Origin of the sequence: Caulobacter radicis, assembly GCF_003094615.1 — a bacterium.
Taxonomy (GTDB): domain Bacteria; phylum Pseudomonadota; class Alphaproteobacteria; order Caulobacterales; family Caulobacteraceae; genus Caulobacter; species Caulobacter radicis.
In genome coordinates, this window is sequence record NZ_QDKO01000009.1 from 109580 (window position 1) to 224922 (window position 115343).

Below are 115343 nucleotides of genomic sequence, written 5' to 3' on the forward strand. Positions count from 1 at the left end.
TGAACTCGTCGGTCAGGTTCACGCCCTCGATCGAGAGCTTGAGGTTGTCGCGGATGTTCCAGCTGGCCTGCATGTCGACGTTCAGGGTCTCGTTGGTGCCCTGGACGGTGTTGCCGTCGCTGCCGGGCACCTGGGTCAGGTAGCCGTCGCGATAGGCCAGCGAGCCGCGCACGCTCCACTTGGGGGTCTCGTAGTAGAGCGTCAGGTTGGCGGCGTTCTTCGACAGGCCCACCAGGGTGGCGTTCACCGTCGGCGCGCCCGGCGTCGTCGAGGTCAGGTACTCGATCTTGGAGTCGACATAGGTGTAGTTGGCCACCACGCCGAAGTTGCTCCAGAAGCCCGGCAGGAAGGTGAAGGGCTGCTGGACGTTGATCTCGAAGCCCTTCAGGTCGCCGCCGTCGCTGTTGACCGGCTGGGTGACCTGGAACACCTGGTCGGTGGTCGCGCCGGTGCCGGTCAGCAGCGAGTCCGGCAGGCCCAGGGTGTTGTAGACGGCCTCGCGGCGCAGGGTGGCCACGAAGGTGTCGATGCGCTTGTAGAAGACGCCCAGCGCGATCATCGCGCCCTTCTCGCGGTACCATTCCAGCGAGAAGTCGAGGTTGTCTGACTTCGTCGGCGTCAGGTACGGGTTGCCCGAGCTGTAGGTGCGGTTGGCGCCTTGCACGGCCACGTCGCCGCCAGGCGACAGCGATCCGATGCCCGGACGGGCGATGGTCTGGGCGGCGCTGACGCGGGCCACGACGGTGTCGGAAAGGTCGGCGGCGAGGTTGAACGAGGGCAGGGTCAGGTTGTAGTCGCGGGCGACGTCGACCCGCTGGATGGCGCCGGCGACGGCGGCGTAGCCGGCCGACTCCTGCTTGGTATGGACGCGGCGCACGCCGGCGTCGCCGCGGAAGGGCAGGCCGAAGGCGTCGAACTTGAACTCGGCCTGGACGTAGGCGCCGTAGTCCTGCTCCTCGACCGCGCCGTACTGGCCGCGGGCGCTGGAGTTGTTGGTGTCGGTCAGGGCGTAGATGCCGCTGTTGCTGTAGATGCCCAAGAGGGCGGCGTACTTGTCGATGTCGGGGATCAGCCAGGAGGTGAAGTTGCCCTCCGGCAGGTCCATGCCGCTGCCAAAGCCCTTGAACACCTTCGACACCGAGGCCAATTGGGCCGGGGTCAGGGTCTGGACGACGGTTTCGCTGGTCCGGTACTGGCCATAGCTGTCGTATTCGAACTTTCGCCAGTCCAGGCCCGCCTTGAGGCGCAGTTTGTCGTTCAGGTCCCACTCGCCATAGACCTTGGCGGTCGAGAACTGGTTCTCGACGAACTGCGGGCGGATGCGCACCTCGGAGGTGCCGTTGGTCGAGGACCAGTTGGCCGGATCGGTCGGGTCGAAGCCCAGCAGGATCTGCGGCGCGCGGCCCTTGCGGAAGTCGTACTGGTAGTTCTGGCTATTGGCCCGGTCGAAGGTGACGATGGTCGAGATCGGCTGGGTGAAGGTCGAGTCCGAATAGCCGGCCAGCATGCCCACCCGCAGGCTGCCGCTGAAGTCGTGGGTGCCCGACAGGGTGAACTGCTTGAACTCGGTGTTCAGCTCGTCATAGGCCGCCTGGGTGCGCAGGTCGACATTGTCCATCCGGGCATAGACCAGGTTGCCGTTCTCGACGACGCCGTCGCGGATGATGGTCTGCGGCTTGCCGGTGTTGGCGCGCGACAGGCCGATGGCCTGCAGCTGGGCTTCCTTGCGGGTGCCGGCCAGGTAGGCGTAGAGGGCGTCCAGCGTGACCTGGGTGTCGGAATTGGGCTTGTATTGCAGCGAGCCGGCGATCCCCAGGCGCTTGGACTCGATGTCGTAGCTGACATAGCCCGGGATGCGCGGGGCGAAGATGTTGGCGCTGTTGATCTGGGCGACGGTGTAGCCGGGCACGGTCGAGGCGCTGTTGAAGCCGCCGTTGCTGGCGCCGGTGGCCCAGCGGGTGATGTTGGCGCCTTCCTCCTTCAGGTGGCGCTCTTCGTAGGCCACCGACAGCAGGGCGCCGACCTTGCCGTCGAAGAACACGTTGCTGGCCAGCACCGAGACGCGCGGCGTCGTCTTTTCCGACAGGTCGTTGTAGCTGGCGCCGGCCGACAGCACGAGCTGGGGCTTGCCGCTGTCGAAGGCCTTGGCGGTGGTCAGGTCGACCGTGGCGCCCAGCGAGCCTTCCTCGACGTCGGCCGAGGCGGTCTTGCGCACGGCGATGCTGTTGAAGAGGTCCGAGGCGAAGACGTTGAAGTCGAAGCCGCGGCCGCGGTTGGTGCCGCCGCTGTTGGCGGTGCCGCCGGTGGTGGAGATGGCCTCCATGCCGTTGATGCGGACGCGGGTGTATTCCGAGCCCAGGCCGCGAACGGTGATCTGGCGGCCTTCGCCGTTGATCCGCGAGATCGACACGCCCGGGATGCGCTGCAGCGATTCCGCCAGGTTCAGGTCGGGGAACTGGGCGATGTCCTCGGCCTTGATGGCGTCGACCACGCCGCTTTCGTTGCGCTTGAGGTTGATGGCGCTCTGCAGGCTGGCGCGGAAGCCGGTGACGACGATGGCCTCGACCTCGTCGGATGCGGGCTCGGCCGCCGGCGGCTGGGCCTCCTGGGCCATGGCGGCGCCGGCGGCGAGAATGGTGAAGGCCGAAGCGCTGGCGCCGAGCACGGCGCGCAGGCGCGGATTCCTGTTGGACGTCATCTGTCCCTCCCGATGCCCGTCTGCGCGGGCCGCTTTTGGAAGCCGGCCGAGCCTGCTTCTTCGTTGCCTGAACCATAGGGACGGGTTCGATCAGAGGGCCAATCCCAATCGGGTATGGACCTATGCGCGATGTGCACCGATCCACAGGTTTCCGCTGCGGCGCCTGCCGTCTCGCGCGCGGGCGATCCTTTGACAGCCTTGGGTTTCGATGCGTACCGCGGTTCGATCCATGTCGCCCGTGGATCGGTCCATAGGCGATTTGACTTAGACCTGGGCCCCGACGCCCCTTAGCGTCCTCCCAAAGCGCCGACGACAGAGCGGCGCCCCAGGGAGAGCGTCCATGACCGACACCACCAGGCGTACCCGCGTGCGCTGGCTGATCATCGCGACGCTCTTCATCATCACGACGATCAACTACGCCGACCGCGCGACCTTCTCGATCGCCGGCCAGTCGGCGTCGAAGGAGCTGGGCCTGGATCCGGTGGCCATGGGCTACATCATGTCGGCCTTCGCCTGGGCCTATGTGCTGGGCCAGATCCCCGGCGGCGCGCTGCTCGACCGCTTCGGCTCCAAGAAGATCTACACCGCCGCCCTGGTGTTGTGGTCCAGCTTCACCCTGCTGCAGGGCTTCTCGGGCGTGTTCACGGGCCTGGCCGCCGCGGTGGCCCTGTTCTTCATGCGCTTCCTGGTGGGCCTGGCCGAGGCGCCGTCGTTCCCGGCCAACGCCCGCATCGTGGCCGCCTGGTTCCCGGGCTCGGAGCGCGGCACGGCCTCGGCGATCTTCAACTCGGCCCAGTACTTCTCGCTGGTCGCCTTCGCGCCGCTGATGGGCTGGCTGGCCCATGACTTCGGCTGGCGCTCGGTGTTCTTCGTCATGGGCGCGATCGGCATCGTCGCGGCGTTCTTCTTCGTCAAGCTGATCCACAGCCCGGTCGAGCACCCGAAGATCAGCAAGGCCGAGTTCGACTATATCGAGGCCGGCGGCGGGCTGGTGCGGATGGAGGACAAGACCGCCAATGCGGGCGCGGCCTTCACCTGGGCCAACGTCAAGCAGGTGCTGACCAGCCGCATGCTGCTGGGCGTCTATATCGGCCAGTACTGCATCAACGTGCTGACCTATTTCTTCGTCACCTGGTTCCCGATCTATCTGGTCAAGGCGCGGGGGCTGTCGATCCTGCAGGCTGGCTTCACCGCCGCCCTGCCGGCCCTGTGCGGCTTCGCCGGCGGCCTGCTGGGCGGGATGATCTCGGATCACCTGCTGAAGAAGACCGGCAATCTCGACATCGCCCGCAAGACGCCGCTGCTGCTGGGCATGATCCTGGCCACCTGCATCGTCATCTGCAACTACGTCGAGCAGGAGTGGCTGGTCATCGTGATCATGGCCGCGGCCTTCTTCGGCAAGGGGGTGGCGTCGCTGGGCTGGGCCGTGGTGTCGGACACCTCGCCCAAGGAGATGGCTGGGGTGACCGGCGGGGTCTTCAACACCTTCGGCAACACGGCCGGCATCGTGACCCCGATCGTCATCGGCTACATCGTGCAGGCCACCGGCTCGTTCGACGGGGCGTTGATCTTCGTCGGCGCCCACTGCCTGATCGCCGTGCTGGCCTATTTCCTGATCGTCGGGAAGATCCAGCGCCTGCAACTGAAGGCGGCCTGATGCTCTCTCGACGCCATGTCCTGGCCGGCGCCTCGGCCCTGGTTCTCGCCGGGATCGGCCGCGCGGCCAGCGCCGCGCCCGCCGCCCTTAGCGTGACCACGCCTATGGCCGCGCCCGAATGGGCCCTGCTGCAACGCGAACTGCTCAAGGCCAACGAGGCGGCCTGCGAGGCCTTCTTCGCCCGCTATTTCGACGAGCGCGGCTACCTCCTGGCCTTCGAGCGCTGGGGCGCCAACGACGGTCCCGACGACGCCATCGAGAACGTCAACGACTGGCCGACCCTGCACGCACTGGGCGCCGGCGACCGGGTGCTCGAGCTGGCCCAGAAAGCCTTCGAGGGCAATGTCCGCCAATATACGGCGGCCCGGACGAAGGACGTGCCGTTCGCCCGCGAGGGCATGTATTTCCGCGAATTCCCGGTGATGAGCGATTGGCAGCACCTGTCCGAGGGGCTGTCGGTGTTCAATCTGCTGGGGCTGTCGGCGCCCAACGATCCGCGCTTTCGCGAGCGGGCGAAACGGTTCTCCGGTTTCTACACCGGCGAGGATCCGACCACGCCGAACTATGACGCCAAGCTCAACATCATCCGCAGCATGATCACCGGCAGCCGGGGTCCGATGCTGCGCAAGGCCACGCCGCTGGACTGGGCCGGCGACCCCTTCGACGTGACCCACTTCTTCATGGAGCACGGCGAGCGCTCGTACGAAGAGACCCTGCGCCACTACGACGAATATGGCGACGTGGTCGGCGACAGCCCGCTGAACCTGCAGGCCACCAGCCTGGTAATGAACGCCTACATGCTGGACCACGAGGCCAGGTACCGCGACTGGATCCTGAAATACGTGGACGGCTGGATCGAGCGGGCGCGGGCCAATGGCGACGTGATCCCCAGCAAGGTCGGGCTCGACGGCCAGGTCCCCAAGGATCGGTGGTGGAGCGGAACCTACGGCTGGGGCTTCTCGCCGGTGGCGCCGCACACCGGCCAGCGCGAGGACCGCAACCGCGTGCCGCGCGCCGTGGTCGGCTTCATGAACGCCTACCTGCTGACCGGCGACGACAAGTATCTCGACGTCTGGCGCCGCCAGAACGACGTCATCAACGCCCAGAAGAAGGTCGAGGACGGCAAGGTCTCGACCCCGCGCATGTATGGGGCGAAGGGCTGGTACGCCTATGCGCCCGGCGAGTACCAGCTGAACGGGCTGGAGATCTGGTACCTGTCGATGAAGGGCTCCGACCGCGAGCGCGCGGCGACACATCCCTGGCTCGACTGGCTGGATGGAAAGGATCCCTCCTATCCCGCCAAGACCCTGCGCGGCGACCTGGAACGGGTGCGGGCCCGCGCCCAGGCCCAGCGAGACGATACGTCGACCCCCGACACCCGCCTGGCCGACGCCGCGCTCGACATCAATCCGGCCAGTGTCACCGCCCTGATCCAGCTGATGGAGGGCGGTATCCACATCGCCCGGCCGCCGTGGTCGAAATCCTCGCCCTCGCAGGGCGGCGCGCTGCACTACGCGCGCCTGCGCTACTTCGATCCTGAACGCCGCCGCGCCGGCGTTCCGCAGGACGTGGCGGCCCTGGTCGAGCGCCTGACCGACGACGAGACGGTGGTCAGCCTGGTCAATCTCAGCCCGGTGGCCCCGCGCACGGTCACCGTGCAGGGCGGCGCCTATGGCGAGCACCAGATCCAGAGCGCCGCGATCGGCGAGGGCGCGCCCCAGGCGGTCGACGCCTCGGCCTTCACCCTGCGCCTGGCGCCGGGCGCGGGCGCGCGCCTGACCCTGAAGATGCAGCGCCACGTCAACCAGCCGACGCTGAGCTTTCCCTGGGACAGGGTGGTCTGAGCCGGCGCAACCTCGCCCTTCGACAAGCTCAGGGTGAGGTTTCGACTGTGCGGTCGTTGAATTGGTCCTCATCCTGAGCTTGTCGAAGGACGAGGACCCGCACGAGAAGATGGAGGGACCGATGGTTCGTGTAGCGTCCGTCGCGATCGTCGCGGCCCTGCTGGCTTCGCCGGCCCTGGCTCAGGATCCCAAGCCGATCGCCGCCGTCGCCGCCGGCGGGCCGGCCCAGTCGGGAGCGCAGGCCGAGATTCTGCTGGTCGACCGCGCGGCCGACGACGGCGCCAAGGGGTCGCTGCGCTGGGCGATCGAGACCAGCAACGCCGAGCCGGGCCGCTACCGCATCGAGATCGCCGCCCCGGCCATCGTGCTGAAATCGGCCCTGCCGCCGATCAAGGGGCCGGTGGCCATCGAGGGCCGGGCCTTCGCTCGCACCGGCGGCCACAACGTCGTCGACGGCTCGGGCTATCTGCCGCGGGACCTGAAGTCCTGCCCCGGCATGGTCCAGGGCCAGTACGGCACCAATGTCCGCACCGCCAGCAATCCCGGTTTCGCCCTGGTCGACACCAAGGGCGTGACCCTGCGCGGGCTGGAGATTCGGGGCTTCTGCATCGGCGTGCTGGTGCTGCGCACCTCGAACGCGGTGATCGCCGACAATCGCATCGTGCGGAACATCGGCGGCGCGGGGGTGATGCTCAGCGGCGACGACGGCAAGGGCGGCTCGACCTCGCACACCACGCTCGACAACAAGGTGCTGCGCAACGCCTTCGTCGAGAACGGCGACGGCCTGGAGCTGACGCGCGGCGCGGCCTTCAACCTGATCGCCGACAACAGCTTCGACGGCGGGACCGACAACCTGGAGCCCTCGCAGGGCATCGAGATCCTGTGGGGCAACGACAACACCGTCGTGGGCAACAGATTCTCCAACTATTCCGACGGCCTGCAGCTGAACTGGGGCGCGCGCAACTACATCGGCGCCAATGTCTTTGAGGGCAATGCGTTCGGGATCAGTGTCAGCGGGGCCGACAACATGATCGCCGGCAACGAGATCCGGGGAAACGGGATCGGCATAGCCGTGCGCCCCGAGGCCAAGGTCGCCGCCAACCGCATCAGCCGGAACGCCATCGCCGGGAACGGCAAGCCGATCATGCTGTGCTCGGCCGGCGGCTCGTGCGACGAAAAGATGGTCCGGGGCGGCATCGTCGTCGGCCCGCCGGGACTGGAGCACGCCAGCTTCGTCGGTTCGCGCGGCATGGGCGTGGTGTTCGACAAGGCCGGTGCGGCCCAGGTCTGCACGGCGGACAACACGCCGGAAAAGTGCCACGCGGCGCCGCAGTTCGGGCTCCAGCCGCCGCGGCTGGCGAGCGCTCACGTGGTCAAGGACGAACTCGCCGTGGGCGGCGTGCTGGACGGCCCGCCCAACGCCGCCGTGCTGATCGAGGTGTTCGGGAGCCGGCCGCTGGGCCAGGAGGGCGAGCGGTACCTGGGGGCGATGCGGGCGGTGACTGACGCTGGCGGTCGCGCCGAGTTCTCGGGCAAGGTCGCCGGGGCCAAGATCGGCGACGCGATCACCGCGACGGTGACGACGCCGGCCGGGGCGACCTCGGCGTTCTCGGCGGCGGTGGCCGTGGGGCGGTAGCCGCTTGGCGACAGCTCCCGCCATTCAAGATCCTCCCCCTCTGGGGGAGGTGGCCCGGAGGGCCGGAGGGGGGGCGTTTTCAGCTTTCGAGGTATCGGAAGGCCGCCATCAAGCTTCCCCCTCCGTCGGCTTCGCCGACACCTCCCCCTTCAGGGGGAGGATCTTCGCCCTACGTCCCCTCCTTCATGAACGGCGCGACCGCGAAGATCTCCCGCTCTTCCTTGCGCGGGTCATCCACCATCGCCGAGGTCTCGTCGACCACCAGGGTCGGCCGCCGGGGCAGGGTGTATTTCTCCCAGGCCGGGATCGCCGCGCAGTTGGGATCGCCGGTGCGGGCGAACGCGGCGAACGCGGCGCTCAACTGGTCTCGCACCTTCGTCGCCGCCGGGCCCGTGCCGGTCATCGAGCCCTTGGCGGCCAGCGTGCCGAACACGAGCGCGATGTCATAGCTGTGGTAGGCGCCCATCCGGGGATCGGTCTGGGCGCCGAAGTCCAGCTGGTACATCCAGGCCGGGGCGCCGATGCGGGCCCGCTGCTCGGCCTGGATCAGGTGGCCCGGCCACGAGCGCCCGGCCGTGGTGATGGCGAAGAACAGGTCCGACGGGCTGGCCTGCGGATAGAGCGCCCGATAGCGGCCGACCAGGTATTCGGGCGACATGTCGAGCACCATTTCGTTCTCCAGCCGGCCCGGCAGTTCCTCCCAGGTCAGGGCGAAGTTCTTGGGATCCCCGCCCAGGAAGGCCTTGGTCTCGTCGTGGGTATTGCCGATGATCATCGGGATATGCCCGCTCTCGCGCGGGGCGTCCGGATAGAACGGGTGGCGCGGCAGCACGCCGTGGTCCACCACCGACCAGAAGACGATCCCGCCCTTGCGCTCCAGCGGGTCGCGCATCTTCAGCGCCTCGACCAGCTGGGCGGCGGGCAGGGTCTTGAGCTTGTCGGTCTCGTCGGGTTTGAGGCCCAGCTTGTCCATGAAGGCGCGGGCGCGGATGGTGGCGTGGATCGGTCCCATGGCGGTGACGTGCTGGCCGCTCATGGTGGCGACCTTGTGGTAGAGGCCCGCCGCGCGCGGCATGGCCATCAGGGTCACGCACTTGGCCCCGCCGCCCGACTGGCCGAAGGTCATGACGTTGCCCGCATCGCCGCCGAAGGCCGCGATGTTGTCGCGCACCCATTGCAGGGCCAGGATCAAATCCAGATTGCCGACATTGCCGCTGTCGGCCAGCTCGGGCCCGCCCAGGCGGGCGAGATAGCTGTAGCCGAAGGCGTTGAGGCGGTGGTTCACCGTCACCACCACCACGTCATAGGTTTTGGCCAGCCAGGTTCCGTCATAGAGCGGGCTGGAGCCCGAACCGTTGGCGTGGGCGCCGCCATGCACATAGACCATCACCGGCCGCTTGCGCCCATCGGCCAGCCCCGGGGTCCAGACGTTGAGGAAGAGGCAGTCCTCGCTGGTGGCCTCGTCGGTCTTCAGCTGCGGCGAGGCCGCGCCATAGGCCAGGGCGTCGGCGATCCCCTTCCAGGGCTGGGGGCCTTGCGCCGGCTGGAAGCGGCGAGCCGAGGTGTCGGCGCCGTAGCGTACGCCCTTGAACACCTTGATCCCGTCCACCTCGGCGCCGCGCACCCGGCCCGCCGTGGTGGTCGCCACTGGAGCGGCCCGTCCGGCGGCGTTGACCTTCAGCGGAACGGCCAGCGCGGCGGCTCCGGCCAGCACGGCGCGGCGATCGAGGGTCATGGTGTTCTCCCGTCTTTTATCGTTGGGCCGCGGCGGCCGACGGGAGGAGGCGCGCGTCAGCGCTCGTCCGGATCCGCCGGCGAGGCCTCGGCCAGGCAAAGGTCGATGAAGGTCTGCAGGATCGGGCTCTCGTTGTCCTTGCGCCAGGCCATGTAGAGCTCGACCGGCCGGTCGGGCGTGGTCTCGACGGGGCGGAACTGCACGTCGTCGAAGTGGAGGCTCATGGCCGACTCCGGCACGATCGCCGCCCCCAGGCCCGCATGCACAAGCGCCAGCATCGAGTGGATCTGGGTGACGTGCTGCACGTAGTTCGGGGCCACGCCATGAGCGTCGAACAGGGTGGTCAGCATGTTGTAGAAATAGCCCGCGCCCTCGGGCGAATACATGATCAGCGGGCCGGCGTCGAAGTCGGCCAGGGTCAGGCTGGCCTTGACCAGGCGAGGGTCGCCGTTGGGCAGGGCGGCCACCAGGGGCTCGCTCAGCACGCGGGCGGTGGCGAACTCGGCGCGGTCCATCGGCGGGCGGACGAGACCGATGTCGATACGGCCGGTCAGCAGGGCCTCGACCTGCTCGCGGGTGACCATCTCGCGCAGCGTCAGGTCGGCGTTGGGCAGGCGGGCGTTGGACAGGATCACCAGGCGCGGCAGGAAGCTGTAGCCGGAGACGGCGGTGAAGCCGATGGCGATCTGGCCGGCGTCGCCGCTGGCGATGCGGCGGGTGGCCAGGGCCGCGCTCTCGGCCAGGCGCAGGATGCGGCGGGCCTCCAGCAGGAAGGCGCGGCCGGCGGGCGTCAGGCGCACCGAGCGGCTGGTGCGGTCGAGCAGGGTGACCCCGAGGATGCGCTCGAGCAGTTGCACCTGCCGGCTCAGCGGCGGCTGGGTCATGTTCAGCCGCTGGGCCGCGCGGCCGAAATGCAGCTCTTCGGCGGTGGCGACGAAGCAGCGAAGCTGGCTGAGTTCGAACATCGGAAAGCGCCCGTCGACAACACCCTGGAGTCGCGAGGCTAGACGTTCGTTCGGCCCTATCGCCAGGGCCTTCTTTCCAGGCAGGGTCGAGAGCGCGGTCATCGGGGGCGCGACGGGGGTCGATACGCCGGGCGCATCGACCCCATCGTCCTCAGCCCTGGACGCGGGCGATCAGGCCCTGGAGTTCGGAGAACTCCGCGGGCGTCAGGTCGGTCAGCGGCTGGCGCACGGGCCCGGCGTCGCGGCCGACGGCCTTCATGCCCGCCTTCACGATCGAGACCGCATAGCCCTTACCCTTGTTGCGCAGGGCGATGTAGGGCAGCACGAAGTCGCGCAGGCCGGTCATCACCGTCTCGCGGTCGCGGGCGCGCACGGCCTTGTAGAAGCCCAAGGCCCACTGCGGCAGAAAGTTGAAGATCGCCGACGAATAGGTCGTCACGCCCATTTCCAGATAGGGCAGGGCGAAGGTCTCGGCCGTCGGCAGGCCGCCGATATAGGTCAGGCGGTCGCCCATGCGGGCATAGACCCGCATCATCAGCTCCAGGTCGCCCACGCCGTCCTTGAAGCCGACGAGGTTGGGGTTGCGGTCGCACAGCTTCTCGAGGGTGTCCTCGTTGATGATGGCGTTGTCGCGATTGTAGACGATGACGCCCAGGCTGGTGGCCTTGCAGACCGACTCGATGTGGGCGAGCAGGCCTTCCTGGGTGGCGTTGGTCAGGTAGGGCGGCAGCAGCAGCAGGCCGTCGGCGCCGGCGGCCTCGGCGTCGCGCGCCAGGTCGGTGGCGATGGCCGTGCCGTAGCCGCAGCCGGCGATGACCGGGATCTTGCCGGCCGTCTCGGCGACCGCCGCGCGCACCACCTTGCCCACCTCGTCGGGACGCAGCGAGAAGAACTCGCCGGTGCCGCCGGCGGCGAACAGGCCGGCCAGCTCGTGGTCCAGCATCCAGGCGCAGTGCTGGCGATAGGGCGCTTCCAGGAACTGGTGCTGGGCGTCGAAATGGGTGACGGGGAACGACAGCAGGCCGCCGCCGAGCTGGCGGGCCACGTCCGTCGGCGACATCTGGCTCATGAAGTCCTCTCCGAGCGACGGCCTGTTCCCGAACGCCGGGAGGCCGTTTCTTGAGGCTGACGGTAGAGAGCCGCTCCGCCGGGGTCTAAGCCAAAGGCGCTATCGACCGATACCGGAATTGGCTCGATGGCCGGACGCTGAAAACCGTTCCCCGAACCCCGCCTGCGCGGTGAATTCCACCTTCGGGCGTGCCTCTGGGTTTGAACTCGCGGATAGAGTTGCCCGCAAGTATCGTTTGACGTTCATCTTTGTAGTCCGGTTGTCGAAACCATCGTTTTCCCGTTTCGGGAAGTAATGCGGCCTTTGGTCGCGGCGACACCCTCTGGAACTGCTGCTCAATCAGCCATACGGCCTCGCTTGTAGGTCCATACGCGTAACAGATAGCATCGGCCGTCCGCGCTCGTTGGAAAGCTTGACTATAAGAGTGGAAGGTTCTTCGGCGATGACAGCAATGCAGCCATGGCCGTCGATCGAGGGCCAAGACTCGCGGGCGCTGGCATGAGGGCGGGGGTTTCGCCCAAGTCGTTCCTGGAGCGGGCGATGCTGCGCGTCGGGGTGGGGCTGCTGGTCGCCGCCTTCCTGGCCGTCGCCGTCGTGGCGATCGTCATGCCGCTCAGCTTCAAGGACCAGGCCCTGTTCGCCGGCGCGACCATCGTCGGCGTGGTCGTCGCCAACCGCCTGTCGCAGTCCAAGCACCTGACCATCGCCCTGTGCGTCGTCTCGGTGATCGTCAGCACGCGCTATCTGTGGTGGCGTACGACCGAGACCCTGCACTTTCGCAACGCCGCCGAGGCGTTCTTCGGCACGGGCCTGTACCTGGCCGAGATCTACGCCTGGCTGATCCTGCTGCTGGGCTACCTGCAGACGGCCTGGCCGCTGCAGCGCCCGGTGCGGCCGCTGGAGGGCGCGCCGCCCAGCTGGCCGACGGTCGACGTCTACATCCCGACCTACAACGAGAGCCTGGAGATCGTGCAGGACACGGTGCTGGCCGCGCTGGGGATGGACTACCCCCGCGACCGCTTCAAGGTGTACCTGCTGGACGACGGCCGCCGTCCCGAGTTCAAGGAGTTCGCCGAGCGCGCCGGGGCGATCTACATGACCCGCCCCGACAATTTCGGGGCCAAGGCCGGCAACCTCAATCACGCCCTGGAGCAGACCGACGCCGAGCTGGTCTGCATCTTCGACTGCGACCACATCCCCACGCGCGCCTTCCTGCAGATGACGCTGGGCTGGTTCCAGGAGGACCAGCGCCTGGCCCTCCTGCAGACGCCGCACCACTTCTACTCGCCCGATCCGGTGCAGCGGAACATCCAGACGGTGAAGGACATCCCCGGCGAGGGCGACCTCTTCTACGGCGTCGTCCAGCCGGGCAACGACCTGTGGAACGCGGCCTTCTTCTGCGGCTCCTGCGCGGTGATCCGCCGCTCGGCCCTGGAGGAGACCCACGGCTTCGCCCACGAGACCGTCACCGAGGACGCCCACACCGCGCTGAAGCTGCAGCGCAAGGGCTGGAACACCGCCTTCCTCGAGATCCGCCTGTCGGCCGGCCTGGCGACCGAGCGCCTGGCCCTGCACATCGGCCAGCGCATCCGCTGGGCGCGCGGCATGACCCAGATCTTCCGCGTCGACAATCCGCTGCTGGGCAAGGGCCTGACCATGGCCCAGCGGCTTTGTTACCTGAACGCGATGCTGCACTTCCAATTTCCGCTGCCGCGCATCGTGTTCCTGACCTCGCCGCTGGCCTTCCTGCTGCTGGGCTTCAACATCATCAGCGCCTCGGCGCCGGTGATCCTGGTCTACGCCCTGCCGCACCTGGTGCACTCGATCGTCACCAACAACCGCATGCAGGGCGAGGAACGCATGGCGTTCTGGGGCGAGATCTACGAGACCCTGCTGGCCTTCCACCTGGTGGCGCCGACCATCGTCACCCTGTTCGCGCCCAAGCGCGGCAAGTTCAACGTCACCGACAAGGGCGGGCGGCTGGAGAAGGGCTATTTCGACTGGTCGCTGATGTGGCCGCACGTGGTGGTCGCGGGCCTGCTGATCGCCGGCCTGTGCTGGGGCATGTGGAAGCTGGTGACCGCCGAGCCCGACCTCGTTCTGTTCGGCACCCTGGTGCTCAACACCTTCTGGACGCTGTTCAGCCTGCTGGTGCTGCTGACGGCGATCGCCGTCGGCCGCGAGACCCGCCAGGTGCGCCAGCATGTCCGCATCGAGGCCTTCCTGCCCGCCCGCCTGCGCCTGACCAACGGCGAGGTGCTGGACGTGGAGACCCGCGAGGTCTCGATGGGCGGCCTTTCGGCGATCGTTCCCGACGGCTTCTGGGGGAACGACCGCCACATCGACACGGTTGAATTCCTGCATGACGAGCGCGCCCGCCAGTTCAAGGCCCGCGCCGTCATGTTCGACAAGGGGGTCTTGAGAGTGCAGTTCCTGCCGCTCGGCTTTGCCGAACGCCGCGACCTGGTGCGCAACGTCGTGGGCCGGGCCGACGCCTGGCAGCCCAACGCCCACTGGGCGCCGGTGCGGCCGCTGGCGGCCCTGGCCGGCCTGGTGCGGGCCAGCGCCAGCATCCTGTTCTGGTGGCGGGCGGCCAAGCCGGCGGCCCTGACGCCGCGCTCGCGGGCCAGCGGTCCCGACGGCGGCGCGGCCGTGATCCTGGCCGGCGCGCTTCTGGCCGGCGCCCTGGGCTGGAGCGGCCAGGCCAAGGCCCAGGCCCTGCCGGCCGAGATCGCCGCCCCGGCGCCCGCTGGTTCTACCCGCGTGCTGACGCTGAAGGACCTGGGGTTCGGCCAGCCGCTGCGCCTGCAAGGCGTGCAGGGCGAGGCCGGTGTCGACTTCACCCTGCGCCGCGACGAGGTGGTCACGGCCGCGCGCCTGGTGGTCAACGGCGCCTATTCGCCGTCGCTGCTGGGCGACCTGTCGCAACTGGCCGTCACCCTCAACGGCGAGCCGGCCGGCACGGTGATGCTGACCCCCGACCGCGCGGCGGGGACCGAGTGGTCGATCCCGATCGACCCGGCCCTGTTCCTGCGCGACAACAATCTCAATCTCCGCTTCATCGGCCACTACACCCGCGCCTGCGAGGACCCGCAGCACTCGTCGCTGTGGATGAACGTCTCCAACCAGCGCTCGCGCCTGGAGCTGACCGTCTCGCGCCTGCCGGGCCGGCCGGACCTGTCGCAGCTGCCTGGGCCGTTCTTCGACAAGGGCGGCGGCAAGCTCGTCCTGCCGTTCGTGTTCGCCGAGACCCCGTCCGACGCCGTGCTGCGCGGGGCGGGGGCGGCGGCTTCGTACTTCGGCATGCGGGCCAGCTATCGCGGCTTTGCCTTCCCGACCCTGATCGGCGCCCTGCCGCAGGGCGAAGGCGTGGTGTTCGGCCAGTCGGGCCAGGCGATCGGCGGCCTTGTCCTGCCGCAGGTGAACGGCCCCACCCTGGCGGTGGTCGCCAACCCGCAGGCGCCGGACCGTTGGCTGCTGCTGGTGGTCGGCCGCGACACCTCCGAGATCCGCCGCGCCGCCCTGGCGCTCAGCATCTCGCAGGGCGGCCTCAGCGGCGCCATGGCCCAGGTCGACACCGCCCTGATCGCCCCGCGCGCGCCCTATGACGCGCCGCGCTGGCTGCGCATGGACCGTCCGGTGCGGATGGGCGAGCTGGTCGACGCCCAGCTGCTGCAGGCGCCGGGCCTGTCGCCGGCCCCGGTCAACGTGCCGTTCCGCGTGGCCCCAGACCTCTTCCTGTGGCCGGTGCAGGGCGCGCCGATGCGCGTGCGCTACCGCTATCCCAAGGGCCCGTGGTTCGACCGCGAGCAGTCGCGCCTGGACGTGTCGCTGAACGGCCAGTACCTGCGCTCCTACCGGCTCAGCGCCCAGGACCGCACCGCCGAGGTGCGCGGCCTCTTCAACCGCTTCGCCCGCAACGAGCACAGCCTCGATTTGCCGCCCTACCTGCTGTTCGGCGCCAGCCAGCTGCAGTTCTATTTCGACATCAAGAGCAACAAGACCGGCGCCTGCCAGGGCCAGCTGCCGACCAATGTCCACAGCGGCATCGATCCCGACAGCACCATCGACCTCAGCGGCGGGCGCCACTTCGCGGCCCTGCCGAACCTGGCCTTCTTCGCCAGCGCCGGCTTCCCGTTCACGCGCAACGCCGACCTCGACAAGACCACCGTGGTGCTGGACGCCGCTCCGGCCCCGGCCGACATCGAGGCCTATCTGAACCTGATGGGGCGCTTTGGCGACGTCACCGGCGCGCCGGTGACGCGGGTGGCGATCTCGCGCACGGCCGACGCGGCCTCGCTCAAGGGGCGCGACGTGCTGCTGATCGGACGGCCCGAGACGGCGCGACGGCTCTCCGGCCTGTTCGCCGGCGCGCCGGTGACCTTCGAGACCGATCGCCTGCGCCTGAAGACCGCGGCCCTGGCCGAGCGGGTGTTCCTGATGGCCAACGGCGAGGCGGCCAAGGCGCGCGGGCAGGCCGACGACCTGCTGGTGGCCGGCGACGGCTTCGAGGGCCTGGTCAGCTTCCGCTCGCCCTATGACGGCGACCGGGCGGTGGTGGCGGTGCTGGCCAGCGATCCGGCCCGTCTGCCGGCCGTGCTCGCCCGCCTGGACGATCCGGCCCAGAACGCCCGCGTGCAGGGCGACCTGGCGGTGGTCACCGAGGACGGCTTCTCCAGCTTCCAGGTCGGCAAGCAGTTCCACACCGGCGACCTGCCCTGGTGGGTCTACATGATGTGGTGGCTGAGCCAGCGTCCGCTGCTGCTGGCCGCAGCCATCTTCGGCGTGGGCCTGGCCCTGTCGTTCCCGATCATCTTCGCGCTGAAGTCCGTCGCGCGCCGTCGCCTCGAAGGGGGCAGCCACCAGTGAAGACCCTGCGTCGCATGTCCGTAGAGGCCGCCCTGGCCGCCATCCTGATGGCGGGCGGGACGGCCAGCGTCGCCGAGGCCCAGACCGGGAGCGCGCCCGGTGGGGCGGCGGTTTCCGCCCTCGTGCGCCAGGGCGACTTCTGGAGCCAGAAGGGCCGCAAGGACCTGGCCGCCGACGCCTACAAGCGCGCCCTGGCCGCCGATCCCGGCAACGCCGCCGCCAGGCGCGGCCTGGCGGCGCTGGACGCCCCGCAGCGTCCGGGCGCCAGCGCTCCGGCGGCCGCCGGCGGCGACCTGGCCCGCGCCCGGTCCCTGGCCCAGAAGGGCGACAGCGCCGCGGCCGCGGCCGCCTACCGCCAGGCCTTCGGCGGTGCGACCCCGCCCGACGCCCTGGCCCTCGAATACTACCAGACCCTGGCCGGCGCCCCCGGCGGCGTCGCCCAGGCCCAAGCCGGCCTGCGCGCCCTGGCCGCCCGCAAGCCCGGCGACCAGAATGTGCAACTGGCGCTGGGCCAGGCCCTGACCTATCGCGAAGGCAGCCGCCGCGAGGGCGTGGCCGTGCTGGCCCGCCTGGCGGGCGGCGGCGGGGCGGTGTCGGGCAAGGCCGCCAGCGCCTGGCGCCAGGCCCTGACCTGGATGGACGACAGCCCGCGCAACGCCGACCTGTTCGGCGACTATCTGGCCGCCCGTCCCAACGACGCGGAGATCTCGCGCAAGCTGGCCGCCGCCAAGGTGGCGCCCAAGGCCAGCGCTTCAGCCCCCGTCGATCCGTCGGCCGGCGACCGCGCCAAGGGCTTCCAGGCCCTGCAGGCCGGCGATGTCGCCGAGGCCGAGCGCCGCTTCCAGGCGGCCCTGTCGCGCCGGGCGAGCGACGCCGACGCCCTGGGCGGCCTTGGCCTCGTGCGCCTGCAGGCCCAGCAGTTCACCGAGGCCGCCGATCTTCTGACCCGGGCCGGCCGCGCCAGCCCCGCCAGCGCCGGCCGCTGGAAGGAGGCCCTGACCAGCGCCCGCTTCTATTCCGGCCTGCAGACCGCCCAGGCGGCCCTCGACCAGGGCCAGGCGGCCAAGGCCGAACAGACCCTGCGGCCGCTGACCGCACAGACCTATCCCGACCGGCTGCTGGCCTCGAACCTGCTGGCCGAGTCGCTGCGCCGGCAGGGCAAGGCGGCCGAGGCCGAAAGCGTCTATCGCCAGATCCTGGCCGCAGCGCCTACCCAGGCCGAGGCCCAGCAGGGCCTGGTCCAGGTGCTGCTCGACCAGGGCCGCACGGGCGAGGCCGAGACGGTCGCCGCCGCTTCGCCGGCCCTGGCGCCCGACGCCAGCGGCCAGAACCTGCTGCGCGGCCGCATCGACCACGAGCGCGCCAACCAGCTGTGGGCCAACGGCGACCTGTCGGGCGCCAACGCCGCCTTCGAGAGCGCCCTGGCTTCGGCGCCGCGCGACCCGTGGGTGCGGCTCGACTTCGCCCGCTTCCTGGCCGGGCAGGGCGAGGCCCAGGCGGCCGAGGGGCTGATGTCCCAGGTCTCGGCCGGCAGCGATCCCGAGCAGATCCACGCCGCCGCCGTCTTCGCCGACCAGCAGGGGCGGCCCACCGAGGCCCTGGCCCTGCTCGGCCGCGCCTCGACCGCCCGGATGACGCCGGAGATGACCGCCTTGCGCGGCCGGCTGGAGATCGACGCGGCCATCGACCAGGCCAGGCAGGGCGGCAGCGTCGCCCAGCTTCGCGGCCTGGCGGCCCGTCCTGGCCTGTCGGTCGACGCGCAAGGGCGGCTGGCTTCGGCGCTGTACGACCTGGGCGACCGCCAGACGGCGCTGTCCATCGCCCAGCGCACCCTGGTCGAGGGCGTCACCGAAGCGCCGGCCAGCTATGACGGCATGGTCGCGGTGCTGGCCAAGGCCGGCCGCGACGCCGAGGCCGCCGCGATCATCCGCCAGGCCGCCACCCGGGCCGGGACTTCGCCGGAGGGGACGCGCGCCGTCGCCGACCTGACCGCCACCCTGGGCGCCGAGCGGGCCGACCGCCTGCGCGCCTCCGGCGACCTGGCCAGCGCCTTCGACGTTCTGTCGGCCGCCTTCGCGGTGGCCCCCAAGAACACCCGCCTCTTGGCCCCGCTTGGCCGGGTCTACCTCGACGGTCGGATGTACGGCGAGGCCGCCCAGGCCTATGGCGTGCTGCTGCGGGCCAAGCCTGGCGACAAGGAGGCCCTGATCGGCCTGGCCGACGCCTCGGCCGGCAAGGGCGACCTGGCCGGCGCCCGCCGCACCCTGGCCCAGGCCATCGCCGCCTCGCCGCGCGACGCCGACCTCTATCTCGCCTCGGCCCGGGTCGAGCGCCAGGCCGGCAACGAGCGCGGCGCGCTGGAAGCCCTGCGCACCGCCAAGCTCCTGCGCGAGCGCACGCCGACCTTCGGCTCGGGGCTCGACGCGGTGCTGGCGCCCGGCGGCTCCAACGCGACGCCGGGCGGCGGTCTCGGCCCCAACCCGTTCACCAGCGGCGGCGTTCCGGCCCGGACCTCGCCGGTGCTGCCGGTGGCGGCCAGCCGCTACGACCTGATGGGCTCTGCCGCGGCCGCGCCGCTGCTGGGCGTCGACGTGGCCTCGGGCGGCGACCAGCTGGCGGGCGTGCTGACCCCGGCCGCCGCGCCCGCGCCCTCGTACGCGACCAATGGCGAGCGCAACTTCGCGGGCCTGGCCTTCCCGTTCACCGGCCGCAACGGCCGGGCAGGCGAGGCGGCCTCGCCGCGTCCGACCACGAGCGTGGCGCCCGCGCCGGGCAACCCGTTCGTGGCCCCGGCCGCGCGTGATCCGGTGGTCGGCGACATCGATCGCCAGATCGCCGAGATCACCGCCCGCACCGCCGCCCAGGTCGCCGGCTCGGCCCAGATCCGCACCCGCTCGGGCGAGGCGGGCCTTGGCCGGCTGCACGAACTGTCGGCCACGGCCTCGGCCTCGGCCAACCTGGGCGAGGCGCGGTTCACCGCCTCGATCTCGCCGGTCAGCATCGACGGCGGCACCCCTTCGGGCTCGGCCGAGCAGCGCTACGGCGCAAACCAGATCGTCAACGCCCGGGCCATCGTCGGGGAATTCGCGCCGGTCTATCGCGCCGCCTCGCCGCAGAGCGCCTCGGGCGCGTCGGTGAATCTGGCCATGGAAGCCGGGCCGCTGAAGGCCGACATCGGCACGACCCCGATCGGCTTTGGCGACATCGACGTGGCCGGCGGCGTGACCTTCTCGCCGCGCCTGGGCGCCAGCGGCCAGGGCAAGGCCTGGATCGAGCGGCGCCCGGTCACCGACAGCGTGGTGGCCTATGCCGGCGCCCGCGACCCGGTCACCGGCCAGCGCTGGGGCAGGGTGATGCGCACCGGCGGCGGGGTCAGCCTGTCGTACGACGACGGCTATTCGGGCCTATATGGCGACGCCAGCTACAGCCACTACGACGGCGAGCACGTGGCCGACAACGACGGCTACCAAGTCAATCTGGGCGGCTACATCCGGCCCTATCGCCGCGGCGAAACCGAGGTTCAGGTCGGCTTCAACCTCAACCAGCAGGGCTTCGACAACAACCAGAACTTCTTCAGCCTGGGCCATGGCGGCTATTTCAGCCCCAAGACCTTCACCAGCCTGACCGCGCCGATCAGCGTCACCGCCCGGCAGGGCGCGTGGAAGTTCAAGGGCGCGATCGCCCCCGGCTACCAGACCTACAACCAGGCCGGCGCGGCCTATTTCCCGATGGACGCGGCGCTGCAGGGCGAGCTGACCACCCTGGCCCAGGCCGATGCCGACGTCTTCCCCCGCTACTTGGCCCAGAGCGCCAGCGGCTTTGGGATCTCGGGCGGGCTGTCGGCCGACTACCAGTTCCGGCCCGGCGCCAGCATCGGCGGGGCGGTCAATTTCAACACCTTCGGCGTCTACAACGAGACCGCGGTCAGCGTGGGCGTGAAGCAGATCCTCGGTGGAGACGGCGGCCGATGAGCGCCAGCGAGTTCGATCCCCGGTCCAAGGACCTCGGCTACCTGCGCCGGCGGCGGGTCAGCGGCCAGTGGGCGCCGTTCCTGGCCGCGCTGGCCGACGAGCTGGCGGCCGTCGCCGACAAGGGCGCCGTCAAGCGCTTCTTGTGCGCCACCGGCGAGCGGATGGCCCGCCGCCACGCCCTGCCCAAGCTCGAGACGCTGGACGAGCTGGAAGTGCGGCTGAACGAGATCCTCGACGCCATGGACTGGGGCTGGGTGCAGCTCGCCGTGGCCGAAGACCACATCCTCATCACCCATGGGGCCTGTCCGAATGTTCTCGAAGACGACGACGAGCGCGCCTGGCCGCCGCTCATGGCCGAGCTTCTGGCGGGCGCCTACGGCGCCTGGCTGGCGGCGCAGGGAAGCCCGGGCGGGGTCACCACCTGCCGCGATCCCCTGGCTTCTCCGCTGGTGTTCGAGCACCGCGTCTAGGCTGCTGGCGGTGGTGCTGATCACCGCCGCGGGAAGCGCCTGCGCGCGGCCGCCGGATGGCTGGGCGCAGTTCAAGGCGACCTATGTGCAGCCCGACGGCCGCACCATCGATCCCGAGAACGGCGGTGTGAGCCACAGCGAGAGCCAGGGTTGGACCATGCTGCTGGCCGAGGGGCACGGCGACCGCGAGGCCTTCGACAAGGCCTGGACCTGGACCCGCGGCAACCTCGTGCGCAAGAACGCGCCGCTGCTGGCCTGGCGCTACGATCCGCGGTCCAAACCCGCCGTCGCCGACGAGAACAACGCGTCGGACGGCGACATCCTGGCGGCCTGGGCGCTGCTGCGGGCCGGTCGGCGCTGGAAGAACGACGACTATCTGGCCGCGTCCAAGGCCATGCGCGACGCCGTCGCCGAGCGGCTGGTGGTCGAGGTCGGCGGCCGCACCGTGCTGCTGCCCGGCCTCGAAGGCTTCCGCAGCCCGGCGGGGGTGGTCACCAACCCTTCCTATTTCGTGCTGCCGGCCCTGAAGGACTTCGCCGTTGAGGACGGCCCTGCGGCGCCTTGGCGCACACTGGTCGCCGACGGGGTCGAACTGGCCAGGGATGGGCGGTTCGGCGCGCAGAAACTGCCGCCCGACTGGCTTCTGGTGGGCAATGACGGCAGCTTGGCCTTAGCGCCTGAAAAACCCCCATTATTCGGTTTCGACGCCATTCGCGTGCCCCTTTACCTGGCCTGGGGAGGCGAAGATTCGCTGGCGCGCGAGACCGCCGCGTATTGGCGTGGAAAGATTCAAGCCCAAAAACCGCCACCGGCATGGGTCAATATGTCCGACGGGCGGGAAGCCGACTTTCCGCTATCTGGAGGCGGTGTCGCCATCGCCGCCCTGGCCTTGAACGACCCGTCGATCCGGGCGCTGCGGGGAGCGTCGCAGGATCGCACGTACTACTCTGGCGCCCTTGGCCTGCTCGCCGAAATGGCGGGTCGGGAGAAGGGCGGCAAGCGACCTTAACCCCGTGCCGCTGGAAGCGGTGGAGCCGAACCATGGCTGGCGACGTCAACCGACTGTTCTCGATGATCAACCAGGCGAACCTGCCCTACCAGGTGTTCGAGCAGGTCTTCGACGACGCCGCCCCGGTCGTCGAGGCCCAGGCCGCCCTCAGCGAGGGCGAGGCCATGGCCCTGGCCCTGCGCAACGTCTTCGGCTGCCCCCCGGCCGCCAACGAGGACGCGGTGACCGTCGAGTCCGGCTTCCTGAAGGCCTATTGCGAGCCGGCGCCCGAGCCGGTCCAGCCCGCCGCGCCCGTCGCCGAAAAGCCGGCCGGCGCGCGTCTGGACGACATCTTCCGCCGCATGGTCGAGCGGGCCTAGTCGGCCGGGGCGAACCGCAGTTCCACCACCAGTCCCGGCCGCGGCGCGCGGGTGCGGGCGGCCAGGCCGATATCGAGGCGCTGGGCGATCGAGCGCACGATCGCCAGGCCAAGGCCCGCGCCGTTCGCTTCGCTCTTGCTCCTGCCCCGGAAGAACGGGCTGAAGATGCGGCCGATCTCCTCAGGGGGAACGCCCGGGCCGTGGTCCCAGAGCGTCAGCCCAAGCCCCGCGCCGTCGGCCGCGACGACCAGCGACACGCTTCCGTGGCCATAGGCGCAGGCGTTGAACACCAGGTTGCGCAGCAGTTCGCCGACCAGCACCGCATTGCCGGCGGCGACGGCGGTCTCGGGCAGGCGGCGGCGGAAGACCACGTCCGGATAGTCCCGCGCCACCTCGGCGGCGATAGTCTCGACCAGCAGCCGCAGGTCGCTCGTTCCCTCGACGGCGATCGCCTCCGAGCGGGCCAGGGCCAGGAGCTGGCTGAGCACCTGGCGCAGGTTGCCGGCGGCGGCCATCGAGTCCTTCAGCAGCGACTTCTGCGGCTCAGTCTCGATCGTGCGCTCGACCAGGGCCAGGTTGGCGATGATCACCGACAGCGGCGTGCGCAGCTGGTGCGAGGCGTCGGCCGAGAACCGCTCCAGCGCCTTGGTGAAGCGCTCCAGGCTCGGCATCAGGCGGTTGAAGGCGGCCACCACCGGCGACAGCTCGGCCGGGGCGTCGAGATCGCGCACGGGCGCGAAGTCGGGCCGCGAGGACTGGGCGCGGCGGGTCAGGTCGGCGGTCAGGCTGCGCAACGGGGCCAGGCCCCAGGTCACGGCCGGGATGACCAGGGCGGCGGCGACCAGCACCAGCAGCAGCGGCAGGATGATGAAGTTGAATTGCAGCTCGCGCACGCTGGCGCGGCGGGAGTCCAGGCTCTGGGCCACGGCGACCACGACGGGGTCGGCCACGCCCGGCACCATCACCGTCGCCTGGGCGATGCGCACCGGATAGCCGCGCATGTCGGCATAGGCGAAGTCGGTCTCGTTGGGCGGCGGGGCCGGCGGATGGGGCAGGTCGTCATAGCCGGTCACCAGCCTTGGGCCCTGCCGAACGGCGTAGAACACCGCGTCGCGCTCGGGGCTGTCGAGCAGGCCCAGCGACCAGGGCGGCAGGGCGACCTTGGCGCGGCCGTCCTCGGCCCCGATCTGGGCGACGATCGAGGCCACCGAGCCGGCCAGCAGCCGGTCGGAGGTCTTTTCCACCACCTGGTGGGCGGCCAGGGCGCCGGCCAGGGCCAGCGCCGCGCCCAGCAGGGCCAGCGGCGCCACCTGGGCGATCAGCAGGCGGGCGACGAGGCTGGGCGGGCGCCGCCGCCTCACGGATCCAGCCGGTAGCCGGCGCCGCGCAGGGTCTGAAGCTGCGGGCCGTCGGGCAGCAGCTTGCGGCGCAGCCGGCCCACATGCACCTCCAGCGCGTTGGGCGAGGCGGGCTGCTCATCGGGAAACACCTCGGCCGCCAGCTGGCCGCGGTCGACCACCCGTCCGGGGCGCATGGCCAGGGCCTTGAGCGCGGCCCATTCGCGGGGACGCAGGTCCAGCCGCCGCTGGCCGACCCAGGCCGCGCCGGCCTCCCAGTCGCAGGTCAGCGAGCCCAGGGTGACGATGCGGGCGGCATAGCCGCTCTTGCGGCGGACCACGGCGCGCACCCGGGCCACCAGCTCGAACGGGTCGAAAGGTTTGAGCACATAGTCGTCGGCGCCCATGTCGAGGCCGGCGATGCGGTCCTGCACGGCGTCGCGGGCCGTCAGCACGACAATCGGGGTGGAAAAGCCCTCGCGACGCAGGCGCGACAGGATCTCGAAGCCGTCGATGTCGGGCAGGCCGATGTCGAGGATCATGGCGTCGAAGTCGCCGGGCAGGGCCAGGGCCAGCGCCGCCTCGCCGGTCTCGGCGCAGACGGCCTGGTGCCCCTCGCTCTCGAGCGTGGCGGTCAGCGAGCGGCGCAGAGGCGGATCATCCTCGACAACGAGTATCTTCATCGGGGATGTAGCGGGTCACGACGCGAAACGAGGGGAGCGCCGGCCATCCGACGCCGATTGACAGTCGAGGTCAAGAGACGCCGGGCGCTGGGCCTGATCGGCGCGGCGGGCCTGGCCGCGCTGGCGGGGGCCTGCGCGCCGCGTGTCGAGGGCCAGGCGACCAGCGGCTGGGACGTGATGGGCGCGCAGCGCGAGGGCGAGGTCGTCGTCTATGTGAACACCGGCGTCTATGGCCCGGTGGCCGAGGGCTTCCGCAAGCGTTTTCCCAAGATCAAGCTGACCATGGTCGAGGTCGCCGCCCGCCCGCTGCAGGCGCGGGTGATGGCCGAGACCCACAGCGGCGCGCCCGTCGCCGACGTGGCCTGGAGCTCGTCGATGGACATCCAGGTCAAGCTGATCAACGACGGCTACGCCCAGACCTATCGCAGCCCCGAGGCCCGCCACCTGCCGGCCTGGGCGGTGTGGCGCGACCAGGGCTTCGGCGTCACCGCCGAGCCGATCGTCTTCGCCTACAACAAGCGTCTCCTGAAAGAGGAGGACGTGCCGCGCAGCCACGCGGCGCTGCTGGCGGCCCTGCGCGACGACCCGGCCCGCTGGCGCGGCAGGATCGCCATGTACGACCCGGAAAAGAGCGGGGTCGGGTTCCTCTACATGTCCAGCGACACGGTGGTCTATCCGGACGCCTGGGCGCTGTACGACGCCCTGGCCGCCTCGGATCCCGGGCTCTACGTGCCGGGCGCGCCGATCCTGGCCAGCGTCACGGCTGGCCAGCATCTGCTGGCCTACGACATGAACCGCTCCTACGCCGACTGGTGGGCGCGAGGGCAGGGGCCGGACATCGGCTATGTCACGCCCAGCGACTACTATCTGTCGATCGCGCGGGTGGCGTTCATCACCCGCGCCGCACCGCATCCCAAGGCCGCGCGCCTGTTCCTCGACTACCTGATGTCGGAGGAGGGCCAGCGGCGCCTGGCGCAGGCGCGGCTGACGCCGATCCGCGAGGGACTGGGCGCGGCCCCGCCGCCGGGCGGGCGGCCGATCCGGGTCGGGCCGGCCCTGCTGGCCAATTTCGACCAGGGACGGCGCGAGGAGATGCTGGCCCGCTGGCGTCGCGCCCGGGGCGATCGCGACTAGGCGCCCGCGGATTGATCAATTTCTGATCTTTATTTGTGCAAATTGGCCTACCGGGCCGAGCGCCAGCCCATTTTTGCGCCGGACGTTCGCGCCGCGAAGCTGTCACCGACCTGTCACGCGCACCCGATCGGCTGAAACCGACGGGCGACGCCGCGATCCCCTGGGTTGAACTTCAGGAAGAACGTGCCCGCGCATCGGTCGAGGCGCGGCGAAAACGTGCCGCTTCCGGCGGTTTTGCCGAGGCCGGAACGCCCGGCCTAACTGATCCTGCTCTTGCGGAAGAGATCAGGTTCTACCCGACGCCGAAGGCGCAACCGCCCCGGAAACGCTCAGGCAAAAGGACCGCGGAGCACAAGGACGCTGGAAAGCAGGCGCGCCTCCAGGAGGGGCGTCTCGCCGAAGGAGCAAGGGCGCGATCGCGTTCCGAATCTCTCAGGCCAACAGGACAGCGGGGGCAGAGGAACGCCTTGCGATCAGGCGGGCGGCGCGTCGTGCGCCGCTGGCGGATCGCGGCTGCTGGATCGTCCAGTTCATGGACGGCTCGGGGCGGGGGCGACTGTCGACTGCATGTTTGAGAGGGGATCTCACTTGGCATTTTCACGTCACTCCCGCCGCGCCCTGCTGATCGGCGCCAGCATCCTGCCCGCGGCGCTCGCCCTGCACGGCGCCGCCCTGGCCCAGACCTCGGGCGACAAGGCCGACGACAGCGTCGGCGAGATCGTCGTCACCGCCTCGCGCATCGACCGCGCCGGCTTCCAGGCCCCGACCCCGACCGTGCGGGTCACCGACGCCGACCTGGCCGTTGGCGCCCGTCCGAACATCGCCGCGGCCCTGAACGACCTGCCGCAGTTTCGCGCCACCACCTCGGCCCAGACCACCGGCACCAACACCGGCGCCGGCAACGCGCCGCTCGACCTGCGCGGCCTGGGCATCAGCCGCACCCTGGTGCTGATCGACGGCCGCCGCTTCTCGGGCGAGAACGACCTGAACGTGGTGCCCAGCGTGCTGGTGAAAGGCGTCGACGTCGTCACCGGCGGCGCTTCGGCCGCCTGGGGCTCGGGCGCCGTGGCGGGCGTGGCCAACATCATGATCGACCGCAACTTCACCGGCGGAAAGCTGGGCGTCGAGGGCGGCATCTCGTCCTTTGACGACGCCGAGCAGGTGCGCGTCGAAGGCGCCTGGGGCACGGGCTTCGCCGACGGCCGCGGCCACTTCGTGATCGGCGGCGAGTTCCTGAACAACGAAGGCGTGGTTCCCAAGAACAGCCGTCCCAACATCGGCCGCTGGGCCACCGTTCCCAACGGCGACGGCCGCTACAAGCTGGCGCCTGACGTCGGCTTCTCGAACGCGGCCTATGGCGGCCTGATCATGTCGGGCGTGCTGAAGGGCAAGGCCTTCAATCCCGACGGCAGCCTGCGCGACTTCGACTACGGCACGGTCAGCGGCGCCAACTCGATCGGCGGCGAAGGCCCCTCGAACGACGACCTCTCGCCGCTGGTCACGCCCCAGCGCCGCTATGCGACCATGGCCAGCGTCACCTACGACCTGACCGACAGCGTCAAGCTGACGGCCGAGCTGCGCCATTCGCGGATGTGGAACGACTACGTCTGGTTCGGCGACCACAACCGCGGCAACCTGACGATCAAGGCCGACAACGCCTTCCTGCCGACCGCCGTGCGCACCGCCCTGGCCAACGCCGGCGAGACCCAGTTCACCATGGGCCGCTTCAACAGCGACCTGTCGTACTCGACCATCGACTTCGAACGCGTGGCGACGCAAGGCACGATCGCGCTGGACGGCGCGTTCGGCGACGGCTGGCGCTGGAGCGCCTACTACAGCCATGGGGAGAACGAGAACAACATCGACACCCCCGGGTTCCTGCTGACCCAGAACTACGCCAACGCCGTGGACTCGGTGATCAACCCGACCACCGGCCAGGCCGTCTGCCGCGTCGCCCTGACCAACCCGACCAGCAACTGCGTGCCGATCAACCTGTTCGGCGAAGGCGCGCCGTCGGCCGAAGCCATTGCCTATGTCACCGGCACGCCCAGCATGCGTGAGACCAGCAAGATCGACGTCGGCGGCTTCAGCCTGCGCGGCGAGCCCTTCGAACTGCCGGCCGGTCCCGTCTCGATCGCCGTCGGCGGCGAGGCCCGCAAGGAGTCGGTCGACCGCTCGGTCGGCGCGCTCGACACGGCCAAGGCCTTCACCTCGTTCAGCTTCTCGGCCATGTCGGGCAGCTTCACGGTCAAGGAAGCCTTCGCCGAAGTGCTGGTGCCTGTCGTCCGCGACGTGCCGGTGCTCAACAAGCTCGAGGTCAACGCCGCCGCCCGCATCAGCGACTACGACACCACCGGCTCGATCTGGTCGTGGAAGCTGGGCGCGACCAACGAGTTCTTCCCGGGCTTCCGGGGCCGCATCACCCAGTCGCGCGACATCCGCTCGGCCAACCTGACCGAACTCTTCACCACCAGCACGACGGGCTACAACACCATCGTCGACCCTGTGACCAGCTCCAGCGTCTACGTGCTGACCAACGGCGGCGGCAACCAGGCCCTGCAGCCGGAAACGGCCAAGACCTTCACGGCCGGCTTCGTCTACTCGCCGCCGCAGATCCCCGGCTTCAACGTCTCGGTCGACTACTACAACATCGACATCGACGACGTGATCACCACGATCGGCGCCCAGGACATCGTCACCCGCTGCGCCGCCGGCAACCAGGACATGTGCTCGCGGATCACCCGCGACAGCGCCACCAACGCCATCACCCGGATCGTCTCCACCTACGTCAACCTGTCGAACTACAAGACCGACGGCGTCGACGTGGAGATGTCCTACTCGATGGACGCCTCGCGCGTGCATTCCAGCCTGGACGGCCGCCTGCGCCTGCGCACGGTCGGCACCTGGGTCAACAACCTGACCACCGACGACGGCGTCAGCGAGATCGACTACGTCCGCTCGCAGGGCTACTCGTTCGGCCTGGGCGTGCCGGAGTTCCGGGTCGTCAGCAGCCTGGACTATTCGGGTCCGGTGTTCGGGGCCAACCTGCGGGCCCGCTACATCTCGCCCGGCAACTACAACAACACCGTCGATCTCGTGAACGGCCACATCAAGGCCTACACCTATGTCGACCTGGGCGTGCGCGCCAAGCTGCCTGAGTTCAATGGCTACAACGTCGAGCTCTACGCCAACGCCACGAACCTGTTCGACAAGGAGCCGCCGATCGGCTCGCTCTACTCGCCCTACTACGACGTCATCGGTCGCTACGTGACCCTGGGCGCGCGGATGCGCTTCTAGGGACGCTAAGGACCTGGCGCGCGCCGTCGCCCCCGCCGGCCGCGCCAGACCCCAGCGAGGTCCGGAGCCTTCCCCCAAGGCTTCGGACCCGGCCGATACCCGCGCCGCCGGCCGCACCCTCCGGGCCGGCGGCGCCTCACCCCCTCGATTGGTGATTTCCCCATGATCTCACGCCTTACCCTGGCGCTCGCCCTGATGGCGTCGAGCGGCGGCCTCGCCATGGCCCAAAGCGCTCCCGTGGCCGCCGTTCCGGCCGCCATCGTCGCCGACGGCCTGCCGCCGGTCCCGCAGGAACTGGTCTCGGCGACCACGCCCTATCTGCAGGCCCGCCACGCCAACTTCCTGGGCTGGAACCCGGCCGACCGCTCGATGCTGATCAAGACCCGCTTCGGCGGCACCGACCAGGTGCATACGGTGGCGGGTCCGGGCGCCGATCGCCGCCAGCTGAGCTTCGAGGCCGAGCCGATCCTGGCCGCCGCCCTGTCGCCGGCCGGCGACGCGCTGGTGGTGCAGAAGGACGTCGGCGGCGACGAGTTCTACCAGCTCTACCTGCTGGTCGACGGCCGCCCGCGCCTGGTGACCGACGGCAAGAGCCGCAACTGGTTCGGCGCCTGGTCGCCCGACGGCAAGCAGGTCGGCTACGCCTCCTCGCGCCGCAACGGCGCGGACATGGACCTCTATGTGGTCGACCCGCGCGATCCCAAGACCGACCGCCTGGTCGCCAAGGTCACCGGCGGCGGCTGGAACATCGCCGACTTCTCGGCCGACGGCAAAAAGGCCCTGGTGCTCAATCGCATGTCGATCAACGAGGCCATGGTCTACGAACTCGACTTGGCCAGCGGCGCGATGGTTCCACTGACCGACCCCAAGGCCAAGGCCTCGTTCGTCGATCCCCACTACGCCCACGACGGCGCGGTGTGGCTGACCTCGGACAAGGACAGCGACTTCCTGCGCCTGGGCCGCCTCGACGCCAAGAGCAAGGCCTTCGTTCCGGTCAGCAAGGAAGCGCGCTGGGACGTCTCCGACTTCGCCCTGTCGCCCGACGGAAGCTTCGCGGTCTACGCCATCAACGAGGCGGGCGTGTCGCGCGTGCGGGTGCTCGACCTGGCCAGCGGCGCGGTGCGCACCGTCGACGGCCTGCCGGGCGGCGTCATCCCCTACAGCATCGGCCCGGCCATCGAGATTTCGCCGTGGGGCGACATCGGCCTGTCGATGTCTTCGGCCAAGGTCGCCGGCGACGCCTTCGCGATCGACGCCAAGACGCTGAAGGTCACCCAGTGGACCCACAGCGAGACCGGCGGCCTGGACCCCGCCAGGAACGTCGAGCCGCGCCTGGTGGAGATCAAGAGCTTCGACGGCGAGACGGTCTCGGGCTTCCTCTACCAGCCCGATCCGGCCAGGTTCCCGGGCAAGCGCCCGCTGATCGTCGACATCCACGGCGGTCCCGAAGGCCAGACCCGTCCCGACTTCCTCGGCGGCAACAACTACCTGGTCAACGAACTGGGCGTGGCGCTGTTCTTCCCCAACGTCCGCGGCTCGTCGGGCTACGGCAAGCGCTTCGTCAATCTCGACAACGGCCCGTTCAAGCGCGAGGACTCGGTCAAGGACATCGGCGCCTTCCTCGACGCTCTGTCCAAGGAGCCGGCCCTGGACGCCGACCGTTTCGCGGTCAACGGCGTCTCGTACGGCGGCTACATGTGCTACGCCTCGGCCACGCACTACAGCCCGCGCCTGAAGGGCGCCAACTGCTACGTCGCGATCTCCAACTTCGTCACGTTCCTGGAGAACACCCAGTCCTACCGGCGCGACCTGCGCCGCGTGGAATACGGCGACGAGCGCGACCCCAAGCAGCGCGCCCAGCTGATGAAGATCTCGCCGCTGACCAGCGTCGACAAGATCACCATCCCGCTGCTGGTGGCCACGGGCGGCACGGACCCGCGCGTGCCGGCCTCCGAAGCCGACCAGATGATCGCCGCCGTCCGCGCCAAGGGCGGAGAGGCCTGGCACCTGCTGGCCAAGAACGACGGTCACGTCTTCCGCAAGAAGGAAAACGCCGACTACTACTTCTGGAGCAGCATCATGTTCTGGCGAAAGACGCTGTTGGGCGAATAGCGTCGGACAGGTCAGGGAAGAGCAGGGCGCGGAACCACGGTTCCGCGCCCTGTTTCGTTGGGGCGAGCGTCGGTCAGAACGCCCAGCGCAGGCCCAGCGACGCCGCCTGGCGGCCGTTGTCGCCGAAGGCGCCGTCGTAGCCGCCGAACACGGTCAGGCCGCGCGACAGGTCGTAGGCCGCGCCGAGGCCGAGCGTGGCCAGGGTTCCGTCCTGGTCGAGGCCGGTGACGGACGACGGCGTGGCCAGCCCGACCAGCGTTCCCGAGGCCCGGGCCTCGTCGCCGCCGACCCGCGAGCGGAAGCCGACCGCGGCGTAGGGGTGCAGTCGTTCTCCGGCGGCCTGGCCGCCGATCAGCTCCAGCCGGCCGTCGACGAACCAGTCGGTGCTGGTGTCGCCGGCCACCGCCAGGCCGAACGCGCCCCCGCCTTGCTCGACGAGCGCATCGCGGGTGACCGCGACATAGCTGGCGCCCAGCCGCGGCCGCAGCGTCCAGCCGTCGTTCAGTCGGGCCTGGTAGGAGAGTTCGACGTCGGCGATCCAGCTTTCCAGCTGATAGCCGCCGCGCGCGGTGGTCCCGGCGGCGCCGGCGGTGCGACGGGTCTCCAGGTCGGCCTTGTTGCGGGCGGCGGTCGCGCCGATCTGGAAGTCGCCGAGCCGCAGTCCGCCCTGGGCGCCGACGACGAAGCCGTCGGACTGGGTGCGGGCGTCGAGACCGGCGATCCGCTGGCGGCCGTCGAGATAGCCGACGAAGGCGCCGATCCAGGCCGACTTCACGCCATAGCCGACGCCGGCCAGGCCGCCGCTGCTGTCGATCTTGCCGTCCGCGACGCCGGCGGCCGCGTCGCCGTCCAGCTTGCGCCGACCGGCGATGGCCTGGCCGAAGCCGAACAGGCCGGGCGCATCGGGCGCGAACCGGGCCTGGCCGCGAGCGGCCTCGGCGATCGACAGGCCGTCGTCCGTGGCCAGGCGCACGGCCGAGGCATAGGCCTGGGGCGTGACGCGCAGCAGGGCGACAGGGTCGCTGCGGTAGGTCGCCTGGTCGGTCAGGGCCGGAAGGGCGGCGGCCAACGGGGCGCCGAGGCGATCGGCGACGAGGGCGTCGTTGAAGGTCGTGATGACCTGCGAGGCCTGGGCCGAGAAGGACGGGCTGGTGGTGAACAGCCCCAGCGCCTGCACGCGGGTGGCGGTGCTGCGCAGGTAGAAGCCGTCGGCCTGGCCGCCCTGGACGGTGGAGAACGATCCGGAGACGCCGCCGGCGGCGACGATCAGGTCGAGGGTCCTGCCCGGCGCCAGCACGGCCGAGCCGGCGAGCTTCAGGGTCGCGCCCTGGGCGATGCTCAGGCGTCCGGAGATGACCAGCTTGTCGACGGCGGTCGGATCGATCTCGAACAGGGTGGTCGAGCCGGCGGCGAGGGCGACGTTGCCGGTCACCGTCATGGTCCCGGGCGAGGCGCCGGGGCTGAGAACGCCGGAGACGGCGATGTCGCCGACCACGGTTCCGGCCGAGCCGAAGGTCGCGCCCTGGGCCACGGTGATGGTCGGGGCCGTCAGGGTCGAACCGGCCGCGCCGATCAGCCGTCCGCCCGAGACCTCGATGCGGTCGAAGGCATGGCTGCCCGACACCGAGCTCGTACCCGAGATCAGGCGCAGCGTCTCGAAGCCGCTGAACGGGGCGAGGTTCAGGGCGGTGGGCGCGGCGTCCGTGCCGGCGACCGTGAATTCCAGGCGATCGGCGCCCAGGCCGCCATTGGCCGTGCCGGTGAAGGCCGCGCCCGTCAGGCGCAGCACGTCGTCGCCCGAGCCGAGATCGACGGCGCCGCCGAACGCGCCGTTGATGGTCAGGCTGTCGGCGCCGCCGCCCAGGCCGATGGAGGCGACCTGGCCGTCGACGACCACCGTCTGGGCGCCGTCGCCGCCGTTGAGCGCGCCGACCGTGAAACCGGCCAGTCTCAGGTTCAGGCCGCTCGCCGCCAGGTCGATGGTCTCCCACGACTGGTCGAGCGTCAGGTTCAGGGTTCCGGTCCCGGTCGCGGCCAGGCGCTCGAAGCCGGCGCGGGCGTTCAGTCCGGCGCGGTCTCCGCTCAGGGCGACGATGTAGGTGTCGGTTCCCGCGCCGCCGTCGACGGTTCCGCCCACGGTCGAGCCCGCGCCTTCGGTGAAGCTGTCGTCGCCGTCGCCCAGCAGGACGTCGCCGGCGATCGAGCCCAGGTTGACGACCGTGTCCGCGCCGCCGCCGAGCGACACGCCGCCGGCGATCGCGCCCGCGTTGGTCAGGTGCTCGGCGTCGGCGCCGCCGGTGAAGGTGAAGGTCCCGGTGGTGGACAGCGCCGCGCCCGCGCCGACGCTGGCGAAGACGCCGTCCAGGCCGATGGTCGCGGTCTGGAAGGCGCCCGAATAGTTCAGGACCCCGCCGCCGATCTGGGTGAAGCGTTCGAAGTTGACGAACTGAGCGCCGTCGATCGAGCCGCCGCCGGTGGAGTCGATGGTCAGGGTGTCGAGACCCGCGCCGCCGTCGACCGCGCCGTTCATCAGCCCGCCGACCCACTGCACGAAGGTGTCGTTGCCGGCGCCCAGTTGCACGGCGCCGACGATCGCGCCGTAGTTCTCGATCACGTCGTCGCCGGCGCCCAGATCGATCGCGCCGGTGATCATGCCCTCGTTGCGGATCCGGTCGCCGCCCTGGCTGGTGCGGATGGCCGCTTCCTGGCCCGTGATCTCGCCCGTATTGACCAGGCTGAAGACCGTGCCGGAGTCGGCCTGGATCGCCGTCGCGCCGGTGCTGGCGATCAGGCCGCCGTTGACGACGCTCATGCCGGCGAGGCCCGAGGCCTGGACGGCCGGGCCGGCCGTCCTGATGGTTCCGCTGTTCTCGATGACCGCGGTCTGGCTGACGCCCACCGAGCGGCCGCCGCCCGCCAGCTGGATCAGCTCGCCGGTATTGACGAAGCGCTCCAGGTCCGAAACGCCCGTGGCGTAGTTGAGCGCGATGGTTCCGGAGTTGATCGCCTCGCCCTGGCGCGCGACGCCGCCGGAAACTCCGACAGGCGCGGTGGAGGCGTTAGACAGCCCGTTGACGGTCATGACGCCGGCGTTCTCGAACGTCGACTCGCCGGCCAGCTGAACGCCTTCGACGTTGTAGTAGCTCAGCGTCTGGTCGACGGTCAGGGCGCCGCGGCTGACGACGCTCACCCGGGGAGGGGGAAGCGAGCCGCCAAGCGGATCGACATAGGCGTCCGCCCGGCTGTAGCTGATGTAGATCAGCGGCTGGTTGGTGGTCCCGTTGCCGAGGTCGGCGGTCAGATCGACCCGTCCCTCGCCGCCCAGCGCCAGCGTGGTGTTCAGCGGGGCGGCCGCCGTCAGGGTGAGGGTCGCGTCGTTGTCGAGCTCGTAGCCCAGGGTTTCGAAGCCGGCGACCGGCGCCAGGATAGCGGCCGCGTCGGCGCGGACGCGCAGCACCAGGGTGTCGTCCCCGTCGTCGGCCACCACCGAGCCGGTGACGTTCGTGAACCGTCCGTCGACCAGTCGCGACAGGTCGGTGATGTAGGTGTCGCGTCCGCCGCCCAGGCGGATCGACCCGTTCACGACGCCGCCGTCGTCGATGAAGATGCTCGTCGCCGCGTCGCCCCAATAGCCGTTGGAGACCAGCACGACGTCGCCGTTCAGGGTTCCGGCGTTGCGGATGACGGTGTTGTCGCCGCTGGCGCGGTAGCCGATCGAGGCGGTCGCGCCGCTGATCACCCCGCCGGCGCGGTTGTCGATGATCGAGAAGCTCCCGGGATCGACGCCCACGCCGTGGCTGCTGGCGATCTCGCCTTCGTTGACGAACAGGATGTCCGACAGCGCCAGGCCCGCGGTCTTTCCCTCGATCGTGCCGCTGTTGGTCGAGGCGATGACGCGCGGCAGGCCAGAGCCGCCGGAGGTCAGGCCGACGCCGTCGGTCGAGCGGATCAGGCCGCTGTTGTCGAAGGCGCCCCGGGTGACTTCCAGCGCCGTGTTCGTCGCGATGATCGAGCCGCTGTTGTGGAAGCGGACGCCGCCAAGGCTGCCGAACGGGTTGCCCATGATGGCGGAGACGCCGTCGCCGCCGGTCGAGACGATGGAGCCGGTGTTGGTGAAGCTGGCCAGCGTGCCCAGCACGATGGCGTAGGTCTGGCCCCGGGCGTCGGGGCCGGTGAAGGTGGTGGTGATGGCGCCGTTGTTGGTGAAATCCAGCTGGCTCTCGTACAGCGCGGTTCCGTAGAAAGCCTGGCCCGCCGTCGTGACGTCGCCGTCGATGACCAGGCCGCCGATGCCTGCGACCGTGAGAAACTCGCTCGACGAGCCGCTGATCGTGGCCACAGCGCCCTTGCTCAGCACGAGGCCGTGGCTCTGGAAGTTCTGCGCGAGGCCGGCGTTGGACAGCAGGCCGTCCAGGTCGATGTCGCTGGAGACGGCCAACTGAAGGGTGTTGGTCCCGCCGCCGCCGTCCAGCACGCCGCTCACGCTGCTGAGGCTCAGCGTGGCGGAATCGACGGAGGCGATCACGCTGTCATTGCCCGCGCCCAGCCGGACGTCGCCCTGGACCAAGCCGCCGGCGAGGTCGAGATAGACGCCAAAGGGCGAGGGAGAGCTGCTGACGACCGAGCCGACGATCAGGCCGCGATTGATCAGGGTCAGTCCGTCCGTCGCGTTGATCGCCACGGGACCGGCGCTCTCGATGCGGCCGGACTCCTTGTTCTCAATCTGCCCGATCTTCCCGTTGATCGCCGCGCCGGCGCCGGTGTTGATGATCTGTCCGCTGTTGACCAGGCCGCCGTAGACGGTGACGCCCAGGTCGATGGTCGCGGCCGCGCCCGACGAGCGGAACACGCCGCTGTTGTCGAATCTGGCCGGAAGCGCGGCCCAGACGCCCGAGGAGGGCGAGAAGCGATAGGCGCTGCCGGTCCCCCCGTCGATCGTGCCGGCGTTGATCAGGCTCTGCACGGCGGCGTCGACGCCGCCGATGAACCCGCCGGCCCGGTTCTCCAGGACCAGGATGCCGGTGCGGCTGGTGTCCGCGCCGACGATCGCCGCGCCGGTGCTCGAGGTGATCGAGCCGCTGTTGGTGATGTTGGCCCGTACGGGGCCCGAACCGCTCAGGCTGGCGTTCAGCTCCAGGCCCGTCCGCCCGCGAATGACGCCGGTCTCGCCGACGGTGATGTCGACCAGGTTGGAGGGCGGCCAGGACGAGGAACCCGTCGCGCCGGTCGTCAGCAGCACGCCCGTGGCCGCGCCGCCGTCGACGGCGCCGTTGACGTTCAGGGTCGCGCGGCCTTCGCCGAAAGCGGGGGTGCTGGCGGTGAGGGCGGCCGGGGCGGTCCCGGCGTCGAGGGTCGCGCCGGCGGCGATGTCGACCCGTCCGCCGGTGACGACCAGGCCGTTGGCGGTCACGCCGGTGCAGGTGACGACCGCGCCGCCCGCGCCGGGAAGGCAGTCGGCAAAGGCCGGGCCGCCCGCGGCCGCAGCCGCAGCCAGAACCAACATGCTGCCGCCCAGAAGATTTACGCGCGCAGACCGATAAGCCGTCCGTTTCACAAACACTACAAAGCCCCCGGAAAATCACCCTGGGGTCGTGTAGCTTTGCCGTATCTCAACGTCCAGCTTCACCTGCCTGGCGATCCGCCGCCCCCGCAGGCCGCGCCGTCGGCGACACTGCGCACGAAGGTCCCCAAACGCGGAAGCCTGCACATCGACACGACGGCGATCGCTCGCCGTATCGGGCGCCATGGCGGCCCGGGAGGAAGGGTTCAAGCTGAATGATTTCAAAAGGTTATTCTGTCTTACCGAAAATCGCTCCTCATTGAAAAATAAGGAGAATTTCGGCCCGCTGACTAACCGCTGGAGGCCCGTTTATCCTGTCGCTCAAGGGCCTCTTTGCCGTCGTTCGCCGCAGTTTTGTCTAGCCAGGTGGTGGAGGGAGGCGGGGTAGGCGACGGGATCGGCAAACAGATCGGCAACCAGCGGTCGAAAGGGCGATTTGCTGCGCAGAAAGCCGATAAGAATCAGCAAGCTAAACGCTGAAAATTGGCCGTGAAAGATCGGCAAAACATGCGTTCACTACGGTAGCCGAGACCGACAGATCGTTTGGGGGAACGCTAGCAGTTCGAATCGTACCCGGCGCGCCACTTCGGTTTGAAACTGCGAACTTCGATAATCGCCGTGGTTTCGCCCGATGAGGCGACCAGCGTTCGCAGCAAATCGGTTCGATTTCCCATTATTTGGATCTCTTTCGTCGAAAGCACCTCGACGCGCTGAGCCACGGCGCGGACGTGTTCGCGGCGATATGAGCCATCTTCGGCGCGAAGGCGCTGCTTGGCCGCCTGGGCGAAGGTTTCGAGCTTTTGAGGCGTCAGGCTTGGCCCCAGGCGCTCGATGGCTGCTTCGGCCCTGTCAGCGTCCGCGCGGGCCTCGTCGCGTATGGCGGCAAGCTCCTTCATGCGCCCCTTGAAGTCCTGGTCGGCGGTGTCGGCCACCCCGTCCTCAATCGCCTCGTATAGGCGAGCGAGCTTGGCGGCCGCTGCGGCCGCCCGCTGACGAAGCTCGGTGACGTGGGCGTGGCGACGGTCGATCCACTCGGCCCGACGGTCCAGGACATTCCCCAGCAACACCTCCAGGCGCTCGCTGTGTAGCAAGCGCCGCTCCAGATGATCGACGACGGCGTCGTCGAGCTTGTCCATGGGTACGGTGATGCCCGCGCAGGCATCCTTGCCCATCCGGGCCTTGGTCGAGCAGGTGTAGTAGCGATAGGCCCCGTTCTTGCCGGTCCGCAGGGTCATGGCCCCGCCGCAGAGCCCGCAAAAGCAGATACCGCCCAAGAGCGTGCCGGCGGCTACAAAGCGCGGGCTCATGAATGAATGGTGGCGCAGGCGCAGGGAGTCCTGAACAGCCTGGAATTCCTCGGCCGAGACAATGGCGGGCACGGCGCAGATGGCGTGCTCCTCGACGGGGAGCCAGGTTTTGGTCTTGTGGTCCCTGGCGTTGAAGTGGTGCTCGCCCTTGTAGGTGGGGCGATTGAGGATCTTGTGGATCGCGTCGATCCCGAACCGCCCGCCATCGCGTGTGCGGACGTTGTTGTCGTTGAGGTGGTTGCAGATCGCCTTGAAGCCCATCGGGCCGCAGCCATCGACGCCGAAGAGGGCGAGCTTGAAGATCAGGCGGATCTTCTCGGCCTGGATGGGGTCAATCTCCAGCTTCTTCTTGAGCTTGGCTCCGCGCTCCTCGGCCACGACGACGCGATAGCCCAGCGGCGGGCGTGAGCCGTTCCAAAACCCCTGACGGGCGTTCTCCTTCATCGCCCGCAGGGTGTGCTTGGCGTTCTCACGCGACTGGTACTCGTCGAAGAGCGCCATGATCTTTCGCATCATGGTGCTCATCGGATCATCGCCCAGCTCCTGGGTGATGGAGACCAAGCGCACGCCGTTCTTGGCCAGCTTGCGGAGGTAGAACTCGAACTGAAACTGGTCGCGAAAGAAGCGCGAGAACGAGTGGACGATGATGAAGTCGAAGGCCGCAGGCTTGGCCAGGGCCGCTTCGATCATCGCTTGGAAGGATGGCCTGCGGTCGTCGGTGGCGGTGTTGCCAGGCTCGATGAACACTTCGCCCACGACCCAGCCCTTGCCGGCGCAATATGTCTCAAGCTGGCGGCGCTGGTCGGGGATGGAAAGATCGCTCTCAGCCTGACGGCCGGTCGAGACACGCAGGTAAAGGGCCGCTCGCGACGCTGTGGAGGCCTGTTCGGGGACCATCACGTCGCGCATCGGGAAACTCCTGCTCTATCTGGGGAGATCACCGAAAAGTTCGTCGAGCACGTCGGCGAAGAAGGCCTCGATGATCCGGGCTTCGTGGTCCGTCACCGGCACGGCCTGGGGCCAGTTGTCGGTGACGCTGATGGGTTTGCTTCGGTTCTGTCGTGGGGTTCGGCCGCTTCGCAAGGAGGCCCCGGGCCGAACTGCGCCCAGCTGCGGCGAAACTGTACCTACAGCGTAGGAAGCAGCGTCTCGGTTAGGTGGGTGACGGTGGTCCGGCGTAGGGCGAGGTTCACGGGGCATAGCCAAGCGTTCCGTGTGAAGCGGAACGCCAAGCCTCGATCTAGGGCGGGCGGGCCTCAACCACGGTTAGGCCGCTGTTCACGCACTTCCGTCCCTACCTGCCCGCACCGACCATTCAATCCAGGCCTCCAACACGAGGGGGCGGCTGCAATCCGGGCAGCGCATGGCGGCGAGATCACGCACAGCGCCGGTCAGGAGCAGGTTAGCCGGTTCGTTGTCCTCGGGATCGACCAGCCGGGCCGCAGCGGTCACCTTGGCGGCGATCTCGGTCGGGGTAGCAGCGGCGACCTTGGGCAAAGCCTCGGTGAGCTCGTGCCTTTGGCGGAAGAGGTCAGGGAGCATGGCGTCTATGCGGGCCATTTCCTGGCCCTGCGGCAGCGCAAGCTGTTGCTCCTCGGTGAGATTGAGCCAGTTGTGGTTCTGAAAGACGTCGCTCTCTAGATCGGCCCAGCGGTTCACGAGCCGGCAAATCCGAAGGTCGAGCGCGACGAACGTCCCGAAGCGCATCAGGGCGCTATCGGCGGGGAGCGAGGCGCTAGCGCCGGTGCTGACCGCTACAGGTGCAGCGGCCGCCGCGCCCATTACGGTTCGTCTGGTGAGGTCAGGCAGGCGCGCACGGTCGCCGCCCGTCTTTCGACGCGAGCCCATGGTCAGAATCCCAAAACTCAGATTATGATTTTTCTATCATGTTGGTCGCTTCAAATCAATAGAAAATAATCAAGCGAGTAGGAAATCATCAAAATGCTCACCAAGGAGCAGATCAGGGCCGCTCGCGCACTCCTCGATTGGAGCCAGCCGATGCTGGCCGAAGCCGCAAAACTGTCGCTACCGACCATCAGCCGTATGGAAGGGGCTCTTGGACCGAGCCGCAGCACCGCCGCCAACGTTGAAGCAGTTCGGCGGGCATTTGAGGATGCTGGTGTTGTTTTCCTAAAGACCGGGGAACCCTCGCCGGAAGGTGGCGCTGGCGTTCGCCTTAAGGCCTAGCGGTTTAGCCGCAGGGTGGAACGGCCCGCTCAGACTAAACTGCTTGCCGCATACTTTGGGCCTTGAGAAATTGCCTGCTCCGATGGGACCTGACGGTCATCGGCTCGCCCGCCCTTCTTCCACTAATCACATCGAGACGCAGTGCGGGCGTGCGCCTTCCCGCATGCGCTAGCCACCCATCATGTGACGTTCTGCACAAACTCCGACCTGCCGAGTTGCAATGGTCAAGCTTAGCTTCACCATTGAGGATGTCACTTTGCTTAGAACCTTCCTGATTGCGACAGCACTCGTCGCGATGATCCCCGCTGGCGCAACCGCTGCACCAAAGCTTTCAGATGCGCAGATCAAGAAGGCGATCATCCAACAATCGATCGCCAACTACCCGGGGAGCTGCGCCTGCCCTTACAACACCGCTCGGAATGGTAGCTCGTGTGGTGGCCGTAGCGCCTATAGCCGTGGCGGTGGCTACGCTCCCATGTGCTACCCATCTGACGTCAGCAAGGCTGAGGTTGATGCGTATCGGCGCGGAAACTGATCGCCGATCCCGCTACGCGACTATGCGCCAACGGCGATGCCTTCCGTTTCTTGGGTCCTGAAGTTGATTTGGGCGGCCCAGTAGGGCCGCCCTCCATTTCATCATGCTTGCTTGGTTCGCGCCTTGGCCGTCGGTGGAGCAGCCTTAGCCTTGCAGTCAGCTAGGGCCAATTCCGGCTAGTGAAGGCCGACGGCTTCGACCTCAGCTCCCCCAAACCTGATTGAGAACCTGCGCCACTAGAGCGGCCTTATCCTGCGGAAGGAACCGGCCATAGTGCTCGGCGATGGTGTCAGGCGTGTCCTGGATGGCGTAGCTGGCCTGCTCGTAGGAGCCCGTCTGCTTGAGGACGTGGGTCGCCAGGACGTCGCGCACGTTGTGCGGGCCGTGCGGTAGCAGCCCCTCTATGGCGCCCTTGCCGGTGTAGGGGTTGTAGATCCCGTAGCGCTGAATGATCGAGCGCCAGGCCTCATAGAACTTGTGCTGCTCGTAGGCCCCGCTGTTGCTCTTGTTCTTCACCGTCTTGACGAAGAAGGTGCGCGGATCGGGCTGGGCCTTCAGCAAGGCCTTCCGGTCCAGGCGTAGCCAGACGTCGATCTCGTCATAGAGGCCCGACAGGTCCGGCAGGATCAGCCGCAGCGGGCTCTTCCTGAAGAAGGTCGATCCGGCGTTCTTGAAGGCTACTGCGGGCACGAAGACCTCCCATCCGTCGTCCCGGTCGCTCCATCGCAGCTCGCCCCTCTTGAGGGCTTCTAGCTGGCGCTCAGGCGTCGGGCTGCGCCCACGCGGGACGACGAGGAGCTGGCGGAGATTCTTTTGCCGGAGCCCCAGATGCAGGCCCATGCGAATCATCAGATAGCCCCGCGTCGCCTCGGCGGCGGCTACGGGAAACCGACGCCGATCTGGCCGGCGCCGGCGAACCTCCTCGGCGATCTTGCGATACTCACCTAGTGGGCTGTCGGCCTCCAGAATGGTCAGGATCGGCTCGAACGGATCGCGATGCACCCGCGCCACCCGATCGACCTCCTTGGCCCTGACGATGGCGTGGCGGTGGATGGTTTCGCAGACGCCTTCCCAATCCTCGGTAGCCGCCACGATGTCGGCTGGGGTGATGAGGCCGGCGATGGGGCGCAGGTAGCCGGCAAGGTGCGGCGACTGGCGAAGCCAGCCGGTGCCCTCGCGGGTGAGGCCGGCGACGACGGTGAGCATCTCGCTTTCCCACCGGGTGAAGAACCCGCGCTTGATCTCTCGCCAGCGCAGATACCAATCCCACACGGCCGGGAAGAGCAGGACCGCGAAGGTCATGCAGCGGATAGGCGCGCCATACCCGCGAACCTCGCCCTCGGGGCAGGCCGCCAGCGCCCCAAACAGGAGCCCCAAGTGCTCCATCTTTTGGTTGGCCGTCTCGTCGTTCCATACGCCGTTACGGCCCCGGCCGCCGGTCGTCAGGGTCGCGGTCTTGAAGAGCCGCAGGTCGCGGGCTTCGGTATCGAGGATAATCGGCGCCCGCTCGGTCTGTACCGGTCTGCCGGCCTCGGGCTCGCCGCTGTCGGACAAGCGCTCCTCAAGTGGTCGGGGCTTGGGGAACGGCAGCGGCGAGGCGCCCTCCGAGAACCGGAACGAGAAGCGATGGAGGACCGCATTGGCGTGATAGCGCCGATAGTCGGTGGCGCCGGAGATAATCACCGTGCGCACCCAGGCCAGGATCTCCGCTCGCTTGGCCCTCGGGAGCAGGTCGAAGTCATCTGGCAGGTGCCAGGCCAGGCGCCGGCGCTCGACCACGGAGAGTTTTTCCAGCCCGCCGCCGGTGATCATCCGGCCGGGGTGAGCGAGCTTGGAGGAGAAGTAACCATCGGGCAGGCGATAGCGCCGCTCAATCGCCTTGAGGACGCGAAGGCCCGTGGCGCTGCGCGGCTCCTTCTCGCCGCGCTTCCATGTGTAGAGGGTCTGGGTGTCGATCTTGAAGCCCTGGGCGGTGATCGCCTTCTGCAGTCGGTAGACGTTCTCCCCGTGTCGCTCGACATGGAGCTGGAAGGCATCAGCGAAGTCGTCGGGGTCTTCCCACTCGGTCCATAGGGGCTCGGGGTACATGACCACGGGCCGTCGCTTGTAGGGTCTCCTGGTCTTGCTTGGAGAGGCTTCGGTCTCGGTCGCTTGGGTTGCAGCTGCGCCCGTGGGCGCGGTCTTGAGTTTAGGTGGCATAGGTTCGCACTGACGCGCGGAGCCATTTGTCCGCTGGCGTAAGACCCCTGGACGGGGCCTGCACCCTACCGGTCTAGAAAATTGAACCCGGGCGTGTGCCGCCGGCCACAGGCAGGGGCCTGACCTAAAACCTCAAGCGTGCTTACATTGCGGCTTAAGCCGCATGCCGAGACTAGGTCGGGCGACGGGCGGCCGGTCAAGGGTGGCCGAAGGCCATCGCCGAAGGCGACGGCGCTAGCCGCCCTTGAGGGGCTGCCCGACGGCTGGCCCCACCCCGGCGAAGCCGGGAAAGAACAAAGAAAATCAGCCGATTAGCTCGAACCTGGCGCCAAACCGGCGCCAGGTTCGAGGGCGTGGCGCCAAGCGGCCGCGCCGAAAAACGATGTGCAGACAATTACTTACGGCAGCCAACCCATGGGGTTGGCGCCGTAGCTTTATCTTGCCTTACGCCGAACCTCCCCCCGCCTGAACTTCTGCGCTCTATCTGTTCCCCAGCACTCCTAGCCACCACAGAAAGCACGGCTCCGCCGGGACGGACTGGCTAAGTCCTAGTGCTTAGGGAGGGACTGGCGGCGTCGCGGCAAACGTGGATGCGGAGATTAGGCCGAATTATCTCCGCATAAAGTGCGGAGAATGGGCTTGCCATGGCGGGAGCCTACGCCCAAACTTCGGCCGAAAGGCACGGGCTATGGCGCACTATATATACGACCGGGACGGCTGGCCGAACCTTGAATGGGACAAGGCGGCGCTTGCGGACCAGCTCGCTCATGTCCGCCATCGGCAAGGCCGTCTGCTCGGCCGGATGGATGCCTTGGGGTTCTCGCTGCGCGAGGAAGCCGCGCTAAGAACCCTTACCGAAGACGTCCTGAAATCGAGCGAGATCGAGGGCGAAATCCTCGACAAGGAGCAGGTTCGATCGTCCATCGCTCGACGCCTGGGAATCGATGTTGGGGCGCTCAAACCTGCCGATCGCCACGTCGATGGTGTCGTTGAAATGATGCTCGACGCCACCCAGCGGTTCGATCAACCGCTATCCGAAGAGCGTCTTCTAGGCTGGCACGCGTCGCTCTTCCCGACCGGATATAGCGGCCTTAGCAAGATCGTCGTCGGCGCCTGGCGCGATGAAAATGCCGGCCCGATGCAGGTGATTTCCGGGCCGATCGGGCGCGAGAAAGTCCACTACGAGGCGCCAGCGGCCGGTCGTTTGGCCGACGAAATGCGGGCCTTTCTGGGGTGGTTCAATGGCGATGCTGGAGACGATCCGGTCGTCAAAGCTGCGCTCGCTCACCTTTGGTTTGTCACCGTTCATCCGTTCGAGGACGGCAACGGACGCATCGCCAGAGCCATCGCCGACATGGCGCTCGCGCGCTCGGACGGTAGTCCTCAGCGCTTCTACAGCATGTCCTCGCAGATCCGATTGGAGCGGAAGGATTACTACGACACGTTGGAGGCGACGCAGAAGGGGGGCGTCGATGTCACGGGGTGGATCGCGTGGTTCCTAGGCTGTCTCGACCGGGCTTTTGATGGTGCCGAGGCCACGTTAGCGACGGTGCTTGCCGCCGCGCGCTTCTGGGAAACCCATGCGGGTGAGGCCTTTAATGAGCGTCAGCGGGCGATGCTTCAGCGGCTGCTTGCGGGTTTTGAGGGCAAGCTGACATCGTCGAAATGGGCGACGATCACGAAGTGCTCCCAGGATACTGCCGGGCGCGATATCGACGACCTAATCACGCGCGGTGTGTTGGTCAGGGATATCGGTGGGGGGCGGAGTACAAGTTACGCCCTCGCACATTCCAAGGCGGATATTTGACCCTATCCGGACTCTGCAGTCAGCACATCGAGAACTGTTACCGACGTCCGGAAGCTCGGATCCCAGCACACTTTACCTTAGCCGCTAGGCAGCGGTGGCCGATTTCAAAAAAGCGGCGCGCCGACGTCGCGCGTTCTGAGTCGCTCAGGGCGCACATGTCGTGCCTGGGGTCGCTTGCAGCTGGCGGAGTGCTTAGCACGGGTTATCCACGCAGTTGCATGGATGTCGCGGGCAAATAGCTAGGCAGCCGTTGACACCTAAACCCGACTGCCGACAGGAAGCTATCCGGCTTCCGGGTTCGGTGGACCTGGTGATCTCAGCGGGTTGTTATTGAGGACTGAGTCGGATGAGAGGCCAGTCCGAAGAGGGTGAAGAGAGATGACGGGCCAGGAGCAACGCGCCGCGCTTCAACGAAAAATCTGGGATATCGCGAATGATGTGCGCGGCTCGGTCGATGGATGGGACTTCAAGCAGTATGTCCTGGGTACGCTCTTCTACCGCTTCATCAGCGAGAATTTCGCCGCCTATATCGAGGCGGATGACGACAGCATCAACTATGCTGATCTGGCGGACGATATCGTCACTGATGACATCAAGGATGATGCCATCAAGACCAAAGGCTATTTCATCTACCCCAGCCAGCTGTTCGTCAATGTGGCGAAAGGCGCCAACACGAATGACAGCCTGAACACTGATCTGGCTCAGGTTTTCGCGGCGATCGAGTCGTCAGCGAATGGCTACCCGTCCGAGCAGGACATCAGAGGACTCTTTACCGACTTCGATACGACCAGCATGCGGCTTGGCAACACGGTCACGGAGAAGAATAGCCGTCTCGCCAAAGTGCTGAAACGCGTTGCTGAGCTGGATTTCGGAGGCTTCGACAACAGCCAGATTGATCTCTTCGGCGATGCCTACGAATTCCTAATTTCAAACTACGCTGCTAATGCGGGCAAATCCGGAGGTGAGTTCTTCACTCCGCAACACGTCTCCAAACTCATCGCGCAGCTCGCCATGCATGGGCAGGAGAAGGTCAACAAGATTTACGACCCCGCCTGCGGCTCCGGCTCGCTCCTACTGCAAGCCAAGAAGCATTTCGACGCGCATATCATCGAAGAGGGTTTCTTCGGGCAAGAGATCAATCACACGACCTACAACCTCGCCCGCATGAACATGTTTCTGCATAACATCAATTACGACAAGTTCAACATCCAGCGCGGAGACACGCTCACCCAGCCCCACTTCCAGGATGACAAGCCGTTTGACGCTATCGTGTCCAACCCGCCCTATTCGGTTAAGTGGATTGGCTCGGATGATCCCACGCTAATCAATGACGAGCGGTTCGCGCCAGCGGGTGTGTTGGCACCGAAATCAAAGGCAGACTTTGCCTTCGTCCTCCATGCACTCAGCTATCTGTCAGCGAAGGGCCGCGCGGCGATTGTATGCTTTCCGGGGATCTTCTATCGCGGCGGGGCGGAACAGAAAATCCGCCGATATCTGATCGATAACAACTATGTTGAAACCGTGATCGCGCTTGCGCCGAACCTGTTCTTTGGCACCACCATTTCGGTGACGATCCTTGTGCTGGCCAAGAACAAGACGGGCACTGATGTGCAGTTCATTGACGCGTCGGGCGAGGCGTTTTTCCGCAAAAGCACCAACACCAACCTGATGGAAGATCGCCATACTGACGAAGTTATTCGCCTTTTTGCCACTAAGGAAAATGTGGCCCATGTGGCGGAATGCGTGGATCAGCAACGCATCATCGACAATGATTATAACCTGTCGGTCAGCGCTTATGTGCAGCCCAAGGATACCCGTGAGGTGACGGATATCGCCGTGCTGAATGCTGATTTGAAGACAACCGTTGCGCGGATCAACCAGTTGCGCGCCGACATCGACGAGATCGTCGCTGAGATCGAGGCGTGAGCGATATGGGGTATTTGAAGCGGCTTTTGGATGGGGCGGCGGTGGAATGGATGCCGTTGGGGCAAGTTGTCAAGGTTCTGCGAGGGAAACGGCTAACCAAAAGCGAACTGACCGAGGATGGCGCTTACCCCGTTTTCCACGGTGGGCTTGATCCCCTGGGCTACTACGGCGAAGCTAATCGCCCCGCCAACTCAGTGATGGTGATCAACGTCGGAGCTTCTGCGGGAACGGTGGGATTCAGTTCCGTTGATTTTTGGTCTTCTGATGGTTGCTTCACCTTGGCGCACGCTGAAGCGGTCAATAGCAAGTTCTTATATCATTTTTTGATCGGCCGCGAACATTACATCAAGGGTCAAGTAAGGGTTGCCGGAATTCCAACTCTCGACGCTTTCGTGGTTGAGAATATCCTGACCCCCATCCCATGCCCCGATGATCCGGAGAGGTCGCTGGCGATACAGGGCGAGATTGTGCGGATACTCGACAGCTTCACGGAGCTAACCGCTGAGCTAACCGCCGAACTAACCGCCGAACTAACCGCCCGCAAAAAACAGTACGATCACTACCGTAATCGACTTCTAAGTTTTGAAGATGAGGAAGTGGAGTGGAAGACATTGGGAGATGTGACCCTGAAATCCTACTCCGGTGCGACACCAAAAGCGGGAAGCGCCAAATACTATGAAGGGGGCACCATCCCTTGGCTGCGGACCCAGGAGGTTGTTTTCTCAGACATTTACGAAGTGTCCGAAAAGATCACGCCACTTGCGCTTAAAGAAACGGCAGCAAAATGGGTGCCCGCCAACTGCGTGATTGTAGCTATCTCGGGGGCAACTGCTGGTCGGTCGGGAATTAACAAAATACCGACCACAACCAACCAGCACTGCTGCTGCTTGGAAATCGACCCAAAGCAAGCGCTTTATCGCTACGTCTTCCATTGGGTCAGCATGAACTACGACAAAATCAAAGGAATGGGACAGGGCGCGCGGGGTGATCTAAACTCTGCAATCATCAAAGACTTTGAAATTCCCATTCCGTTTCCCCATGACCCCGAAAAATCCTTAGCAGAGCAAGCCCGCATCGTTGGCATCCTCGATAAATTCAACACGCTGACCACCTCCCTCAGCGAAGGCCTGCCGCGCGAAATCGCGCTGCGGCAGCGGCAATATGAACACTACCGCAACCTGCTCCTGGGCTTTCACGCGGGGGCTGCGGCATGAGCAAAACACTTGAGGAAATCGCTAATCATCTGCACGAAGCAAACAAAAAGGTGCAACTGATCTATGCCTTCAACGGCACAGGCAAAACCCGCCTGTCCCTCGCCATGAAAGACCTCATTGATCCGAAGGCGGAAGAGCGCTTAGACCAACGCCGCCCGAAAGTCCTTTATTATAACGCGTTTACCGAAGACCTTTTCTATTGGGACAATGACCTGGACGGCGACACGGAGCGCAAGCTTCGCATTCATCCGAACGCCTTCACCAAATCCGCATTTGAAGATCTTGGTCTCGATATCAGGGTTATCACCGCGTTCCAGCGCTACACCCAACCGAACCTGACTCCGCGCTTCAACGAAGAGTACAAAATCAAAGACAAGTACGATAATGAGGTCACGGTCCCGGCGTTTTCCGAAGTGACCTTCTCGCTCGAACGCGGCACAGATACAAGCACCGGCAACCTCAAAATCTCCAAGGGCGAAGAGAGCAACTTCATCTGGAGCGTTTTCTATTGCCTGCTGGATCAGGTCATCAGCACCCGCAACACCGCCGAACTCGATGAGCGCGAAACGGATCAGTTCAATGACCTCGACTATATCTTTATCGATGACCCGGTCAGCTCACTGGATGAGAACCACCTGATTCAGCTTGCCGTCGATGTGGCAGGCCTGATCACAAGCAGCGAAAGCACGAACGGCCTGAAGTTCATCGTTACAACGCACAACCCGCTTTTCTTCAATGTGCTATTCAATGAATTGCAACAGAAAACCTGTTACATGCTGAAGCGGCTAGAGGATGGAACCTTTGAGCTGAATGCGAAGAACGGCGATTCCAACCAGAGCTTTTCGTACCACCTTTACCTCAAGCATACGCTGGAGCAGGCGATTGCGGCGGACAAGATCGAACGGTATCACTTCACACTGCTGCGCAACCTGTATGAGAAAACATCGAATTTTCTGGGCTATCCACGGTGGTCTGAGCTTCTGCCCGGCGACAAGAAACTCTATCTGAACCGAATAATCCAATTCACGAGCCATAGCACACTTTCCAACGAGGCCGTTGCCGAGCCCTCCCCGCAGGAGAAGCAGACGGTGAAGCTTCTGTTGGAGCATTTGCGCAACAATTACAGCTATTGGCAGGAGCGCACACCGAATGCCTGAGCAAACCAAGCCAATCGCAGAGACCAACCGCTTCATCGTGCTCGATAAATATGTGCGCGCATGGGAAGCGGCTAACAGCTATCAGTCTGAGGCGGACCTGGAGCGCGAGCTTGTCCAGGACCTTTGCAACCAGGGCTACGAGTTTCTAAACAATCTGCGATCACCTGGTGCCATGCTGGCAAATATTCGCGTCCAGCTTCAGTCGCTCAACGACGTTCAATTTAGCGACAAGGAGTGGGCGCGGTTCGTTGAGACCTATTTGGATCGCCCCAGTGACAGCGTCACGGACAAAGCCCGCAAAATCCACGAAGACTATATATTCGATTTCGTCTTCGATGATGGCCGCATTCAGAACATCTATCTCGTCGATAAGACGAATGTCTGCCGCAACAAGGTCCAGGTCATCAAGCAATTCGAGCAGGTCGGGACGTACGCGAACCGCTACGATGTGACGATCCTGGTGAATGGGCTGCCTCTAGTGCAGGTCGAGGTTAAGAAGCGCGGCGTCGCCATCCGAGAGGCCTTCAATCAGATACACCGCTACAGCAAGGAGAGTTTTAACTCAGACAATTCTCTTTTCAAGTATTTGCAGATCTTCGTGATCTCAAACGGCACAGACACACGCTACTTCGCCAACACGACCAAGCGCGATAAAAACAGCTTCGACTTCACGATGAACTGGGCGCAGGCCGATAACAGCCTGATCAGGGATCTGAAGGATTTTACGGCAACTTTCTTCGAGAAACGCACTCTGCTGAAAGTGCTCTTGGAATATTCGGTCTTCGATGTCAGCGACACGCTTTTGGTGATGCGTCCCTATCAGATCGCGGCGACCGAACGCATCCTGTGGAAGATCAGAAGCTCGTTCGAAGGCAAGACGCTTAGCAAGCCGGAGAGCGGCGGGTTCATCTGGCACACGACAGGGTCTGGAAAGACGCTGACCAGCTTCAAGGCGGCCCGTATCGCCACCGAACTCGAATTCATCGACAAGGTCCTTTTCGTGGTTGACCGCAAGGACCTCGATTACCAGACGATGAAGGAGTATCAGCGCTTCTCCCCCGATAGCGTCAATGGCTCAGACAGTACGGCAGGGTTGAGGCGAAACCTATCAAAGGACGATAACAAGATCATCGTCACGACGATCCAGAAGCTCAACAATTTGATGAAGACCGAAGGCGACCTGCCGATCTATTCGCAGCGCGTCGTCTTCATTTTCGATGAATGCCACCGCAGTCAATTTGGTGAAGCGCAAAAGAATCTCAAGCGCAAGTTCAAGCATTTCGCTCAGTTTGGCTTTACTGGAACGCCAATCTTCCCGGAAAACGCTTTGGGTGCGGAGACGACGGCCAGCGTGTTCGGAAGCGAACTTCACTCCTACGTCATCACCGATGCAATCCGTGATGAGAAGGTGCTGAAATTCAAGGTCGATTATAATGATGTGCGCCCACAGTTTAAGGCGATCGAAACAGAACAGGATCAGAAAAAACTTACTGCTGCTGAAAACCGGCAAGCCCTTCAGCACCCGGAGCGCATCGCGGGGATTTCCCGATACATCCTGGAAAATTTTCGTCGCAAGACGCATCGGCTTCATGGAGGCAATAAGGGATTCAACGCCCTGTTCGCGGTCAGCAGCGTTGATGCCGCGAAGCTCTATTATGAAAAATTGAATGCGCTTCAGATAGGCAGTGAAAAGCCGCTGAAAATCGCGACCATCTTTTCATTTTCAGATAATGAAGAACAGGAAGCGGTTGGCGAAATTCCCGACGAGAGCTTTGAAGTATCTGCGCTCGACAGCAGCGCCAAGGAATTTCTGAGCTCTGCTGTCGCTGAATATAACGCGTTTTTCAGAACCAATTTCAGCGTCGATAGCAAGGGCTTCGAGAATTACTATCGGGACTTGGCTAAGCGAGTAAAGTCAAAGGAAGTTGATCTTCTCATTGTGGTGGGGATGTTCCTGACCGGATTCGACGCGCCAACCCTCAACACGATTTTCGTGGATAAGAACCTGCGTTTTCACGGCCTCATCCAAGCTTATTCACGAACTAACCGCATTTACGATGCAACCAAGACGTTCGGTAACATCGTCACCTTCCGCGACCTAGAAGGGGCTACTGTCAAAGCGATCACGCTTTTTGGCAACGCCAACACGAAGAATGTCGTTCTGGAGAAAAGTTACGCCGAGTATATGGAGGGTTTCACAGACCTGACGACAGGCGAGGCGCGGCGCGGCTTTGTCGAGGTGGTCCGGGAACTTGACGAGCGTTTCCCGGATCCCGCCGCGATTGAGAAGGAAGCAGACAAAAAGGCCTTTGTGAAGTTGTTCGGCGAGTACCTGCGCGTCGAGAATATCCTCCAAAACTACGATGAATTTTCAAGCCTGAGGCAACTCCAAGAGATCGATGAAGGAGATGAGAAAGCCCTGGCGGCATTCAAAGAGCGGCATCAGTTGAGCGATGATGATGTCGTGGAGCTCAAATCTGTCCCAATGCCATCTGATCGGAAGGTCCAAGACTACCGGTCAACCTATAACGATATCCGAGATTGGATTCGCCGCGAAAAGGCTAGCGCGGAGCAAGTCGAATCAAAGATCGACTGGGATGATGTAGTGTTTGAGGTCGATCTTCTCCGGTCACAGGAAATAAACCTTGATTATATCCTTGAGTTGATATTCGAGCATAACAAGAAAATCAAAAGCAAATCTGAGCTGGTAGGTGAAATACGCCGCGTGATCCGGGGTAGTATCGGCAACCGCGCCAAGGAAAGCCTAGTCGTTGATTTCATCAATCAGACAAATTTGGATGAACTCGGGGACAAAGCTGGCGTGATCGAAGCCTTCTTCGCGTTTGCTCAAGCCGAGCAAGTTCGCGAAGCAGAGGAGCTTATCGCTGATGAGAAACTGAACCCGGATGCCGCTAAGCGCTATATCGAGACATCAATCAAGCGCGAGTATGCAAGCGAGAACGGTACGGAGTTGAATTCCATCTTGCCGAGAATGAGCCCGCTCAACCCACAATATTTGACCAAAAAGCGAGACGTTTTCCATCGGATCTCCGCGTTTGTTGAAAAATTCAAGGGTGTAGGCGGAAAGATTTAGACGCAATAGCTTTCATCCCTAGGTCTGAACTTTGCGACACGACGCGCTCGCGCTGTTCTGAGATAAGGAATCTACCCGCCCTGATAGCGGGCTAGGCGGAGGGCGACTTCGGCTTTAGGGAGCCGGCATCGCGGGTGGCTCGACGTCTTGAGCAGCGCGCTCGCCAGGGTGTCGTGATCGCAGGCACCTTCAGCCTCCAGCTGGTCGAGCACCCAGAGCGCGCCGTGCACGTCCACCTGGTGGGCTTCGGCTGCTCGCCTCAAGCCCGCGTCACCCGTCAGCAGCGTCCACCGCCGCGCCTGCGCTAGCGCGAAGGCGAAGGTGTCCGGCAGGGAGAGGGAGCGATCGGCCCTCGACAGGATAGTGGCGCTCTGCACCTCGGCCGGTGCCAGTTCCTCCACCCGCAGGCCCAAGGCGATGAGCCGATCGCCGAGCGGCCCGGCCAGCTCGCGCTCAAAGAGCAGGTCGGGCACGACGAATTCCGCGGCCAATTCGAATGCCGCCTCCAGAATCTCTCCGCGTTCCAGGTCGATGATGATCGACGTATCCGAAACGAGGACCCCCATGGATCAAGCCGCCTGTTCCAGGCGGGCGTCTAGCTCACGCACTGAAATGCCGAGCATCTCGGCCGCGCGACTTTCGCCAATGACGTTTTCGGCCAGGGCCCTGAGGCAAAGCCGCTCGAACCGCTTAGGTTCTTCCTCTTCGGCCTGCATTGAGGCGGGCTCCTTGAACGGCGGCGATCGCCAGCCGCGTTCGTCAAATTCGCGATAGAGCGCCGAGAACGCCTTGGCGTCGATGATGCCCAGATCCCGGCAGCGGAACGTGATCGCCTGGACGCTGACGCCGAAGCGCTTCTTGAGCGCCACCAGTTCGCCGATGCTGATCATCGAGCGATGCGCGCCGACCTCTGCGCGCACGACATCGGCGGGCATCAGAAAAGCGCCCGCGAACCGGTGCGCGGCCTTCTCATCATCAACGCCCGCCGCCGGCGTCATGACCATGTGGCCCAGCTCGTGGGCGAGCGTGAAACGCTTGCGCTCAGCCCAGATGTGCCGCCGCACCACCACGACCCGGGCCGCGTCGCGGCCGTGGCGGCGCACGCGAGCGGCTAGGCCGTCGATATCCTCAAGGTCCAGCGACAGGACCTTGATGCCCCGCTCTTCCAGAAGTTCCGCCAGTTTGGGAATGGGGTCATGGCCCAGACCCCATTCCTCGCGCACGGATCGCGCGGCATCTTCGGCGTCGCGAACGTCGCTGACGGGATAGGGCGCGCTACGCGGCTGTTCCCAGTCGGCGCTTTTAAGCTGCAGAAGGTCTTCGATCGCTAAATAGCGCTCGAGCAACTGGATCGTCAGCGCCTCGACCGTCGCCTCTTCCTTGGCAGACGTCTTCTTTCGGAAGTCGACGCCTTCCAGCACCAGCTCCTCGTCGCTGAGCAAATAGCCTTCGCTGACCTGCAGAGCCGCCGCCAGCGCCATCAATATCCGCGACCCAGGCATGTCCTCGTTGCGCTCGTACTTGCCGATGGCTTGCGGAGACACCACGCCGCCCATGCGGTCGGCGAGGGCGCGCAGCGACAGGCCCGCGGAAGCCCGCGCCACCTTCAATCTGCGTCCAATCATGACCTGCTCCTCGTTGTCGGTTTACAAAAATCGCATCTGATGGTTATTTTGTAAACCGAAAGGCCTTGAAGACCCCTAATCCCTGCCCATGTACCTGAAGAGATAACGCTGTTTCGCCCACTTTTGTAAACCGAGGATCCCATGGCTTGGTCGTCGCCGCAGAATGATCCGTTCGCCGATCCGCTGGACGCGGTGCTGGCCGAAATCGCCCTGAACCTTCAACTGCCGCCGGGACTTCACGCCAAGGCCGTCGAACGCTCCGAGGCGGTTCGCAAATACATCGAACGGCCGGGCAGCCCGCTCTTTGGCCGGGTGAGCTACTTCTACCCCCAGGGCTCGATGCGGATCGACGCCACGATCTCCACCCGCGGCACCGACGACGAATACGACATCGATATCGTGGCCGAGATCTTCGGCGGCGATCTGCGCCCTGAGGCCCTGCTGGACGACCTCTACGCGGCACTGGCCGACTATCCGGTGCAGCGCGTTGTGCGCCAGACGCGATGCGTCACCCTCTACTACGCCGACGGCATGCACCTGGATGTGACGCCGGCGCGGCGCACGGCGGCCAAGGACAAGGAAAGCGTCATCGCCCACGCCAAGGGCGGCGCCGACGCCGAGCCGGGCATCTACGTGCCGATGAACGCCTATGCGTTTGGCCAATGGTATACCGACCGCACGCCGACCGAGGAGACCTTCGCCAAGGCGATGAACGAGCGGCTCTATGCTCAAGACGGCATGGTCTTCGCCGAGGCGGAGTCCGATGACGTTCCGGCTCAGACTCCCCTGATCATCAAGAGCGTCACCACGGTGGCGCTGCAACTGCTCAAGCGTCATCGCAACATTCTCTACGCCGACGCCACGGGCCGCATCCCGCCGTCGATCCTGTTATCGTGTCACGCCGGCCACGCGGCCGTACCCGGCATGCGTCTGGCGGAGATGTTGATCCGGCAGGCGCGTTGGACGGCGCGCGCGATCGACGACGCCGCCCGGCTCGGCCGGCTATTGTCGGTCGCCAACCCCGAGCATGCGGGAGAGCTGTTCACCGACCGCTGGCCCGAGTCGCAAAGCCAGCAGCAGGCCTATGCCGCCGCGCTCCACAAGCTGGCCAACGGCCTGGAGGCGCTGCGGACCGCCGATGTCCAGCTGGAAGACTTGCAGCAGTGGATGCGCGTGCAGTTCGGGGAGCGCGTAGTGACCCGCTCGATCCAGAAATTCAACGAGCGCCTCGGTCGCCAGGTCAAGGCCGTCGAGCACGGCTACACCCGCAATGGCGGCTTGTGGACACCGTCGACGCCGAAATTGGCCGGACTGACCAGCGGCGCGGCTTCGCTTCTGGCGCCGGTCGCCGCCCGCGCTCACACCAATATGGGCGAGCGTCGCTTCCGATGATCCTGACCATCGACCAGCAGATCGAAGCGATGGACGTCATCTGGCCGACGTTCAAGCTCGTTCGGCGCGAGGGTCGGGCGGCGATCTGGCGCGGAGCGGTTCGCCCGCTCCTGCAGACCTATGTGGTCGAGGTTTTCTATCGGGCGCCGTTGGCGCTGGAGCATGTCCCCATCCAACGGCTCCAGCCGCAGGTGGAGATTCTCCATCCACAGCTTCGGCCGCGCCCCGGGGACCCGGAGGGCATGCTGCCGCACGTCTACTACGGCGCCGACGGCGGGGTGTCGCTCTGCCTGCTGGATCCGGACGCCAAGGAGTGGTCGGCCTCGGATCTCCTGGCGGAAACCACGGTGCCTTGGACCATCGACTGGCTCGCCGCCTACGAAGGCTGGCGGGCGACCGGACAATGGACGGCGCCCGGGCGCCATGTGGAGGCTTGAACCATGGCCAAGACGCGCATTCCCCAGAAGGTCCAGTCCGCGCTGTGGGCGCGGGCGAGCGGACGCTGCCAGTACCGAGGCTGCAATCGAAACCTGGTGGGCGACCTGGAAGCCGGGCGGGAGGACGGCACGTTCGGCTTCATTGCTCATATCGTGGCTGATGCGCCGGATGGTCCGCGCGGCTGCTCCATCCGGTCACCCTTGCTCGCCAAATCCCTTGAGAACCTCATGCTGATGTGCGGGAAGCATCACAAGGAGATCGACGTCGACGGCCCGGAGGATCACCCCGAGGCCCTGCTTCTGGAAATGAAGCGCGAGCACGAATTGCGGATCGAGCTGGTGACCGGCGTGGATCAAGATCGCGCCTCCCATGTGGTTCGCTTCGGGGCGAAGATCGGCCAGCGCGAAGCTCTGGTCTCCACGCGCGATCTGTTCCTGGCCATGCTGCCGCATAACCACCCCGCTGGCGGGCGCACCATCGATCTGGATATCGTCGGCTGCGCCTATCGCGATGATGAGGCCGACTACTATCGCTACCAGCGCGATAATCTGCGGCGGCAGTACGAGGCCCAAGTGCGCGGACGGATCGAGCGGCAGGAGATCCGCCACGTCAGCGTTTTCGCGCTCGCGCCTCAGCCCTTGCTGATCGAATTGGGCCGTCTGATCGGCGATATCCTGCCAGCCCAGGTCATGCAGCGACACCGCGAGCCTGCCACCTGGACCTGGCAAGACGACGCGCCCCCGATCGTCTACAAGGTCGGTGAAGGCGATCCGTCCCGCGAGGGGCCGATCGCCCTAAAGATTGGCGTCAGCGCGAGCCTCACGGACGCGCCGGTGACGGCGGTTTTGGGTCCGGACGCGGCGATCTGGTCGCTGACGGTCCCCGACCCGCATAACGATATTCTCCGCAGCGCGGCGGACCAGGTTCGGTTTCGATCGACCGTTCGCCGTTTGCTGAACCGCATCAAGGCGGTTCACGGCGAAGACCGGGAAATTCACCTTTTTCCGGCCATGCCGGCATCGCTCGCGGTCGAGCTTGGCCGTGTGTGGATGCCCAAGGCCGATCTGCCTTTGGTCCTGTACGACCGCCAAGGACCGCGCTTCATTCCGACTTTCACGCTTGGACAAGACGAGATTGCCCAACGGCTGGCGAGCTGACGTTCACGTAATCACGCTCAGGGTCAGCTGGTAGCGCTGGACAGCAGCAAATTGCGCGATGCCTCCTTTCAGCTGGCATAGCCTGAAGGGAGACATTGCATTCGCCGGAGAGGTGCGGTGCAAGCTGAGTTCGGTCGGATGGTTTGAACCGGCATGTCATAGCGCCATGGCATAGGCGTAGTTCTCAGAACCTACCGCCTCTGCGCGCCGTTGCTGGTGCGCTGAAGCGGTCACTTCTGAGAACTATGCCGACGCTCTGGCCCTCTAGGACATCCGTTCCGCGATCTGGGCATAGAGCAGGCGCTCGGGCTCACATTACGGTGTTTGTCGCGCGCTCCTCTGCATATTCCATTCCGCTTCGGGGACCGGGATCGCTGGGAAGGTTCGACCCGGAGATCCATTATGAGGTCGCTGCGCGGCACCGATCGACGGCTATAGCCGGAGACACCAGATGTACGGAAATTTCAGCGATCCACACATGCGCATGGCGATACGGATTGATCCTGAAATTTGGAACCGGATTTTCAGCGCGATTTTTCGTCGCGACCACGGACGGGCTTATCGAGCGTTTAACCGCATGCGCGGCAACTTTCTGACGATCGAGCGTTTTACGAGCGATTTTACGATAGCCGTATTGTGGGCGCTAAAATAAGGGACCATCTTTAAAGCGCCCTTTTACGTTGGAATTTGTGGTAGGAATTCCGACGAACCACGAGGAGATGATATGCTCGAATATGGCGAGGCATTCCTCGAACAGAATCGCGAAGGCCTAAAGCGCCTTTCCGAAAAGATGTCGCCTGCCGCGTTCGCCATCGCCATGGAAATGGCTGCGGCCAATGAGGACGAACAAGAGGTCGTCGAAGAGGAACTGGCCGAGGCTTGAACCGACCTTAGAGTTCCTCATCGACCGACACCTTAGCCTGGGGCCATTGACCCTCCAGGACAGACCCCCTGCACTCAGGGGTTAGCTCAGCAGTGATCGGCACGATACCGCTCAAACGCCACGACTGGGCATCCTCATTTAGACGACCGTCCAAGCTTCGCTCCTTCGCTTTGCCAGGTTGAAGCGTTAGGCATAGGCCATGAGCGCCATCGGGCAGCGAAAGCTCCTCGGTACGGCCTGTGTCGTCACGCCACAGCGCGATCTTGTCGGACGGCGGAAACCGCCGCGTAGCGTTGCTGCGAGCGATCAGGCCTTTCGACGTCACGCTGAGAACTGATGAGCCTGGATCCTCTGCTAGCACGGTGGCATAGCGTGCCGGCCAGCGGTCTTTGAGTTGAGGGCCGTCCATCAACAGCGCGATCAGCAGGTTCGGACCGATACCGCGAACGAGTTCCTGACAGGGATCGTTTCGGGCCAGATCCTCACAGATGAGCGTCGTCACTGTGGCGCCGCCGCGCAGAACGAAGACGTCGAGGCTGCGGCTAAGAATATCGATCTTCTCCCACCAGCCGGAATTGACGTCCAACGCAGACCCGAGCGCATAGCTGTCGATCTGCGAGCGTTCGATCCGCCAGCGATGGTGCTTCTCTCGCGTACTGATATCGAAGCGTCGGCCATTTTCGCCGTCATCGGAAAACCGCGCCATGGCCGCGAAGTTTCCTGATCGATAGCGAGAAGAATTGGGCATGCGCGCGTCGATGAGCCCCGACACCAGAAGTTCCAGCCCAGGCCGGCCCTGAAGCGCCTCGCACAGGCGCTCGAAGACCTGCTGGCTCAGCGCCGCTTCGGGAAAAACCAGACCGTGAACGGTATCGACATCCACCGCAGCGGCGTCCAGCACACCCGTCACGAAATCGATGAATACCCTCAACTCAGCTTCAAAGGCCTTACCCTTTGCCCCGCTGCCTGGGCACCAGTGGGCATCGATATGGAACCACCCCCAAGAGGCGTCCTTGGCCGGTATTGCCTTGAAGGCGTTGGCGCGAACCTTGAACGGCGTCGGAATGATCACGAGGTTGAACGGCGCCATCGCCTCTCCCTCGTCGTATGCACTCGGCGGTGCCGGGCTCCAGTAGGCCCTCGCCAACCCGCGCGACGGCAAGAGGGCAAGATTGTGGGTGAGCGATCGCAGCGTGCAGCCGACCTTAGGGGTGCGGCTCTTGGGTAGAACGCACACTTGATCGCGATCGGCGTTCGACAACGTGTAGATGCGATAGCCGTTGTTGATCCGCTGGCGCATATAGGCTTCTGCCTGCCGTGCGTGTGCATTGGTCACGCCAGTTTCGAACCCGACCCCGAGCGAGGCCTCGTCAGCAATCGCCAACAAGCCCACCGCCGCCGGCCACCACGGCCTTGGTCCTGAGTTGGGCAAGCGCTCTATAAAAAGGGATGAGTCGAACGACTCCCCGAGCTTAGACCACAGACGCATCACCGTCGCCGGCGGCGGTGCTAACCCCTTAGCCAGCGCCTTTCGCCAGTTACGGCCCGCCTTGGCCCACAGCTCCCGATCATCCTCCGAGATCGAGATCATGCGCGGACTATCACCGCCGCCCACTGCGGGGCTCACGTGGTGGTAACCCCCGCTTTTCAGCAACAGGAACCCGACGATCGCGAAAAGGTCCACCGCATGACACGGCGGATGGTCGAAGTCGGAATTGAGCTCGCGCCATTGGTTCTGCGGAAGAGCCTTGGCCTCGTACCAAGGATAGTCCCGATAGCCATTGGGGAAGAGCCCCTTTATCGCGTCGCGAATACGCAGCGCAGCGCGTGGGGGCGGCTTGATCGATTTCTTTAGCGCCACGCACGCCACTCCTGATGGAACCTGATACGCTTGCCACCCTGAAGCTAAGTGGCGAACTAGCCGAAAGCCAGTCCCCAGAAATCCAGGCCGTCTGGTTCGCTCAGGCGATCACCCGCCACCGCCAATAAATTGGCCTGAACGGTCGCCGTTAGCGCGCAATTATCAAGAGGGTCAACTTTCGTGTGCGATTCAGTCTCTGCCGTTGAGGCGGCCTGGTCGCTACCTGCGCTTCCCAGCTTCTTGGCCGGCGCATTCCCGGCCGTTAGAAAGCTGCCCCGTTCATAATGAATCAACCGTTACACGAGAAGGTGGCGAGTCGACCATCGCGAGTGTAAAAAGTGGCAGCGCAACCGAGCTCCGTGAAACCACACGTAAATTTCAGCGATTGGACGCGCGGCCGAGAGCTTGCGACGGTGGGTACGAACTCGGGCTCCGAAGTCTTAGCCTTCCAGGGCTGGCGTCGGTTCAAGGAGTCCTTTGCGCCAGAGATCGTTGAAAGAGCTGCCAACGAGACGCGTGACGCGACCGGATTGCGCGTACGTTCTTGCCTTGACCCATTTGGAGGCTCCGGAACGACAGCACTCGCGTGCCAGTTTTTGGGAATTATGCCGACAACGATCGAGGTAAATCCCTATCTCGCCGATTTAATTGAGGCAAAGTTGGACGTGGTGGATGTTAGGCATGCCGCTCGAACATTTGCCAGAATGCTACAAACTGCACCATATATTGCACCAGAAGACTTTTATTCTTCTGCTCCGCCTACGTTTGTGGAGCCCGGGCGCAGCGGAAAGTTTCTATTTTCTCTTGAAGTGTCCGGGAGGTTGGCGTCGCTGTGCTCCTTCATAGATAAGGAGACCGCCGGGCCGATACAGAGACTGCTACGAGTGCTTCTTGCATCTGCGGCTGTAGATGTCTGCAATGCGACCGTCAGCGGCAAAGGGCGTCGATATAGGCGAAATTGGGAGAAAAATTCCTTTTCTGCGGCCGATCTCGATCGGGCCTACATGAGACTATTCAGCACCGCGATATTCGACATCAGCCGTTACGGTGGTCGAGCGGAGTCGAGATACAATCTGATGAGAGGGGATGCGAGAAGACTTATAGAAAATAGTGACCAATTTGACCTAGCGGTATTTTCACCGCCATACCCCAACTCTTTTGACTATACAGATGTTTATAACATTGAGCTATGGTCGGGCGGCTATCTTAGAACAAAATCAGATAATATGGCGCTACGCCGAGATACAATTAGGAGTCATGTCCAGATTTCTCGAGACATGAGCAGTGCCGCACTGCAATCCAGTGCGCTGATCGAGGCCATGGAGCGGCTAACAGAAAAACGATCTGACCTGTGGAATCGCAACATACCCGACATGGTAAGTGCGTACTTCGGCGATATGCATACGATACTAGAGGCCATGAGGCAGAAAATGTCGACCAATGGTCGAGTTTACGCAGTTGTGGGTGATAGCTGTTATGCCGGTGTCGAAATTCCTGTGGCCAAGATACTGACGGAAATAAGCCCGGATTCCGGCTACAGAGTTGTGAGTTGCGAGCCGTTCAGGTCCATGCGCCTATCTCCTCAGCAGGGAGGAGATCCCAAACTTGCTGAGAGCCTACTCGTGCTCGAAGTAATTTAGGCCGTATATGAGCCCGCTTTGCGCCAGCTAGCAGGGTCCCTGTACAGGGGAAACCTCCGCACCCTCACCGCCTCCTTTAGATGGGCAGGCGCCGCTGCCAACACGTTCGACGCATCATGAGTGAGATTGGTGCCGACATCGTATAGAGCAAGCGTGCAGAACGGAAGCTCAAGCTCAGCACGATAGGCATGTCCCTGCTGGAGGCCCTCAAGCGTGACTTCTTCATCGGCCTTTCCGCCGCGAAGAACTTTTAGCTCTAAAACTCCCGCGATAGTAGGGCCCGCGCCTAGTGACGCACGCTGCAAAATCACCAGATCAGTTCTTCCGGCCGAGGTATTTGTTTGGGCAAGGATTTTTACCCTGCGTGACCTCCCACTAAAATAAGCCTGTATACCGCCCTTTAGGTGTCGCTCAATTTCATCTTCGAGGCCTTGATTTAATTTCCCGCCGAGCCACACCTTTACGGTATGCGAGCTGGGAGTTTTCATGTGCTCATTATAGATTTCATTCAGTGCGCCACAAATTTCATCTTGCGTAACATCCCCGGAAAATAAGGGGACACTTACCGTCCAGGATGCGTTTTCTTGAATTACGCCAGCCGGGTAGCAAGTTGCTCGTCGCCCCTGCCCGTCCCAGACCACAATGCAGCGATCGCCGAAGCCCCCGGCCTCAATCTCATCAAATGTCGTCGCTAGGTCCACGATGGGGGACTGGGCCGCCCATCCATTGTTTGAGTCCCTTCCGGTGAACACTACTCTGCTGGCGATGTTGCCGTGTCCATCTTGCATATGGACCATACGGGAGCTGCCGGCCCCGGCTTCGTCGCGGGGCATTTCGCTATACACGAAAACCGTTAAGGCAGCTGCTCTGCCTGCATGAGCGGCGGCTTTTACCGACGAAACAAAAAAGCGTCGATCGTCAGGCAAATCCTCGGGAATTGAATCGACATCATTGGCGATTACCAACTTCATGATATCGGCTCGTAATTGGCCTGACGTCTTATTCAATGCGGGGTCATCCATTGGCGGAACGCTGCAAATACCGAACGTACAAATGCAAGCTTGCGGAGGCGGTGAGAAATTCGTCAGCCACACCAATGTCCTCTATCGCCGTGCGACGAAGTATTTCTGCGCTTGGCGCAGAAAGGTTATTCGCTCGCCACTCGGCAAAATCGATCAGTGCGCCCGATGACCCTTCATCCCAAGTAAGATCGGCCTGGGTGGCTTCCTCAAGTATATTTTCAGAGATTGCACCTAGCGCCCCAGCCAGAGCACGAAAGAACTCGCGTAAGCGTAAGAAATCTGCGTCCATGTATATGTTGGACAATATGGAGCTGCATCGGTCGCGCATGATCCCGAATTCAGCGTCGAGAAATAAACGCTCCCCTTCAGCGGAAGGCTTTAAATTGTAAATATCTACTAACCCGAGGCCAACGAGCCTATCAACCTCCGACTGTAGGTCGGGGTAGTATGGTCCGGCTCTTCGCTTCAATATTCGTCCGCGCGTAGCATCCAGACCATATATTGGACTCAGAACGTCTGCCAGATAAGCTAGGGCGTGTAGCCGCCCCGTCGATATTGGGGTAATCGCTGCATACTCAGCAGCATCCAAAAGCATTAACAGCCTTATCTTGCGGCCGGCATTGCCGCCGTGCCGCTCCAACCATTCAGACGCGAACCGAGCATCGTCCATTAGAAACCATCGCTCCCGACGCCATATGGTGGAAAGAGTGCGCGATCTAGAAGGCCCCGGTATCTATCGCCGACCAAATGCACCGCCCGGGTTGGAGCCGCGATGGTCAAAAGATCGATTACGCGCGCGGAGCGCTCTTCGCGCGGAATAATCACCGGACTTGGATCCCCCTCCTCTGGAATGTAGGCCCCAAACAAAGCGGGTATCATATCGGCGTTAGTCAGATTTGACGTAACAACTAGCCGATTTTCGGAGTTTTCCTCCGTAAATTTTGCGAGAAATGCACCGGCTCTGCGCATGAAAAGGGCATCTAGACTGGCTTCTGGGGCGTCAAATATGAGAGCGACCGGACTCTCCTTTGTGGATGCCTCGGCTAGCGCCAAGCGAAAGGCCAGGTCTATAAATTCGCCCTGAGACATCGAGACCTCCTTCACGGACCGGCGGGCCGAAGGATTCTCAAAGGTGCCGGAGGTCATGCTCAGTCTAAATACAGGCCAAGGGTATGATTGCCCGCTTTCCCCAAGGGGGGCCCTATGCGTTTCGAGCGTTATTTCCGCAGCTTCAACCAGGAATTCCGAAATTCTGTTGCCAAACTTTTCGCGGATGGAATTTGCCTGAACCTCGATAGCTACTCGAAACTGTTCAAACACGTCGGAAAAGTCCAGCTCCGCTCGTCTTTGATCTGTCTGAAGTTGTTCGAGCGTAATTTCTTGCGTGCGAACCCTGTCTTCGAGCGCTTTGATCTCCGGCGGTGGCGGTGGTAGTGAGCCGCTAAGGTCGTCCAGGCGAACCTGACTGGCCTTGATTCTGGCTCGCAACTCGGCGATGCCTGCATCAATCTCACCGAACGATGACATAGTGACCTCAAGTCGCTCTCTCGCTGCGTCAAGCGAGCTGCGAGCTACAGCGAGCCGTTCGTCTGCTTTGGCCAGGCGAGCCTTCTCAAGGGTAGAGCGGGGAACAATTTCGTCGTGGCCTCCCGGAACGCAGCCGCACACGACGCAGCAACCTTCTTCAACCGCAGCCACCCACTGATCGATCAGGGGTCCGTTTTCGCCGCCGCAACTCAGACAGCTTTTATCACCCAGGAGGCGAGCCAGCATGTAGTGGCCAGCGTTGCTCGCATCTGGAAATGCGCTTGCAATCCGCGCGACCTTCAATGCCTCGACCTCCCGAAGCGCTTCGTCATGCGTAAAGCGCGCGCGCTCCAGTGCAGCTCGGGCATCAATCCTGTCGTCATCTGCTGCTATACGTCGCCCAACCAGCGTCTCCAGGCGCTCGGTGTCTCCATTGATCGCTTGAGCGAGGGCGCCGTACTCTGCCGATGTGGCATCTGCATTAGCGAGGTCACGCTTAGCTTTTACGAGTGATCGCCTATCTTTGTTGACTATGTATAGAAGATTTCTGTATGCACTATTAGTTGCAGATATTGCCTGGGCGGATTCTGCCAGATCCTGTGACGCTTTCGGTGTCAGAAATAGCGATTTGAATACATTCCTTTGAGCCTGCTGGCTCCACATCAACCGCCCTTGATCCTCAAACATGAATACTATGTAATTTAATATAATTATCACATCTTGAAATGAGCCAACATTCATGGCAAATTTTACGGAATCTCTGTAGTTCTCCTCGTCTGCAACTTGCGTTGCGCCATTGAGGGACCAATCCAAAATTGATAGATTGCTTAGATCTCTTTCTACAGTAAAGAGATCTGTACCTATGTTGAAATCGATTTTAAGTCGGGCATTTTTTGCCCCATCGGCAACGCGCGATCTAAAGCGATCACCGTCCCGATTAATCAGGTCCGGTTGGTAAACGCTGTAGTCATCGTTCCGAATTGCTGCACCACCGATCAGGCCATGGTATAGCATAAGTAAGAAAGTTGTTTTCCCCAGACCATTTACGCCAGCGACGAGGTGGAGGCCGGAAGTGAATGTGTGGCGAAGCCCTGGTTGAGTCTCTGTGCCGGGATAGAGCGCGTACCCTTGCACGTCGATTGATCGATAAACTGGAAAACGAACCCCCACAGCCCCACCTGTAGAAAACGACATCGGCGGATCATGGCCGCCCTGGTCGCAACTGCCAAGCTCGATTTAAAGTCGAGGTAAGGTGCGCGCTCGCGGTGTTCCAATCCGCGGGGCGGACTTCGTGCCGCGGCGGCGTCCATAGCGAAATGATAGGTTAAGCTGAAGGATGGCTTTTCATGATGCGGTTGCAGGGCTTGGTGAGTCACATCTGTGCCTTGGAGAGCGCGAGCAAGTAGCTCGTGCTGCGCCCCCCAGCGGCATCCCTGATCAACACGCCACGCCTAACCAGGTCGTCGATATCGCGCCCGGCCGTATCCTGAGAGCACTTAGTTATCGTCGCCCATTTCGACGAGGTCAGCTTGCCCTCGAAGCCCGCCAGCAAGCGCTGAAGCATGGCCCGCTGACGCTCATTGAAGGCCTCGCCAGCATGGGTTTCCCAGAAACGCGCGGCAGCCAACACCGTCGCCAACGTGGCCTCGGCGCCATCAAAAGCCCGGTCGAGACAGCCCAGAAACCACGCGATCCACCCCGTGACATCGACGCCCCCCTTCTGCGTCGCCTCTAACGTGTCGTAGTAGTCCTTCCGCTCCAACCGGATCTGCGAAGACATGCTGTAGAAGCGCTGGGGGCTACCGTCCGAGCGCGCCAGCGCCATGTCCGCGATCGCTCGGGCGATACGGCCATTGCCGTCTTCGAACGGGTGAACGGTGACAAACCAGAGGTGGGCGAGCGCAGCTTTGACGACCGGATCGTCCCCGGCATCGGCGTTGAACCACCCCAGAAAGGCCCGCATTTCGTCGGCCAAACGACCAGCCGCTGGCGCCTCGTAGTGGACTTTCTCGCGCCCGATCGGCCCGGAAATCACCTGCATCGGGCCAGCAGTTTCATCGCGCCAGGCGCCGACGACGATCTTGCTAAGGCCGCTATATCCGGTGGGAAAGAGCGAGGCATGCCAGCCTAGAAGACGCTCCTCGGACAGCGGTTGATCGAACCGTTGGGTGGCGTCGAGCATCATCTCAACTACGCCATCAACGTGGCGATCAGCCGGTTTGAGCGCCCCGATATCGATCCCCAAGCGCCGGGCGATCGACGATCGAACCTGCTCCTTGTCGAGGATCTCACCCTCGATCTCGCTGGATTTCAGGACGTCTTCCGTGAGGGTTCTAAGCGCAGCTTCCTCGCGCAGCGAGAAGCCCAACGCATCCATCCGGCCGAGCAGACGGCCTTGCCGATGGCGGACATGAGCAAGCTGATCCGCCAGCGCCGCCTTGTCCCATTCAAGGTTCGGCCAACCGTCCCGGTCGTATATATAGTGCGCCATAGCCCGTGCCTTTCGGCCTAAGTGTGGGCGCTGGCTCCTGGCATAGCAAGCTTATTCTCCGCAATTTATGCGGAGATAATGCCGTCTAATCTCCGCATCCAAGTTTCCCGCGACGCTTCTGGTCCCTCCCTAAGCACTAGGACTTAGCCAGTCCGTCCCGGCGGAGCCGTGCGGCCTGCGGCGACTGGAGATGTGGAAGTGCAGAGTGGGCGCAGGAGCTTTGGCAGAGGGTGGTTCGACGTAAGGCAAGATAAAGCTACGGCGCCAACCCCATGGGTCGGCTGCCGTAAGTGATTGTCTGCACATCGTTTTTCGGTGTGGCGGCTTGGCGCCACGCGCTCGGACCTGGCGCCAGGTTGGCGCCATTCCCGAGCTAATCGGCTGATTTTCTTCGTGCTTTACCGGCTTCGCCGGGGTGGGCCAGCCGACGGGCAGCCCCTCAAGGGCGGCTAGCGCCGTCGCCTACGGCGATGGCCTTCGGCCCCCCTTGACCGGCCGCCCGCCGCCCGGCTGGGGCTTGGCGTGCGGCTTAAGCCGTAATGAAAGCACGCTTTCGACCTGGGGGTAGGCTCGGACCTGTGGCCAGCCGCCAACGCCCCGGCTGAATTTTTCCGGCCGGTAGGGGGGCGGCGTGCGTGGGGGGTCTTTACCCGGCGGACGAATGGCTCCGCGCGTCAGTGCGAACCTATGCCACCTAAACCCAAGACCGCGCCCACGGGTGCCGCTGCGGCCCAAGCGATCGAGACTGGGGTCTCTCCAACCAAGACCAGGAGACCCTACAAGCGCCAGCCGGTGGTCATGTACCCCGAGCCCCTATCGACCGAGTGGGAAGACCCCGAGGACTTTGCTGAAGCCTTCCAGCTTCACGTCGCGCGGCACGGCGAGACCGTCTACCGACTGCACAAGGCGATCACCGCCCAGGGCTTCAAGATCGATCCCCAGACCCTCTACACATGGAAGCGCGGCGACAAGGAGCCGCGCAGCGCCACGGGCCTTCGCGTGCTCAAGGCGATCGAGCGGCGCTATCGCCTGCCTGATGGCTACTTCTCTTCGAAGCTCGCTCACCCCGGCCGGATGATCACCGGCGGCGGACTGGAAAAGCTCTCCTTGGTCGAGCGCCGGCGCCTGGCCGGGCACCTGCCCGATGACTTCGACCTTCTCCCCAGGGCCAAGCGGGCGGAGATCCTGGCCTGGGTGCGTACGGTGATTATCTCCGGCGCCACCGACTATCGGCGCTACCACGCCAATGCGGTGCTCCATCGCTTCTCGTTCCGGTTCTCCGAGGGCGCCTTGCCCCTGCCGTTCCCCAAGCCCCGGCCGCTTGAGGAGCGTTTGGCCGACGAGGGTGCGCCCGAGGTTGGCAGGCCCGTGCAGACCGAGCGGGCGCCGATCATCCTCGATACCGAGGCCAGGGACCTGCGGCTCTTCAAGACCGCGACCCTGACGACCGGCGGCCGTGGCCGTAACGGCGTCTGGAACGACGAGACCGCCAACCAGAAGATGGAGCACCTGGGGCTCCTCTTCGGAGCGCTGGCGGCCTGTCCCGAGGGCGAGGTTCGCGGGTATGGCGCGCCTGTCCGCTGCATGACCTTCGCAGTCCTGCTCTTCCCGGCTGTGTGGGATTGGTATCTGCGCTGGCGAGAGATCAAGCGCGGGTTCTTCACAAGGTGGGAAAGCGAAATGCTCACCGTCGTCGCCGGCCTCACGCGCCAGGGCACAGGGTGGCTTCGCCAGTCGCCGCATCTGGCCGGCTATCTTCGGCCCATCGCAGGCCTCATCACGCCGGCCGACATCGTGGCGGCGACCCAGGATTGGGAAGGCGTCTGCGAGAAGATCCACCGGCACGCCATCGTCAGGGCCAAGGAGGTCGATCGGGTCGCCCGGGTGCATCGCGACCCGTTCGAGCCGATCCTGACCATCCTGGAGGCCGACAGCCCACTAGGGGAGTATCGCAAGATCGCCGAGGAGGTGCGCCGACGCCGGCCCGATCGCCGCCGCTTCCCCGTCGCGGCCGCCGAGGCGACGCGGGGATATCTGATGATCCGCATGGGCCTGCATCTAGGGCTTCGGCAAAAGAACCTGCGCCAGCTCCTCGTCACGCCCCGTGGCCGCAGCCCAACGCCAGAGCGCCAGCTAGAGGCCCTCAAGCGGGGCGAACTGCGATGGAGCGACCGAGACGGCGGCTGGGAGGTCTTCGTGCCCGCCGTGGCCTTCAAGAACGCCGGATCGACCTTTTTCAGGAAGAGCCCGCTGCGCCTGATCCTGCCGGACCTGTCGGGCCTCTACGACGAGATAGACGTCTGGCTGCGGCTGGACCGGAAGGCCTTGCTGAAGGCCCAGCCCGATCCGCGAACCTTCTTCGTCAAGACGGTGAAGAACAAGAGCAACAGCGGCGCCTACGAGCAGCACAAGTTCTATGAGGCTTGGCGCTCCATCATTCAGCGCTACGGCATCTACAACCCCTACACTGGCAAAGGCGCGATCGAGGGGCTATTGCCGCACGGGTCGCACAATGTGCGCGACGTGCTGGCTACCCACGTCCTCAAGCAGACCGGCTCCTACGAGCAGGCCAGCTACGCCATCCAGGACACGCCCGACACCATAGCCGAGCACTACGGCCGGTTCCTGCCGCAGGATAAGGCCGCCCTCGTGGCGCAGGTGCTCAATCAGGTTTGGGGGAGCTGAGGTCGAGCCGCCGGCCTTCACTAGCCGGAATTGGGCCTAGCTGACTGCAAGGCTAAGGCTGCTCCACCGACGGCCAAGGCGCAAACCAAGCAAGCATGATGAAATGGAGGGCGGCCCTACTGGGCCGCCCAAATCAACTTCAGGACCCAAGAAACGGGAGGCATCGCCGTTGGCGCATAGTCGCGTAGCGGGATCGACGATCAGTTTCCGCGCCGATACGCATCAACCTCAGCCTTGCTGACATCAGATGGATAGCACATGGGAGCGTAGCCGCCGCCACGGCTGTAGGCGCTACGGCCACCGCACGAGCTACCATTCCGAGCGGTGTTGTAGGGGCAGGCGCAGCTTCCCGGGTAGTTGGCGATCGATTGTTGGATGATCGCCTTCTTGATCTGCGCATCTGAAAGCTTTGGTGCAGCGGTTGCGCCAGCGGGGATCATCGCGACGAGAGCTGTCGCAATCAGGAACGTTCTGAGCAAAGTGACATCCTCAATGGTGAAGCTAAGCTTGACCATTGCAACTCGGCTGGTCGGAGTTTGTGCGGAATGTCACATGACGGGTGCTGAGCACGTGTGGGAAGGTGCACGCTCGCACTGCGTCCCGGGGTGGCTAGTGGACGCAAGGCGGGCGAGCCTGATGGCCGTCAGGCCCATCGGAGCAGGCAATTCCTCACGGCCGAAAGCAAGCAGCAAGCGGCTTAACCGCTAAGCCTTGAGGCGGACACCCGGGCCGCCTGGCTTTGTCTCTCCGGCTTCCATGAAGACGACGCCGGCCCCCTCCAAGGCGCGCCGAACAGCTTCGACGTTACCGGCCGTGCTGCGACCAGGACCAAGAGGACCTTCCATGCGGCGGATGGTCGGCATGGACAGACCCGACGCCTCGGCTAGCTGCGGCTGACTCCAATCGACTAACGCTCGCGCAGCCTTGATCTGCTCTGCAGTAAGCACAAATTGTCACTTTCTGATCTTATGAGATCGTTTTGTGTTGATCTCGGCGCGCCGCTGTGATATGAAAATGATAATCGCACTTTTAGGATTCTGACCATGGGCTCGCGTCGAAAGACGGGCGGCGACCGTGCGCGCCTGCCTGATCTCACCAGACGATCCGTGATGGGCGCGGCGGCGGCCGCACCTGTGGCCGTCGGCGGCGGCGCTCCCGCCTTGCTCCCCGCCGACAGCGCTCTGACCCGCTTGGGGACCTTCGTCGCCCTCGACCTTCGTATCTGCCGGCTCGTGAACCGCTGGGCCGATCTGGAGAGCGACGTCTTCGATAACCACAACTGGCTCAATCTCACCGAGGAGCAGCAGCTCGCGTTGCCGCAGGGCCAGGAAATGGCTCGCATAGACGCCATGCTCCCGGACCTCTTTCGCCAGCGGCATGAGCTCACCGAGGCCTTGCCCAAGGTTGCCGCTGCCACCCCAACAGAGATCGCCGCCAAGGTGGCCGCAGCGGCCCGGCTGGTCGACCCCGAGGACAATGAGCCGGCGCACCTGGTCCTGGCCGGCGCCGTCCGTGATCTCGCCGCCATGCGCTGCCCGGACTGCAATCGTCCCCTCGTGTTGGAGGGCTGGATTGAATGGTCGGTGCGGGCCGGTAGGGACGGAAGTGCATGAACTAGCGGATGTGCATCCGTTCAGCCGCTGACCTGAGGAAGGGTCTCTAATGCCGCTCTCGGTGTATCTGACGTCGCGCAAATGGCCCCAAAGGGTCGGAGCTGCGGTCAATCGCGCTCTAAGGGCGATTGAGGCAGTTCTGACTGGCGCGAAAACTAAGCGCCCACATCGCTTGGAGCGAACGGTGATGGGCTCGGCATTTCCGACCGACTACAGGCTTGTGCATTCGTCCGCGCCGTCTCGCCGGGCCTTTCGGCAGAGTATGGTTGTTGATGGTAATCGAACGACTGAGGCTGCTCGCACGAGAAAACTACCTCAGAAAATTCATCGTAGTTTTCTGACGCCGAAGCAGTTGGAGAAAATACTCAAGGGTGCGCGGGCAGGGGGCTTTGAGCCAACCGAAATTGTATTGGGGGCCCGAGGCGAGGTCCGTCTACTGCTAGATCGTGACAAAGGCGTGCTTGTTGGACTTGCGACGAACGACTTCGATCTAGAATTCGGATGAAGAAGCGCCCGCCATATGTCAGCAAGTATGCTGATCGTCACGGCAAGGTCCGTTGGCGATTTCGTAAGAGAGGGCACGACGAAACCCAGACGACAGCGGTCTACGATACTCCCGGCTGGTGGTCTTGGTATTTTGCGGCCCTCAAGGGGCAATCGCGCCAGATTGGCAGCGATCGCACGAGCCCAGGGACATTCAATTCCCTGATCGTCGCTTACTATCAGTCATCCGGCTGGAAGCTCCTCCGACCAGCCACGCAGACGGCCTACAGAGGCGAGATCGAGCGATTTCGGAGCGCTCACGGCGCCAAGCGGGTCAATGACCTTAAGAGCTCTCACATAGCGCGGATGATGGATCTCAAGGCTGACCAACCGGCGGCAGCGAACAACCTATTGCGCGTACTTCGGGTTCTCATGAGCTTCGCGCAATCGAGGGGGTGGCGGTCAGACAATCCGGCCGATAGCGTGAAGAAGCTGATCTATCGTTCCGATGGCTTTCACAGTTGGACAGATGGCGAGATCGCTCAATTTGAGAAGCGATGGCCGGTCGGAACACGAGAGCGCTTAGCTTTTGATCTGCTGCTCTACACAGGGCAGCGGAGTGCAGATGTTCGCACCATGACGCGTAGCCAGGTTGGGGGCAGCATAATCCGGCTGAAGCAGCAGAAGACTGACGAACGGTTGGAAATCCCGATACACCCTGCGCTCAGTGCGTCGCTTGATCGTTGTGGCGGCATCCATCCGAGTCTGATCACCACGCAGTATGGGGAGCCCTTTAGCGCGAAGGGCTTCGGGAACTGGATTTCCGCTGCGGCTGAGCGTGCCGGTCTACCCGCAGGCTGTAGCGCGCATGGCCTTCGGAAGGCAGCTGCGCGTCGCCTTGCTGAGGCAGGCTGCACACCTCACCAGATTGCAGCGATAACTGGCCACAAGTCGCTAAAGGAGATCGAACGATACACGCGCGCAGTGGATCAGCGGATGAGCGCAGAGGCGGCGATGCGGAAGGTTCAGGAAGCCCGAAATGTCTAACCGCCCACGCGAGTTAGACAAAAAATCGATCAACCATTTGAGAAATATGAAGGATTTTCCGCGCATGGCGGCCCGGGAGGGACTCGAACCCCCGACCTTCGCTTTAGGAAAGCGCTGCTCTATCCTGCTGAGCTACCGGGCCGCGTGCGCGGCGGAGAGGGTGCATAGCGCATGTTGCGCCGGGTGCGAAGCCTGAGCGTCGCGGCGGCGCGGCGGATTGTCGCAAGGGCGTGGGGCGGAAACATCGCACGGCGCCGCTTCAAAGCCTTGATCTCGTTCGACTGTGGGTCGTCTGGAAGACTCTGTTAACCTTCCCGGCAACCGTGAGTAGATGCGTGCGTCGTCACGCCTCTTGTTGTTGTCCCCCCGGCGCGTGTTAGGCTCGCGTCCCAGTGGATCCGCGAGCGTCCTTTCGTATGTTGGATATGGCCGAGCACGACCTGTCGGACGGCGAAGACGATTCAGCCCTCCTGACTCTGGTCGAAACGATCGAGGAGCTCTCGGCGACCCGGACCATCGACGAGGTGGCCGCGGTGGTCCGCTCTTCTGCGCGCCGAATTTCGGGCGCCGACGGCGTGGCCTTCGTGCTGCGCGACAACGACTGCTGCTGGTACCTGGACGAGGACGCGATCGGCCCGCTGTGGAAGGGCAAGCGCTTCCCGCTGACCGCCTGCATCTCGGGCTGGTCGATGCTGAACCGCCAGACGGTGGTGATCCCCGACATCTACCAGGACGACCGAATCCCGCACGACGCCTACCGGCCGACCTTCGTCAAAAGCCTGGTGATGACGCCGGTGCGCACCCGCGACCCGATCGCGGCCCTGGGCGCCTACTGGGCCAAGGAGCACACGCCGCCGCCGGAGATCGTGGCCAAGCTGCAGGTGATGGCCCGCGCCACCGCCGCGGCCCTGGAGAGCGGCCGGCTGCACGCCTCGCTGAACAAGGAGCTGGAGCGGCGCACCTTCCTGATGCGCGAACTGGACCACCGGGTGAAGAACACCCTGGCCTCGGTGCAGTCTATCGCCAGCCAGACCCTGCGCACGGCCGCCTCGCCGCAGGCCTTCAACGAGTCGTTCGAGTCGCGCCTGCTGGCCCTGTCGCAGGCCCACGAGCTGCTGACCAAGCAGGCCTGGGGCAAGGCCCACCTGCGCGAGATCCTGGCCGCGGCCATGCGCCCGTTCGGCGGGCTGGAGGACGGCCGGTTCGTGGTCGAGGGACCGCCGATCGAGATCACGCCCGAGGCGGCGGTGGCCGTGCACATGACGCTGCACGAACTGATCGTCAACGCCGCCAAGTACGGGGCCCTGTCGGTCCCGACCGGCGCGGTGTCGGTGGCCTGGCGTATCGAGGGCGAAGGGGGCGCGCATCCCACCTTCGTGCTGGAATGGCGCGAGCGCGGCGGCCCGCCGGTGGCGCCCCCGGAACCCAAGGACGAAGGCTTCGGCTCGCGGCTGATCCGCCGGGGCCTGTCGCGCGACCTGGGCGGCGCGGCCGTTCTGGACTTCGCGCCCGAAGGCCTGACCTTCACCTTCCGCGCGCCTCTCTCGCAAAGGCTGGCGGCGGCATGAGCGGGCGTCGGATCATGATCGTCGAGGACGAGGCCCTGGTGGCCATGATGGTCGAGGACCTGCTGACCGATCTCGGCTGCGAGGTCTCCGGCTCGTTCGGCGCGGTGGGCGAGGCCCTGGCCTATCTGGACGACGGCAAGCCGCCGCTGGACGGGGCGGTGCTCGACATCAACATCGGCGGCGAGATGGTGTTTCCGGTGGCCGAGGCCCTGCGGGCCAAGGGCGTGCCGTTCGTCTTCGCCACCGGCTACGGGGCCTTGCCGCGCAAGGGCTTCGAGGACGTGACGGTGCTGTCCAAGCCGATCAACTTCGGCCACCTGCGCGACGCCGTGCACGGGTTCGGCCAGGCGGCCTGACGGGCCGTCCTTAAGTAGCCGCGGGCGCTCCGCTCGCGTTGACCTCAACCACGGTTGAGGTTCTAGAGGCTTCGTCGGTCAAGGGGCTCCCACGGGGGAGCCGTGCATCCGGAGCCGACGCCATGTCCTTTTCCCTGCAACGCCCGCGCTGGGTTCCCGTCCTGGCCTGGCTGCTGGCCGCCTTCTTCGTGTTCGGAGCGGTCGGCAACCTGCTGGCGCCGCCCGACATCGCCGAAAGCTACCGGCGCTGGGGCTATCCGGACTGGTTCCATGTCGTGACCGGCGTCCTGGAGCTGGCGGCGGCGGGGCTGCTGGCCTGGCGGCGTGCGCGGCCGGTCGGCGCGGGGCTGGCCGCGACGGTGATGGGGGCGGCGGTGCTGACCGTGCTGCTGCACCGCGACTGGGGCCACCTGCCGCCGCCGCTGACCGTGCTGGCCCTGTCGGTGCTGGCCGGCTGGGGCGCGCTGCGCAGCGGACGCGCCTAGCCCGGCTCGCCGTAGACGATCCCGCGCCCGTCCGTGCCCACGTACACGCGACCGTACACCCGCATGTCGGCGGCCAGGCAGCGGAAGCGGCGGCCGTATTCGTGGCGGCCGTCGTTGACGCGTACCCAGCTCTTGCCCTCGTCGTCCGAGCGCCAGATGGCCCTGGCGCCGTCCTTGCGGCCGATGGCGAAGAGGGCCGGATGGGCCTTTCCGGGCGGCGGGGCGCCCAGGTCGAGCTGGTCGACCTGCACGCCGCCGTCGATCCGGGAAAAGCGGGCGCCGCCGTCGGTGGAGCGATAGAGGCCCTGCGTCGAGACGAACCACAGGTGGCCGGCCTTGCCGGGAACGGCCTTCAGCGGCCAGGGGATCTCGCGCCAGGTCACCTGGTCGGCGGCGAGGTCGGCCGGCAGGCCGCGCGTCGGGGCCGGGGCGAAGCCGGCGCCGGCGTCGGTGCTGAGGAAGCGCTTGCCGGTCTGGGTGTCGATGGCGGTGAAGCGCTGGGGATCGACGCGGTCGGGCACGGGGCGGACCCAGGGCGGCAGGCCCTGGCAGGCGGTCCAGGTCGCGCCCCGGTCGCGGGTGACCTGGGCCTGGGCGGTCATGACCATGAACACCGAGCCGTCGGCGTTGACGACGATGGCGGCGTCGTCGTGCGGGTCGGGCCCGCGACGGCCCTGGCCGGGCGGCGGCGGGGCGTTTGGGATGCGCGGGGCGGTCATCGGCGCCCAGGTCCGGCCGTGGTCGCCCGACCAGGCCAGGGTCGGGCCGCCGTGGCGCTGGTGCGGCGTGCCGCTGCGCACGACGATCGCGGGCTTGCCGCCGGCGTAGTCGATGAAGTTGGTGTTGCCGAACACCGGCGTGGTGAACTGGTCGCTCGGCGAGACGGACAGGTCGTCGTGCGCGAAGCCGGAGATGTCGCCGAAACCGCTGAGCAGTTGGGGGCCTTCCGGCAGGCTGGTCAGGGTGATGATCGCCGTCTGCTCGATGCCCTCCACCCACGGGAACCAGGTGGTCGGGCGCCCCGCGGCGGCCTTGGTGAACTCGCGCGTGGCGTAGATGGTCGCGCCGGTGGTGTAGCAGGCGAAGTCGGGGTCGAACGGGTCGATGGCCAGGCCCGCCATCCACCAGCCGAAGTCGGCCCGCGGCTCGCCCCAGTAGAGGAACGGCGTCGTCGTCACGTCGCGGCGGGCGTCGGGATAGAGGTCGGTCCAGGTCGCGCCGTGGTCGGTGGAGCGCCACAGCGCATCGTGCGGGTTCCAGCGGTTGAGGCTGGTCACCGCCACCGCGCCGTCGCCGTCGACCGCCACGCCCATGAAGCCGCCGCCGCGCTGGGGCAGGGGCTTGGCCGGGGTGATCTCGGTCCAGGCGTTGGTCGCCGTGTCGAGCCGCCAGACCGCGCCGTCGGCCACGTTCGACGGGCCGATGCCGCTGGAATAGGTGACGTAGAGCCGGCCCTCCTGGTCCAGCGCCGCCTTGCAGGCCAGGTAGGCGTGCGGGGCGGGGATCGGCTTCCAACTGGCGCCGCCGTCGTCGCTGCGCCACAGGTGATGCTCGGACGGGTCGGCGACGCCGACGAAGATCGTCCTCGAGCCCCCGCCCGGCTTGCCGCCGCGCGGATCGAAGATCACGAACGACAGGCCGCCGTGCGTCGGGGCGGGGCGGGCGTTGAGGCCCAGGCCCGGCAGCGGGAAGCTCGCCGACTTGGTCCAGGTCGCGCCCCGGTCGCGGCTGACCTGCAGGCCGTCGTGGCGCGAGGCGAAATAGAGCGTGCGGGTGTCGTTGGGGTCGATGGCCAGGCGCTCGCCCAGGCCCCGGCCGTCCTCGTTGCCGCCCATGCGGAAGGGGACGGGAAAGACGGTCCAGTCGGTTCCGCGATTGTCCGAGCGCAGGATGGCGGCCGGGTCGGGGCGGCCCATGCCGCAGGCCAGGTAGACGACGTTCGGGTCAAGCGGATCGGGCGCGACGCTCTCGACGCCTTGCCAGCTGCCCTGGGCCTGGTCGTCGAGCAGCGGGATCCAGCGCTCTTGCGAGGCCTGCCAGCGATAGGCCCCGCCCATGTCGGAGCGCAGATAGGCCAGGCCCTTCTCGACGCGGCTGAACACCACGTTGGGCACGAAGCCGCCGCCGCCGACCCGGACGTTGCGCCAGCGATAGGGCAGGGCGCGAGTGGCGGCCGCCGCGCCGAAAGGCAGCGCTGTCATGCTCGTCGCGAGCAGGAGGCCAGAAAGGGTCGCGCGGCGTGTCGGAATGTTGAAAGACATGTCGGCCCTGATGCTCAAGCGTACTGTTCCAGCAAGGTTTGGCATGCGGTCGACACGTTTCGCCAGCCCCAATTGGTAGCGCTAACCAAGCTCTACCTTGCCGTGCCGTGGCCGAAATGACGCAACCTCAGCTCAATTCGCTAAGCCGTTTCGGCCGCGTTTGACAGGCGGTGATGGCTGCGCCTATTCGCTTTTGCGAGTCATTATCGTTATCGCGAGAGCCCAATGCCCTGCACCTTCCGCGCCCTTCTTCTGGCCGCCGCGCTGAGCCCGGCCGTCCTGGCCGCCGCCGCCCATGCCGACGAGGCTCCGGCGGCCGAAGCGACGGCGGACAGCAACGTGGACGGGGTGGTGGTGACCGGGGCCCGCGCTCGCTCCACCGGCGCGACCGGCCTGGATCTCAGCCTGCGCGAGACGCCGCAGTCGATGACCATCGTCGGCCAGCAGCAGATCCGCGACTTCGGCCTGACCAGCGTCACCGACCTGCTGGACCGCGTGGTCGGCATCAATGTCGAGCGGGTCGAGACCGACCGCACCTACTTCAACGCCCGCGGCTTCGACGTGACCAACTTCCAGGTCGACGGCGTGGGCCTGCCGCTGAACTGGGGCATCCAGTACGGCGAGATCGACACCATCCTGTTCGACCGGGTCGACGTGGTGCGCGGGGTCAACGGCCTGACCACCGGCGTCGGCAATCCGTCGGCCACCGTCAACTACATCCGCAAGCGCCCGATCGCCGGCTTCCAGGCCTCGGCCGCGGCCCAGTACGGTTCCTGGAACGACAAGCGCCTGGAGGCCGACGTCTCCGGCTCGCTGAACGCCTCGGGCACGCTGTCGGGCCGGCTGATCTACGCCAACCAGGACCGGGACTCCTATCTCGACCACTACAAGGTCAACCGGAACGTCTATTACGGCGTGCTGTCGTGGGACGTGACGCCGAAGCTGAACGTCACCGGCGGCTATTCGCAGCAGGACAACCTTGCCACCGGCGTGCTGTGGGGCGCGCTGCCGCTGAGCTTCTCGGACGGCTCGCGCATCCCCTGGAAGCGTTCGGCCAGCACCTCGGCCGACTGGTCCTACTGGGACGTCAACGACAAGACCGCCTTCGTCGAGGCCAGCTACCTGTTCGACAACGACTGGGTCGCCAAGGCCACCTACACCCACAAGGACGTCGAGCAGAACGCCAAGCTGCTCTACGCCTCGGGCTATCCGGACAAGACCACGGGCCTGGGCATCGGCGGCTTCGTCGGCCACTACCCGTCGGAGTCCAAGCAGGACCTCGCGGACCTGACCTTCAACGGCCCGGTCTCGCTGTTCGGCCGCAGCCACCAGCTGGTGTTCGGCGCCAGCTACGCCGAGCAGACCCGCGAGGACTTCGCCTCGTCGGGCGCGACCTATCCGGCCTATCCGTCGGTCTATGACTGGGGCAGCGTCGCCGAGCCGACCACCTACACCGACCTCTACTCGGCCGCCCAGATCAAGGATCGCCTGACCCGCGTGTTCGGCGCCGCGCACCTGAACTTCACCGACCGCCTGAAGGGCGTGGTGGGCTTCAACGCCGTCGAGCAGAAGACGTCGGGCATATCGTACGGCGTCGACCAGGGCCGCACGGTGTCCAAGACCAGCCCCTATGCCGGCCTCGTCTTCGACCTGACGCCGCACGTGTCGCTGTACGGCAGCTACACCGACATCTTCAATCCGCAGGCCGAGGTCGACGCGAGCAACCGCAAGCTCGATCCGGTGCAGGGCGAAAGCTTCGAGGCGGGCGTGAAGAGCGAGTGGTTCGGCGGCAAGCTGTACGTCAGCGCGGCGGTGTTCAAGGTCGAGCAGCAGAACCTGGCGACCGCCGCCGGCACGTTCGGCGCGGGCGATCCCGGCCCGGTGGGCTTCACCTACTACACGGGCGTCGACACCACCTCGAAGGGCTACGAGCTGGAGATCAGCGGCATGGTCACCGACCGCTGGCAGGTCAGCGGCGGCTGGACCCAGCTGTCGCTCGAGGACAAGGACGGCGAGGACGCCCGCACCTTCCTGCCGCGCAAGAGCCTCAAGGTCTCGACCACCTACAGCTTCCCGCAATGGCGCAACGCCAAGGTGGGCGCCTCGCTGCGCTGGCAGGACGAGATCTCGGGCCTCGACACCTTCGTGGTCACCCAGAAGGCCTACGCCGTGGTCGACCTGATGGGCAGCGCCGACCTGACCGACCAGATCAAGCTGACGGTCAACGTCCGCAACCTGTTCGACGAGTCGTACCTCAACAGCGTGATGTGGGGGCAGGCCTACTACGCCGCGCCGCGCAACGCGTCGGTTCGCCTTGACTATCGCTTCTAAGAATCATTCCTAGAAACATCCTCAAGGAGCCGGCGCGAGCGATCGCGCCGGCTCTGCTTGGTTCCGAGCAGATGGAGGCGGCCTCATGGACGCGCGCAATCTCGACACGCCCTACGCGCCGCCCGTCTCGCCGCCGGTGCGCAAGGCCGCGGGCGTAGCCAAGGCCGTACGCGCGGCCGTGCGGCCGATCCTGACCTTCATCCACCGCTGGGTGGGTCTGATCATGGCCGGCTTCCTGTTCATCTCCGGCGTCACCGGCGCGGTGATCTCGTGGGACCACGAGCTGGACGACGTGCTCAACCCGCACCTGATGCACGCCAGGACCGATGGCCCGGCCCTGCCGACCCTGGACATCGTCAAGGCGGTCGAGGCGCGCGATCCGCGGGTGATCGTCTCGTACTTCCCGCTGGTCGCCGAGCCGGGCGAGACCCTGGCCATCGGCGTCGACGCCCGCCAGGACCCCAAGACCGGCAAGCACTACGAGCTGGGCTACAATCAGGTGTTCGTCGACCCCGCGACGGGCGTCGAGCAGGGCCGGCGCGAGTGGGGCGCGGTCTGGCCGATCAAGACCGAGACCTTCGTCTCGTTCCTCTACGTACTGCACTACACGCTGCACATTCCCGAGTTCTGGGGCATCGACCGCTGGGGCATCTGGCTGCTGGGCGGGATCGCGGTGCTGTGGACGCTGGACTGCTTCGTCGGCTTCTACCTGACCCTGCCGGCCAGCGCCGCCAATGGTCGCAAGCCGGCCAAGAGCTTCTGGAGCCGCTGGAAGCCGGCCTGGCAGATCAAGACCAAGGCCAGCGCCTACCGGATCAATTTCGACATCCACCGCGCCTTCGGCCTGTGGCTGTGGGGCGTGCTGTTCGTCGTGGCCTTCACGGCCTTCTCGCTGAACCTCTACAGCGAGGTGTTCTATCCGGTGATGTCGAAGATCTCGAAGGTCTCGCCGACGCCGTTCGACACCCGCGTGCCGACCAGCCACGACAACCCGATCCTGCCCAGGCAGACCTACGAGACGATCATCGCCAAGGCGCGGGCCGACGCGCAGGCGCGCGGCTTCACCGCCCCGGTCGGCGGGGCCTTCTATTCGGCCCACTACGGCATCTACGGCGTGGCCTTCCACAAGGTGGGCGACGACCACGGGGCCGGCGGCGTGGGGCCGCCCTACCTCTATTACGACGGCGCCGACGGCCGTTACCTGGGCGAGCGCCTGCCGTGGAAGGGCACGGCGGCCGACATCTTCGTCCAGGCCCAGTTCCCGCTGCACTCGGGCCGGATCCTGGGCGTTCCGGGCCGCATCCTGATCTCGCTGACCGGCCTCGTCGTCGCCGCGCTCAGCGTCACCGGCGTGGTCATCTGGCTGAAGAAGCGCCGGGCCCGCGTGCTGCGGAAAAAGCCGGCTTAAGGGGGGGCAAAGCCCCCATGGCCGTCATCCCGGAAACGGCGAAGCCGTTATCCCGGACCTAGGGGACTGGGCGCGACGATGCGGTCTACTTCCTGTCAGGCGGCCAGAGCACTGCGGCGGCCCTGGGTCCCGGCTCTCCGCTTCGCTACGGCCGGGATGACGGGCAAGGAGGCTCAGCAGCTTGTGTGGCCGCCGCGGGTCCAGGCGGCGGAGGCTTCGGCGATCTGGCGCAGGACGGTCAGGTCGATGTCGGCCAGACGCTTGATGTAGACGCAGGACACGGCCGAGCGGTGCTTGCCGAGCTTCTCGAGCAGCGCCTCGCGCTCGGGAAAGTCGGAGGCGAAGTAGAGCACCAGCTCGGTCTTGCGCGGCGAGAAGCCCAGCAGGGGCCAGTCCATCGGCTTGGGGCCACCGGTCGAATAGGATCCGAAGCCGACGATCGAGGGCCCCCACATCACCGCGGGCGCGCCGGCGATCTCGCTCAGCAGGTCGCGCACCGCGCGGGCGTCGGCCTGGCGGGCCGGCGGCGAGGCGTCCAGGAAGTCGTCGACGCTGGCGTCCGTGGGGCGGGTCTTGGGTTCGGCGGCCATGGCGGGCTCCCGTGCGGCCGGGCGAGAGTGAGCGGGATCGAGCATCTTGCCAAGGTCCGGGTCGGCGCGGTTTGAGACGCCTGGTCGAATGATCGCGGGCGGATCGCGCTAAAGGGTTTGAACCCACAGCTTGGCCACGGGGGGCGGAGCATGCCGCACGACGTCCAGCCTGATCGCCTGCCGCACCTGGCCGCCAATATCGGCGCCGACTATGCCGACAGTTTCGCCGCCTGCCGTGAGCTGCTGGCGCTGATGTTCGAGCTGGACGCGTCGTCGCCGGACGGGCGCGCCGGCTACGCCATGGACTTCGCCCTCTACGACTACGGCCCGATCAAGCTGGGCATGTCGCGCGGACCGGCGTCGATCATGGTCCGCGGTCCCCAGCTCATCGCGCGGACGGGTGTCGACCAGTTCCACGTCCAATACTATCGCAGCCACGGTTTCGTCCTGACGCTGGACGGCGCCGATCAGGAGGTCCGGCCGGGCGACATCTGCATGCTAGACCTGTCCCGTCCGGCGGCCCTGCGCACCGACGGGATCGACAACCTGTCGGCCATCGTCGCGCGGGACCTGCTGTCGCCGCTGCTGGCGGACGCGGGCGATGTCCACGGGCTGGTGCTGCGCCGCGACAGCGAGGCCGGCGTCGCCGTCCGCGAGCATCTGGACGAGATGTGGCTGCGCGGTCCCGAGTTGACGGTGGAGCAGGGGCTGGCGTGGAGCCGCTCGACCGCGGCCCTGCTGGCCGGGGTCGTCCGGGCCAACACCCAGAGCCGGGCGGCGACCCGAGCCGAGCTGCGCAGGAGCCAGTTCCGCGCCATCCGCCGGCGCATCGACCGGGACATCGGCGACCCGGACCTCGGCCCGGCCGCGCTCGCCGGCCAATTCTATGTGACCCGCCCGACCCTCTACAGGATGTTCGAGCCCTATGGCGGCGTCGGGCGCTACATCCTCGGGCGCAGGCTGACGGGCGCCTTCCGCGACCTGTCGGATCCGGTCCTGGCGCGGGAGCCGATCGCGGCGGTCCTGCGCCGATGGGGCTTCGAGAACCATACGGCGGCCGGGCGCGCCTTTCGCGCCACGTTCGGCATGACGCCCTCCGCCTGCCGATCCCAGGCCCTGGCCGTCCGTGCGAGCGGCGGCGCGGCCGGCGATGCGGCCTTCGACATTCCGTCCGAGGTGCCGGCGAACATCAGGGCGTTCCAGGGGCGCGCCGCGTCGAACGCGTAAAGGCCCCGCCGGCGACGGCGGGGCCTTTGGCGGATCAGCTCGCCGCCGTCGGCGCCGGCGGGGCGTCGACCGTCAGGGTGTATTGCATGGCGATGCGCGCATTGCCGTTCTCGAGCGGCGGAAGATTGTCGCCGTCGAACCCGGTGAGAGCCTGGCTCAGCCCGGTCCAGTCGAGGTTTTCGCCCAGCCCCTTGTTGTTGAAATAGGCGAACACCTCGACCTGGATCTGCAGCGGATCGGCCGAATGCGGGCGGCACAGCAGCATCTGGGCCAGCAGGGGCGTCGTGCCCTGGGCTTCCAGCGAGCCCGCGGCGACGATGTATTCCCAATGGCCGATCGCGGAAGGGCCCACGTGCGATCGGTTGAGGATCTGGAGGTCCGAAACCGTGGTGCTCGTCGAGTGGGTCATCGTCTTGGAGCCGCCGAACGAGACGGAGATGCCGCCCTCGCTCGAGAAGCCGAAGCTGCCGGTGGCGGTCCAGCTGATGCTGTCGTCGTAGGTCGTCGACGCCACCGTGGTGTCCGGCTTGGCCGCGATCAGCTGCAATCCGGCCGGGGGCTCGGTCGGCGCGTCGTAGGTGACATACAGGCCGTAGCCGGCGGGCGCCCGATTGCCGACGGTCGCCAGCGAGCTTTGGCCGACCAGCTCGATCTGGAAGTAGTCGTAGACCTGGCTGCTGTTTTCCGGCTGCACGGAGATCGGCTTGCAGTTGACGGAAAAGCCGAAGTCCCAGGCGCCGACCTCGGCGTTGCCGGGCCAGTGGTTCGCCAGCGGCTTCATGATGGTGGTGACCTGCGCGAGCAGGTTGTCGCTCGTGGTCGCGGCCGTGGTCGTCGTCATTCCGTCGGGCATCGGATCCCCCCAATGATTGGCTGTGCGGAAACGCTCCGCAGCGTCAGGCCGAGCGTGCGCTGACGGCCTCATCAATCAGAAATTGCACCGGGGTCTGGCCGTCGCAACAGGATCGGCGAGGCCGGCTTCAGATTGAGACGCATGGTCGAAACCCGGGAGGGAAGGGGCGTTCTCCAACGAAAAACGCCCCCGGCGGAACCGGGGGCGTCTTCGAAAACGTCGTAGGCTCAGGAAGCCTTAGGCGGCCGTCTTGATCAGCGACTTGGTCAGGATGCCGATGGCGGCTTCGCGGTCGATGCGCTCGATGGCGGCGACTTCACGAGCCATGCGGTCCAGGGCCGATTCATAGAGCTGGCGCTCCGAATAGGACTGTTCCGGCTGGTTCTCGGCGCGGTGCAGGTCGCGGACCACCTCGGCGATCGACACCAGGTCGCCCGAGTTGATCTTGGCTTCGTATTCCTGGGCGCGACGCGACCACATGGTGCGCTTCACGCGGGCGCGGCCCTTCAGGGTGGTCAGGGCCTGGCTGACGACGTCGCCTTCGGCCAGCGGGCGCAGGCCGGCGACCTTGGCTTTCTTGGTTGGGACACGAAGGGTCATCTTCTCATGGTCGAAGGTGATGACGTAAACCTCGAGCGACATCCCGGCCACTTCCTGGGTCTCGATGCCCTGGATCGTCCCCACGCCGTGGGCGGGATAGACGACGTGATCGCCGACCGAGAATTCCAGACCGCTCTTGCTCATTCGTTCGTCCTCATAAAATTGGGCTTGCGCCCAAAACGCCGTTTCCAAACATTCCAAAAGGCGATAGCAACCCGTCCGTCGGAGAGGCGGGGCCAAGTCGGATCAGGATTTGGAGTGTCTCTTAAGTCACCCTTCGCCTTCGATCGGGCGAGCCGTTGGAACGGCTGTCGTCTTCCACGAGACATGCAGGTGCGAGGCCGCACCCGTCACGTCGAGGGCGACAATAGCATAAAAATCAGCCTCATGAAAGGCTTGCGACCCCAACCTGGGGTATGGCGGCCCTAAAGAGACCGCCAAACGCCGGATTTTGCGTGGATCAGGAGCCCTTGCCGGGCTTTTCGCTGAAGTACTTTTCGAACTTGCCGGTCTCGCGCTCGAAGTCGGCGCGGTCGGCCGGCGGCTCGCCCTTCACGGTGATGTTCGGCCAGACCTTGGCGTATTCGGAGTTGATCCGCAGCCACTTGCCGTCGGCGTCGTCCTCGGTGTCCGGCTTGATGGCGTCGACCGGGCATTCCGGCTCGCAGACGCCGCAGTCGATGCATTCGTCCGGATTGATCACGAGGGTGTTCTCGCCCTCGTAGAAGCAATCCACCGGGCACACCTCGACGCAGTCCATGAACTTGCAGCGGATGCAGGCGTCGGTGACGATGTAGGTCATCGGAACTTGGCGGCTTTCTGGGACGGACGTAACGCGGCCGCGTTTTCGGAGCGACGGCGCCGAATGTCAATGCGGCGCCGCGTGCGAGGCCCGCAGGATTTCTCATGGCGCCCGCAGGGCGACAGGCAAAATCGTCGCCGATCCCGCTCCGTGTCGGCTTTCCGACGATGCACAACGGCGTTCGTCGAAAGATACCTTTTCTTATGGAAGAGCGTTTCAGTGTGCGGTTGAGGACGCGTCCAAGAACAACGTCGGGAAGCCGACAGCAGAATGCTCTCCATGGCCCTGAAGCCCGCGCCGTCCATGGCGGCCGATGACATCCACGCGCAATTGCGGCTTCGAATGGCCTCGTTCGAGGCCTTCGTTGCGCACGCCCCGTTCGCCGCGGCCCTGATCGACCGCAGCGGCCGGCTGGTCGCCGTCAGCCCCGAGTGGCGCGACGAGGACCTGACCCCCAGCCTGCAGCCCGGCGAGCCGTTCGCCCGCTGCCTGATGAACCTGGAGGACGTCGAGAGCCTGGAGCGCTGCCTGGCGACGGGCGAGCCGTTCTCGCGCTATCGCGCCCAGGCCGGCCACGACGGCCAGCGCATCTGGCGCAGCGAGTTCGCCGCCTGCCGCAGCGACGAGGGCGTGATCTTCGCCGTCATGGTCACCGCGCGCGACGTCACCGGCTACGCCCAGACCGCGCTGCGGGCCGAGCGCAACGAGCAGCGCCTGAAGCTGGCGCTGGAGCTCGACGACCTGATGGTGCGCGAGGTCGATCTGAAGACCGGCGAGGTCTATGTCTCGGGCACCTGCCTCGAACTCGAGAAGTGGTGCCTGTTCGACCGCGATCCGCTGGAGATCGTGCACGAGGACGACCGCGAGCGCATGGCCCAGATCATGCGCGCCCGCCGCGACGGCGAGGCCGCCGTGTTCGAGTTCCGCCTCAACCGCGACGACGGGGTCGAGACCTGGGTGCGCTCGGTGGGCAAGCGGTTCCTGGGCGCCGACGGCAAGCCCGAGCGGCTGGTCAACCTGTTCAAGGACATCACCGACCGCCGCCGGCAGACCGAAGCGGTCGAGAACCTGGCCTTCCGCGATCCGCTGACGGGCCTGCCCAACCGCGCCTATTTCCAGCGCAAGTTCCAGGAGGCGGTCGACGCCTCGGAGATGGCCGGCGAGATCTTCGGCCTGATCATGATCGACGTCGATCACTTCAAGGACATCAACGACACCCTCGGTCACGACGCCGGCGACGCCTTGCTGCGGCGGCTGGCCGACGTGCTGCGCCACGCCTTCCGCTCGGGCGACACCGTGGCGCGCCTCGGCGGCGACGAGTTCGCGGTGATCCTGCGCGGTCTGCACGGCGAGGGCGACATGCTGCGGCCGATCAAGTCGCTGCAGGACCTGCTGCGCCAGCCGATCCAGCATGGCGGCCGCAGCTTCTCGGTCAGCGCCAGCATCGGGGCGGCCCTGCACGGCGATCCCGACGCCGACCCGCACCACATCTTCAAGAACGCCGACATCGCCCTCTATCGGGCCAAGGACGAGGGGCGAAACCGCTCGATCCTGTTCGACCCGTCGATGCGCTCGGCCCTGGAACAGCGGCTGGAGCTGCTGCGCGACGTACGCGCGGCGATCGAGGCCGACGAGTTCATCCTCTACTACCAGCCGGTGATCGACCTGGAGAGCGGCTCGGTGGCCGGCTTCGAGGCGCTGATGCGCTGGGCCCATCCCGAGCAGGGCGTGCTGACGCCCGACCGGTTCATGGCCGCCTTCGAGGATCAGGACCTTTCGCTGAAGCTGGGCGACGTGGCCTTCGAGACGGCGCTGAAGCAGATGCGCGCCTGGCTGGACGCGGGCGTCGAGTTCGGCCGGGTGGCGGTCAACATCTCGGCCGCGCAGTTCCGCTCCGGGCGGCTGGCCGAGGAGGTGCAGGAGCGCCTGGCGCGCTGGGGCGTGCCGTGCGACCGCCTGACCATCGAGGTCACCGAGACGGTCTATATGGGCTGGGCCTCGGACGTGGTCAGCGACACGGTGCGCAAGCTGCACGCCGCCGGGGTGATGATCGCTCTGGACGATTTCGGCACTGGCTACGCCAGCCTGGCCAACCTGCGGCAGTTCCCGATCGACCGGCTGAAGATCGACAAGGGCTTCGTCCAGAACACCGAGGACGCCGCCATCGTCAAGGCGGTGATCACCCTGGGCGGCTCGATGGGCATGAAGGTGGTCGCCGAGGGCGTCGAGGACCGCGAGCAGCTGGAAGCCCTGGCCGCCTATGGCTGCGACCAGGTGCAAGGCTACCACTTCAGCCGCCCGATGCCGCCGGAGAAGGCGCCGGAGTTCCTGGCCGGGTTCTCGCTGTAGGGCGAAAGTTATCCACAGGATCGCCGATCTCACCTTCTCCCTATGGGGGAGGGTTTATCCTTGGTCGCCCGAGGGCGCGGGGGCGGCTCTAGGCGGCTACTTCTTGCCCAGGTCCGTCTTGCTGATCTTGCCCTTGTCGATGAGCCAGACGTCCTTGCCGCCGTTCGTGCCGATGGCGAGCGGCAGCTTGTAGAGACTGCTGAGGAAGACGTGGGTCTCGACCGGGGTGGGCGAGACGATGTGGCTGGCGAAGGCCAGGGCGGGCCTGCCGTCGGCGGCCTTGGGCTTCTCGATCAGCAGGCACGAGGCCGACAGGGCGTCGACGCGTTTCACCGTCTTGCCGTCGGCCGCGACGAAGATCCGGTAGTGGCCGCCGACCGGGATGGCGCCGGCGGCCGGGGCGGGGGCCAGCAGCCAGACGATCCAGCCGTCGCCGTCGGGGTTCTTGACCATGGCCGTGTTGTAGCCGGCGCGGCAGGTGCTGGCGCCCGTCCCGGCGGCGGCCTGGCGGGCCGAGAAGGCCAGGCGCTCTTCGTCGGTCAGCTTGCGGTCGGTCGGCTCGGTGACGGGACCCGCGCCCTTGCCGTCGACCACGACGTCGTAGCCGATCTCCAGGCCGTTCCCCTTGTCGCGGATGAAGCGGACCTTGGCGGTCTTGCCGTCGTCCTGCACCAGCCAGCCCCGCAGGCCGGCGGCCCGCAGGTCGGGGACCTTGGCGGCCAGGGCGTCGCTGGCCAGCCAGGCGGCGATGTCCTGGCGATAGATGGCGTTCCCGAAGGCCTGGATCTGCGGCAGATCGTAGGCCTGGATGGGCGCGACAGGCTTGGCGGGAGCCTTGCTGGCGGCGCTGGCGGACGGCTGGGCGTGCGCGACGCCGGCAAGCAGAAGGGCCAGGCTGACGGCCAGGGCCGGACGGAACGACGCCACGCAGATACTCCCCCAGGATGCAACTCATCCCAAGGTAGCGATTGGCGCGGCGGCGTCCATGGGGAAAGAGGGCGCATCGACCCAAGCTGAAGCAGGTTCTAGAACTCCGTGCGGTGATACATGCTCCCTCGTCCCGCACGGCGACCGTCAGGCCGCTCATAGTTAGGATGCTTTCCCGCTTCCCCAATCGATTCCAAGCGCGTTAGCGCGGGCACAGTCAGGCGTTTACTGATGTTGAAGTAGGGGTACGAACCGCGAATTTCAGGGTGAAGGATCGCCGCTACTGCAACATCGGAGGCAGACACATACCGGAGGGCCCAGCTCTCAATTATATGTTTAAGAGCGAAGTGAGATTTCAGGACGCCCTTTGTCTTTTCTTGCGCGTCTAGCCACTCATACGCAATGCGTATGCAGTCGTCATGCTCGAATAGCAGAATGTTGCTGCTGTTTCCCCGGGCCGCGGAATATATGGCTTTGGCGTGGGCTATCTCTTCGGGGGTGGGCATGAACGGTGTGTCCGAGCTCTGAAGAATGCCCAAAAATATTGCTTCAGATGCAGCGAAGTCCATGCCCCTTTAACTCAAATTGGGCTTTCCTCTACCCCTCCAGCGCCTCGTAGAGCCCGCGCGCCTCGGTGGCCGGACCCCGCCGTTCGCCGCAGTCGAGGATGCGCACGTTCACCAGTCGGCCGCCGATGGCGAAGACCAGGACGTCGCCGGCCTTGAGCACGCGCGAGGGCTTGTCGATGCGGCTGTCGGGGGCGCCGGCGCGGGTCAGGCGGATGCGGCCCTCGTCGACGAAGCGGGCGGCCATCGAGCGGGTCTTGAAGAAGCGGGCGCGCCACAGCCAGACGTCGGCGCGGCAGTGCTCGTCGTTGTGATGAGCCTCGTCGCTCATGAGGCGGCCTTGTCGGTCGAGACCGCGGCCGGCTTGCGCCGGCGGGGCTTCCTGCGGCGAGCGGGCGGGGGCGGCGGCTCGGTCAGCTTGGCCAGGGCCGCGAACGGCGAGTCCGGGCGCGCCTTGACCGGCTTGGGCTCCAGCCGCTGGGCGCCGCGGCGCTTCCAGATGATCGGGGCGTCGGGCTTGGCGCGCACCGCCGGAGTGTAGTCGAGCGAGCGCAGGATCGACGAGGCCTCGGCCGGGGTCCAGCCCAGGGCCTCCAGCGCCGCCGGGGTCAGCACCACGCCGCCGGGGCGCTGTTCGGCGCGCAGCAGGCCGTCGAGCTTCTCCAGGGTCTCGACCTGCACCAGGTGCTTGCCGGCGACGCGCAGGCCGCTGGCGGCCAGGGCGCGGGGCGAGGGCAGCGGCGAGGGCAGGGGGCAAAGCCCCACCAGCGGGCCGCGCCAGCCGCCGGGATCCAGGGCGCGGGCGCAGGCGATGGCCTCGGACTTCAGCACGCCGGGGGAATAGAGCGAGAAGGCGCCGATGCGCACGCCCAGGCTCTTGAGCGCCCGGCGCTCGGCCTGGCTGAGGGCCTTGAGTTCGGGGTCGAGGGGGTGCTTGTCGAGCACGCCGCCGGCTTCGAGCAGACGGTGGGCGACGCCGCGCGGCAGGCCGCGCAGCTCGCCGCCGGCCAGCGCCGCTTGCAGCTTGCGCAGCGGGGCCAGATGGCGGTCGACTTCGGAAGCCAGGAAGGCGTCGAGCCGGCGCTCGGCCCGCTCGCGCGCCGGGGCTGGGCCCAGCTCGCCCAGCAGGCGGGCGCGGGGCGACAGCAGGTCGCCGCCCGACCGCACGGCCCCGGCGAGCTCGCCGCGCCACAGGATCGCGCCGTCGGGCGTCAGGGCGAAGGCCTCGTCGGGCTCGGCGGCCAGCAGGCCCAGGCGCCGGGCGATCTCGGGCCCGACGGCGCGCTGGGCGGCGTTGCGCAGGGCGCGCTCCTCCAGCGGGGTCGAGGCCTTCTCGGGAACGAAGGTGACGCCGGTCAGGCGGCCGACCACCTGGCCCTCGACGCTGACCTCGCCGTCGGCCGCGACCCCCGCCAGCAGCACGTCGCGCTCGCCCAGCTGCTTCATCAGCACGCTGGTGCGGCGGTCGATGAACCGGGCCATCAGCTTTTCGTGCAGGGTGTCGCTGATCTTGTCTTCCAGCTCGCGGGTGCGGCCCTGCCAGTGGACGGGATTGGCCAGCCAGTCGGGGCGGTTGGCGATGTAGGACAGGGTGCGCACCCCCGACAGGCGCGCGGCCAGGCTGTCGATCTCGCCGTCGGTGCGGTCCAGCGCCTTGAACTGGCCGTTGATCCAGTCTTCCGGCAGGCGCTTGCGGCCCGTGGTCAGGTCGTCGAACAGGGTGCGGACCATCCGCTGGTGGTCGTCGTCGGTGGTCTTGCGGAAGTCGGGCGTCTGGCAGACGTCCCACAGCTTCAGGAGGGCCGAGCGGTCGGTCTTGCAGCGGGAGACGACGTCTTCGTGGGCCGCCAGCTTGCGCAGGGTGCGCTCGTCCAGCGCCTCCTGCGACAGGGTCAGGCCCGTGCGGTTGGGCGGCTCCGACAGCGAACGCAGCAGGCCCTGCAGCGAGCCGAAGTCGAGCCGGGCGTTGCGCCACTCGGCCGCCAGGATCGGCTGGAAGGCGTGCTCCTCGACGGCCTGGACCAGGTCTTCGTCCATCTCCTCGCAGTCGCCGGTGACCCCGAACGTGCCGTCGCGGGTGTAGCGGCCGGCGCGGCCGGCGATCTGGCCCACCTCCTGCGGGTGCAGCCAGCGGGTGCGGCGGCCGTCGAACTTGCGCAGGCCCGCGAAGGCCACGTGGTCGACGTCCATGTTCAGGCCCATGCCGATGGCGTCGGTGGCGACCAGGAAGTCGACCTCGCCGCTCTGGTAGAGGGCGACCTGGGCGTTGCGCGTGCGGGGGCTCAAGCTGCCCATGACCACGGCCGCGCCGCCCCGCTGGCGGCGGATCAGCTCGGCGATGGCGTAGACCGCGTCGGTGGAGAAGGCGACGATCGCCGTGCGCCGGGGCAGGCGGGTCAGCTTCTTGGAGCCGGCGTAGGACAGGTTGGAAAAGCGCTCGCGGCCGACGATCTCGGCGTCGGGCAGCAGGCGACGGACCAGCGGCGCCATGGTGGCGGCGCCCAGCAGCATGGTCTCGAACCGGCCGCGGGCGTGCAGCAGGCGGTGGGTGAAGATGTGGCCGCGCTCGGGATCGGCGCAGAGCTGGATCTCGTCGATGGCCACGAAGTCGACCTCGCGGCCCAGCGGCATGGCCTCGACCGTGCAGACGAAATAGGCCGCGCGCGGCGGGACGATCTTCTCTTCGCCCGTGATCAGGGCCACGGCGGCCTTGCCGCGCAGCTTGACGATGCGGTCGTAGATCTCGCGCGCCAGCAGGCGCAGCGGCAGGCCGATCATGCCCGAGCCGTGGCCCAGCATGCGTTCGACGGCCAGATGGGTCTTGCCGGTGTTGGTGGGCCCCAGGACCGCGGTGAGCCGCGACGGGGCGAGGCCGGTGGAACGGTCGCTCATGACCCTCCGAAAGTGGGGCGGGAATCGAGGCGAGGCAAGCGCGGGCTTGGCCCCGGATGCGACGATCCGCCGCCCGGGCCGTAAACCATGCTGGACGGCGTGACCGGCTATGAGGACAGCAGAGTTCCTCCCGCTCGCGCTTATCCCGGCCAAGGACCCATGTTCGCCACGCTTCGGTGTTTGGATCAGCACGACCCGACGCTGGTGATCTGGGCGCTGCTCGTCTGCCTGGCGTCGATGGCCGTGGGCGTGCACGCCTATCACCGGGGCGCGACGGCGGCGGGGCCGGCCCGCACCGCGTGGATCCTGCTCACGGGCCTGGTGCTGGGCAGCGGCGTCTGGGCCACCCACTTCATCGCCATGCTGGGCTTCCAGCCCGGACTGCGGCTCAGCTTCGACGAGCCGATGACGGCCCTGTCGTTCCTGGTGGCCCTGACCGGCCTGGCGGGCGGTGCGGGCCTGGCCATGACCGCGACCGGACGGGCGCGACGGCTGGCCGGCGGGGCGCTTTGCGGCGGAAGCATCGCGGCCATGCACTTCGTCGGCGTCTCGGCCATGCGTCTGCCGGCCCTGATGATCTGGCGGGCCGACCTGGTGGTCGCCGCGATCCTGATCGCCGCCGGGCTTTCCGCCCTGGCCTTCGCCGACCTGCGGCGCGAGAGCGGCCTGCGCGGGCGGGCGGCGTCGATCCTGCTGCTGGCGGCCGCCGTCTGCGGCCTGCACTTCGTGGGCATGGGCGCGGTCACCCTGCTGCCGATCGCCGACCTCGAGGCCGCCGGCCGTTTCACGCGCGGCGAGCTGGCGCGATCGGTCGTCGCCATGGTCTCGATGATCGTCCTCGCCGGCTGCGGCATGCTGCTGACCCACCGCCTGGCGCACCGCTCGGCCTTCGCCACCCTGCGCTCGGCGCTGAACCGGGCGCCGATCGGCCTGGGCTATTTCGACCGCAACAACCTCTTGCAGGTGTGGAACGCCACCCTGGCCGACTTCGCGCGGCCCTACGGCCTGACCCTGGCGCGGGGCATGAGCCTTTCCGAGATCGCCGAGCGCACGGCGATGGACGCCAAGGCCCGCCAGGCGGCCAGGGCGGTGCTCGACGCCGTCGACGACCAGGTGGGCGAATGGGTGTCGCCCGACACCTTCAGCTCGCCCGACGGCCGTTTCCAGTCGCTGAAGCTGACGCCGGCCGAGGACGGCGGCTTCCTGCTGATCATCACCGACATCACCGAGCACGTGACGGTGACCGAGCGCGAGATCGAGGCCCGGCGCCTGGCCGAGGGCGCCAGCCGCGCCAAGAGCGAGTTCCTGGCCAATATGAGCCATGAGATCCGCACGCCGCTGAACGGCATCCTGGGCATGACCCAGGTGATGTCGCGCGAGGCCCTGGACGACGACCAGCGCGAACGGCTGGAGATCATCGGCGCCTCCGGCGCGGCCCTGCTGGAGATCCTCAACGACGTCCTGGACCTGTCCAAGATCGAGGCGGGCCGGATGGAGCTGAACGAGGCCGCGTTCGACCTCGAGGAGACGGTGCGCCTGGCCTTGGCGCCCTACGCGCCGCTGGCGGCCGAAAAGGACCTGTCGCTGACGCTGGCGGTGGACGAGGCGGCGACGGGCGCCTGGCTGGGCGATGCGCCTCGCCTTCGCCAGATCCTCGGCAACCTGGTGGTCAACGCGGTGAAGTTCACCGACCAGGGCGGCGTGGCGGTCTCGGTCGAGCGGCGCGAGGCGGGCCTGCGCTTCATCGTGGCGGACACCGGCGAGGGGGTGTCCGAGGCCGATCGCGCGCGGATCTTCAAGGCCTTCACCCAGGCCGACGCCTCGGCCACCCGGCGTCACGGCGGCACGGGCCTTGGCCTGACCATCTCGCGCAGCCTGGCCGAGCGGATGGGCGGCGGGCTGTGGCTGGAGAGCCGCGAGGGCGAGGGGGCGACCTTCGGCGTCGACCTGCCGCTGATCCCGTTGGCCGAAGAGCCGGCGACGGCGGTGGTCTCGCCTGTCGTCCAGGCGGCCCCGCAGGGCGCGCTGCGCATCCTGGCGGCCGAGGACAATCTGGTGAACCAGACCGTGCTGCAGGCCCTGCTGGCGCCGTTCGAGGTCGAGCTGGCCCTGGCCGCCGACGGCCGCCAGGCGGTGGCCGCCTACCAGGCCGATCCGGCGATCGACCTCGTCCTGATGGACATCCAGATGCCGGAGCTCAACGGCCTGGCCGCCGCGCAGGCCATCCGCGCGTTCGAGGCCGCGCACGGCCTGGCGGCCGTCCCGATCATCGCGGTGACCGCCAACGCCATGCCCCACCAGGTCGAGACCTATTTCGCCGCCGGCATGACCGGTTTCGTCGCCAAGCCGCTGAACCTCGCCGACCTGCTGGCGGCGATCGAACAGGCGACCAGCCCGAAGGCGGACGCGGCTTAGGGGGTCTATTCCCTCCCCCTTGATGGGGGAGGGGCAGGGGTGGGGGTGATTGCTGAGGCAAGAGTTCCAACGGCGCGTCGGCCTGAAGCGCAGGGTCACCCCCATCCCCGGCCCTTCCCCCACCAAGGGGGAAGGGAGAACGTGCGGCTACCTCTCGAACGCCACTTTGCCGTCGACGACCGTCAGGATCGGCTGGGCCTTCAGGATCTCGGCCTCGGGCACGGTCATCAGGTCGCGGTCGAAGGCGGTGAGGTCGGCCGCCTTGCCGGGCTCCAGCGTGCCGCGCTGCTGGTCGGCGAAGGCGGCCCAGGCCGGCGCCCAGGTCAGCATGCGCAGGGCCTGCTGGCGGGTGACGGCCTCTTCGGGATGCCAGTCGGCGTTGGAGAAGCCGGTCAGGCTCTTGCGGGCGACGGCGGCGTAGAACTCGATGCGCGGATCGCCAACCTCGACCGGGGCGTCGGAGCCGGCGGCGACGACCGCGCCGCTCTTGAGCATGTCGGCCCAGGCATAGGCGCCCTTCAGGCGGTCCTTGCCCAGGCGCGCGGGCGCGAAATAGAGGTCGCCGATGGCGTGGCTGGGCTGCATCGAGGCGACCACGCCCAGCTTCGAAAAGCGCGGCAGGTCGGCGGCGTCGACGACCTGGGCGTGCTCGATGCGCCAGCGGCGGCCGGTGTCCGTAGCGAGGGTCTCGCCGAACCAGTCCAGCACCATGCGGTTGCCGCGGTCGCCGATGGCGTGCATGGCGACCTGGGCGTTCACGGCCCGCGCCTGCTTCATCAGGGCCAGACCCTGGTCGCGCTCGGTGAGCACGAGGCCCAGGCCCTCGGCGTCGCTGTAGGGCGACAGCAGGGCCGCGCCGCGCGAGCCCAGGGCGCCGTCCATGTAGAGCTTGATCCCGCGCAGGCGGATCAGGCCGGTCGGGTCGGCGCTGGGGCCGGTCTTCAGCACCTCGGCGGCGCCGGACGGGTCCATGTAGTTGTCGACGCGCAAGGAGAAGCGGCCCTCGGCGGCGAGGCCGCGCAGCTGGTCGAGGTCGGCCGCCTCGACGCTCATGTTGCCAAGACCCGTCCAGCCGCGGCCGGCGTAGAGCTTGCCGGCCGTCTCCAGCGCCTGGCGCTTTAGGGCGGGGGAGGGGGGCGGAATGACGCTCTCGACCAGGGTCTGGGCGTGGTCGACCAGCATGCCGGTGGGCTCGCCCGTCTCGTCCTTGAGGATCTGGCCGCCGGCCGGGGCCCGGGTGTCGCGGGTCAGCCCGGCCTTGGCCAGGGCGGCGCTGGAGGCGACCACGGCGTGGCCGTCGGCGCGGCCCAGCACGACGATACGGCCCGGCGCGGCGCGGTCGAGGTCGGCTCGGGTGGGAAAGCGCTTCTCGGGCCAGTGGGTCTCGATCCAGCCGCGGCCATGGATCGGCGCGTCGCCCGGATGGGCCAGGGCGTAGGCGCGCACGGCGGCGACCAGGGCCTCGACGGAGTCGGTCTTGTCGAGGTTGAGGGTCAGTTCGCGCAGGCCGATGCCGGTGAGGTGGGCGTGGGCGTCGACGAAGCCCGGATAGGCCGCGCCGCCCTTGAGGTCGATGTCGCGGACGTCCTTGGCGGCCTTGGCGCGGGCGGCGGCCAGCGGGCCGACGAAGGCGATGGTCCTGTCGCGGATCAGCACCGCCTCGGCGGCGGGAGCGCCTTCGACGCCGGTATGGATCGGCCCGCCGTGGACCAGGATGTCGCCGGCCAGGGCCGGACCGGCGGCGAGAGCCATTGCGAGGACGGGGGCGGCGAGCGGAAAGAGGCGACGCAAGGGGCGGTCTCCGAAGCAAGGTCGTGGAAAGGTAGAGGCCCGGCCTCGCGTCCTGCAACAAGGGTGTTAATCTATGGGGCGATGGGACAGGGCTTCATGCTTTTCGAGACGGCGATCGGTCGCTGCGGCCTGGCGTGGGGCGCGGGCGGGCTGCTCGGCGTGCAGCTGCCCGAGACCGCGCCGGGCGCGGCCTGGGCGCGGCTGCGCAAGCGCTATCCCGACGCCGTCGAGACCGCGCCGCCGCCGGAGGTGGACGAGGCGGCCGATCGGATCATCGACCTCCTGGCGGGCAACCCCGGCGGAGGGCGCGACGACCTTTCCGACGTGGCGCTGGACCTGACCGTCGTGCAGCCGTTCAACCGCCGGGTCTACGAGATCGCCCGCGCCATCCGCCCCGGCGAGACCTCGACCTACGGCCAGCTGGCGAAAGCGATGGGCGAGCCGGGCGCCATGCGGGCGGTGGGCAAGGCGCTGGGCGAGAATCCCTGGCCGATCGTCGTGCCCTGCCACCGGGTGCTGGGCGCCGACGGCAGGATGGGCGGCTTCAGCGCCGACGGCGGCGCGGCGACCAAGGCCCGGCTGCTGACCATCGAGCGGGCCAGGGTCACCGACACGCCGACCCTGTTCGACATGGACTTCTCGGTCGCCCCGCCCAAGGGGCGCTGAGGGCGACGAAAAAGGGCGGCTCCTTCGAGCCGCCCTTTCCGTTTTCGCCATCGCGGCTCAGAGGCCGCCGGGCTTGCATTCGTTCTGGAAGAACTTGTCGATCTCGACCAGCTGGGTCTCCATCATCTCGGGGGTCATGGTCCAGTTGGCATAGTCCATGCCCTTGATCTCCAGCCATTTGTAGGGCTTGCCCGCGGCCTTCAGGCTTTCGACGAAGCGTCGGGAGCCTTCGAGGGCGATCACGTCGTTGAAGTCGCCGTGATAGAGGAAGACCGGGATCTTGACTTGGTCTGCGTTCTGCTGGGCGTCGAGGCCTTCGATCGACGGAGCCTGATACTCGCGCAGGACACGGCTGTTCCAGGTAATCTTCTTCATGTCGGCCAGGCTGCTGCCGGCGCCGGACACCGAGCACTGATAAAGGCCGTTGGGCCGGATGGCCGCGACCAGGGCGGCGTAGCCGCCATAGCCATAGCCGAGCATGGCGATGCGGCCTGGATCGGCCAGCTTCTGGTCGATCAGCCACTTGGCGCCGTCGTCCTTGTCGTCCTGCATCTTGCCGCCCCACTCCTTGTCGCCGGCGCGCCAGAGCTTTTCGCCCCAGCCATACGAACCGCGGAACTGAGGTTGCAGGACGACGTAGCCGCGCGAGGCGAAATACTGGACCCAGCCGACCGCGTTCCATCTCAAGAAGTCGCGTTCCCAGGGGCCGGCATGGGGCAGGATGATGGTCGGGTGCGGGCCGGGACCGAAGCCGGCGGGCGGGGTGGTGAGGAAGGCCGGAACGACCAGGCCGTCCCGCGCCGCGTACTGGACGAGGCGGGTTTCTCCCAGCGCCTCGGACTTTATCCATGGGCGCGCGCCGCCCAGCAGGCGCAGTTTGCCAGTTGAGTCCGACAGGTAATATTCCGTGGGAAGCTGTGGGCCCGACTTGGCGATGACCAGCGTGGTGCGATCGCGCGACCATCCGGCGATCGACACATCGAAGTCGGAGGCGAGGTTGAGCCTGGTTTCCAGGCCGGTGTCGGGATCGGTCCAGGCGACGGGCTCGGTCCTGACGCCGAGCGCGGCGCGCGCCGCCTTCAGGCGGGCGGCGAGATGCTCGTCCACCCAATAGACGTTGTCCCTGGCGTCGATATAGCGAACGCCGAGCAGTTCACCCTTCTCGTCGAGGATCACGCCGCTGGCGTTGAACAGCTTGTGCTCGAACAGGGGCTCCAGGAATTTTCTGGCGGCGATGTCGTATACATAAACGCCGCGCTTGCCATTGACCTTGATCATCGACACATAGGCAATATTCGGGTCTTTGCCAAATCCTTCAAGCGTCGCGTCGTTTCTGTCTTTAAAATATGATTTGAAATGATCTTCCCAAGAGCCGTTAATTGAATTCCTTATTTGATTTACGACATATATTTTGTTCTCGTCGTAGCGAGTTTCGGTTCGTCCGCGAATTTCTCCATTAAAATCGGTCTTTATGCCTCGGTATTGCTTCCCGATGTGGTCGACGCGCTCGGCTTTGTTGGTGTATATATCTACCTTGTAGACATCGCCGGAGGTCTCGACGCGACGGTCGACGACCAGAAAGCGCTTGGGGTCGTTGGGCAGGAAGTCGATGACCGCCCCTGGGGTGGTGTCGTAGGCGCGGGCGCTTTTGTCGGACAAGGACGGCGCGAGGGGTTCAGTCCACGACTTGCCCTCCAGGTCGGTCTGGAAGGATTGGGTCTGATGCCAAGTATAGCTCTGGGTCCGTTTCGGCTGCATGGCGACCACGCGCAGGCGATCGTTGCGCAGGAACGCGAGGTTCTTGAAGGTCACCCGTGTCGAGCCGATGATCGTCGGCGGCTTGTCCAGGGCGTCGGTGCGCCAGACGCTGATGGTGATCTTGGCTCCGTCGCTCGAGGTGAGGGCGGCTATGTGCTTGCCGTCGGGCGAGATGACGACGTTCGATATCATCTCGTAACGGGTGAGATCTTTCGCGCTGGGGGCGTCGGCGGGGATTCGCGTGGGCGCGGCGCTCGCCGTGGGCGGGCAAACGGCGAAGGGCGCGGCCGCTAGCAGGGCGGCCACGGGCAAGCTCGTCAAGCACTTGGAAAGCAAAAGGATTCCCCGAACGCGTACTGGCGCGCAAAAACCTATCTGCGCAGCTTGAAGTTGATATCGCAGTATATCAGCCCGCGTTTAAGCTTGGCCATTGCTTAAGGTCATCAGCAGTTTCATCCAAGGATCATCGTTCTTGGAGGTCGCTTCCGCCGGCCCTGTGGGCAAAACTGTGTCGTATTTGCTACGATCTCGGACATCCGCGTCACAATTTGGCCAAGTGCGTTGAGGCCCGTCGCAAACCTGTTACGGTCCGCCGCGCCGACGGTATGGGATGTGCCGCTGGCGAAATGCAGTGCGGGGCACCCCGCGGGGGAATTTCATTGATGACGTTTGATAAGAGAAATCTGCTCGCGACGACGGTTATCGCGGGTATCGCGATGCTTGGCGTCGTGTCGGCCGCTTCGGCCCAGACGGCCAAGCCGGCGCCGAAGGCGGAAGAGACCGCGGCCAACGAAGTTGAAGAACTGGTCGTCACCGGTTCGCGCATCAAGCGCTCGGAATTCAACAGCGCCTCGCCGGTGACCGTGATCACCAGCGAAAGCGCCGAACTGCAAGGCCAGGTCGACACCGCCTCGATCCTGCAGAGCTCGATCCTCGGCGCCACCAGCCAGCAGATCAACAACAACTTCACCGGTTTCGTCACCACCGGCGGCAACGGCGCCAACACCCTGTCGCTGCGCGGCCTGGGCGCCCAGCGCAGCCTGACCCTGATCAACGGCCGTCGCGCCGGTCCCGCCGGCATCGGCGGCACCGTCGGCCCGTTCGACCTGAACGTCATTCCGAGCTCGGTCGTCGACCGCACCGAAATCCTGACCGGCGGCGCCTCGTCGATCTATGGTTCGGACGCCATCGCCGGCGTCGTGAACATCATGACGAAGCGCAACAGCGACGACGGCGAAATCAACATCAACGCCAACGTGCCGTTCAGCAAGGGCGGTGAAGTCTACCGCGCCAGCGTCTCGAAGGGCTGGACCTTCAGCCGCGGCTACGTGAACGCCGCCGCTGAATACTACCAGTCGAACGGCCTGCGCTTCAAAGACCGCGACTACCTGAACTGCCCGCAGGACTACACCTTCGATCCGGTGACCGGCGCCCGTCGCGACCTCGTCATGCCCGACGGTTCGTACAAGTGCCTGAACACCCTGACCGGCATCTACATCCGCGGCTCGAACCGCTACATCCCGGACGCCACCGCTGTCTCGAACGGCTGGGACCTGAACGGCTTCCGCCGCGTCAACGCCAACCTGGCCGCTGTCGGCACCGCGACTTCCGGCGGTGGTTACCAAATCGTCTGCGGTTCCAACCGGACCGGCAACTGCGCCAGCCCGCTGGACTTCGCCCGCTCGACGCAAGCGCTGCAGACCACCGACTCGCCGCTGCAAGGCTATCGCCACGCCGTGTCGCCGGTGACCCGCAAGTCGGTGTTCGTCACGGGCGGCTTCGACCTGACCGAGACGACGGAACTCTACGGCGAACTGCTGCTGAACCGTCGTGAATCCGAGCAGCGCAGCATCCGCCAGCTCGGCCCGACGATCAACGCCAACAACCCGACCAACCCCTTCAACTTCGCCAACAACCCGAGCTACGTCGGGCCGACCGGCACGCCGCTGGCCGCCTCGTCGTTCTCGCCGATCTTCGTGCTGCCGGTCACCCGCGACCAGACCGTCGACTACGCCCGCGTCGTCCTCGGCGCCCGCGGCGTGCTGCCGGAATCGCTGCCGATCCTCGGCAACTGGGACTGGGACATCTACGGCCAATACTCGAAGTCGTCGGGCGACTACGGCCAAGAGTTCATCTACAACGACCGCATGCTGGCCGTTTCGGGCGCCGCCCGATGCAACCAGGCGCTCGTGACGATCTCGGCCAACATGCCGAACGCGACCTGCCCGACCAACATCAACCTGGGCAAGGTGGCGACGGTCGGCGGCAGCTACCTGACGCCGGAAGAGTACGCCTTCCTGAACGGCTACGAGCAAGGACACACCGAGTACGTCTACCAGTACGTGGAAGGCTCGATCAGCGGCGACCTGTTCAAGCTGCCCGCGGGCATGGTGGGCGCCGCCGTCGGCTTCCAGCTGCGCAAGGAACAGCTGGACGACGTCCCGGGCTTCAACAGCCGCAACAGCAACTACAACGGTTCGGCCGCCTCGGCTGAAACCCACGGCTCGGACGAAGTGAAGGAGCTCTTCGGCGAACTTGAAGTTCCGCTGCTGCGCGACCTGCCGCTGATCGACCGGCTGACGCTGAACTACTCGGCCCGCTACTCGGACTACAAGTCGTACGGCTCGAGCAGCACCTACAAGGCCGGCCTGAAGTGGAACATCAACTCCACCTGGGCTCTGCGCGCCAACAAGGGCACCTCGTTCCGCGCTCCGGCGCTGTACGAACTGTACCTTGGCTCGTCGTCCAGCTTCCTGGCTCAGACCAGCGATCCCTGCTACCAGTACGCGAGCACGGCCGGCGTGACCGACCGTCAGCGCGCCAACTGCGCGGCCCTGGGCATCACGGGCAACTCGACCCACGGCGGCGCCGGCTCCTACACCATCTTCGCCAAGGGCGGCGTTGGTTACCTGGAAGCCGAAGAGTCGGACAACAAGTCGATCGGCATCGTGTTCACGCCGAGCTTCATCGACCTGAACGTCTCGCTCGACTACTCGGAACTGACGGTCAACAATCAGGTGCAGCGCTACGGCGCCGCCAACATCCTGGACTCGTGCCTGGATGCGCCTGACTTCCCGACCAGCCCGTACTGCAGCCTGATCACCCGCAACACCGACACCTCGTCGACGACCTTCGGCGCCGTGCTGACCGTGTCGGATGCGTACCTGAACGTGGCCAAGCAGTGGAACAACGCCCTCGACCTGAGCGCGGTGTACCGCCACGAGCTGCCGCACGGGACCCTGGTGGTTTCGGGTCAGTTCACCTGGACCCTCGACTGGTACACCCAGCTGAGCAACGGCGCCGATCCGGTGAAGAACCAAGGCTTCACGGCCTATCCGGACTTCGCGGGCCGCACGGGCGTCTCGTACATCCAAGGCGACTGGACCGTTAACTGGGCCACCCAGATGGTCGGCAAGACCTCGGACGTCGACGACAGCTACAGCGGCTACGGCACGGATCTCATCACGTACCGTGACCAGCAGGCCTACGTGAAGCGTCACATCGAGTTCAACGCCACGCACGACATCTCGGTCCGTCGCAAGTTCGACGACATCACCGTGACCGCCGGCATCAACAACGTGTTCGACGAGCAACCGCCGTTCTACTCGACGTCGTCGGCGAGCCGCTTCTCGAACATGCGTCTGGCCTCGTCCTACGACATCCTCGGCCGTCGTATGTTCGTGAACATCAACAAGAAGTGGTAGGAAAACCAACCCTCTAGGGGGCTGGGAAGGGCGGCGAGGGCAACCTCGCCGCCCTTTTTCTTTGCCCCTGTTCCCAGCCGGGCCGGGATGGCGAGGGGCAAACGAAAGCCGCCCCGGGTGACCGGGACGGCTGTCGAAGATCCGAAAATGGAAGCGACGGGCGCTGGGCCCGCGGCGTCAGACGACCTGGGCGGCCAGGCCTTCGAGCACGCGGCGCAGGTCGGCCTCGCGGAAGGGCTTCTGCAGCACCGCCGAGCCCTTGTGCGGCTCGGTCAGGCCCGCCTCGCCGTAGCCGCTGGCGAAGGCGAAGGGCACGCCCCGCGCCTTCAGGGCGTCGGCGACCGGAAAGATCGGGCGGCCGCCGAGGTTGACGTCGAGCAGGGCCGCGTCGATCTCGGCCGATCCGGCCAGGCGCAGGGCCTCCTCGATCTCGGCGGCCGGGCCCACGACCTCGCAGCCGAGATCGCCGAGCATGTCCTCGACCAGCATCGAGACGAGGGCTTCGTCTTCGACCACCAGTACCTTCAGGGCGGCGAGGGTCTTCATCTGTTTCACGGCTCCAGGGCGGCGAGGGGCAGCGTCATGGCGCAGACCAAGCCGGATTGATCATAGGCGAGACGGACCACGCCGGACAACTCTCCGGCGAGACCCTTCTCCAGAAGGCGGGCGCCGAAGCCGCGGCGGCTCGGCGGGGTGACGCGCGGGCCGTCGCGCTCGGTCCAGGTCAGGACCAGGCGGGCGGGGGCTTCGAGCGGTTCGATGGACCAGGCCACCGTCACCCGCCCCTCGGGCGTCGACAGGGCGCCGTACTTGGCGGCGTTGGTGGCCAGTTCGTGCACGGCCATGCCGATGGCCACGGTGGCCTTGGGGTTGAGGCGCAGGTCGCGGGCGTAGTCGAAGTCCAGCCGCTCGCGGCCGGCGAAGGCCTCCAGCTCGGCGTCGACGATCTCGCGCAGGCTGGCGCTCTCCCAGTTCTGCTCGGTCAGCAGGTTGTGGGTCTGGGACAGGGCGATCAGGCGGGCCTCGAAGGCCTCGCGGAAGGCGTCCAGGTTTTCGGCGGCGCGCAGGGTCTGGGCGGCCATCGACTGGACGGTGACCAGGGTGTTCTTGACCCGGTGATTGAGCTCGTTGAGCAGCAGGCGCTGGCGCTCTTCGGCCCGCTTGCGCTCGGTGACGTCCAGCGACACGCCGGCCATGCGCCGCACGCTTCCGCCGATCACCGGCGTCTCGTCGCGCACGGCGGCCCGGCCGCGGGCGTGCACCCAGCGGGTCTCGCCGCTGGGAACGACCACGCGGTACTCGATGTCGTAGTCGCCGCCGGTGCGGATGGCCTCGTCCATGGCCGCCAGCATGCGCTCGCGGTCGCTGGCGTGGATGGTGGCCACCAGGTCGTCGAAGCCGAAGTCCTGGTCGGCGGTGCGGCCATAGTTCGACTTGCAGATGTCCGAAGCGTCGTAGGCGCGGGTCCCGACATCGAGCTCCCACGAGCCCAGGCGGCCGGAATCGAGGGCGAACTTCAGCCGCTCCTCGGTGCGGCGGCGCTCTGTCAGCTCCCGGTGTCCAGCCTCGCCAGCGCGGCTGCGCTCGATGGCGACGGCGGCCTGGGCGGCCAGGCCGATGATCAGGGTTTCGGCGCGGGCGTCGAACTTGCCGGTCTCGCGATGACCGAAGAACAGGCCGCCCAGCACCACGTCGTCGACAGTGGTCACCGGAGCGGCCAGGTAGCTGCGCACGGGCAGGTGCCCCTCGGGCATGCCCTGGCGCGGCGCGTTCTGGCCATAGCGCGGATCGGCCAGGATGTCGTCGGAGCGCACCACGCCCACGCCGTCGAAGGTGGGGGCGAAGATCGCCGTCTTGCGCGGCATGGGAAAGTCGGCGAACGCCTCGGGCGGCGCGCCGGCCAGGCCATAGAGCATGTAGCTCTCACCGGCCTCGTCGATGACGTTGTAGAAGAAGGCCCCGAACTGGGCGCCGATCAGCTCGACGCCGCCGTCGATCACCGCCTGGACGGTCTCGCCCAGGCTCTGGTGCGCGCCGATGGCCGCGGCGATGCGGCTGAACACCTCGTTGCGACGGACCTCGTCGGCGTGAGCGGCCTGCGCTTCGGCCAGCCGCCGGCGGAGATCGACCATCTCCTCCGTCGCTGACACCGCGTCGGCCTCCAAAACGGTCACCTAGGCTCCCCCCTAGACCCCATCGCCGACACTCCGGCGCGTCGACCTGAACGCGCCGGAAACGGAGCGGTTCCGCCGATCGTAAACAAGCTTGGCTTTTAGGGAAGCGCTGACGTGAAACGCTTGTCTCGCCCCGGCGCGACGGGGAGGCGACAGGCTTCAGCCGGCCGCGCCCTCGGTCAGCAGGAAGGCCCGCAGCGGGGCCGGATCGACGCCCTTGGCGACGAAGGCCTCGCCGATGCGGCGCACCAGAACGAAGGTCAGGGCGCCGCCCTCGGCCTTCTTGTCCTGGCCCATGTGGGCGATCAGGGCGTCGGCGCCGAAGGGCTGGCTGCGGACCTCGGCCAGGGTGGTCGGCAGGCCGGCGGCCTTGATGGCGGCCACGGCGCGGACGGCGTCCTGGGCCGGGCACAGGCCCTGAGCGGCCGAGAACCGGAAGGCCTGGGCCATGCCCACGCCAACGGCCTCGCCATGCTTGAGCGCGTCGCCGAAGCCCATCTCGGCCTCGATGGCGTGGCCGAAGGTGTGGCCGAGGTTGAGGAGCGCGCGGCGACCGGCTTCCTTCTCGTCCTCGGCGACGATCTCGGCCTTCATCTCGACGCTGCGGCCGACGGCGCGGACCAGGGCTTGCGTGTCGCGCTCGAGCACGGCGTGGACGTTCTTCTCCAGCCACTCGAAGAACTCGAAGTCGCCCAGCAGGCCGTACTTGATGACCTCGGCATAGCCGCAGGCCAGCTCGCGGGCGGGCAGGGTGGCCAGCACGTCGAGGTCGGCCAGCACCAGGCGCGGCTGGTGGAAGGCGCCGATCAGGTTCTTGCCGCGCGGGGTGTCGATGGCGGTCTTGCCGCCGACCGAGCTGTCGACCTGGGCCAAGAGGGTGGTCGGAATCTGGATGAAGTCGACGCCGCGCTTGTAGATCGCCGCCGCGAAGCCGGCGAGGTCGCCGATCACGCCGCCGCCGAAGGCCACGATCATGTCGCCGCGCTCGAGGTTCAGCGCCAGCAGCTGGTCGGACAGGTGCGCCAGCCCCTCGAAGCTCTTGGTCTCTTCGCCCGGCGGCAGCACGATGACGTCGACCGCGGCGCCGGCCTTTTCCAGCGACACCGACAGGCGCTCCACATGGTGCTCGCCGACATTGGCGTCGGTGACCACGGCGCAGCGCTTGCGCTTCGAGAGGAACGGCAGGACGTGCTCGCCGGCCTTGTCGATCAGGCCCGTACCGATGACGACGTCGTAGGCGCGATCGCCCAGGCCCACGGGAACGGTGCGGATCACGGTCTTACTCTCCGGTAGCGGACGCGGCGGCGAGGCGGCCCTGCAGGGCGGCGATCACGGCTTCGACGGCCACCATGTGGGGCGTGTCGCCGGTCTCGACGGTCAGGTGGGCCTCGCCATAGGCGGGGTAGCGGGTCACGGCCTGCTCGCGCAGGACGTCCATCGGGTCGCGGTTCTTCAGCAGCGGACGGCCGTCCTTGCGGCCGACACGGCGGGCCAGCAGCTCCAGATCGGCTTTGAGCCAGACGGCGATGGCCTTGTCCTTGATCAGGGCGCGGGTCTCGGCGTTGACGAAGGCTCCGCCGCCGGTGGCCAGCACGTGCGGCGGCTCGTCCAGCAGGCGGGCGATGACCCGGCGCTCGCCGTCGCGGAAGGCCTCCTCGCCCATCTCGGCGAAGATCTCGGGGATCGAGCGGCCGGCGGCGCGCTCGACCTCGTTGTCGGCGTCGCGAAACGGCAGGTCGAGGGTGTTGGCCAGGCGCCGGCCGACGCTGGACTTGCCCACGCCCATCAGCCCGACCAGCACGATGGTCTGGTCACGGAGGTCTGGATAGCGGGGCGGAGCGAGATCGGCGGTCATGGTCGGCTCCTCCGATACACGACCCGCGCCCCCGCCGCCACGCTTGGGACTGCGGTTATTCCTGGGGCGGGCGTTAGTTTTGGGGAGGGGGCTGGCGCTTCTGCCGCTAACGCGGAACCTCTTCATTAATCCCGTCATTCCCGCCCTTGTGGCGGGAACCCCTGTTTCCGCTGACACGTGAGGTGCAAGCGGCGTGCTCAGCACGCCGCCTCATCCGTCCTTGCGGCCGATAGAGGGGTTCCCGCCACAAGGGCGGGAATGACGGGCGGAGAGGGGGCGGCCTCTGGCGAGGGGGCCTCTCAGAACTGCGCCTTGACCTGCGCGCCGACCGCCAAGGCGTTGGGGGTGTCGCGGTAGCCGAAGGCGCCGGGGTCGATGACGTACTGCACGTCGGGACGGACGGTCAGCCAGCGGGTCGCCTGCCAGCCGTAGCTCAGCTCGATCGCGGTCTCGCCGGCCGGCAGGGCGCCGTAGTCGACCGGCGTGGCCGAGGCGTCGACATAGACCTGCCGCAGGCGCGGGTTGAGCTTCGCGTGGACCAGGCCCAGGGCGATGGTGTCGGCGTCGCGGCCGCGGAAGGTTCCGGTCTTGACCAGGCCCGCCTCGTACCAGCGGGTGATCGGGGCCGAGGCCTTGGGATTGCTGGTGAACTGGCCAAACAGCGACAGGCCGCGCCCGCCGCTCCCCTCGCGCCAGATCATCTGGTCGGCCAGCAGGTAGACGCCGTAGCGGCCCTTCACGGTTCCGGTCTCGCCCTGCCGGGTGACGCGCGAGCTGTCGTAATAGGCGCCCAGCTTGTAGTGGCCCGGCAGGCCGCCGCCGGCGCCGCGGTCGTACTCGATCTCCAGCGGCAGCATGACGCCGGTCGAGCCCGAGGCGAACGGACGCCAGGCGTTGGCCTTGTCGTTGAGGGCCGGGTTCACCTGGTAGACGCCGGTGCGCACCAGGAGGTCGGGGCGCACGGCGTAGCGCGCCGCCACGCCCCAGCGGGCGTTGGGATAGTTGTACCAGCCGCTGTCGCCCGACATCGACAGCGGGTGGGCGCAGAAGGCGGCGTTGACCAGATTGCAGCCGATGGCCATGCCGCCCAGGTCGTTGCCCATGGCGAAGAAGCCGGCCCGCAGGTCCAGGCGCCCGCCGTCCAGTTGCTGCTCGATGGAGAGTTCGGTCAGCCGCGTGTATTGGCCGCCATAGGCTTCCTGGATCGGCAGGCGGTTGCCGACCACGTCGGACGACACGCCCTTGCCGCGGCGGTCGTTGAAGGTCAGGTGCAGGATCCCGCCCGACCAGCCGGCCAGCTTGTCGAGGTCGAAGTCGGCGCCGACCCGGATCTGCTGGGTGTAGCCGCCGCCCCGCCGCAGGCCGCCGTCCAGCACGCTGAAGGTCTCCGAGACGTAGTCGCCTCGGAAGGCGATGCCGTCTTCGGCCAGATCGGTGCGGACCCCGCCCCAGTCTCCAGTCAGGGTGGTGCGTTCGCCGGCGAGGGCCGGCGAGGCGCAGGCCAGGGCCGCCGCCAGTCCGGCGGCGACCCCCAGCCGTTCGATCGGCCGGCTCATTTCAGGGCGTAGGCGATCACGTAGTCGCCGCGATCGGGCGACTGGCGCGCGCCGCCGGCGGTGATCACCACGTACTGCTTGCCGGTCTTGGGCGAGCGGTAGCTCATCGGGCCGCCCTGGCTGCCCACCGGCAGGCGGGCCTTCCAGACTTCCTTGCCGGTGCCCGAGTCGAAGGCGCGCAGATAGTAGTCCTGCGTGCCGGCGAAGAAGACGAGGCCGCCTTGCGTCGCCAGGCTGCCGCCAAGCGTGGGCAGGCCGATCGGCATGGGCAGGCCCATCTTGATCCCCAGCGGGCCGGTGTCGCGCACCGTGCCGACCGGGACCTGCCACTTGATCTTCTGGGTCGTCATGTCGACCGCGGTCATCGTGCCGTAGGGCGGGGCCTGGCAGGGAATGCCCAGCACCGACAGGAAGCGGTTCTTGTCGACCGAATAGGGCGTGCCCTTCAGCGGCACGGCGCCCATGCCGGTGTTGACCGCCTCGCCGCCGCCGGCGGCCGCGACCTTGCTGGTGTCCTGCGGGATCATCCGCACCCACAGGCCCAGGCGCATGTCGTTGACGAAGATGGTGTTGGTGGTCGGGTCGGTCGACAGGCCGCCCCAGTTCATGCCGCCCAGCGAGCCTGGGAAGCTCAGCGACTTGTCCGTGCCCGGCGCGGTGTAGAGGCCCTCATAGCGCATGCCCTTGAAGGCGATGCGGCACAGCAGCTGGTCGAAGGGCGTGGCGCCCCACATGTCGGCTTCCTTCAGGGTCTGGGCGCCGATCTGCGGCATGCCCGTCGAGCGCGGCTGGCTCAGGGCGTAGGGCTCGCCGGGGATGTCGGCGGCCTTGACCGGCACGTTCTCGACCTTGGTCAGAGGCTGGCCCGTGGCGCGGTCGAGCACGTAGAGCTGGCCGGCCTTGGTGCCGAACACCAGGGCCGCGACCGTGCCGCCGCCGGCCTTGGGGAAGTCGATGAAGCTGGGCTGCATCGGCACGTCGAAGTCCCACAGGTCGTTGCGGACGGTCTGGAACACCCACTTCTCGCGGCCCGTCGTGGCGTCCAGCGCCAGCATCGAGGCGCCGTAGCGATGGTCGAGCGCGCTGCGGGTCTTGCCGTAGAGGTCGACCGAGGCGCTGCCCACCGGCATGAACACGGTGTTGGAGGCGGCGTCGTACGACATCGACGACCAGACGTTGGGCGTCGAGCGGGCGTAGGTCTTGCCAGCCGGCGGGGCCTTGGTGATCGACGGATCGCCGGGGTCGAAGGCCCAGCGCAGGGCGCCGGTGATGACGTCGAAGCCGCGCACCACGCCGCCGGGCATGTCGACCTGGACGTTGTCGGCGATGCGGCCGCCGACCACGATGGTCGTGCCGGCCAGGGTCGGCGCGGCGGTCAGCTGGTACTGCGGGTCGGGCGCATCGCCCAGGCCGGCCTTGAGGTCGACGCGGCCGGCGGTCCCGAAGTCCTGGCAGGCCTTGCCGGTGTCGGCGTCGAAGGCCATCAGCACCGCGTTGATGGTGTTCATCAGGATGCGGCGGCGGCAGGGCGCGGCTTCCGGCACGGAGGCCGTCAGAACGGGCGTCGAGCCGCCCGCGGTCGGCTGCAGCAGTGGCGCGCCGGCGTCGAAATAGGCCAGGCCCCGACAGCGCATCCAGACCGAGGCCTTGGCGTCGACGATGGTTTTCCACTTTTCGCGGCCGGTGTCGGCGTCCAGGGCGATGACGTTGTTGTGCGGCGTGCAGATGTAGACGGTGTCGCCGACCTGCAGCGGGGTGTCCTGGTCCTCGGCGCCGTTGCCGTCGCTGACCGCCACGTCGCCGGTGCGGTAGGTCCAGGCGACCTTCAGGCCCTGCACGTTGTCGCGGGTGATCTGGTCCAGCGCCACGAAGCGGCTGGCGCCGGGGGTGTTGCCGTAGGCCTCCCAGTTCTTCTGGGCCTTGGCCGGGTCGACGGGGATGAGGCCGGGCGCCGCGCCGGCGAAGGCGACGGTGGCATGCGGGAAGAACATGGCGGTGAAGCCGGCGGCCGCGCCCAGGGCCAGCACCGCGCCGGCCGCCAGGGCGGGAACGAGGGCCGAGGGCCTGCCGCTGGCCCGCGCCATCAGCGGATAGGAGAAGGCGACCACGGCCGCGCCGACGCTGAGCGCCAGGAGACGCGAGATCAGGGGCCAGAACGAGACGCCCGATTCCGCCAGCGCCCAGACCACCGTGGCTGCGAACACCGCGCCGAACAGCAGGGCGCCGCTCGCCTTGGCCCGGCCGATCTGCACGCCGGCCGCGACCAGCGCCAGGCCGGCCAGCACGAAGTAGGGGCTGCCGCCCAGCGTCAGCAGCTTGCCGCCGCCGATCACGAAGAACAGGCCCGCGGCCAGGATGACCGCGCCGAGCAGCAGCAGCCATAGCCGCGCCAGCGGACTGACGGCGTTACGGGTGTCGGACAGGGTGGAGGGCATGGGGTCTCCCGTGGATGATCGACGCGGCTCGACCACTCCCGTCCGAACTGATGGACGTATGGAGCCCCCCACGGGCTCAAGCTCACGCTAGGTAAGCAACAGGTTCGCGCTTTGGACCCAAACTTGGTCGCTCGCAAGCATTTATGGCCGATCACGGTTACGCCCTTTCGCCGCGCTATCGCCGTCTGACCGTCTTCTGCCTGCCGCGCTTCCTTGCCATAGTAGGGACCATGGCTTTCTCCCCGCGTTCCCCGCTGGCGCTCGCCGCCGCCGTCTCCGTTCTCGCCGCCGCAGGCGCGCAGGCCCAGGAGGTGGCGGTCAGCACGCTGGCGCCGCCCGACCTGTTCTCGAACCCCGCCGCCGACACCGGCCTGCCGGGCGACCTGTGGAAGGACGCCTCGCCGGGGCTGATGCGCGAGACCCTGCCCAAGCTGGCCGCCAAGCCGCTGTCGCCGGCCTTCGCCGACTTCGCCCGGCGGGTGCTGGCCACCGGCGCGCGGGCCCCGGCGGGCGTCGGCGATGACCCCGAGATGGGCGGGACGCGGGCCCTGGCCCTGATCGCCCTGGGCGAGGCGGCCGGCGCCAAGCGGGTGCTGGATCGCACGCCGGGCCTGGACCAGAACGCCGCCCTGGCCATGGCCGCGGCCGAGGCCAACCTGATCGCCGGCGACGACGATCGCGCCTGCGCCGTCGCCGACGCGTTGAGCGCCGATCGCGGGACCGGCTACTGGCTGCGGCTGCGGGCCTTCTGCCAGGCGCGGGCCGGCCAGACCGCCGAGGCCCAACTGACCTTCAACCTCGCCCAGCAACAGGGCAAGGACGCCGACTACGCCCGGCTGATGCCGGCCCTGCTGTCGGGCGCGGCGCCGACCGGCGGCGCCAACCTGCGCACCGGGATCAACTACGCCCTGTCCAGGAAGCTGGGGCTCGACGTTCAGGCCGCCTCGGCCACGGCGACGCCGGCCACCCGGGGCGTTCTGGCCCCGCCGGCCGCCGACCTAGCCGCCGCGCAAGCCGCCGACTGGGCGTTCCTGAAATCGGCCAAGCCAGGGGCGGACTTCGCCGCCGCGGCCCGCGCCGCCGCCCCGCTGATCGCGGCCATGGTCGCCGCCGACGCGCCGCTCACCGATCCGGGCCTCTTCCTGCGCGCGGCCCTGACCGCCGGCGATGTCAAGACCGCCCAGGCCATCCGGGGCAAGATGACCGGCGACGCCATCCCCGGCGTCGGCACCCAGGACCTAGCCCTGTTCGACGCGGCCCTGGCCGCAGGTTCGGGCGGTTCGACCGACCAGGCGCTGGACCGGCTGGTGGAGCTGGGCGCCAATGGCGGGGCCAAGTCTCCGGCCCAGCCGGCCGCGGTGGTGCTGCAGGCCCTGGGCGGGGCGCTGAGCCCCGAGGACCGCGCGACCTTCGCCGGCTTCGAGGCCGGCAAGTCGACCGCCTCGGCCGCGCGCTTGGTGCTGTTGGACGCGGCCGCCGCCGCCGGTCGCAAGGGCGAGGCCGCCGTGCTGGCCCTGTCGGTCGCCGCCGACGCCGGGGCGGCCGGACCCGCCGCCGCCGACCGCGCCCGTATCGTCGCGGCGCTGAACCGCGCGGGCCTTTCCGCCGACGCCCGGGCCCTGGCCGTCGAGGGCCTGCTGCCCGCGCCGCCGGTCCCGGCCAAGCCCGCGTCGGCCGCGCCCAAGCCGGCCCCGAAGAAGAAATGAGCGGCAAGGCCGAAGGCTGGGTCGAGGCCTTCCTGGAGATGATGGCCGTCGAGCGCGCGGCGGCCGCCAACACCCTGCGCGCCTACGAGAAGGATCTCGAGGACGCCCGGGGCTTTCTGGGGCGCGCGGGCAATGACCTGGACGCCGCCGACGCCGAGGCCATCGAGGCCTATTTCCAGGACCTGGGCGCGCGCGGCCTGTCGCCGGCCACGGCGGCGCGACGACGCTCGGCCGTGCGGCAGTTCTATCGCTTCGCCCTGGGCGAGGGCTGGCGGACCGACGACCCGTCCCGCCGCGTGGTCGCGCCCAAGGCCGGCCGGCCGCTGCCCAAGGTGCTGTCGCGGGTCGAGATCGACGCCCTGCTGGCGGCGGCTTCCGACAAGGACGGGGCCCAGGGCCTGCGGCTGTCGTGCATCATCGAGCTGCTCTACGCCTCGGGCCTGCGGATCTCGGAACTGCTGGCCCTGCCGCTGTCGGCCCTGGCGCGCGACCCGGCCTTCCTGATGGTCAAGGGCAAGGGCGGCAAGGAACGGCTGGCCCCGCTGAACGACGCGGCCCGCGCGGCGGTGAGGGCCCATCTGGAGGGAAGGCTGCAATTCCTGCCAAAGGGCCAGAAGGACAGCCCGTGGCTTTTTCCGTCGCGCGGCAAGGGCGGGCGGCTGACGGCGCGGCGCGTGTCGCAGCTCCTGGAAGACGCCGCCATCGCCGCCGGGATCGATCGCGAGAAGGTCAGCCCCCACGTGCTGCGCCACGCTTTCGCCACCCACCTGCTGGAGGGCGGGGCGGACCTGCGGGTCATCCAGACCCTGCTGGGCCACGCCGACATCGGCACGACCCAGATCTATACCCACGTGGCCGGCGAGCACCTGGCCGAGGTGGTGCGCACCAAGCATCCTCTGGGAAAGAAGGAGTAGGGGCGGGCGACCTTCGTCAATCTGTCACGGAACCCGGGCAGTAGCGCGAGGCGGCGACGGTGGGGTCGTCAGTCGACGGAGGGAAAATCATGGCTTTGCGGAAACTGCTCGTCGGCGTGGCGACGCTGGGCCTTGTGGCGTTCTCGGCGGCGCCGGTTCTCGCCCAGGAGGTCGCCCAGCCGGTTCCGCGCTCGCCGGGCCTGCCGTTCAAGCCCAAGGGCCTGCCCGACCGCATCGTGCTGACCGCCGGCGCCGATCCTTCGCGCGAGATGGCCGTGGCCTGGCGCACCGACCCGCGCCAGGCGGTCGCCGAGATCCAGCTGGCCGAAGCCATCGACGGGCCGAGCCTGGCCTTCCGCGCCAAGACCCTCTCTGGGACCTCGCAGGCGATCGACAGCGCCAACGGCCCGGCCCTCTATCATCAGGCGCGGCTGACCGACCTGTCGCCCGACACGGCCTATGTCTACCGCGTGAAGGGCGCCGACGGCTGGAGCGAGTGGCTGCAGTTCCACACCGCCGCGGCGACATTCCGCCCGTTCCGCTTCCTCTATCTGGGCGACACCCAGAACGGCATCCTGCCGATCGGCTCGCGGGTGATCCGCCAGGGCTTCCAGTCGACCGCCGCGCCGGCCCTGGTGCTGCACGCCGGCGACTTGGTGGCCCAGCGCGACGACCTCGACCATGACGACGAATGGGGCGAGTGGACGGCGGCCGGCGCCTACAACTTCTCGACCGTTCCGCAGCTGCCGGCCACCGGCAACCACGAGTATGTCGACGTGGCCAAGCCCGACGGGACCGAGAGCCGCAAGCTTGGCCCCTACTGGCCGCTACAGTTCGCCCTGCCCGCCAACGGCGCCGAGCCCGTTAAGCAGACGACCTACTACGTCGACTACCAGGGCGTGCGGTTCATCATCCTGGACGGCACCGCGGCGCTAGATCTCGGCGCGCTGGAGGCCCAGACCCGCTGGCTGGACCAGACCCTGGCGGCCAGCAAGGCCAGGTGGAACATCGTCACCTTCCACCAGCCGATCTTCACCTGCGCCCGCCCGCAGGACACCGAAAAGCTGAAAGCCGCCTGGAAGCCGGTGTTCGAGGCCCGCAAGGTCGATCTGGTCCTGCAAGGCCACGACCACTGCTACGCCCGCCTGACCAGCGAGGCCGGCAAGGCCGACGCCGCGCGCCGCCACAAGGCCGGCCAGCCGCAGGGGCCGGTCTATGTGGTCTCGGTGGTCGGCTCGAAGATGTACGCCCTGAACGACCGCGCCCTGACCCAGCCCGACAAGGTCGCCGCCGACACCGAGTTCTACCAGGTGATCGACGTCGACGCCGACAAGCTGGGCTTCGCCGCCTACACCGCCAGCGGCAAGCTCTACGACGCCTTCACCCTGGTGCGGGGCAAGGGTGGGGCCAAGACCCTGGTCGAGAGCAAGGAGTCGATGCTGGCCCAGCGGGTCTGCACCGGCGCCACGGGACCGGACGGCGCGCCGTGCCTGGGCCGGACCAAGTAGGAAAGCGCCTGGACTTTCGCCCGGCGGCCTCTAAGAAGCCCGTACTTTTTGTGCGGGCTTGTCTTGAGCCCCGGGAGCCTTCCATGTCCGACGAAACCCGCGATTCCAACGGCGCGATCCTGGCCGACGGCGACAACGTCACCCTGATCAAGGACCTGAAGGTCAAGGGCTCGGGCGGGGTGACCCTCAAGCGCGGGACGCTGGTCAAGAAGATCCGCCTGACCGGTGATCCCGACGAGATCGAGGCCAATGTCGACAAGGTTCGGGGCCTCGTGCTGCGCACCGAGTTCGTCAAGAAGGCCTGATCGCGCCCATCGCGAGAAATTCCCGTCTCGTCTTAACCGTTTAGCCGGGGTTGGGCGCGATCCTGCCGGCGATTTCGTCGGGGGACGAGGGGATCGCGAGTACGCGTATGGTGGCTTTGAAACGGTTCGAGGGCGACGCGCGCCAGACGCGTCTGTTGCTGGCGTTGATCTTCGCCTACGCCGTGACCATCGCCTATTGCGACCTGCTGACACGCGGTCCGTCGGGCATGGCCACCCTGTGGCCGTGCAACGGCCTGCTGGCCGGCGGCCTCGTCCTGCTGACGCCGCGCCGCAGCCTGATCCTGCTGGCCGTCACCACCGTCTGCCACGTGCTGCTGGACCGCCTGGGCGGCACGGCGCCGGCGATGACGGCGCTGTTCACGGTGCTCGACACCATCGAGGCGGCGGTGATCGCGGTGGTGCTGCGCAGGGCGTTCGGCGGGCCTCCGCGGATGAAGAATCTGGCCCAGGCCCTGAGGGTCGTTGGCCTGGCCCTGCCGATCACCGCCGTGCTGGCCGTGGTCGGGGCCTTCGCCAGCGCCCCAATGCTGCACGTCTCGCTGCCGGTGCTGATCAAGAACTGGATGTTCGTCAACGCGCTGGGCATGACGGCCGGCCTGCCGATCGCCCTGATCCTGTTCGATCCGCATATCCAGCGCGGCTTCGAGCGACCGGTCTGGGAGAAGATCGCCTGCTACGTGATGGTGGCGGTCGCCGCCCTGATCGCCTTCGGACGGCCGGGCCACACCCTGCCGTTCCTGGTGTTTCCGGCCGGGGTGCTGGTGGCCTTCCGGCTGGGTCCCAAGGGCGCGGCCTGGACGACGGTGATCGTCGCGGCCATCGCCGCGCCGCTGAGCGTGCTGGGCATCGTCGCCGAGGCCGCGACCCGGGCCCAGGCCTCCGAGCGCATGCACGCCCTGCAGTTCCTGGTCAGCGCGCTGCTGTTCACCTGCCTGGCCGCCGCCCTGGCCCTGGCCAACCAGCAGCGCCTCAAGCAGCTTTTGGTGCGTCGCCAGGCCCTGGCGCGCAAGGCTCAGGCCCGCGCCCAGGCCGCCAGCCAGGCCAAGACCGAGTTCCTGGCCACCATGAGCCACGAGATCCGCACGCCGCTGAACAGCGTGCTGGGCTTCACCCGCCTGCTGGCCGACCGCGACGACCTGGCCCCCGAGGCCCGCCGCCATGTGGGCCTGATCGACGGGGCCGGCGGGGCCCTGCTGACCCTGGTCAACGACGTGCTCGACTTCTCGCGGGTCGAGGCGGGCCGGGTGGAGCTGCAGGTCGAGCCCGCGCGGGCCGAGGCGGTGCTGCGCGACGCCCTCGCCATCGTCGCCCAGGACGCCCGCGCCAAGGGCCTGGCGCTGGACATCGAGATCGAGGGCGAGACCGGCCGCCACCACGGGCTGGACGCCGACCGCCTGCGTCAGGTGTTGCTGAACCTGCTCAACAACGCGGTGAAGTTCACGCCGGCCGGGCGGGTGACCGCGCGGCTGGCCGTGACGCCCGGTGATGGCGCCGACCTGCTGCGCGTCGAGATCGTCGACACAGGCATCGGCGTGCCGCCGCAGCTGCGCGACCGGCTGTTCCAGCGCTTCAGCCAGGGCGACAGTTCGGTGACGCGGGCTTTCGGCGGAGCGGGCCTGGGCCTG

At 66.6% G+C, this 115343-nt stretch carries 76 protein-coding genes, 1 tRNA gene and 2 riboswitches (2 of these 79 running past the window's edge); of the genes, 42 read left to right on the forward strand and 35 right to left on the reverse strand.

Annotated features, from left to right (window positions below; all coding sequences use genetic code 11):
* Window positions 1-2698, reverse strand: the 5' portion of a protein-coding gene (locus tag DDF62_RS02990; RefSeq protein ID WP_116487737.1) for a TonB-dependent receptor. It extends 89 nt beyond the left edge of the window; the window shows 2698 of its 2787 coding nt (coding positions 1-2698); the start codon lies at window positions 2696-2698; its stop codon lies beyond the left edge, outside the window.
* A 340-nt stretch (window positions 2699-3038) separates the two neighbouring features.
* On the opposite strand from DDF62_RS02990, the gene DDF62_RS02995 reads away from it, so the two are divergent.
* From DDF62_RS02995 to DDF62_RS03005, 3 genes are all read left to right on the forward strand, one after another.
* A complete protein-coding gene (locus DDF62_RS02995; protein WP_101718382.1) occupies window positions 3039-4355 on the forward strand; it encodes an MFS transporter in 1317 nt (438 codons plus the stop codon).
* Complete coding sequence (locus tag DDF62_RS03000; protein WP_116487738.1) at window positions 4355-6199, forward strand: DUF8034 domain-containing protein; 1845 nt, start codon at window positions 4355-4357, stop codon at window positions 6197-6199. Before DDF62_RS02995 ends, DDF62_RS03000 begins: the two co-directional genes overlap by 1 nt.
* A 121-nt stretch (window positions 6200-6320) precedes the next feature.
* The gene (locus DDF62_RS03005; RefSeq protein WP_116488192.1) at window positions 6321-7835 is read left to right on the forward strand and encodes a right-handed parallel beta-helix repeat-containing protein; all 1515 of its coding nucleotides are present in this window, start codon (window positions 6321-6323) and stop codon (window positions 7833-7835) included.
* A 169-nt stretch (window positions 7836-8004) separates the two neighbouring features.
* Here DDF62_RS03005 and DDF62_RS03010 read toward each other — a convergent pair whose 3' ends face one another.
* From DDF62_RS03010 to kdgD, 3 genes are all read right to left on the reverse strand, one after another.
* Window positions 8005-9570, reverse strand: coding sequence for a carboxylesterase/lipase family protein (locus tag DDF62_RS03010; protein WP_116487739.1), 1566 nt, complete (start codon window positions 9568-9570; stop codon window positions 8005-8007).
* 56 nt (window positions 9571-9626) lie between these two features.
* The gene (locus DDF62_RS03015) at window positions 9627-10535 is read right to left on the reverse strand and encodes a LysR substrate-binding domain-containing protein (RefSeq protein WP_116487740.1); all 909 of its coding nucleotides are present in this window, start codon (window positions 10533-10535) and stop codon (window positions 9627-9629) included.
* A 151-nt stretch (window positions 10536-10686) separates the two neighbouring features.
* A complete protein-coding gene (gene kdgD / locus DDF62_RS03020; protein WP_116487741.1) occupies window positions 10687-11604 on the reverse strand; it encodes a 5-dehydro-4-deoxyglucarate dehydratase in 918 nt (305 codons plus the stop codon).
* A gap of 498 nt (window positions 11605-12102) precedes the next feature.
* Between kdgD and bcsA the strand changes: the two genes are divergently transcribed.
* From bcsA to DDF62_RS03045, 5 genes are read left to right on the forward strand one after another with little or no spacing between them, the layout of a single operon-like run.
* The gene (bcsA, locus tag DDF62_RS03025) at window positions 12103-16473 is read left to right on the forward strand and encodes a UDP-forming cellulose synthase catalytic subunit (RefSeq protein ID WP_165832156.1); all 4371 of its coding nucleotides are present in this window, start codon (window positions 12103-12105) and stop codon (window positions 16471-16473) included.
* Entirely contained in the window at window positions 16470-20444 is a 3975-nt protein-coding gene (locus DDF62_RS03030; RefSeq protein WP_116487743.1) for a cellulose biosynthesis protein BcsC, read from the forward strand. Before bcsA ends, DDF62_RS03030 begins: the two co-directional genes overlap by 4 nt.
* Window positions 20441-20914, forward strand: coding sequence for a cellulose biosynthesis protein BcsD (bcsD, locus tag DDF62_RS03035; RefSeq protein ID WP_116487744.1), 474 nt, complete (start codon window positions 20441-20443; stop codon window positions 20912-20914). The genes DDF62_RS03030 and bcsD overlap by 4 nt, the downstream gene beginning before the upstream one ends.
* 10 nt (window positions 20915-20924) lie before the next feature.
* A complete protein-coding gene (locus tag DDF62_RS03040) occupies window positions 20925-21923 on the forward strand; it encodes a family 8 glycosyl hydrolase (RefSeq protein ID WP_165832157.1) in 999 nt (332 codons plus the stop codon).
* A 32-nt stretch (window positions 21924-21955) separates the two neighbouring features.
* Window positions 21956-22282 carry a hypothetical protein gene (locus DDF62_RS03045; protein ID WP_116487746.1) on the forward strand — a complete coding sequence of 109 codons (327 nt, stop codon included), beginning with the start codon at window positions 21956-21958 and terminating at the stop codon, window positions 22280-22282.
* Here DDF62_RS03045 and DDF62_RS03050 read toward each other — a convergent pair.
* Together DDF62_RS03050 and DDF62_RS03055 are read right to left on the reverse strand one after the other, a co-directional pair.
* Entirely contained in the window at window positions 22279-23643 is a 1365-nt protein-coding gene (locus DDF62_RS03050; protein ID WP_116487747.1) for a sensor histidine kinase, read from the reverse strand. The genes DDF62_RS03045 and DDF62_RS03050 overlap by 4 nt on opposite strands.
* Window positions 23640-24302 carry a response regulator transcription factor gene (locus tag DDF62_RS03055; RefSeq protein WP_116487748.1) on the reverse strand — a complete coding sequence of 221 codons (663 nt, stop codon included), beginning with the start codon at window positions 24300-24302 and terminating at the stop codon, window positions 23640-23642. The genes DDF62_RS03050 and DDF62_RS03055 overlap by 4 nt, the downstream gene beginning before the upstream one ends.
* A 57-nt stretch (window positions 24303-24359) precedes the next feature.
* Here DDF62_RS03055 and DDF62_RS03060 point away from each other — a divergent pair, with 57 nt between their 5' ends.
* From DDF62_RS03060 to DDF62_RS03070, 3 genes are all read left to right on the forward strand, one after another.
* Window positions 24360-25436, forward strand: coding sequence for an ABC transporter substrate-binding protein (locus DDF62_RS03060; protein WP_116487749.1), 1077 nt, complete (start codon window positions 24360-24362; stop codon window positions 25434-25436).
* 266 nt (window positions 25437-25702) lie between these two features.
* Window positions 25703-25791: riboswitch (glycine riboswitch) on the forward strand.
* Window positions 25792-25794: 3 nt separating this feature from the next.
* A riboswitch (glycine riboswitch) is annotated at window positions 25795-25887 on the forward strand.
* A gap of 137 nt (window positions 25888-26024) precedes the next feature.
* A complete protein-coding gene (locus tag DDF62_RS03065) occupies window positions 26025-28733 on the forward strand; it encodes a TonB-dependent receptor domain-containing protein (RefSeq protein ID WP_116487750.1) in 2709 nt (902 codons plus the stop codon).
* A gap of 162 nt (window positions 28734-28895) precedes the next feature.
* Window positions 28896-30845, forward strand: coding sequence for a S9 family peptidase (locus tag DDF62_RS03070; protein ID WP_208866816.1), 1950 nt, complete (start codon window positions 28896-28898; stop codon window positions 30843-30845).
* A 73-nt stretch (window positions 30846-30918) separates the two neighbouring features.
* On the opposite strand, the gene DDF62_RS26450 is transcribed toward DDF62_RS03070, so the two are convergent.
* From DDF62_RS26450 to DDF62_RS03085, 3 genes are all read right to left on the reverse strand, one after another.
* Complete coding sequence (locus DDF62_RS26450) at window positions 30919-36348, reverse strand: autotransporter domain-containing protein (RefSeq protein ID WP_116487751.1); 5430 nt, start codon at window positions 36346-36348, stop codon at window positions 30919-30921.
* A gap of 611 nt (window positions 36349-36959) precedes the next feature.
* Entirely contained in the window at window positions 36960-38621 is a 1662-nt protein-coding gene (locus DDF62_RS03080) for a recombinase family protein (RefSeq protein ID WP_116487752.1), read from the reverse strand.
* Window positions 38622-38990: 369 nt separating this feature from the next.
* Entirely contained in the window at window positions 38991-39560 is a 570-nt protein-coding gene (locus DDF62_RS03085; protein ID WP_133244875.1) for a hypothetical protein, read from the reverse strand.
* A 93-nt stretch (window positions 39561-39653) separates the two neighbouring features.
* Here DDF62_RS03085 and DDF62_RS03090 point away from each other — a divergent pair, with 93 nt between their 5' ends.
* Window positions 39654-39899 carry a helix-turn-helix domain-containing protein gene (locus tag DDF62_RS03090; RefSeq protein ID WP_116487754.1) on the forward strand — a complete coding sequence of 82 codons (246 nt, stop codon included), beginning with the start codon at window positions 39654-39656 and terminating at the stop codon, window positions 39897-39899.
* A gap of 220 nt (window positions 39900-40119) precedes the next feature.
* Entirely contained in the window at window positions 40120-40434 is a 315-nt protein-coding gene (locus DDF62_RS03095; protein WP_208866817.1) for a hypothetical protein, read from the forward strand.
* A gap of 201 nt (window positions 40435-40635) precedes the next feature.
* Here DDF62_RS03095 and DDF62_RS26005 read toward each other — a convergent pair whose 3' ends face one another.
* Window positions 40636-42522 (reverse strand): hypothetical protein, encoded by a 1887-nt coding sequence (locus DDF62_RS26005; RefSeq protein WP_116487755.1) that lies wholly within the window; start codon window positions 42520-42522, stop codon window positions 40636-40638.
* A gap of 799 nt (window positions 42523-43321) precedes the next feature.
* On the opposite strand from DDF62_RS26005, the gene DDF62_RS03105 reads away from it, so the two are divergent.
* From DDF62_RS03105 to DDF62_RS03125, 5 genes are all read left to right on the forward strand, one after another.
* A complete protein-coding gene (locus tag DDF62_RS03105; RefSeq protein WP_116487756.1) occupies window positions 43322-44440 on the forward strand; it encodes a Fic family protein in 1119 nt (372 codons plus the stop codon).
* 378 nt (window positions 44441-44818) lie between these two features.
* On the forward strand, window positions 44819-46366 hold the full coding sequence (locus DDF62_RS03110) for a type I restriction-modification system subunit M (RefSeq protein WP_116487757.1): 1548 nt from the start codon (window positions 44819-44821) through the stop codon (window positions 46364-46366).
* A gap of 5 nt (window positions 46367-46371) precedes the next feature.
* A complete protein-coding gene (locus DDF62_RS03115; protein WP_244286717.1) occupies window positions 46372-47580 on the forward strand; it encodes a restriction endonuclease subunit S in 1209 nt (402 codons plus the stop codon).
* A complete protein-coding gene (locus DDF62_RS03120) occupies window positions 47577-48737 on the forward strand; it encodes an ATP-binding protein (RefSeq protein WP_116487759.1) in 1161 nt (386 codons plus the stop codon). The genes DDF62_RS03115 and DDF62_RS03120 overlap by 4 nt, the downstream gene beginning before the upstream one ends.
* Window positions 48730-51831 carry a type I restriction endonuclease subunit R gene (locus tag DDF62_RS03125; RefSeq protein WP_116487760.1) on the forward strand — a complete coding sequence of 1034 codons (3102 nt, stop codon included), beginning with the start codon at window positions 48730-48732 and terminating at the stop codon, window positions 51829-51831. The genes DDF62_RS03120 and DDF62_RS03125 overlap by 8 nt, the downstream gene beginning before the upstream one ends.
* Window positions 51832-51902: 71 nt before the next feature.
* Here the strand turns inward: DDF62_RS03125 and DDF62_RS03130 are convergent, their stop codons facing one another.
* Together DDF62_RS03130 and DDF62_RS03135 are read right to left on the reverse strand one after the other, a co-directional pair.
* Window positions 51903-52397 carry a PIN domain-containing protein gene (locus DDF62_RS03130; protein ID WP_116487761.1) on the reverse strand — a complete coding sequence of 165 codons (495 nt, stop codon included), beginning with the start codon at window positions 52395-52397 and terminating at the stop codon, window positions 51903-51905.
* A 3-nt stretch (window positions 52398-52400) separates the two neighbouring features.
* Entirely contained in the window at window positions 52401-53456 is a 1056-nt protein-coding gene (locus tag DDF62_RS03135) for an XRE family transcriptional regulator (RefSeq protein WP_116487762.1), read from the reverse strand.
* Between the two features lie 141 nt (window positions 53457-53597).
* On the opposite strand from DDF62_RS03135, the gene DDF62_RS03140 reads away from it, so the two are divergent.
* The 5 genes from DDF62_RS03140 to DDF62_RS25485 all read left to right on the forward strand — a co-directional run bounded on the left by DDF62_RS03140 (window position 53598) and on the right by DDF62_RS25485 (window position 57326).
* Window positions 53598-54848: a nucleotidyltransferase domain-containing protein gene (locus tag DDF62_RS03140; RefSeq protein ID WP_116487763.1), complete on the forward strand. Its 1251-nt coding sequence runs from the start codon at window positions 53598-53600 to the stop codon at window positions 54846-54848.
* Window positions 54845-55285: a type II CBASS E2 protein gene (locus DDF62_RS03145; RefSeq protein WP_116487764.1), complete on the forward strand. Its 441-nt coding sequence runs from the start codon at window positions 54845-54847 to the stop codon at window positions 55283-55285. The genes DDF62_RS03140 and DDF62_RS03145 overlap by 4 nt, the downstream gene beginning before the upstream one ends.
* A 3-nt stretch (window positions 55286-55288) precedes the next feature.
* Window positions 55289-56443: an SAVED domain-containing protein gene (locus tag DDF62_RS03150; RefSeq protein ID WP_116487765.1), complete on the forward strand. Its 1155-nt coding sequence runs from the start codon at window positions 55289-55291 to the stop codon at window positions 56441-56443.
* Between the two features lie 451 nt (window positions 56444-56894).
* On the forward strand, window positions 56895-57095 hold the full coding sequence (locus DDF62_RS25330; protein ID WP_133244876.1) for a hypothetical protein: 201 nt from the start codon (window positions 56895-56897) through the stop codon (window positions 57093-57095).
* Window positions 57096-57167: 72 nt separating this feature from the next.
* Window positions 57168-57326, forward strand: coding sequence for a hypothetical protein (locus tag DDF62_RS25485; RefSeq protein ID WP_165832158.1), 159 nt, complete (start codon window positions 57168-57170; stop codon window positions 57324-57326).
* 7 nt (window positions 57327-57333) lie between these two features.
* On the opposite strand, the gene DDF62_RS03155 is transcribed toward DDF62_RS25485, so the two are convergent.
* On the reverse strand, window positions 57334-59187 hold the full coding sequence (locus DDF62_RS03155) for a hypothetical protein (protein WP_133244877.1): 1854 nt from the start codon (window positions 59185-59187) through the stop codon (window positions 57334-57336).
* Between the two features lie 413 nt (window positions 59188-59600).
* Here DDF62_RS03155 and DDF62_RS25335 point away from each other — a divergent pair, with 413 nt between their 5' ends.
* A complete protein-coding gene (locus DDF62_RS25335; RefSeq protein WP_133244878.1) occupies window positions 59601-60827 on the forward strand; it encodes a hypothetical protein in 1227 nt (408 codons plus the stop codon).
* On the opposite strand, the gene DDF62_RS25340 is transcribed toward DDF62_RS25335, so the two are convergent.
* The 4 genes from DDF62_RS25340 to DDF62_RS03165 all read right to left on the reverse strand — a co-directional run bounded on the left by DDF62_RS25340 (window position 60824) and on the right by DDF62_RS03165 (window position 65867).
* Window positions 60824-61849: a hypothetical protein gene (locus DDF62_RS25340; protein ID WP_133244879.1), complete on the reverse strand. Its 1026-nt coding sequence runs from the start codon at window positions 61847-61849 to the stop codon at window positions 60824-60826. The two genes, DDF62_RS25335 and DDF62_RS25340, sit on opposite strands and share 4 nt — an antisense overlap.
* A complete protein-coding gene (locus tag DDF62_RS25345) occupies window positions 61842-62519 on the reverse strand; it encodes a hypothetical protein (protein WP_133244880.1) in 678 nt (225 codons plus the stop codon). The genes DDF62_RS25340 and DDF62_RS25345 overlap by 8 nt, the downstream gene beginning before the upstream one ends.
* Window positions 62519-64570 carry a hypothetical protein gene (locus tag DDF62_RS25350; protein ID WP_133244881.1) on the reverse strand — a complete coding sequence of 684 codons (2052 nt, stop codon included), beginning with the start codon at window positions 64568-64570 and terminating at the stop codon, window positions 62519-62521. Before DDF62_RS25350 ends, DDF62_RS25345 begins: the two co-directional genes overlap by 1 nt.
* Window positions 64571-64748: 178 nt before the next feature.
* Complete coding sequence (locus tag DDF62_RS03165; RefSeq protein WP_116487768.1) at window positions 64749-65867, reverse strand: Fic family protein; 1119 nt, start codon at window positions 65865-65867, stop codon at window positions 64749-64751.
* Window positions 65868-66665: 798 nt separating this feature from the next.
* On the opposite strand from DDF62_RS03165, the gene DDF62_RS26010 reads away from it, so the two are divergent.
* Window positions 66666-68552, forward strand: coding sequence for a hypothetical protein (locus DDF62_RS26010; protein WP_244286718.1), 1887 nt, complete (start codon window positions 66666-66668; stop codon window positions 68550-68552).
* 200 nt (window positions 68553-68752) lie between these two features.
* Here the strand turns inward: DDF62_RS26010 and DDF62_RS03175 are convergent, their stop codons facing one another.
* The gene (locus DDF62_RS03175) at window positions 68753-69067 is read right to left on the reverse strand and encodes a hypothetical protein (protein WP_208866817.1); all 315 of its coding nucleotides are present in this window, start codon (window positions 69065-69067) and stop codon (window positions 68753-68755) included.
* Between the two features lie 528 nt (window positions 69068-69595).
* Here DDF62_RS03175 and DDF62_RS03185 point away from each other — a divergent pair.
* The gene (locus DDF62_RS03185; RefSeq protein WP_116487770.1) at window positions 69596-70165 is read left to right on the forward strand and encodes a twin-arginine translocation signal domain-containing protein; all 570 of its coding nucleotides are present in this window, start codon (window positions 69596-69598) and stop codon (window positions 70163-70165) included.
* Between the two features lie 501 nt (window positions 70166-70666).
* Window positions 70667-71695 carry a tyrosine-type recombinase/integrase gene (locus DDF62_RS03190; protein ID WP_116487771.1) on the forward strand — a complete coding sequence of 343 codons (1029 nt, stop codon included), beginning with the start codon at window positions 70667-70669 and terminating at the stop codon, window positions 71693-71695.
* Window positions 71696-71760: 65 nt separating this feature from the next.
* On the opposite strand, the gene DDF62_RS03195 is transcribed toward DDF62_RS03190, so the two are convergent.
* Window positions 71761-71837 (reverse strand) — tRNA-Arg (locus tag DDF62_RS03195).
* 274 nt (window positions 71838-72111) lie between these two features.
* On the opposite strand from DDF62_RS03195, the gene DDF62_RS03200 reads away from it, so the two are divergent.
* The 3 genes from DDF62_RS03200 (at window position 72112) to DDF62_RS03210 (ending at window position 74104) form a co-directional block, all read left to right on the forward strand.
* Window positions 72112-73263 carry a sensor histidine kinase gene (locus DDF62_RS03200; protein WP_116487772.1) on the forward strand — a complete coding sequence of 384 codons (1152 nt, stop codon included), beginning with the start codon at window positions 72112-72114 and terminating at the stop codon, window positions 73261-73263.
* Entirely contained in the window at window positions 73260-73619 is a 360-nt protein-coding gene (locus tag DDF62_RS03205; RefSeq protein ID WP_116487773.1) for a response regulator, read from the forward strand. Before DDF62_RS03200 ends, DDF62_RS03205 begins: the two co-directional genes overlap by 4 nt.
* A gap of 122 nt (window positions 73620-73741) precedes the next feature.
* On the forward strand, window positions 73742-74104 hold the full coding sequence (locus DDF62_RS03210) for a DoxX family protein (protein WP_116487774.1): 363 nt from the start codon (window positions 73742-73744) through the stop codon (window positions 74102-74104).
* Here the strand turns inward: DDF62_RS03210 and DDF62_RS03215 are convergent.
* A complete protein-coding gene (locus DDF62_RS03215) occupies window positions 74101-76305 on the reverse strand; it encodes a WD40/YVTN/BNR-like repeat-containing protein (protein ID WP_208866818.1) in 2205 nt (734 codons plus the stop codon). The two genes, DDF62_RS03210 and DDF62_RS03215, sit on opposite strands and share 4 nt — an antisense overlap.
* Window positions 76306-76590: 285 nt before the next feature.
* On the opposite strand from DDF62_RS03215, the gene DDF62_RS03220 reads away from it, so the two are divergent.
* Entirely contained in the window at window positions 76591-78696 is a 2106-nt protein-coding gene (locus tag DDF62_RS03220) for a TonB-dependent siderophore receptor (RefSeq protein ID WP_116487775.1), read from the forward strand.
* 85 nt (window positions 78697-78781) lie between these two features.
* The gene (locus DDF62_RS03225; RefSeq protein WP_116487776.1) at window positions 78782-80104 is read left to right on the forward strand and encodes a PepSY-associated TM helix domain-containing protein; all 1323 of its coding nucleotides are present in this window, start codon (window positions 78782-78784) and stop codon (window positions 80102-80104) included.
* 173 nt (window positions 80105-80277) lie between these two features.
* Here DDF62_RS03225 and DDF62_RS03230 read toward each other — a convergent pair whose 3' ends face one another.
* On the reverse strand, window positions 80278-80694 hold the full coding sequence (locus DDF62_RS03230) for a DUF1801 domain-containing protein (RefSeq protein ID WP_116487777.1): 417 nt from the start codon (window positions 80692-80694) through the stop codon (window positions 80278-80280).
* Between the two features lie 150 nt (window positions 80695-80844).
* Here DDF62_RS03230 and DDF62_RS03235 point away from each other — a divergent pair, with 150 nt between their 5' ends.
* Entirely contained in the window at window positions 80845-81921 is a 1077-nt protein-coding gene (locus DDF62_RS03235; RefSeq protein ID WP_116487778.1) for a helix-turn-helix domain-containing protein, read from the forward strand.
* A 34-nt stretch (window positions 81922-81955) separates the two neighbouring features.
* On the opposite strand, the gene DDF62_RS03240 is transcribed toward DDF62_RS03235, so the two are convergent.
* The 3 genes from DDF62_RS03240 to fdxA all read right to left on the reverse strand — a co-directional run bounded on the left by DDF62_RS03240 (window position 81956) and on the right by fdxA (window position 84176).
* A complete protein-coding gene (locus DDF62_RS03240) occupies window positions 81956-82774 on the reverse strand; it encodes a hypothetical protein (protein WP_133244882.1) in 819 nt (272 codons plus the stop codon).
* 237 nt (window positions 82775-83011) lie between these two features.
* Entirely contained in the window at window positions 83012-83518 is a 507-nt protein-coding gene (locus tag DDF62_RS03245) for a CarD family transcriptional regulator (RefSeq protein ID WP_116487780.1), read from the reverse strand.
* Window positions 83519-83834: 316 nt separating this feature from the next.
* The gene (gene fdxA, locus DDF62_RS03250) at window positions 83835-84176 is read right to left on the reverse strand and encodes a ferredoxin FdxA (RefSeq protein WP_058349269.1); all 342 of its coding nucleotides are present in this window, start codon (window positions 84174-84176) and stop codon (window positions 83835-83837) included.
* 270 nt (window positions 84177-84446) lie between these two features.
* Between fdxA and DDF62_RS03255 the strand changes: the two genes are divergently transcribed.
* Complete coding sequence (locus tag DDF62_RS03255) at window positions 84447-86525, forward strand: putative bifunctional diguanylate cyclase/phosphodiesterase (protein WP_116487781.1); 2079 nt, start codon at window positions 84447-84449, stop codon at window positions 86523-86525.
* Between the two features lie 96 nt (window positions 86526-86621).
* On the opposite strand, the gene DDF62_RS03260 is transcribed toward DDF62_RS03255, so the two are convergent.
* The 3 genes from DDF62_RS03260 to DDF62_RS03270 form a co-directional block, all read right to left on the reverse strand.
* Window positions 86622-87452 carry a hypothetical protein gene (locus DDF62_RS03260; protein ID WP_116487782.1) on the reverse strand — a complete coding sequence of 277 codons (831 nt, stop codon included), beginning with the start codon at window positions 87450-87452 and terminating at the stop codon, window positions 86622-86624.
* Between the two features lie 597 nt (window positions 87453-88049).
* A complete protein-coding gene (locus DDF62_RS03265) occupies window positions 88050-88349 on the reverse strand; it encodes an RNA-binding S4 domain-containing protein (protein ID WP_116487783.1) in 300 nt (99 codons plus the stop codon).
* Window positions 88346-90910: a helicase-related protein gene (locus DDF62_RS03270; protein WP_116487784.1), complete on the reverse strand. Its 2565-nt coding sequence runs from the start codon at window positions 90908-90910 to the stop codon at window positions 88346-88348. Before DDF62_RS03270 ends, DDF62_RS03265 begins: the two co-directional genes overlap by 4 nt.
* A 159-nt stretch (window positions 90911-91069) precedes the next feature.
* Between DDF62_RS03270 and DDF62_RS03275 the strand changes: the two genes are divergently transcribed.
* Window positions 91070-93325 carry an ATP-binding protein gene (locus DDF62_RS03275; protein WP_165832159.1) on the forward strand — a complete coding sequence of 752 codons (2256 nt, stop codon included), beginning with the start codon at window positions 91070-91072 and terminating at the stop codon, window positions 93323-93325.
* Between the two features lie 147 nt (window positions 93326-93472).
* On the opposite strand, the gene DDF62_RS03280 is transcribed toward DDF62_RS03275, so the two are convergent.
* Window positions 93473-95116: an amidohydrolase gene (locus tag DDF62_RS03280; protein WP_116487786.1), complete on the reverse strand. Its 1644-nt coding sequence runs from the start codon at window positions 95114-95116 to the stop codon at window positions 93473-93475.
* A gap of 81 nt (window positions 95117-95197) precedes the next feature.
* On the opposite strand from DDF62_RS03280, the gene DDF62_RS03285 reads away from it, so the two are divergent.
* A complete protein-coding gene (locus DDF62_RS03285) occupies window positions 95198-95782 on the forward strand; it encodes a methylated-DNA--[protein]-cysteine S-methyltransferase (RefSeq protein ID WP_116487787.1) in 585 nt (194 codons plus the stop codon).
* A 57-nt stretch (window positions 95783-95839) separates the two neighbouring features.
* Here the strand turns inward: DDF62_RS03285 and DDF62_RS03290 are convergent, their stop codons facing one another.
* Window positions 95840-97846: an alpha/beta hydrolase family protein gene (locus DDF62_RS03290; protein WP_133244883.1), complete on the reverse strand. Its 2007-nt coding sequence runs from the start codon at window positions 97844-97846 to the stop codon at window positions 95840-95842.
* 410 nt (window positions 97847-98256) lie between these two features.
* On the opposite strand from DDF62_RS03290, the gene DDF62_RS03295 reads away from it, so the two are divergent.
* On the forward strand, window positions 98257-101244 hold the full coding sequence (locus DDF62_RS03295) for a TonB-dependent receptor domain-containing protein (RefSeq protein ID WP_165832160.1): 2988 nt from the start codon (window positions 98257-98259) through the stop codon (window positions 101242-101244).
* 177 nt (window positions 101245-101421) lie between these two features.
* Here the strand turns inward: DDF62_RS03295 and DDF62_RS03300 are convergent, their stop codons facing one another.
* From DDF62_RS03300 to DDF62_RS03325, 6 genes are all read right to left on the reverse strand, one after another.
* Window positions 101422-101790: a response regulator gene (locus DDF62_RS03300; protein ID WP_101718306.1), complete on the reverse strand. Its 369-nt coding sequence runs from the start codon at window positions 101788-101790 to the stop codon at window positions 101422-101424.
* A gap of 5 nt (window positions 101791-101795) precedes the next feature.
* Window positions 101796-103418 carry a sensor histidine kinase gene (locus tag DDF62_RS03305; protein WP_244286687.1) on the reverse strand — a complete coding sequence of 541 codons (1623 nt, stop codon included), beginning with the start codon at window positions 103416-103418 and terminating at the stop codon, window positions 101796-101798.
* A 159-nt stretch (window positions 103419-103577) separates the two neighbouring features.
* Window positions 103578-104693 carry a 3-dehydroquinate synthase gene (gene aroB / locus DDF62_RS03310; RefSeq protein ID WP_116487790.1) on the reverse strand — a complete coding sequence of 372 codons (1116 nt, stop codon included), beginning with the start codon at window positions 104691-104693 and terminating at the stop codon, window positions 103578-103580.
* Window positions 104694-104697: 4 nt separating this feature from the next.
* On the reverse strand, window positions 104698-105273 hold the full coding sequence (locus DDF62_RS03315; protein ID WP_244286688.1) for a shikimate kinase: 576 nt from the start codon (window positions 105271-105273) through the stop codon (window positions 104698-104700).
* Window positions 105274-105572: 299 nt separating this feature from the next.
* Window positions 105573-106829, reverse strand: a complete 1257-nt coding sequence (locus DDF62_RS03320; protein ID WP_116487792.1) for a carbohydrate porin — start codon at window positions 106827-106829, stop codon at window positions 105573-105575.
* Window positions 106826-109264, reverse strand: coding sequence for a membrane-bound PQQ-dependent dehydrogenase, glucose/quinate/shikimate family (locus tag DDF62_RS03325; protein ID WP_116487793.1), 2439 nt, complete (start codon window positions 109262-109264; stop codon window positions 106826-106828). The genes DDF62_RS03320 and DDF62_RS03325 overlap by 4 nt, the downstream gene beginning before the upstream one ends.
* A gap of 230 nt (window positions 109265-109494) precedes the next feature.
* Here DDF62_RS03325 and DDF62_RS03330 point away from each other — a divergent pair, with 230 nt between their 5' ends.
* From DDF62_RS03330 to DDF62_RS03350, 5 genes are all read left to right on the forward strand, one after another.
* On the forward strand, window positions 109495-110970 hold the full coding sequence (locus tag DDF62_RS03330; RefSeq protein ID WP_208866819.1) for a hypothetical protein: 1476 nt from the start codon (window positions 109495-109497) through the stop codon (window positions 110968-110970).
* Window positions 110967-111884 carry a site-specific tyrosine recombinase XerD gene (locus DDF62_RS03335; protein ID WP_116487794.1) on the forward strand — a complete coding sequence of 306 codons (918 nt, stop codon included), beginning with the start codon at window positions 110967-110969 and terminating at the stop codon, window positions 111882-111884. The genes DDF62_RS03330 and DDF62_RS03335 overlap by 4 nt, the downstream gene beginning before the upstream one ends.
* Window positions 111885-111973: 89 nt before the next feature.
* A complete protein-coding gene (locus DDF62_RS03340) occupies window positions 111974-113392 on the forward strand; it encodes a purple acid phosphatase family protein (RefSeq protein ID WP_116487795.1) in 1419 nt (472 codons plus the stop codon).
* 83 nt (window positions 113393-113475) lie between these two features.
* Complete coding sequence (locus tag DDF62_RS03345; protein ID WP_116487796.1) at window positions 113476-113697, forward strand: alkylphosphonate utilization protein; 222 nt, start codon at window positions 113476-113478, stop codon at window positions 113695-113697.
* A 107-nt stretch (window positions 113698-113804) separates the two neighbouring features.
* Window positions 113805-115343, forward strand: the 5' portion of a protein-coding gene (locus tag DDF62_RS03350) for an ATP-binding protein (RefSeq protein ID WP_116487797.1). It continues 531 nt past the right edge of the window; 1539 of the gene's 2070 nt are visible here — the first part of the coding sequence; it begins with the start codon at window positions 113805-113807; its stop codon lies off the right edge, out of view.

Bases quoted from the DNA above. Each gene is read 5' to 3' on its own strand.
- DDF62_RS02995 (WP_101718382.1), top strand. From the start codon at position 3,039: ATGACCGACACCACCAGGCGTACCCGCGTGCGCTGGCTGATCATCGCG.
- DDF62_RS03000 (WP_116487738.1), top strand. From the start codon at position 4,355: ATGCTCTCTCGACGCCATGTCCTGGCCGGCGCCTCGGCCCTGGTTCTC.
- DDF62_RS03005 (WP_116488192.1), top strand. From the start codon at position 6,321: ATGGTTCGTGTAGCGTCCGTCGCGATCGTCGCGGCCCTGCTGGCTTCG.
- DDF62_RS03010 (WP_116487739.1), bottom strand. From the start codon at position 9,570: ATGACCCTCGATCGCCGCGCCGTGCTGGCCGGAGCCGCCGCGCTGGCC.
- DDF62_RS03015 (WP_116487740.1), bottom strand. From the start codon at position 10,535: ATGTTCGAACTCAGCCAGCTTCGCTGCTTCGTCGCCACCGCCGAAGAG.
- kdgD (WP_116487741.1), bottom strand. From the start codon at position 11,604: ATGAGCCAGATGTCGCCGACGGACGTGGCCCGCCAGCTCGGCGGCGGC.
- bcsA (WP_165832156.1), top strand. From the start codon at position 12,103: ATGAGGGCGGGGGTTTCGCCCAAGTCGTTCCTGGAGCGGGCGATGCTG.
- bcsD (WP_116487744.1), top strand. From the start codon at position 20,441: ATGAGCGCCAGCGAGTTCGATCCCCGGTCCAAGGACCTCGGCTACCTG.
- DDF62_RS03045 (WP_116487746.1), top strand. From the start codon at position 21,956: ATGGCTGGCGACGTCAACCGACTGTTCTCGATGATCAACCAGGCGAAC.
- DDF62_RS03055 (WP_116487748.1), bottom strand. From the start codon at position 24,302: ATGAAGATACTCGTTGTCGAGGATGATCCGCCTCTGCGCCGCTCGCTG.
- DDF62_RS03070 (WP_208866816.1), top strand. From the start codon at position 28,896: ATGATCTCACGCCTTACCCTGGCGCTCGCCCTGATGGCGTCGAGCGGC.
- DDF62_RS26450 (WP_116487751.1), bottom strand. From the start codon at position 36,348: ATGTTGGTTCTGGCTGCGGCTGCGGCCGCGGGCGGCCCGGCCTTTGCC.
- DDF62_RS03080 (WP_116487752.1), bottom strand. From the start codon at position 38,621: ATGCGCGACGTGATGGTCCCCGAACAGGCCTCCACAGCGTCGCGAGCG.
- DDF62_RS03085 (WP_133244875.1), bottom strand. From the start codon at position 39,560: ATGGGCTCGCGTCGAAAGACGGGCGGCGACCGTGCGCGCCTGCCTGAC.
- DDF62_RS03090 (WP_116487754.1), top strand. From the start codon at position 39,654: ATGCTCACCAAGGAGCAGATCAGGGCCGCTCGCGCACTCCTCGATTGG.
- DDF62_RS03095 (WP_208866817.1), top strand. From the start codon at position 40,120: ATGGTCAAGCTTAGCTTCACCATTGAGGATGTCACTTTGCTTAGAACC.
- DDF62_RS26005 (WP_116487755.1), bottom strand. From the start codon at position 42,522: ATGTACCCCGAGCCCCTATGGACCGAGTGGGAAGACCCCGACGACTTC.
- DDF62_RS03105 (WP_116487756.1), top strand. From the start codon at position 43,322: ATGGCGCACTATATATACGACCGGGACGGCTGGCCGAACCTTGAATGG.
- DDF62_RS03110 (WP_116487757.1), top strand. From the start codon at position 44,819: ATGACGGGCCAGGAGCAACGCGCCGCGCTTCAACGAAAAATCTGGGAT.
- DDF62_RS03115 (WP_244286717.1), top strand. From the start codon at position 46,372: ATGGGGTATTTGAAGCGGCTTTTGGATGGGGCGGCGGTGGAATGGATG.
- DDF62_RS03120 (WP_116487759.1), top strand. From the start codon at position 47,577: ATGAGCAAAACACTTGAGGAAATCGCTAATCATCTGCACGAAGCAAAC.
- DDF62_RS03125 (WP_116487760.1), top strand. From the start codon at position 48,730: ATGCCTGAGCAAACCAAGCCAATCGCAGAGACCAACCGCTTCATCGTG.
- DDF62_RS03130 (WP_116487761.1), bottom strand. From the start codon at position 52,397: ATGGGGGTCCTCGTTTCGGATACGTCGATCATCATCGACCTGGAACGC.
- DDF62_RS03135 (WP_116487762.1), bottom strand. From the start codon at position 53,456: ATGATTGGACGCAGATTGAAGGTGGCGCGGGCTTCCGCGGGCCTGTCG.
- DDF62_RS03140 (WP_116487763.1), top strand. From the start codon at position 53,598: ATGGCTTGGTCGTCGCCGCAGAATGATCCGTTCGCCGATCCGCTGGAC.
- DDF62_RS03145 (WP_116487764.1), top strand. From the start codon at position 54,845: ATGATCCTGACCATCGACCAGCAGATCGAAGCGATGGACGTCATCTGG.
- DDF62_RS03150 (WP_116487765.1), top strand. From the start codon at position 55,289: ATGGCCAAGACGCGCATTCCCCAGAAGGTCCAGTCCGCGCTGTGGGCG.
- DDF62_RS25330 (WP_133244876.1), top strand. From the start codon at position 56,895: ATGTACGGAAATTTCAGCGATCCACACATGCGCATGGCGATACGGATT.
- DDF62_RS25485 (WP_165832158.1), top strand. From the start codon at position 57,168: ATGCTCGAATATGGCGAGGCATTCCTCGAACAGAATCGCGAAGGCCTA.
- DDF62_RS25340 (WP_133244879.1), bottom strand. From the start codon at position 61,849: ATGGATGACCCCGCATTGAATAAGACGTCAGGCCAATTACGAGCCGAT.
- DDF62_RS25345 (WP_133244880.1), bottom strand. From the start codon at position 62,519: ATGGACGATGCTCGGTTCGCGTCTGAATGGTTGGAGCGGCACGGCGGC.
- DDF62_RS25350 (WP_133244881.1), bottom strand. From the start codon at position 64,570: ATGTCGTTTTCTACAGGTGGGGCTGTGGGGGTTCGTTTTCCAGTTTAT.
- DDF62_RS03165 (WP_116487768.1), bottom strand. From the start codon at position 65,867: ATGGCGCACTATATATACGACCGGGACGGTTGGCCGAACCTTGAATGG.
- DDF62_RS26010 (WP_244286718.1), top strand. From the start codon at position 66,666: ATGTACCCCGAGCCCCTATCGACCGAGTGGGAAGACCCCGAGGACTTT.
- DDF62_RS03175 (WP_208866817.1), bottom strand. From the start codon at position 69,067: ATGGTCAAGCTTAGCTTCACCATTGAGGATGTCACTTTGCTCAGAACG.
- DDF62_RS03185 (WP_116487770.1), top strand. From the start codon at position 69,596: ATGGGCTCGCGTCGAAAGACGGGCGGCGACCGTGCGCGCCTGCCTGAT.
- DDF62_RS03190 (WP_116487771.1), top strand. From the start codon at position 70,667: ATGAAGAAGCGCCCGCCATATGTCAGCAAGTATGCTGATCGTCACGGC.
- DDF62_RS03200 (WP_116487772.1), top strand. From the start codon at position 72,112: ATGTTGGATATGGCCGAGCACGACCTGTCGGACGGCGAAGACGATTCA.
- DDF62_RS03205 (WP_116487773.1), top strand. From the start codon at position 73,260: ATGAGCGGGCGTCGGATCATGATCGTCGAGGACGAGGCCCTGGTGGCC.
- DDF62_RS03210 (WP_116487774.1), top strand. From the start codon at position 73,742: ATGTCCTTTTCCCTGCAACGCCCGCGCTGGGTTCCCGTCCTGGCCTGG.
- DDF62_RS03215 (WP_208866818.1), bottom strand. From the start codon at position 76,305: ATGACAGCGCTGCCTTTCGGCGCGGCGGCCGCCACTCGCGCCCTGCCC.
- DDF62_RS03220 (WP_116487775.1), top strand. From the start codon at position 76,591: ATGCCCTGCACCTTCCGCGCCCTTCTTCTGGCCGCCGCGCTGAGCCCG.
- DDF62_RS03225 (WP_116487776.1), top strand. From the start codon at position 78,782: ATGGACGCGCGCAATCTCGACACGCCCTACGCGCCGCCCGTCTCGCCG.
- DDF62_RS03230 (WP_116487777.1), bottom strand. From the start codon at position 80,694: ATGGCCGCCGAACCCAAGACCCGCCCCACGGACGCCAGCGTCGACGAC.
- DDF62_RS03235 (WP_116487778.1), top strand. From the start codon at position 80,845: ATGCCGCACGACGTCCAGCCTGATCGCCTGCCGCACCTGGCCGCCAAT.
- DDF62_RS03240 (WP_133244882.1), bottom strand. From the start codon at position 82,774: ATGCCCGACGGAATGACGACGACCACGGCCGCGACCACGAGCGACAAC.
- DDF62_RS03245 (WP_116487780.1), bottom strand. From the start codon at position 83,518: ATGAGCAAGAGCGGTCTGGAATTCTCGGTCGGCGATCACGTCGTCTAT.
- fdxA (WP_058349269.1), bottom strand. From the start codon at position 84,176: ATGACCTACATCGTCACCGACGCCTGCATCCGCTGCAAGTTCATGGAC.
- DDF62_RS03255 (WP_116487781.1), top strand. From the start codon at position 84,447: ATGCTCTCCATGGCCCTGAAGCCCGCGCCGTCCATGGCGGCCGATGAC.
- DDF62_RS03265 (WP_116487783.1), bottom strand. From the start codon at position 88,349: ATGAGCGACGAGGCTCATCACAACGACGAGCACTGCCGCGCCGACGTC.
- DDF62_RS03270 (WP_116487784.1), bottom strand. From the start codon at position 90,910: ATGAGCGACCGTTCCACCGGCCTCGCCCCGTCGCGGCTCACCGCGGTC.
- DDF62_RS03275 (WP_165832159.1), top strand. From the start codon at position 91,070: ATGTTCGCCACGCTTCGGTGTTTGGATCAGCACGACCCGACGCTGGTG.
- DDF62_RS03285 (WP_116487787.1), top strand. From the start codon at position 95,198: ATGGGACAGGGCTTCATGCTTTTCGAGACGGCGATCGGTCGCTGCGGC.
- DDF62_RS03295 (WP_165832160.1), top strand. From the start codon at position 98,257: ATGCTTGGCGTCGTGTCGGCCGCTTCGGCCCAGACGGCCAAGCCGGCG.
- DDF62_RS03300 (WP_101718306.1), bottom strand. From the start codon at position 101,790: ATGAAGACCCTCGCCGCCCTGAAGGTACTGGTGGTCGAAGACGAAGCC.
- DDF62_RS03315 (WP_244286688.1), bottom strand. From the start codon at position 105,273: ATGACCGCCGATCTCGCTCCGCCCCGCTATCCAGACCTCCGTGACCAG.
- DDF62_RS03320 (WP_116487792.1), bottom strand. From the start codon at position 106,829: ATGAGCCGGCCGATCGAACGGCTGGGGGTCGCCGCCGGACTGGCGGCG.
- DDF62_RS03325 (WP_116487793.1), bottom strand. From the start codon at position 109,264: ATGCCCTCCACCCTGTCCGACACCCGTAACGCCGTCAGTCCGCTGGCG.
- DDF62_RS03330 (WP_208866819.1), top strand. From the start codon at position 109,495: ATGGCTTTCTCCCCGCGTTCCCCGCTGGCGCTCGCCGCCGCCGTCTCC.
- DDF62_RS03335 (WP_116487794.1), top strand. From the start codon at position 110,967: ATGAGCGGCAAGGCCGAAGGCTGGGTCGAGGCCTTCCTGGAGATGATG.
- DDF62_RS03340 (WP_116487795.1), top strand. From the start codon at position 111,974: ATGGCTTTGCGGAAACTGCTCGTCGGCGTGGCGACGCTGGGCCTTGTG.
- DDF62_RS03345 (WP_116487796.1), top strand. From the start codon at position 113,476: ATGTCCGACGAAACCCGCGATTCCAACGGCGCGATCCTGGCCGACGGC.